This window comes from Idiomarina solivarensis (assembly GCF_033052755.1).
Taxonomy (GTDB): domain Bacteria; phylum Pseudomonadota; class Gammaproteobacteria; order Enterobacterales; family Alteromonadaceae; genus Idiomarina.
This window is the reverse complement of record NZ_JAVFHZ010000003.1, coordinates 1-115,343: the sequence shown is the minus strand read 5'-3', so window position 1 is coordinate 115,343 and position 115,343 is coordinate 1. Positions and strand designations below refer to the sequence as shown.

Annotated in this window: 114 protein-coding genes, 1 other RNA gene and 1 pseudogene (1 of these 116 running past the window's edge); 33 read left to right on the top strand and 83 right to left on the bottom strand. The window is 46.9% G+C overall.

Annotated elements, in window-relative coordinates:
- On the bottom strand, positions 1 to 2,244 hold the 5' portion of the coding sequence (gene secA, locus RBK99_RS06450) for a preprotein translocase subunit SecA (protein ID WP_317503815.1). Its footprint begins 474 nt before the window's first position; 2,244 of the gene's 2,718 nt are visible here — the first part of the coding sequence; the start codon lies at positions 2,242 to 2,244; the stop codon falls past the left edge of the window.
- Positions 2,245 to 2,326: 82 nt separating this feature from the next.
- Entirely contained in the window at positions 2,327 to 3,259 is a 933-nt protein-coding gene (locus RBK99_RS06445; protein ID WP_317503814.1) for a peptidoglycan DD-metalloendopeptidase family protein, read from the bottom strand.
- Between the two features lie 34 nt (positions 3,260 to 3,293).
- On the opposite strand from RBK99_RS06445, the gene RBK99_RS06440 reads away from it, so the two are divergent.
- The gene (locus tag RBK99_RS06440; RefSeq protein WP_317503813.1) at positions 3,294 to 3,752 is read left to right on the top strand and encodes a DUF721 domain-containing protein; all 459 of its coding nucleotides are present in this window, start codon (positions 3,294 to 3,296) and stop codon (positions 3,750 to 3,752) included.
- Here RBK99_RS06440 and lpxC read toward each other — a convergent pair.
- From lpxC to mraZ, 16 genes are all read right to left on the bottom strand, one after another.
- The gene (lpxC, locus tag RBK99_RS06435; protein WP_317503812.1) at positions 3,749 to 4,669 is read right to left on the bottom strand and encodes a UDP-3-O-acyl-N-acetylglucosamine deacetylase; all 921 of its coding nucleotides are present in this window, start codon (positions 4,667 to 4,669) and stop codon (positions 3,749 to 3,751) included. The genes RBK99_RS06440 and lpxC overlap by 4 nt on opposite strands.
- 124 nt (positions 4,670 to 4,793) lie before the next feature.
- On the bottom strand, positions 4,794 to 5,993 hold the full coding sequence (ftsZ, locus tag RBK99_RS06430) for a cell division protein FtsZ (RefSeq protein WP_317503811.1): 1,200 nt from the start codon (positions 5,991 to 5,993) through the stop codon (positions 4,794 to 4,796).
- Positions 5,994 to 6,032: 39 nt separating this feature from the next.
- Positions 6,033 to 7,265, bottom strand: coding sequence for a cell division protein FtsA (ftsA, locus tag RBK99_RS06425; protein ID WP_317503810.1), 1,233 nt, complete (start codon positions 7,263 to 7,265; stop codon positions 6,033 to 6,035).
- Between the two features lie 6 nt (positions 7,266 to 7,271).
- The gene (locus RBK99_RS06420; protein ID WP_317503809.1) at positions 7,272 to 8,021 is read right to left on the bottom strand and encodes a cell division protein FtsQ/DivIB; all 750 of its coding nucleotides are present in this window, start codon (positions 8,019 to 8,021) and stop codon (positions 7,272 to 7,274) included.
- Positions 8,021 to 8,950: a D-alanine--D-alanine ligase gene (locus RBK99_RS06415; RefSeq protein WP_317503808.1), complete on the bottom strand. Its 930-nt coding sequence runs from the start codon at positions 8,948 to 8,950 to the stop codon at positions 8,021 to 8,023. Before RBK99_RS06415 ends, RBK99_RS06420 begins: the two co-directional genes overlap by 1 nt.
- Complete coding sequence (gene murC / locus RBK99_RS06410) at positions 8,940 to 10,403, bottom strand: UDP-N-acetylmuramate--L-alanine ligase (protein WP_317503807.1); 1,464 nt, start codon at positions 10,401 to 10,403, stop codon at positions 8,940 to 8,942. The genes RBK99_RS06415 and murC overlap by 11 nt, the downstream gene beginning before the upstream one ends.
- A complete protein-coding gene (gene murG / locus RBK99_RS06405; protein WP_317503806.1) occupies positions 10,396 to 11,484 on the bottom strand; it encodes an undecaprenyldiphospho-muramoylpentapeptide beta-N-acetylglucosaminyltransferase in 1,089 nt (362 codons plus the stop codon). Before murG ends, murC begins: the two co-directional genes overlap by 8 nt.
- Positions 11,481 to 12,710, bottom strand: a complete 1,230-nt coding sequence (gene ftsW / locus RBK99_RS06400; protein WP_317503805.1) for a cell division protein FtsW — start codon at positions 12,708 to 12,710, stop codon at positions 11,481 to 11,483. Before ftsW ends, murG begins: the two co-directional genes overlap by 4 nt.
- Positions 12,694 to 14,085 carry a UDP-N-acetylmuramoyl-L-alanine--D-glutamate ligase gene (gene murD, locus RBK99_RS06395; protein WP_317503804.1) on the bottom strand — a complete coding sequence of 464 codons (1,392 nt, stop codon included), beginning with the start codon at positions 14,083 to 14,085 and terminating at the stop codon, positions 12,694 to 12,696. The genes ftsW and murD overlap by 17 nt, the downstream gene beginning before the upstream one ends.
- A gap of 14 nt (positions 14,086 to 14,099) precedes the next feature.
- On the bottom strand, positions 14,100 to 15,182 hold the full coding sequence (gene mraY, locus RBK99_RS06390) for a phospho-N-acetylmuramoyl-pentapeptide-transferase (RefSeq protein WP_317503803.1): 1,083 nt from the start codon (positions 15,180 to 15,182) through the stop codon (positions 14,100 to 14,102).
- Positions 15,176 to 16,579 carry a UDP-N-acetylmuramoyl-tripeptide--D-alanyl-D-alanine ligase gene (locus RBK99_RS06385; protein WP_317503802.1) on the bottom strand — a complete coding sequence of 468 codons (1,404 nt, stop codon included), beginning with the start codon at positions 16,577 to 16,579 and terminating at the stop codon, positions 15,176 to 15,178. The genes mraY and RBK99_RS06385 overlap by 7 nt, the downstream gene beginning before the upstream one ends.
- Positions 16,576 to 18,042: a UDP-N-acetylmuramoyl-L-alanyl-D-glutamate--2,6-diaminopimelate ligase gene (gene murE / locus RBK99_RS06380; RefSeq protein ID WP_317503801.1), complete on the bottom strand. Its 1,467-nt coding sequence runs from the start codon at positions 18,040 to 18,042 to the stop codon at positions 16,576 to 16,578. Before murE ends, RBK99_RS06385 begins: the two co-directional genes overlap by 4 nt.
- Positions 18,039 to 19,772 carry a peptidoglycan D,D-transpeptidase FtsI family protein gene (locus tag RBK99_RS06375; RefSeq protein ID WP_317503800.1) on the bottom strand — a complete coding sequence of 578 codons (1,734 nt, stop codon included), beginning with the start codon at positions 19,770 to 19,772 and terminating at the stop codon, positions 18,039 to 18,041. Before RBK99_RS06375 ends, murE begins: the two co-directional genes overlap by 4 nt.
- The gene (ftsL, locus tag RBK99_RS06370; RefSeq protein ID WP_317503799.1) at positions 19,763 to 20,080 is read right to left on the bottom strand and encodes a cell division protein FtsL; all 318 of its coding nucleotides are present in this window, start codon (positions 20,078 to 20,080) and stop codon (positions 19,763 to 19,765) included. Before ftsL ends, RBK99_RS06375 begins: the two co-directional genes overlap by 10 nt.
- Positions 20,073 to 21,020, bottom strand: a complete 948-nt coding sequence (gene rsmH / locus RBK99_RS06365; protein WP_317503798.1) for a 16S rRNA (cytosine(1402)-N(4))-methyltransferase RsmH — start codon at positions 21,018 to 21,020, stop codon at positions 20,073 to 20,075. The genes ftsL and rsmH overlap by 8 nt, the downstream gene beginning before the upstream one ends.
- Entirely contained in the window at positions 21,020 to 21,478 is a 459-nt protein-coding gene (mraZ, locus tag RBK99_RS06360; protein WP_054489855.1) for a division/cell wall cluster transcriptional repressor MraZ, read from the bottom strand. Before mraZ ends, rsmH begins: the two co-directional genes overlap by 1 nt.
- A 222-nt stretch (positions 21,479 to 21,700) precedes the next feature.
- Between mraZ and RBK99_RS06355 the strand changes: the two genes are divergently transcribed.
- Positions 21,701 to 23,836 carry a putative bifunctional diguanylate cyclase/phosphodiesterase gene (locus RBK99_RS06355; RefSeq protein WP_317503797.1) on the top strand — a complete coding sequence of 712 codons (2,136 nt, stop codon included), beginning with the start codon at positions 21,701 to 21,703 and terminating at the stop codon, positions 23,834 to 23,836.
- A gap of 12 nt (positions 23,837 to 23,848) precedes the next feature.
- Here the strand turns inward: RBK99_RS06355 and rnpB are convergent.
- Positions 23,849 to 24,198: RNase P RNA component class A (gene rnpB, locus RBK99_RS06350), an RNA gene on the bottom strand.
- Positions 24,199 to 24,244: 46 nt separating this feature from the next.
- The gene (gene rsmI / locus RBK99_RS06345) at positions 24,245 to 25,099 is read right to left on the bottom strand and encodes a 16S rRNA (cytidine(1402)-2'-O)-methyltransferase (protein ID WP_317503987.1); all 855 of its coding nucleotides are present in this window, start codon (positions 25,097 to 25,099) and stop codon (positions 24,245 to 24,247) included.
- Positions 25,100 to 25,174: 75 nt separating this feature from the next.
- On the opposite strand from rsmI, the gene RBK99_RS06340 reads away from it, so the two are divergent.
- Genes RBK99_RS06340 through dolP form a run of 4 tightly spaced genes read left to right on the top strand, consistent with a single transcriptional unit; the run spans position 25,175 to position 28,524 of the window.
- The gene (locus tag RBK99_RS06340) at positions 25,175 to 27,070 is read left to right on the top strand and encodes a penicillin-binding protein activator (RefSeq protein WP_317503796.1); all 1,896 of its coding nucleotides are present in this window, start codon (positions 25,175 to 25,177) and stop codon (positions 27,068 to 27,070) included.
- Complete coding sequence (locus RBK99_RS06335; RefSeq protein ID WP_317503795.1) at positions 27,048 to 27,398, top strand: YraN family protein; 351 nt, start codon at positions 27,048 to 27,050, stop codon at positions 27,396 to 27,398. Before RBK99_RS06340 ends, RBK99_RS06335 begins: the two co-directional genes overlap by 23 nt.
- Before the next feature lie 2 nt (positions 27,399 to 27,400).
- Positions 27,401 to 27,943 carry an SIS domain-containing protein gene (locus RBK99_RS06330; protein ID WP_317503794.1) on the top strand — a complete coding sequence of 181 codons (543 nt, stop codon included), beginning with the start codon at positions 27,401 to 27,403 and terminating at the stop codon, positions 27,941 to 27,943.
- A 2-nt stretch (positions 27,944 to 27,945) separates the two neighbouring features.
- Complete coding sequence (gene dolP, locus RBK99_RS06325) at positions 27,946 to 28,524, top strand: division/outer membrane stress-associated lipid-binding lipoprotein (RefSeq protein ID WP_317503793.1); 579 nt, start codon at positions 27,946 to 27,948, stop codon at positions 28,522 to 28,524.
- A gap of 15 nt (positions 28,525 to 28,539) precedes the next feature.
- Here the strand turns inward: dolP and RBK99_RS06320 are convergent, their stop codons facing one another.
- The 8 genes from RBK99_RS06320 to zapE all read right to left on the bottom strand — a co-directional run bounded on the left by RBK99_RS06320 (position 28,540) and on the right by zapE (position 34,626).
- Complete coding sequence (locus RBK99_RS06320) at positions 28,540 to 28,947, bottom strand: ClpXP protease specificity-enhancing factor (RefSeq protein WP_317503792.1); 408 nt, start codon at positions 28,945 to 28,947, stop codon at positions 28,540 to 28,542.
- Positions 28,948 to 28,973: 26 nt separating this feature from the next.
- Positions 28,974 to 29,597, bottom strand: a complete 624-nt coding sequence (sspA, locus tag RBK99_RS06315) for a stringent starvation protein SspA (protein ID WP_317503791.1) — start codon at positions 29,595 to 29,597, stop codon at positions 28,974 to 28,976.
- Positions 29,598 to 29,681: 84 nt separating this feature from the next.
- Entirely contained in the window at positions 29,682 to 30,416 is a 735-nt protein-coding gene (locus RBK99_RS06310) for a cytochrome c1 (RefSeq protein ID WP_317503790.1), read from the bottom strand.
- Positions 30,413 to 31,681, bottom strand: a complete 1,269-nt coding sequence (locus tag RBK99_RS06305; protein ID WP_317503789.1) for a cytochrome b — start codon at positions 31,679 to 31,681, stop codon at positions 30,413 to 30,415. The genes RBK99_RS06310 and RBK99_RS06305 overlap by 4 nt, the downstream gene beginning before the upstream one ends.
- Positions 31,681 to 32,271 (bottom strand): ubiquinol-cytochrome c reductase iron-sulfur subunit, encoded by a 591-nt coding sequence (petA, locus tag RBK99_RS06300; protein ID WP_317503788.1) that lies wholly within the window; start codon positions 32,269 to 32,271, stop codon positions 31,681 to 31,683. Before petA ends, RBK99_RS06305 begins: the two co-directional genes overlap by 1 nt.
- A 224-nt stretch (positions 32,272 to 32,495) precedes the next feature.
- On the bottom strand, positions 32,496 to 32,888 hold the full coding sequence (gene rpsI / locus RBK99_RS06295) for a 30S ribosomal protein S9 (protein WP_317503787.1): 393 nt from the start codon (positions 32,886 to 32,888) through the stop codon (positions 32,496 to 32,498).
- A gap of 17 nt (positions 32,889 to 32,905) precedes the next feature.
- A complete protein-coding gene (gene rplM, locus RBK99_RS06290; RefSeq protein ID WP_054489830.1) occupies positions 32,906 to 33,334 on the bottom strand; it encodes a 50S ribosomal protein L13 in 429 nt (142 codons plus the stop codon).
- 197 nt (positions 33,335 to 33,531) lie between these two features.
- Positions 33,532 to 34,626: a cell division protein ZapE gene (zapE, locus tag RBK99_RS06285; protein WP_317503986.1), complete on the bottom strand. Its 1,095-nt coding sequence runs from the start codon at positions 34,624 to 34,626 to the stop codon at positions 33,532 to 33,534.
- A 119-nt stretch (positions 34,627 to 34,745) separates the two neighbouring features.
- Between zapE and RBK99_RS06280 the strand changes: the two genes are divergently transcribed.
- The 3 genes from RBK99_RS06280 (at position 34,746) to RBK99_RS06270 (ending at position 37,780) form a co-directional block, all read left to right on the top strand.
- Positions 34,746 to 35,207, top strand: coding sequence for a Z-ring associated ZapG family protein (locus tag RBK99_RS06280; protein ID WP_317503786.1), 462 nt, complete (start codon positions 34,746 to 34,748; stop codon positions 35,205 to 35,207).
- An 86-nt stretch (positions 35,208 to 35,293) separates the two neighbouring features.
- Positions 35,294 to 36,652 carry a DegQ family serine endoprotease gene (locus tag RBK99_RS06275; RefSeq protein WP_317503785.1) on the top strand — a complete coding sequence of 453 codons (1,359 nt, stop codon included), beginning with the start codon at positions 35,294 to 35,296 and terminating at the stop codon, positions 36,650 to 36,652.
- A 63-nt stretch (positions 36,653 to 36,715) separates the two neighbouring features.
- Positions 36,716 to 37,780 carry a trypsin-like peptidase domain-containing protein gene (locus RBK99_RS06270; protein WP_317503784.1) on the top strand — a complete coding sequence of 355 codons (1,065 nt, stop codon included), beginning with the start codon at positions 36,716 to 36,718 and terminating at the stop codon, positions 37,778 to 37,780.
- Here RBK99_RS06270 and murA read toward each other — a convergent pair.
- From murA to RBK99_RS06230, 8 genes are all read right to left on the bottom strand, one after another.
- Positions 37,777 to 39,036 (bottom strand): UDP-N-acetylglucosamine 1-carboxyvinyltransferase, encoded by a 1,260-nt coding sequence (gene murA, locus RBK99_RS06265; RefSeq protein WP_317503783.1) that lies wholly within the window; start codon positions 39,034 to 39,036, stop codon positions 37,777 to 37,779. The two genes, RBK99_RS06270 and murA, sit on opposite strands and share 4 nt — an antisense overlap.
- 16 nt (positions 39,037 to 39,052) lie before the next feature.
- A complete protein-coding gene (locus RBK99_RS06260) occupies positions 39,053 to 39,307 on the bottom strand; it encodes a BolA family protein (protein WP_317503782.1) in 255 nt (84 codons plus the stop codon).
- Positions 39,308 to 39,344: 37 nt separating this feature from the next.
- Positions 39,345 to 39,656, bottom strand: a complete 312-nt coding sequence (locus tag RBK99_RS06255) for an STAS domain-containing protein (RefSeq protein WP_317503781.1) — start codon at positions 39,654 to 39,656, stop codon at positions 39,345 to 39,347.
- Positions 39,656 to 40,327, bottom strand: a complete 672-nt coding sequence (locus RBK99_RS06250; RefSeq protein WP_317503780.1) for an MlaC/ttg2D family ABC transporter substrate-binding protein — start codon at positions 40,325 to 40,327, stop codon at positions 39,656 to 39,658. Before RBK99_RS06250 ends, RBK99_RS06255 begins: the two co-directional genes overlap by 1 nt.
- Before the next feature lie 17 nt (positions 40,328 to 40,344).
- Positions 40,345 to 40,812: an outer membrane lipid asymmetry maintenance protein MlaD gene (gene mlaD / locus RBK99_RS06245; RefSeq protein ID WP_317503779.1), complete on the bottom strand. Its 468-nt coding sequence runs from the start codon at positions 40,810 to 40,812 to the stop codon at positions 40,345 to 40,347.
- A 2-nt stretch (positions 40,813 to 40,814) separates the two neighbouring features.
- A complete protein-coding gene (mlaE, locus tag RBK99_RS06240; protein ID WP_411161971.1) occupies positions 40,815 to 41,594 on the bottom strand; it encodes a lipid asymmetry maintenance ABC transporter permease subunit MlaE in 780 nt (259 codons plus the stop codon).
- Positions 41,591 to 42,391: an ATP-binding cassette domain-containing protein gene (locus tag RBK99_RS06235; RefSeq protein ID WP_317503778.1), complete on the bottom strand. Its 801-nt coding sequence runs from the start codon at positions 42,389 to 42,391 to the stop codon at positions 41,591 to 41,593. Before RBK99_RS06235 ends, mlaE begins: the two co-directional genes overlap by 4 nt.
- Positions 42,392 to 42,475: 84 nt before the next feature.
- Positions 42,476 to 43,051 (bottom strand): TetR/AcrR family transcriptional regulator, encoded by a 576-nt coding sequence (locus tag RBK99_RS06230; RefSeq protein ID WP_317503777.1) that lies wholly within the window; start codon positions 43,049 to 43,051, stop codon positions 42,476 to 42,478.
- Positions 43,052 to 43,207: 156 nt separating this feature from the next.
- Between RBK99_RS06230 and RBK99_RS06225 the strand changes: the two genes are divergently transcribed.
- Genes RBK99_RS06225 through mgtE form a run of 11 tightly spaced genes read left to right on the top strand, consistent with a single transcriptional unit; the run spans position 43,208 to position 51,277 of the window.
- On the top strand, positions 43,208 to 44,185 hold the full coding sequence (locus RBK99_RS06225; RefSeq protein ID WP_317503984.1) for a KpsF/GutQ family sugar-phosphate isomerase: 978 nt from the start codon (positions 43,208 to 43,210) through the stop codon (positions 44,183 to 44,185).
- Positions 44,185 to 44,739 carry a 3-deoxy-manno-octulosonate-8-phosphatase KdsC gene (gene kdsC / locus RBK99_RS06220; RefSeq protein ID WP_317503776.1) on the top strand — a complete coding sequence of 185 codons (555 nt, stop codon included), beginning with the start codon at positions 44,185 to 44,187 and terminating at the stop codon, positions 44,737 to 44,739. Before RBK99_RS06225 ends, kdsC begins: the two co-directional genes overlap by 1 nt.
- Positions 44,736 to 45,299 (top strand): LPS export ABC transporter periplasmic protein LptC, encoded by a 564-nt coding sequence (lptC, locus tag RBK99_RS06215; RefSeq protein WP_317503775.1) that lies wholly within the window; start codon positions 44,736 to 44,738, stop codon positions 45,297 to 45,299. Before kdsC ends, lptC begins: the two co-directional genes overlap by 4 nt.
- Positions 45,268 to 45,810 carry a lipopolysaccharide transport periplasmic protein LptA gene (gene lptA / locus RBK99_RS06210; RefSeq protein WP_317503774.1) on the top strand — a complete coding sequence of 181 codons (543 nt, stop codon included), beginning with the start codon at positions 45,268 to 45,270 and terminating at the stop codon, positions 45,808 to 45,810. The genes lptC and lptA overlap by 32 nt, the downstream gene beginning before the upstream one ends.
- Before the next feature lies 1 nt (position 45,811).
- On the top strand, positions 45,812 to 46,537 hold the full coding sequence (lptB, locus tag RBK99_RS06205; protein WP_317503773.1) for an LPS export ABC transporter ATP-binding protein: 726 nt from the start codon (positions 45,812 to 45,814) through the stop codon (positions 46,535 to 46,537).
- Between the two features lie 21 nt (positions 46,538 to 46,558).
- The gene (locus RBK99_RS06200) at positions 46,559 to 48,013 is read left to right on the top strand and encodes an RNA polymerase factor sigma-54 (RefSeq protein WP_317503772.1); all 1,455 of its coding nucleotides are present in this window, start codon (positions 46,559 to 46,561) and stop codon (positions 48,011 to 48,013) included.
- Between the two features lie 28 nt (positions 48,014 to 48,041).
- Positions 48,042 to 48,329: a ribosome hibernation promoting factor gene (gene hpf / locus RBK99_RS06195; RefSeq protein WP_317503771.1), complete on the top strand. Its 288-nt coding sequence runs from the start codon at positions 48,042 to 48,044 to the stop codon at positions 48,327 to 48,329.
- Between the two features lie 3 nt (positions 48,330 to 48,332).
- Complete coding sequence (gene ptsN / locus RBK99_RS06190) at positions 48,333 to 48,803, top strand: PTS IIA-like nitrogen regulatory protein PtsN (protein WP_317503770.1); 471 nt, start codon at positions 48,333 to 48,335, stop codon at positions 48,801 to 48,803.
- Entirely contained in the window at positions 48,794 to 49,645 is an 852-nt protein-coding gene (gene rapZ, locus RBK99_RS06185; RefSeq protein WP_317503769.1) for an RNase adapter RapZ, read from the top strand. Before ptsN ends, rapZ begins: the two co-directional genes overlap by 10 nt.
- Entirely contained in the window at positions 49,638 to 49,913 is a 276-nt protein-coding gene (locus tag RBK99_RS06180; RefSeq protein ID WP_317503767.1) for an HPr family phosphocarrier protein, read from the top strand. The genes rapZ and RBK99_RS06180 overlap by 8 nt, the downstream gene beginning before the upstream one ends.
- A gap of 2 nt (positions 49,914 to 49,915) precedes the next feature.
- Positions 49,916 to 51,277 carry a magnesium transporter gene (mgtE, locus tag RBK99_RS06175; protein WP_317503766.1) on the top strand — a complete coding sequence of 454 codons (1,362 nt, stop codon included), beginning with the start codon at positions 49,916 to 49,918 and terminating at the stop codon, positions 51,275 to 51,277.
- Positions 51,278 to 51,286: 9 nt separating this feature from the next.
- On the opposite strand, the gene pmbA is transcribed toward mgtE, so the two are convergent.
- Complete coding sequence (gene pmbA, locus RBK99_RS06170; protein WP_317503765.1) at positions 51,287 to 52,633, bottom strand: metalloprotease PmbA; 1,347 nt, start codon at positions 52,631 to 52,633, stop codon at positions 51,287 to 51,289.
- Between the two features lie 54 nt (positions 52,634 to 52,687).
- On the opposite strand from pmbA, the gene yjgA reads away from it, so the two are divergent.
- Positions 52,688 to 53,203 carry a ribosome biogenesis factor YjgA gene (yjgA, locus tag RBK99_RS06165; protein ID WP_317503764.1) on the top strand — a complete coding sequence of 172 codons (516 nt, stop codon included), beginning with the start codon at positions 52,688 to 52,690 and terminating at the stop codon, positions 53,201 to 53,203.
- A gap of 15 nt (positions 53,204 to 53,218) precedes the next feature.
- Here the strand turns inward: yjgA and tldD are convergent, their stop codons facing one another.
- The 28 genes from tldD to RBK99_RS06025 all read right to left on the bottom strand — a co-directional run bounded on the left by tldD (position 53,219) and on the right by RBK99_RS06025 (position 84,673).
- Positions 53,219 to 54,640 carry a metalloprotease TldD gene (tldD, locus tag RBK99_RS06160; protein ID WP_317503763.1) on the bottom strand — a complete coding sequence of 474 codons (1,422 nt, stop codon included), beginning with the start codon at positions 54,638 to 54,640 and terminating at the stop codon, positions 53,219 to 53,221.
- On the bottom strand, positions 54,637 to 55,434 hold the full coding sequence (locus RBK99_RS06155; RefSeq protein ID WP_317503762.1) for a carbon-nitrogen hydrolase family protein: 798 nt from the start codon (positions 55,432 to 55,434) through the stop codon (positions 54,637 to 54,639). Before RBK99_RS06155 ends, tldD begins: the two co-directional genes overlap by 4 nt.
- Positions 55,406 to 59,293 carry a YhdP family protein gene (locus RBK99_RS06150; RefSeq protein WP_317503761.1) on the bottom strand — a complete coding sequence of 1,296 codons (3,888 nt, stop codon included), beginning with the start codon at positions 59,291 to 59,293 and terminating at the stop codon, positions 55,406 to 55,408. Before RBK99_RS06150 ends, RBK99_RS06155 begins: the two co-directional genes overlap by 29 nt.
- 5 nt (positions 59,294 to 59,298) lie before the next feature.
- Positions 59,299 to 60,768, bottom strand: a complete 1,470-nt coding sequence (rng, locus tag RBK99_RS06145; protein WP_317503760.1) for a ribonuclease G — start codon at positions 60,766 to 60,768, stop codon at positions 59,299 to 59,301.
- Positions 60,758 to 61,354 carry a Maf family protein gene (locus RBK99_RS06140; RefSeq protein ID WP_317503759.1) on the bottom strand — a complete coding sequence of 199 codons (597 nt, stop codon included), beginning with the start codon at positions 61,352 to 61,354 and terminating at the stop codon, positions 60,758 to 60,760. Before RBK99_RS06140 ends, rng begins: the two co-directional genes overlap by 11 nt.
- Positions 61,354 to 61,839 carry a rod shape-determining protein MreD gene (gene mreD / locus RBK99_RS06135; protein ID WP_317503758.1) on the bottom strand — a complete coding sequence of 162 codons (486 nt, stop codon included), beginning with the start codon at positions 61,837 to 61,839 and terminating at the stop codon, positions 61,354 to 61,356. The genes RBK99_RS06140 and mreD overlap by 1 nt, the downstream gene beginning before the upstream one ends.
- Positions 61,836 to 62,693 carry a rod shape-determining protein MreC gene (gene mreC / locus RBK99_RS06130; protein WP_317503757.1) on the bottom strand — a complete coding sequence of 286 codons (858 nt, stop codon included), beginning with the start codon at positions 62,691 to 62,693 and terminating at the stop codon, positions 61,836 to 61,838. Before mreC ends, mreD begins: the two co-directional genes overlap by 4 nt.
- A gap of 3 nt (positions 62,694 to 62,696) precedes the next feature.
- Entirely contained in the window at positions 62,697 to 63,740 is a 1,044-nt protein-coding gene (locus RBK99_RS06125; RefSeq protein WP_317503756.1) for a rod shape-determining protein, read from the bottom strand.
- A 59-nt stretch (positions 63,741 to 63,799) separates the two neighbouring features.
- Positions 63,800 to 65,659 carry a formylglycine-generating enzyme family protein gene (locus RBK99_RS06120; RefSeq protein WP_317503755.1) on the bottom strand — a complete coding sequence of 620 codons (1,860 nt, stop codon included), beginning with the start codon at positions 65,657 to 65,659 and terminating at the stop codon, positions 63,800 to 63,802.
- Between the two features lie 197 nt (positions 65,660 to 65,856).
- On the bottom strand, positions 65,857 to 69,693 hold the full coding sequence (locus tag RBK99_RS06115) for a DUF6701 domain-containing protein (protein ID WP_317503754.1): 3,837 nt from the start codon (positions 69,691 to 69,693) through the stop codon (positions 65,857 to 65,859).
- Between the two features lie 2 nt (positions 69,694 to 69,695).
- Complete coding sequence (locus tag RBK99_RS06110; RefSeq protein ID WP_317503753.1) at positions 69,696 to 70,142, bottom strand: Type II secretory pathway component; 447 nt, start codon at positions 70,140 to 70,142, stop codon at positions 69,696 to 69,698.
- The gene (locus tag RBK99_RS06105) at positions 70,132 to 70,920 is read right to left on the bottom strand and encodes a PilW family protein (protein WP_317503752.1); all 789 of its coding nucleotides are present in this window, start codon (positions 70,918 to 70,920) and stop codon (positions 70,132 to 70,134) included. Before RBK99_RS06105 ends, RBK99_RS06110 begins: the two co-directional genes overlap by 11 nt.
- Positions 70,920 to 71,441, bottom strand: a complete 522-nt coding sequence (locus RBK99_RS06100) for a type IV pilus modification PilV family protein (RefSeq protein WP_317503751.1) — start codon at positions 71,439 to 71,441, stop codon at positions 70,920 to 70,922. The genes RBK99_RS06105 and RBK99_RS06100 overlap by 1 nt, the downstream gene beginning before the upstream one ends.
- A complete protein-coding gene (locus RBK99_RS06095; RefSeq protein WP_317503750.1) occupies positions 71,431 to 71,856 on the bottom strand; it encodes a prepilin-type N-terminal cleavage/methylation domain-containing protein in 426 nt (141 codons plus the stop codon). The genes RBK99_RS06100 and RBK99_RS06095 overlap by 11 nt, the downstream gene beginning before the upstream one ends.
- A 229-nt stretch (positions 71,857 to 72,085) precedes the next feature.
- Positions 72,086 to 72,598: a type II secretion system protein gene (locus tag RBK99_RS06090; RefSeq protein WP_317503749.1), complete on the bottom strand. Its 513-nt coding sequence runs from the start codon at positions 72,596 to 72,598 to the stop codon at positions 72,086 to 72,088.
- 30 nt (positions 72,599 to 72,628) lie between these two features.
- The gene (locus tag RBK99_RS06085) at positions 72,629 to 73,234 is read right to left on the bottom strand and encodes a prepilin-type N-terminal cleavage/methylation domain-containing protein (protein WP_317503748.1); all 606 of its coding nucleotides are present in this window, start codon (positions 73,232 to 73,234) and stop codon (positions 72,629 to 72,631) included.
- A gap of 62 nt (positions 73,235 to 73,296) precedes the next feature.
- On the bottom strand, positions 73,297 to 73,746 hold the full coding sequence (locus RBK99_RS06080) for a Type II secretory pathway component (RefSeq protein WP_317503747.1): 450 nt from the start codon (positions 73,744 to 73,746) through the stop codon (positions 73,297 to 73,299).
- Positions 73,746 to 74,984, bottom strand: a complete 1,239-nt coding sequence (locus RBK99_RS06075) for a type II secretion system F family protein (RefSeq protein WP_317503746.1) — start codon at positions 74,982 to 74,984, stop codon at positions 73,746 to 73,748. The genes RBK99_RS06080 and RBK99_RS06075 overlap by 1 nt, the downstream gene beginning before the upstream one ends.
- On the bottom strand, positions 74,984 to 76,699 hold the full coding sequence (locus tag RBK99_RS06070; RefSeq protein ID WP_317503745.1) for a GspE/PulE family protein: 1,716 nt from the start codon (positions 76,697 to 76,699) through the stop codon (positions 74,984 to 74,986). Before RBK99_RS06070 ends, RBK99_RS06075 begins: the two co-directional genes overlap by 1 nt.
- On the bottom strand, positions 76,696 to 77,793 hold the full coding sequence (locus RBK99_RS06065; protein ID WP_317503744.1) for a tetratricopeptide repeat protein: 1,098 nt from the start codon (positions 77,791 to 77,793) through the stop codon (positions 76,696 to 76,698). The genes RBK99_RS06070 and RBK99_RS06065 overlap by 4 nt, the downstream gene beginning before the upstream one ends.
- Positions 77,790 to 78,698: an ExeA family protein gene (locus tag RBK99_RS06060; protein WP_317503743.1), complete on the bottom strand. Its 909-nt coding sequence runs from the start codon at positions 78,696 to 78,698 to the stop codon at positions 77,790 to 77,792. Before RBK99_RS06060 ends, RBK99_RS06065 begins: the two co-directional genes overlap by 4 nt.
- Before the next feature lie 9 nt (positions 78,699 to 78,707).
- Positions 78,708 to 80,369: a pilus (MSHA type) biogenesis protein MshL gene (gene mshL / locus RBK99_RS06055; protein WP_317503742.1), complete on the bottom strand. Its 1,662-nt coding sequence runs from the start codon at positions 80,367 to 80,369 to the stop codon at positions 78,708 to 78,710.
- Positions 80,366 to 80,710 carry a Type II secretory pathway component gene (locus tag RBK99_RS06050; protein WP_317503741.1) on the bottom strand — a complete coding sequence of 115 codons (345 nt, stop codon included), beginning with the start codon at positions 80,708 to 80,710 and terminating at the stop codon, positions 80,366 to 80,368. The genes mshL and RBK99_RS06050 overlap by 4 nt, the downstream gene beginning before the upstream one ends.
- Positions 80,703 to 81,338, bottom strand: coding sequence for a Type II secretory pathway component (locus tag RBK99_RS06045; protein ID WP_317503740.1), 636 nt, complete (start codon positions 81,336 to 81,338; stop codon positions 80,703 to 80,705). Before RBK99_RS06045 ends, RBK99_RS06050 begins: the two co-directional genes overlap by 8 nt.
- The gene (locus tag RBK99_RS06040; RefSeq protein WP_317503739.1) at positions 81,331 to 81,936 is read right to left on the bottom strand and encodes a PilN domain-containing protein; all 606 of its coding nucleotides are present in this window, start codon (positions 81,934 to 81,936) and stop codon (positions 81,331 to 81,333) included. The genes RBK99_RS06045 and RBK99_RS06040 overlap by 8 nt, the downstream gene beginning before the upstream one ends.
- A complete protein-coding gene (locus RBK99_RS06035; RefSeq protein ID WP_317503738.1) occupies positions 81,933 to 82,844 on the bottom strand; it encodes a Type II secretory pathway component in 912 nt (303 codons plus the stop codon). The genes RBK99_RS06040 and RBK99_RS06035 overlap by 4 nt, the downstream gene beginning before the upstream one ends.
- A 127-nt stretch (positions 82,845 to 82,971) precedes the next feature.
- Positions 82,972 to 84,006, bottom strand: coding sequence for a dihydroorotase (gene pyrC, locus RBK99_RS06030; protein WP_317503737.1), 1,035 nt, complete (start codon positions 84,004 to 84,006; stop codon positions 82,972 to 82,974).
- Between the two features lie 85 nt (positions 84,007 to 84,091).
- Positions 84,092 to 84,673 (bottom strand): thymidine kinase, encoded by a 582-nt coding sequence (locus RBK99_RS06025; protein ID WP_317503736.1) that lies wholly within the window; start codon positions 84,671 to 84,673, stop codon positions 84,092 to 84,094.
- Between the two features lie 98 nt (positions 84,674 to 84,771).
- Between RBK99_RS06025 and RBK99_RS06020 the strand changes: the two genes are divergently transcribed.
- Together RBK99_RS06020 and RBK99_RS06015 are read left to right on the top strand one after the other, a co-directional pair.
- Positions 84,772 to 85,995 carry an adenosine deaminase family protein gene (locus RBK99_RS06020; RefSeq protein ID WP_317503735.1) on the top strand — a complete coding sequence of 408 codons (1,224 nt, stop codon included), beginning with the start codon at positions 84,772 to 84,774 and terminating at the stop codon, positions 85,993 to 85,995.
- Positions 85,996 to 86,382: 387 nt separating this feature from the next.
- A pseudogene (locus RBK99_RS06015) lies at positions 86,383 to 86,568 on the top strand (ATP-dependent helicase C-terminal domain-containing protein); the annotation flags it as partial.
- Between the two features lie 150 nt (positions 86,569 to 86,718).
- Here the strand turns inward: RBK99_RS06015 and RBK99_RS06010 are convergent.
- The 4 genes from RBK99_RS06010 to RBK99_RS05995 form a co-directional block, all read right to left on the bottom strand.
- Positions 86,719 to 87,849: a UvrD-helicase domain-containing protein gene (locus tag RBK99_RS06010; RefSeq protein ID WP_317503734.1), complete on the bottom strand. Its 1,131-nt coding sequence runs from the start codon at positions 87,847 to 87,849 to the stop codon at positions 86,719 to 86,721.
- Entirely contained in the window at positions 87,842 to 89,494 is a 1,653-nt protein-coding gene (locus RBK99_RS06005) for an ATP-dependent nuclease (protein WP_317503733.1), read from the bottom strand. Before RBK99_RS06005 ends, RBK99_RS06010 begins: the two co-directional genes overlap by 8 nt.
- 109 nt (positions 89,495 to 89,603) lie before the next feature.
- Positions 89,604 to 90,215, bottom strand: coding sequence for a hypothetical protein (locus RBK99_RS06000; RefSeq protein WP_317503732.1), 612 nt, complete (start codon positions 90,213 to 90,215; stop codon positions 89,604 to 89,606).
- Positions 90,216 to 90,297: 82 nt separating this feature from the next.
- Complete coding sequence (locus RBK99_RS05995) at positions 90,298 to 90,747, bottom strand: hypothetical protein (protein ID WP_317503731.1); 450 nt, start codon at positions 90,745 to 90,747, stop codon at positions 90,298 to 90,300.
- A gap of 485 nt (positions 90,748 to 91,232) precedes the next feature.
- Here RBK99_RS05995 and RBK99_RS05990 point away from each other — a divergent pair, with 485 nt between their 5' ends.
- The 7 genes from RBK99_RS05990 to RBK99_RS05960 all read left to right on the top strand — a co-directional run bounded on the left by RBK99_RS05990 (position 91,233) and on the right by RBK99_RS05960 (position 96,250).
- Positions 91,233 to 91,868 carry a DUF1889 family protein gene (locus RBK99_RS05990; RefSeq protein ID WP_317503730.1) on the top strand — a complete coding sequence of 212 codons (636 nt, stop codon included), beginning with the start codon at positions 91,233 to 91,235 and terminating at the stop codon, positions 91,866 to 91,868.
- Positions 91,869 to 91,870: 2 nt separating this feature from the next.
- Positions 91,871 to 92,581 (top strand): PIN domain-containing protein, encoded by a 711-nt coding sequence (locus RBK99_RS05985; RefSeq protein ID WP_317503729.1) that lies wholly within the window; start codon positions 91,871 to 91,873, stop codon positions 92,579 to 92,581.
- A 119-nt stretch (positions 92,582 to 92,700) separates the two neighbouring features.
- Positions 92,701 to 93,621, top strand: a complete 921-nt coding sequence (locus RBK99_RS05980) for a PD-(D/E)XK nuclease domain-containing protein (RefSeq protein WP_317503727.1) — start codon at positions 92,701 to 92,703, stop codon at positions 93,619 to 93,621.
- An 85-nt stretch (positions 93,622 to 93,706) separates the two neighbouring features.
- Entirely contained in the window at positions 93,707 to 94,021 is a 315-nt protein-coding gene (locus RBK99_RS05975; protein WP_317503726.1) for a hypothetical protein, read from the top strand.
- Between the two features lie 51 nt (positions 94,022 to 94,072).
- A complete protein-coding gene (locus RBK99_RS05970) occupies positions 94,073 to 94,717 on the top strand; it encodes a hypothetical protein (protein ID WP_317503725.1) in 645 nt (214 codons plus the stop codon).
- A gap of 71 nt (positions 94,718 to 94,788) precedes the next feature.
- Positions 94,789 to 95,706 carry a restriction endonuclease gene (locus tag RBK99_RS05965; protein ID WP_317503724.1) on the top strand — a complete coding sequence of 306 codons (918 nt, stop codon included), beginning with the start codon at positions 94,789 to 94,791 and terminating at the stop codon, positions 95,704 to 95,706.
- 82 nt (positions 95,707 to 95,788) lie between these two features.
- Entirely contained in the window at positions 95,789 to 96,250 is a 462-nt protein-coding gene (locus RBK99_RS05960) for a hypothetical protein (RefSeq protein ID WP_317503723.1), read from the top strand.
- A gap of 444 nt (positions 96,251 to 96,694) precedes the next feature.
- Here the strand turns inward: RBK99_RS05960 and RBK99_RS05955 are convergent, their stop codons facing one another.
- From RBK99_RS05955 to RBK99_RS05905, 12 genes are all read right to left on the bottom strand, one after another.
- Entirely contained in the window at positions 96,695 to 98,890 is a 2,196-nt protein-coding gene (locus RBK99_RS05955) for an AAA family ATPase (protein WP_317503722.1), read from the bottom strand.
- The gene (locus tag RBK99_RS05950; protein WP_317503721.1) at positions 98,881 to 99,321 is read right to left on the bottom strand and encodes a hypothetical protein; all 441 of its coding nucleotides are present in this window, start codon (positions 99,319 to 99,321) and stop codon (positions 98,881 to 98,883) included. Before RBK99_RS05950 ends, RBK99_RS05955 begins: the two co-directional genes overlap by 10 nt.
- Positions 99,322 to 99,430: 109 nt before the next feature.
- Positions 99,431 to 99,628: a DUF5348 domain-containing protein gene (locus RBK99_RS13520; RefSeq protein ID WP_411161970.1), complete on the bottom strand. Its 198-nt coding sequence runs from the start codon at positions 99,626 to 99,628 to the stop codon at positions 99,431 to 99,433.
- 63 nt (positions 99,629 to 99,691) lie between these two features.
- Entirely contained in the window at positions 99,692 to 99,976 is a 285-nt protein-coding gene (locus RBK99_RS05945; protein ID WP_317503720.1) for a hypothetical protein, read from the bottom strand.
- 28 nt (positions 99,977 to 100,004) lie between these two features.
- Positions 100,005 to 101,390 carry a restriction endonuclease gene (locus RBK99_RS05940; protein ID WP_317503719.1) on the bottom strand — a complete coding sequence of 462 codons (1,386 nt, stop codon included), beginning with the start codon at positions 101,388 to 101,390 and terminating at the stop codon, positions 100,005 to 100,007.
- Positions 101,391 to 101,509: 119 nt separating this feature from the next.
- Positions 101,510 to 102,007 carry a hypothetical protein gene (locus RBK99_RS05935; RefSeq protein ID WP_317503718.1) on the bottom strand — a complete coding sequence of 166 codons (498 nt, stop codon included), beginning with the start codon at positions 102,005 to 102,007 and terminating at the stop codon, positions 101,510 to 101,512.
- Positions 102,008 to 102,009: 2 nt separating this feature from the next.
- On the bottom strand, positions 102,010 to 104,241 hold the full coding sequence (locus tag RBK99_RS05930; RefSeq protein WP_317503717.1) for a hypothetical protein: 2,232 nt from the start codon (positions 104,239 to 104,241) through the stop codon (positions 102,010 to 102,012).
- Positions 104,234 to 105,826: a site-specific integrase gene (locus RBK99_RS05925; protein ID WP_317503716.1), complete on the bottom strand. Its 1,593-nt coding sequence runs from the start codon at positions 105,824 to 105,826 to the stop codon at positions 104,234 to 104,236. The genes RBK99_RS05930 and RBK99_RS05925 overlap by 8 nt, the downstream gene beginning before the upstream one ends.
- 2 nt (positions 105,827 to 105,828) lie before the next feature.
- Complete coding sequence (locus RBK99_RS05920; RefSeq protein WP_317503715.1) at positions 105,829 to 107,160, bottom strand: tyrosine-type recombinase/integrase; 1,332 nt, start codon at positions 107,158 to 107,160, stop codon at positions 105,829 to 105,831.
- A gap of 22 nt (positions 107,161 to 107,182) precedes the next feature.
- Positions 107,183 to 107,530: a hypothetical protein gene (locus RBK99_RS05915; RefSeq protein ID WP_317503714.1), complete on the bottom strand. Its 348-nt coding sequence runs from the start codon at positions 107,528 to 107,530 to the stop codon at positions 107,183 to 107,185.
- Between the two features lie 521 nt (positions 107,531 to 108,051).
- The gene (gene ssb / locus RBK99_RS05910; protein ID WP_317503713.1) at positions 108,052 to 108,615 is read right to left on the bottom strand and encodes a single-stranded DNA-binding protein; all 564 of its coding nucleotides are present in this window, start codon (positions 108,613 to 108,615) and stop codon (positions 108,052 to 108,054) included.
- 45 nt (positions 108,616 to 108,660) lie between these two features.
- Complete coding sequence (locus tag RBK99_RS05905) at positions 108,661 to 110,037, bottom strand: MFS transporter (RefSeq protein WP_317503712.1); 1,377 nt, start codon at positions 110,035 to 110,037, stop codon at positions 108,661 to 108,663.
- Between the two features lie 116 nt (positions 110,038 to 110,153).
- Here RBK99_RS05905 and uvrA point away from each other — a divergent pair, with 116 nt between their 5' ends.
- Genes uvrA through glsA form a run of 3 tightly spaced genes read left to right on the top strand, consistent with a single transcriptional unit; the run spans position 110,154 to position 114,345 of the window.
- Positions 110,154 to 112,979, top strand: a complete 2,826-nt coding sequence (gene uvrA / locus RBK99_RS05900) for an excinuclease ABC subunit UvrA (RefSeq protein ID WP_317503711.1) — start codon at positions 110,154 to 110,156, stop codon at positions 112,977 to 112,979.
- 12 nt (positions 112,980 to 112,991) lie between these two features.
- Entirely contained in the window at positions 112,992 to 113,399 is a 408-nt protein-coding gene (locus RBK99_RS05895; protein WP_317503710.1) for an acyl-CoA thioesterase, read from the top strand.
- Complete coding sequence (gene glsA, locus RBK99_RS05890) at positions 113,389 to 114,345, top strand: glutaminase A (protein WP_317503709.1); 957 nt, start codon at positions 113,389 to 113,391, stop codon at positions 114,343 to 114,345. The genes RBK99_RS05895 and glsA overlap by 11 nt, the downstream gene beginning before the upstream one ends.
- Here the strand turns inward: glsA and RBK99_RS05885 are convergent.
- Both RBK99_RS05885 and RBK99_RS05880 read right to left on the bottom strand, forming a co-directional pair.
- The gene (locus tag RBK99_RS05885) at positions 114,342 to 115,133 is read right to left on the bottom strand and encodes a type 2 periplasmic-binding domain-containing protein (RefSeq protein WP_317503708.1); all 792 of its coding nucleotides are present in this window, start codon (positions 115,131 to 115,133) and stop codon (positions 114,342 to 114,344) included. The two genes, glsA and RBK99_RS05885, sit on opposite strands and share 4 nt — an antisense overlap.
- 143 nt (positions 115,134 to 115,276) lie before the next feature.
- On the bottom strand, positions 115,277 to 115,343 hold a 67-nt coding region (locus RBK99_RS05880; protein ID WP_286830392.1), incomplete at its 5' end, for an EF-Tu C-terminal domain-related protein.

The following is a 115,343-nucleotide window of genomic DNA, read 5'->3' as shown; positions in this document are numbered from 1 at the left end:
CTGATACGACTTCACCAGCTCTTCCAGCACACGTTCACGCAGAACTTCTTCGTGAAAATGCTCTTCATCTTCCAGCCACTGTTGTAATGGCAGTTCGATATGGAAATCGCCGCGCAAACGCTCTTCCAGGGCTTTTAAATCCCATAGTTCAGCTAAAGACTGAGGCGGAACGTATTCGCTGATCACTTCATTGATGACATCTTCCCGAATAGCGGTGATGGTTTCCGATATATCACCTTCGTCCAGCAGCTCGTTACGTTGTTCATAAACAACACTGCGCTGATCATTGGCCACGTCGTCATATTCAAGCAGCTGCTTACGCACGTCAAAGTTGCGACCTTCAACCTTACGCTGCGCGTTTTCGATAGCACGAGTCACCCAGGGGTGCTCAATGGCTTCGCCTTCTTTCATGCCCAGACGCTTCATCATCGTCGCCATCCGGTCAGAGGCAAAGATTCGCATCAGCGGATCTTCCAGTGACAGATAAAAACGTGAGGACCCCGGGTCACCCTGGCGGCCGGCACGACCACGTAACTGGTTATCAATACGACGAGACTCATGCCGTTCGGTGCCAATAATGTGCAAACCGCCGGCTTCAATAACGGCGTCATGCAGCTTTTGCCACTCTTGCTTAATCTCTTCAATTTTCTCGTTAGATGGCTCTTCTAATTTTTCCACTTCGGCCATCCAGCTTCCGCCCAGCACAATATCGGTACCACGACCGGCCATATTGGTCGCTATAGTGACCGTGCCAGGACGCCCGGCCTGAGCGATGATGTCCGCTTCGTGTTCGTGGAATTTGGCGTTCAGTACTGCATGGGGAATCTTTTTCTGCTTCAACAACTTCGATAATAGCTCGGAGTTCTCGATAGACACCGTACCCACCAATACCGGCCGCTTCTGTTTACGGCATTCTTCAATGTCTTCGGCAATGGCTTCGTATTTTTCAAGCGTGGTCAGATAGATTAAATCGGCTCTGTCGTCACGAACCATTGGCTTATTGGTTGGTAAGACGATGGTTTCTAAACCATAGATAGACTGGAACTCAAACGCTTCAGTGTCAGCTGTACCGGTCATACCGGCCAACTTGTTGTATAAACGGAAGTAGTTCTGGAAGGTAATAGACGCTAACGTCTGGTTTTCATTCTGAATAGGTACGCCTTCTTTGGCTTCTACCGCCTGATGCAGACCCTCTGACCAGCGACGCCCTTCCATTGTACGACCCGTATGCTCATCAACGATAACCACTTTGTCGTCTTTAATGATGTAATCAACATCTTTTTGAAACAGATGGTGAGCGCGCAGAGCCGCATTAATGTGGTGCAGCAGGCTGATGTTGGCCGCTGAATAAAGCGAATCATCAGCGTCAAGCATCCCCTTTTCTTTCAGCATGTCTTCGATGTGTTCTTGTCCATGCTCAGTCAAATGCAACTGTTTGGCTTTTTCATCGATAGTGAAATCGCCGTCGCCCTTTTCTTCCTCGGTGTCTTCTTTTTCCTGGCGTACCAGTTGCGGTACCAGCTCGTTCATTTTGCGATACATTTCAGAACTGTCTTCCGCCGGACCGGAAATAATAAGCGGGGTACGTGCTTCATCAATTAGGATTGAGTCAACCTCATCGACCAACGCGTAGTTCAACTCACGTTGCACTCTATCCTGTGGTGCAAAAGCCATGTTGTCGCGCAGATAATCAAAGCCAAACTCGTTGTTCGTACCGTAGGTGATATCGGCCTGATAGGCGGCTTTTTTATCTTCCGGTGCCATGCCCGGAATGTTAAACGCCACGGTTAAACCGAGGAAATCAAATAATGGCTGGTTAAATTCAGCATCACGTTTGGCCAGGTAATCGTTTACCGTGATGATATGAACGCCTTTACCCGGCAACGCATTCAAATAAGCCGGCAAGGTTGCAGTCAGCGTTTTACCTTCACCCGTTTTCATTTCGGCGATACGGTTGTCGTTAAGCACCATGCCGCCAATTAGCTGGACGTCAAAGTGGCGCATATCAAACACACGCTTACTGGCTTCTCGAACCGTAGCAAAGGCTTCTGGCAAAATTTTATCTAAACTTTCACCATCGTTAAGACGCTTTCGAAATTCCGTTGTCTTCTCTTTTAGCTCGGCGTCGCTTAACGCTTCAAACTCGGGTTCCAACGAGTTGACTCGCTCAACGTCTTTTTTCATTGTTTTGAGAATGCGATCGTTGCGACTACCAAATACTTTTCGGAACAGACTGCCTAGCATGAGATTGATTTATCCTGTGTTACTTTTCTGAACAACAAAAGCGGTACCGAAGTACCGCCCACGTTCTAATAAATTAACTGAATTATTTTGAGCCAGCTTTACGATACACAAACTGATTAGGGTCAATTTGACGACCATTACGTAAAACCTCGTAATGCACATGCGGGCCCGTTGAACGACCCGTACTGCCCATTTCAGATATTTGCTGACCCCGGGTCACTACGTCGCCGACTGAAACCAATATTTTTTCGTTATGTCCATAGCGGGTTTTTAGGCCACCACCGTGATCAATTTCTATCAATTTACCATAGCCATATCGATCGCCTGCCCAGGTAACCACCCCGGCACCGGTGGCAACTATTTCCACATCTTCGTTATAACTGGCAAAGTCGAGGCCTTCATGCATCGACGGAACGCCATTAAAAGGATCTTTCCGGATGCCATACTGCGACGATAGCCAACCATCTGAAATTGGACGACCAGCGATGTACGCATCGTTATTAACTTGGTGGTTCATCATCACGGATTCAAGTAGCGAAAGCTGTTTTTGTTTGTCTGAAATCTGCGACAACATACTCTCAATTTCGTTAATAACATCGCCACCAGAGCTCAACGGCAATTCAGCCACTTCCGTTTCAGGCCCACCAATAGGCATTTCCTGATTAAAGTTAAATTCACCGTTATCGAGATTAGCGACTCCGGCCAGGCGCTTACCTAGCGCATCGAGACGACGCATTTGCGCTCTGAGCTCGCCCAGATAAACCGTCATTGCTCCAAGCCTTTTTTGGGTATCTTCTTTTAGTTCTTTGAGGGCTTGTTCCTGCAAGACGAGTTTTTTCTGTTCTTTAGTGATTTTATTTTTGGCCAGTTCCGGATCAATTCCCTGATACTGCCACGGCTGCCAGACAGTAAGCCCCATAAAGGCCGCAATGCCCACGAAGGAAAAAAACCGACGTCGACTTAAACGAATACGAAAACGTATTTTGGAGCCTCGATAAAAGACTGATAAACTCATCTGAACTCTCTTATTATTTGCCTACTACGCAATTATGTCACGACACCCGAAAACCCCATCTCAGTGGCTTCGTTCCGGCCAAAAACCGTTGTCGGCAACATTACGACACTATGCACAGTTTGCCGCCCAACTTTCACATTGGCAACAATTGTTTCAACAATGCGTGGATAAAAACACGAATCAACATTGCCAATTGCTGAATATCCGTGATGGTCAAATGATCATCCATGTGGATAATGGTAGTTGGGCAACCCGGCTAAAACTTCAACAAGCGGCCATTATAACGCATTTTCGACACAATGCGACGGTCCCCGTGCACAGCTTGTCGATAAAGGTGTCCCCGTCAATGAACAGTTTTGAGAAAAGTATTAAAAATCAGAAGGATTCAAACAGCGCAGACCGTTTACTGGCGATGGCTGAGGGGTGTGATGAGCCGCTAAAATCAGAGTTAAAAGCGTTGGCGGCAAAGTTTACCGCCAACGACAATGATTAGGCTGTGGTGCTTGCAGGAGACCAAAAAGCGATAGGCGCTTCGGCCTGTTCTTCGTCAAAGGTGACAAATTCCCAGGCAGACTGCTGCGCTAATAACGCTTGTAATAACTGGTTGTTCAACGCATGTCCGGATTTATACGCACGCAGGTGACCCAAAATACTGTGGCCCCCCATGTACAAATCACCAATAGCATCCAGCATTTTGTGTTTTACGAATTCGTCGTCGTAACGTAAGCCGTCACTGTTGAGAATACGGAATTCGTCCAGCACGACCGCATTATCAAAACTACCGCCCAGTGCCAGATTATTTTCCCTTAAAAACTCAATGTCTTTCATAAAACCAAAGGTACGAGCACGGCTAATCTCTTTGATAAAGGCATTAGCACTAAAGTCGATGCTGACGGTTTGCCCTGTGTCTGCAATAGCCGGGTGTTCGAAGTCGATAGCAAAGTCGATGCGGAAACCATCGTGGGGTAGCAGTTCCGCCCACTTATCACCGTCTTCAACACGTATCGGCTGTTTGATCTTAATGAACTTTTTCGCTGCTGACTGCTCTTCAATGCCCGCGCTTTGTAGCAGGTAAACAAACGGGTGCGAACTGCCGTCCATAATTGGAATTTCATGCGAATCCACTTCGATAACCGCATTATCAATTCCAACGCCGGCCAGCGCAGCGAGCAAATGCTCGACGGTAGAGATACGAACATTTTCCTCATTGATAAGACAGGTACACAGCTGCGTATCACGCACCCAATCGGCCCGTGCTGGAATATCCACCACTGGGTCAAGGTCCACACGACGGAATATCAAACCGGTATTAGCAGGCGCCGGGCGTAAAGTCAGATTGACTTTATTGCCTTTATGCAGCCCAACACCCGTGGTTGATATTGCTTGCTGTAATGTACGTTGCTTAATCATGGTACTTGTTCACCTACCTTTTCTATTCGGTTCGCCATGGCTAACGCCAAAGCGGCCGCATATTATACGACATTTGTCATGGTTCGATCAAATTTTACGCAAATTTACACAGAGTTACGTCAAGTTAATCGACCTGTTTTCGTAAAAATGCCGGAATATCCAGGTAATCGAGTTCTTTATCCTGTTTAGCTTTGGCAGCCGGTTGGCGTTTTGGTTCCGCCTTGGGTTCTGCCTGCATCTCTTCCTGCTCCTCATAACGAGGGGCGGCTGCACCGCGGTCAATATCGCTACTACGGTAAGCGTGCTGTGGTTCGCGTTTAGGCGTCGCCTGACTCGCGTTATTAACCAAAGAGATATCCGGTTTACGCTCAGCACCTATGCCGGTCGCAACCACAGTCACCCGCAACTCATCTGACATTTCGGTATCAATAACAGTACCCACAATCACAGTGGCATTATCAGAAGCAAAGGCTTTCACCGTATTACCAACTGTATCAAGTTCTTCAATGCTCATGTCCATGCCGGCAGTGACGTTAATCAATACACCGCGAGCACCAGACAGGTCGATGTCTTCAAGTAACGGACTGTTGATGGCCATTTCTGCTGCTTCCTGCGCACGGTCTTCACCGCTGGCGACACCGGTACCCATCATGGCAGTACCCATTTCTTTCATCACTGCACGAACGTCAGCAAAGTCGACGTTGATAAGGCCCGGACGAGTAATCAGCTCAGCAATCCCCTGAACCGCGCCCAACAATACGTTGTTGGCTGCACTAAAGGCATCCAGAAGGCTGGTTCCGCGACCCATAACTTTCAGCAGCTTCTCGTTTGGAATGGTAATTAGCGAGTCGACACTTTGCGCCAGGGCGTTAATGCCTTCTTCCGCTACTGCCATACGCTTTTTCCCTTCAAACGGGAACGGCTTAGTGACTACAGCAACAGTCAAAATACCCAGCTCTTTAGCCACTTCAGCGACCACAGGTGCTGCACCGGTTCCGGTACCACCGCCCATGCCGGCCGCAATAAAGACCATGTCGGCGCCCTCTAAGTGGACTTTGATGTTCTCGCGGTCCTCTTCTGCCGACTGACGACCCACTTCTGGGTTAGCGCCAGCGCCAAGCCCTTTTGTGATGTCTTGCCCTAATTGAATGGTGACATCCGCCGTATGATTACGCAGAGCCTGCGCATCGGTATTGGCTGCAATAAACTGCACACCTTCAATCGATTCTTTTACCATGTGCTGGACAGCGTTTCCGCCACCACCACCGACGCCAATCACCTTAATGACGGCTTCGCTTTCATAATTGTCCATCAGTTCGAACATAATAATTCTCCCTACCTGCTTTTAACGTGCTACCCCAAGTTAAAACTCACCTTTGAACCAACTCTGCACTTTTTGCCAGAGTCCGATCACGTCAGTTTTAGAGCTTTCTTTTTGTGACACAGCGGCATCTTCCTGCCCATACCGTAACAGTCCCACCGCTGTGGCATAAACCGGATCTTCGACGTAATCCCGCAGGCCTTTCATGCCCAAAGGAACGCCGATACGAACCGGCATTTGAAAAATTTCTTCGGCAAAATCAACGCAGCCTTCCATTTTGGCGCTGCCGCCGGTGATAACGACCCCGGCTGCAATCTGTTCATCTAAACCACTTTGCTGGATTTCATCCCTGACCAGCTCAAACAATTCCTGATACCGCGGCTCTACGACTTCTGCCAGCGTATGCCGCGACATGACCCGTGAAGGACGACCACCAACCGAAGGCACTTCGATAGTGTCCTCCATGCTGACCATTTGTCGTAACGCACAGGCATGCTTGGTTTTAATTTCTTCCGCATGGTTGGTCGGCGTGCGAAATATCTTAGCGATATCGCTCGTGACCTGATTTCCCGCAGCGGGAATCACCGCAGTATGGCGCAAGACACCGCCCGCGTAGATACAAATATCAATGGTCCCACCGCCTAAATCGACCAGCGCGACCCCTAAATCTTTTTCGTCGTCGGTCAGTACCGAGATGCTTGACGCCAAGGCTGAAAAAATCAGTTTATCGACTGACAGGCCACAGCGTTCTACCGCTTTAATGATGTTTTTTGCCATGTCGTTGGCACAGGTAATAATGTGCACTTTCGACTCCATGCGAACACCTGACATGCCGATTGGGCTACGGATGCTCTCTTGCGAATCAATCACATATTCCTGTGGCAGTACGTGCAAAATACGACGCTCTTTCGCGATAGGCACTGACTGTGCGGCGTGAATCACACTGTCAACGTCGTCCTGTGTCACTTCGGCTTCGTTAATCGGCACCATGCCACTCTCGTTCTGGCAGGAGATATGACGCCCTGAAATGTTCAGATAAACCGAGGCGACACGACAGTCCGCCATCAGCTCAGCCTCGTCCACAGCGCGCTGAACCGACTGCACGACCAAGTTCAGGTCGTTCACTCCACCCTTGTCCATACCCCGCGAGGTTGCCGTACCAACGCCAACAACGCTGATCTCATTGTCCGGCAATAGTTCGCCAATCAGCGCTGTGACTTTACTGGTGCCTATATCCAGACCTACAACCATATTGCGTTCCGATGTTTTCGACATAACGGTCTAACTCTCACTTTTTGCTTTACGCCAGGCCACTGCAGCCCCGGTGTCATATCGTAAATCCACAGTATCGATTTCGTTGTTTTTACTTTTTTCATGCTCCTGAATAACAGGGAACAGATCGATAAAACGTTTTATTCTTTCCAGTGTTGCTTCGCGCCCCAACTTTATTTCTATCCCTTTTTCCAGAACGATATTAACCGCAAAACGCTCTGTTAAGCGCAGAGCCCGCACCTGAAAACCATTCACTTCCAACATCTGCTGAACCCGGCTAAATTCGCTCCAGGTTTCTCCCACTGCGTCTTCCGGACCAAAGAGTTGCGGTAATACCGCGTCCACTTGCTCTAAATTCGCCCGAAACACCTGACTATGCTGGTTTATCAGGCGGTCTCCGTTCCAAATAGCCACCGGCTGGTGCTCTGTTACGTAGACCGATAATTTATTCGGCCAGACCTTGCGAATGGATACTTTTTGCACCCAGGGTAACTGTTCTACCCGACGCCTTAACTCGTTAACATTCGCCGTAAAAAAGCTGCCCATAGGCTCTGTCGTTAACGCTTGCCTGACCGCTTCACTACTCGTGTACTGCAACTCTCCTTGTACACTTAATTTTGCTAACGGCACCTGTCGCTCGTCTGTCAGCACTTGATTTAACTGATAAATGCCAACCAGTACGCCGACAATGGTCAGGAATAACACGGCAACACCTGACCAAAAATTAACGGAGCGCAGGCGCTGTTCAGCGACCATCATCAGCGCTCCAGTGTTTGCGCTAAAATGCGCTCCACCAAGTCATTAAAACTTAACCCGGCCGCCTTAGCTGCCATCGGTACCAAACTCTTTTCAGTCATTCCGGGAACCGTGTTGGCTTCAAGTAAAAACCAATCACCTTCCTTGTTACGCATCACATCAATGCGTCCCCAGTCGCTTGCGCCTATTGCCGAAAAAGCACGTTCTGCGAGCTTTCTCAGCGAGACCTCATCTTCATCGCTTAACCCAGCGGGGCAGTGATACTGCGTATCATTTGCCTGATACTTTGCCTCAAAGTCATAAAACTCATGCGGTGTCTGCAGACGAATAACCGGCAAAGCAGTTCCTTCCAGTAAACCAATGGTGTACTCAGCACCTTCAATCCACTGCTCAACTAAAATGTCATCATCAAACTGCGCAGCATGTCGTAACGCCGCCGCCAGCCGTGGTCCGCTATCAGCACTGCTCATACCAATAGATGAGCCTTCCCGGGCCGGTTTTACAATGACCCGCCCGCCAAGCTCAAGTAATAATGACTCGGCATTTAATTGTTCTATATCCGCCTGGGTGACCACTCGCCAATTTGCTGTTGGTAACCCCAAAGAATGCCAAATTTGTTTGCAGCGCACTTTATCCATACCCAAAGCACAACCCAGAACACCACTGCCGGTGTAAGGCATTTCGAGTATTTGCAGCGCGCCCTGCATACTGCCGTCTTCTCCACCACGCCCGTGCAACGCAATGAACACACGTTCAAAACCGTCATCCACAAGCTCCTGCAAACTGTGAGCTGCAGGGTCAAATGCGTGTGCATCAATACCTTTTGCGACCAGGCCCTTCAGCACAGCCATTCCTGATTTTAACGAAACATCGCGTTCGGCTGATGTACCGCCCAGCATGACTGCTACCTTACCAAAGGCGTTAGCGTTCATGGCTTAACACCTCCGTTGCAATGTGTTTCGCCATCGCTCCAATGTTCCCTGCCCCCTGAGTCAACAATAAATCGCCTGGGGCCAACACCGACTCCAGAACCTCAGGCATGTCATCGACCGTTGCAACGTAAATAGGGTCAATTTGTCCGCGCAGCCTGATAGAGCGACACAAAGAGCGGCTATCGGCACCACTTACCGGCGCTTCGCCGGCACCGTAGACTTCCAGCATGAGCAACACATCAACCTGCGACAACACATTAACGAAATCCTCATACAAGTCTCGTGTCCGCGAATAACGGTGAGGCTGGAACGCCATAACCAAGCGGCGCTCAGGCCAGCCTTCACGAGCAGCCTGAATAGTCGCAGCGACTTCAGACGGGTGGTGGCCATAGTCGTCAACCAGCATGACTTCACCAGGCTCTTTGTTATTGGGTAAAGCAAAGTTCCCATAATGCTGAAAACGGCGACCAATGCCTTCAAACTTGTTTAATGCTGATTGAATCGCCTCGTCGTCGATACCTTCATCGGTGGCTACCGCTACTGCAGCCAACGCATTCAGCACATTGTGCTTGCCGGGTAAGTTCAGACAGACATCTAGCGGTTTAAGGCCTTGACGTAAAATCGTAAAACAGCTTTCGCTGGCGGTTTGCTGATAGTTCATCGCCCGAATATCGGCCTCTTCGTTAAAGCCATAAGTGATTGCCTGGCGTCCCAGCTTCGGTATTAAGTCAGCAACGACCGGATCGTCCACACACATAACGGCTAAACCATAAAATGGCAGGTTGTGCAGAAACTCCACGTAGGTGTCCAACAACTTGTTAAAGTCACCTTCGTAGGTGTCCATATGGTCGGCTTCAATATTTGTCACTATCGCCACCATCGGCTGCAAATGCAGGAACGACGCGTCGCTCTCATCCGCTTCGGCGATAAGATACTTACTGTTACCCAGGCGGGCATTAGAGCCAGCGCTATTTAATAAGCCACCAATAACAAAAGTGGGGTCACGCCCGGCTTCGGCAAAAATACTAGCCACAAGAGACGTGGTGGTGGTTTTACCATGCGTTCCCGCAACTGCGATGCCATGACGAAAACGCATTAGCTCTGCCAGCATCTCGGCACGACGCACTACCGGCACCCGTAATTCGTGGGCGGCCACTAACTCAGCGTTATCAGTTTTAATGGCACTGGAGACAACCACTACACTAGCGCCTTCAATGTTGTCTGCCGCATGACCCAGTACGATGGTTGCACCTAAACCGCGCAAACGTTCAGTGTTTGTGTTTTCGGCGATGTCAGAACCTGAGATCTGATAGCCCTGATTCAACAACACTTCAGCAATACCCGCCATACCGGCACCGCCGATACCAACGAAATGTATTCGCTGTACCCGACGCATTTCCGGGACGTTCACAATAGTAAATGGCTGTGCGCTGGTTGCGGTCATGCTAGTCATCGCCCTGTTTAAATTCCATACATTCATTGACCAGTCGTTGCGTTGCCTCTGGCATTGCACACTGGTCAGCAAAACGCGCCATTGTCCACAGTTGTTGTCTGTCATGCAATAAACGATTTAACTGTTGTTTCAATGCACCTTTCATTAATTCAGTTTGCGGCAATAGAACCGCAGCTCCCCGGCTTTCCAATACTTTTGCATTCGCAGTCTGATGGTCGTCCACCGCATGCGGTAGAGGCACAAGAATGGATGCAACCCCCATTACTGCCAGTTCGGAAATAGTTAAGGCGCCAGCCCGGCAAATAACGAGATCGGCCCGATTAAAAGCCTCACCCATATCTTCAATAAACTCCGATACCGTGAGAGTTTTAAGCACCGCAGCGCTCTGATAAGCCTGCTTTGTAGTCGATTCACGGCCAACACCACACTGGTGTACGACATTGAGCTCGATTCCTTCTAATGCTTCGACGGCTTCAGGCACCGCTTCGTTCAACACCTGCGCCCCCAGACTTCCGCCAATCACCAACAGATTGAGTTCACCGGTCATGCTGGAATTGTCTTTTTGCACCGAAGTGTGTTTCAGCACCTCCCGCCGCAAGGGGTTACCCACCACCGCGTACTGTTGCCATTGTGGCAATGCGACCGGCAGGCCGAGAAACACTTTATTCGCTCTGGGGGCTAACAACCTGGTTGTCATACCGGGTATGGCATTTTGTTCATGCACCACTAAGGGAACACCGCTTAACTTAGCCGCTAAGCCCATAGGGGCGCAGACATAGCCCCCAAAGGTTGCAACCACCTGCGGATTCAGCGCTTTGAGTAAGCGTCGGCACTGCCAAACTGCTTTTGCTAACGTCAAGGGCATCAATAATTTACGTTTGAGCCCATGCCCGCGAACGCCGGTCATACTAATACTGTGCAGAGGAAAACCAGCAGGCGGAATCACCCGGCTCTCTAAACGACCTTCCTGAGTACCCAGCCAGTCAACTTGCCAGCCGGAATCGCGCATTTGTTCTGCCACTGCCAGCGCAGGGAAAATGTGACCTCCGGTGCCCGCGGCGGCGATGAGTATGCGGTTCATTCGGCACCTCCGCGTGGCGCCACTTTACGGCCACTCATACGGCGCTCATGATCAATACGCAACAACAAGCCGATGGACAATGCAGAAACGATCAGGCTATTCCCGCCATAACTCACCAGAGGCAGGGTTAACCCTTTAGTCGGTAGAGCCCCGGACGCCACGCCAATATTGACAAAGGCCTGAATACTAAACCAGATGCCAATACCGTACGCAAGGTAGCCGCCATAACGTTGTTCCATCATTAAACAACGGCGACCAATAATCAGCGCTCGCCATACTAACATCAGTACCATGACAATAACGGCGAGTACGCCGAGAAAACCTAACTCTTCGGCAACAACCGCCATGATGAAGTCGGTATGCGCCTCTGGCAGATACTGCAATTTTTGAATACTGTTTCCTAAACCCACGCCACTAAATTGACCCTGACCAAAGGCTATCAGCGACTGCATTAATTGGTAGCCCGCGCCAAATGGATCCTTCTCCGGTTCTAAAAAGGTCAACAACCGCTGCATACGGTAAGGTTCAACAATAATCAGTAAAATTAGCGCCAGTACACAGGTAATAAATACGGCGAAAAACTGCCATAGCTTTGCGCCCGCTAAAAACAACATAGCAACCGTTGTCGCCGACAAGACCACAACCGTTCCGAAATCAGGCTGCATCAACAAAAGCACAGCCGCTATAAACAACAACGCCAGAGGTTTTATAAAGCCTTTCGTCGCTTCACGCACCTCGTCTTCGCGGCGAGATAAGTAACTGGCCATGTAGATGCAAAAAAACAGCTTAGCCACTTCGGCAGCCTGGAAAGTAATGGGACCCACTTTAATCCAGCGTTGTGAGCCATTCACTTCATAACCAATGACAAGAACCGACAGCAGCATCAACAAACCAAGCAATAATAGTTTGCCACTGTGCTTGTTCCAGGTATCACTGGGCACGCGTAAGGTTGCCAACATCACCGCAACGCTAATGACAATGTACACGCCGTGGCGAATCGCAAAATAGAACGGATTCCCGGTCAGTCGTTCAGCTGTTGGTAACGATGCTGAGGTAACCATCACAAAGCCAAATGCCAGTAAAGACATAGCGATGGTAAACAGCAGTCGATCGTACAATGGTTGACGAGTTTTAGGTTGAAACCATTCAAGCAGTTTATGCCATGGACGGCTATTCTCAGCCGCCGGCATCTCCAGATTTAGCTGCTCTTCACGCACTGTCGACATAAAGCGCCTCCACTGCCTGACGAAAGCTATCGCCGCGATGCTCAAAGTTCTTAAACTGGTCGAAGCTGGCACACGCCGGTGACAACAGCACCATGTCGCCAGCTTGTACAAGAGATGAGGCTAGTTCGACGGCCTGTTGCAGACTTTTCACCTGGCGCGAACCGTTAAATAACTTACCTATGCGAGAACCATCCTCACCTATTGTTAATAAAATATCGACACACTCGAGAGTCGACTGCAACTCCCTGAAGTCGGCGCCTTTGCCCTCTCCCCCGGCAATGAGCAGTAGCCGGCCATTGACGGTAGGGCGGAGACCTTCGACGGCCGCCGCCGTTGCGCCGATATTAGTTGCTTTTGAGTCGTTAACCCAAAGTACTCCACCGTTATTGCTCACTAACTCGCACCGATGAGGTAACCCTTTAAATTCTTTTACTGCGTTAACCGCTTGCTCAATGGGAAGGCCAATAGCCTGACACAGTGCCAATGCCGCCTGCACGTTGACTAAGTTATGAATTCCCTGCAACTGCAATTGATCGGCTCTTAACACCACGTTCCCGCGGAAGGTAATTGCCACCGGTCCACTGGAACGATCAACATTGCCCGAGAGTAAGCCAAAATGCTTGGGGTGAGAGTCATTACCAAAAGTCATCAGCTTTCCGGTCACCGGATGCGGCCAGGTATCCTGCTGCTGACGGTACAAAACCCACGTTTTCGCATTGGCAAAAATTCGTTGTTTGGCCTTGATATAGTCTTCGAGACTGCCATAACGATCCATGTGATCAGCACTAATGTTCATTAGTGCCGCTGCTTCTAATTTCAGACTGTTAATGGATTCAAGCTGGAAACTAGACAGCTCCAACATGACCGCGTCGGGCTGCTCGCCGGGTTGCAGTAACTCTAAAACGGGTAGACCAATATTGCCGGCAGCCGCCACATTTTTACCACATTGGGCCGCAATAAATTCAACCATTCGGGTCACTGTGGATTTTCCATTTGAGCCTGTTACCGCAACCGCCGGCAAGCTCGACTCTTGCGCGAAGAGTTCAACATCGCCAACCACCGGAATTCCCGCGTCTCGCGCCAAAACAATAGGTTCTTCTCTTAAATCGATACCCGGGCTGGCAATGATTATGTCAGCAGCCAGTGTATCTTCTATTTCCCAGCGACGGTTCAGGAACTCGTCATCCCCCAGCATCTGTTTTGCTTCTGCCAGGCCCGGAGGATCGATGCGGGAATCAAACACTTGTATGCGCGCATTTGCTAAGGTTTTACCCTGCTGCTTTTTATCGTGTAAATAGCGCAGCACAGAGACCCCGGTCTTTCCAAGACCGAGGACAATAATATGCTTCATGTTATGCCAGGCTATTTTACTCATCTTTTTTAACGCTACTAACGCAACTTAAGCGTTGCGAGTCCTATCAGTACAAAAATTAGTGACAATATCCAGAAGCGCACAATCACTCGTGGTTCTGGCCAGCCTTTCAGCTCGTAATGGTGATGAATGGGAGCCATACGAAAAACACGTTTGCCGCGTAATTTATAGGAGCCTACTTGCAGCATCACAGACGCGGTTTCCATCACAAATACGCCCCCCATAATGAACAACACCAGCTCTTGTCGCACCAGTACCGCAATAACGCCCAATGCTGCACCCAGTGCTAATGAACCAACATCACCCATGAAGACAAGCGCCGGATAAGTGTTAAACCACAGAAAACCAAGCCCTGCGCCGACAATAGCAGTACAAACCACCAGTAACTCGGCCGTTAAGGGTAGATAAGGAATTTGCAGATACTCAGCAAAATTTACGTTACCCGAGACATAAGCGAAAATCCCCAGGGCCGCTGCGACCATGATAGTCGGCATAATTGCCAGACCGTCGAGACCATCAGTTAAATTAACCGCATTGCTGGTTCCCACAATGACAAAGTACGCCAGCAGCAGATAAAGCAGACCCAGTTGTGGCATTACGTCTTTAAAGAAAGGCACTATCAGCGCGGTTTCAGCGCCCTGTGTGCTGCTCCAGTAAAGGTAAACCGCAGCCACACTGGCAATAACCGACTGCCAGAAGTATTTCCACTTAGCAATAAGTCCTTTCGGGTCTTTACGTATCACTTTCCGGTAGTCGTCCACAAAGCCCACAATACCAAAGCCCGTAATGACTAATAGCACCACCCAGACGTAACGGTTTTCCAGGTTCGCCCAAAGTAACGATGAGCCCAGTACCGTTGCCAGAATTAAAACGCCACCCATAGTAGGCGTACCGGTTTTACTTAAATGCGTTTGCGGACCATCGTCCCGCACCGTTTGCCCAATTTGTAAACGTTGCAAACGGCGAATTAACGTAGGTCCTAACCACAGCGACAAAACCAGTGCGGTCAGCACACTGAGTATTGCTCTGAGAGTTAAGTAAGAAAACACGTTAAACGCGCTCTCAAACTGGGTTAGGTACTCTGCCAACCAAACTAACATGCGTACTTGTCCTCTACCCTGTCGCTTACCGCGACAGCCTGCTGTATTGCTGCAACAACACGCTCCATGTGCGCGGAACGTGAGCCTTTAACCAGCACTGTGACAGGTTGCTTACCAGTCTGTTCTGTAAGTCTTTGTAAAATGGAGTCGACCAGCGACTGTAAGCTGCCAAAGTGTTTGCCACCATGACCATTAAAGACCTCGCTGGCACTTTGGCTAAGTACGCCCAAGCTGTATAAATTATCGATGCCCGTACCAATGGCATGCTCACCAATGTCCTCGTGATAAGCGCGTGCATCGGCACCGAGCTCACCCATATCGCCCAGTACAAATATGCGGTACCCAGGATAGCTGCCGAGCAGATCCAGAGCCGCTTTCGTTGACGCAACGCTGGCGTTGTAAGTGTCATCAATGATTCGTAAGTGATCACTTACTTTTATGGTTGTCAGTCGTCCTTGTGCCGGCTCCACTTGTTCCAGGCCCGCCGCAATGTCGTCCAGCGGCACCTCTAACTGGCTAGCCGCCGCCGCGGAAGAAAGCGCATTAAGCACATTATGACGACCGCTTAACTTCAAACTGACTCGCTTGGTTTTGTCGCCTAAATGCAGCGTAAACGAGGGTTGCCCTTCGCTATTAAGCTCTACATCAGTTGCGTAAACGTCAGCACTGTCATTCAGGCCGAAGGTTTTCCAGTTCATCTCTGTACAGGCACGCTGCCAGCATGGGTAAAACTCAGAATCTCTGGGGGTAACAGCCGTTCCCTGGCTGCCCACTCCACGGAAAATCTCGGTTTTTGCACGAGCCACCCCATGCAAACTTCCGAACCCTTCCACATGCGCCGCACTCACGTTATTCAGAATAGCGACGTCCGGTTTAACTAAACCGGTGGTATAAGCAATTTCGCCCGGGTGATTTGCGCCCAGCTCCACTACCGCGTATTTGTGCTCGGCGGTTAACCGCAACAGCGTTAATGGCACGCCAATGTCGTTATTAAAGTTACCCTGAGTTGCTAATACTGGATGGCGAATCGATAGAATAGCCGCAAGCATTTCTTTTACGGTGGTTTTCCCATTGCTGCCAGTGACTGCGATGGTTTTGGGCGCTACCTTAGCTTTAACTGCCGCCCCTAAAAGGCCGAGTGCATGACGACTGCTTTCAACAATAATTTGGCGACAGTTGACCGCTTGCTGCTTTTCACAGATCACGGCAGCAGCGCCTTTTGCGACCGCTTGTTCGACAAAATCGTGGGCGTCAAAATTCTTTCCTTTTAGCGCAACAAACAGTGCGTCGTTCAGGTCAGCGCGAGTATCTGTCGATACGGTATCAATTGTACAATCAGAGCCAATCAGGCGGCCTTCCACCTGCTCCGCAATCCACTTCAGTGATACTGAGATCATGCGCAGTCTCCTTGCAGCCATTCACTCACGACTGCTCGTTCGTTGTAATCAATACGCTGGGTACCAATCACTTGGTAGTCTTCATGCCCCTTGCCAGCCAGTAGTACGACATCATCAGGCCCGGCTTCCTGCATTGCCCGAATAACCGCGTCCCGGCGACCAGGCCACACTTTAGCGCGTCCTTTATCAGCAATTCCGGTCAGGATATCTTCAATAATTTGTTCCGCTGGCTCCGTTCTCGGATTGTCGTCTGTGACGACGACGACATCGGCATAATCTGCCGCCACTTTGCCCATTTGTGGACGTTTCCCCCGATCTCTATCGCCACCACAACCAAATACGCACCATAAACGACCTTTGCAATGCAGCCGCAACGCGCTGAGCACCTGGTGCAAAGCATCTGGCGTATGTGCATAATCAACAACCACTAGTGGTGATTTAGCGTTATGGAAGGCTTCCATTCGACCGGGAACTGGCTGCAAGCTTTTGCACGCCTGACCAATTGCGGCGAGCGGTTTATTCAACTGTAATAACACCGCGGCCGCACACAGTAAGTTGTAGACGTTAAAGCGTCCCAGCAACGGTGTTTCAACCGTGCACGATTGACCTTGCCAGTTCAGTTGAAATACGGACCCTTGTTCGTGAAACGCCAGTCCGGTCGCATGCAGGCAGGGTTCAAGCGGGCTGTCATTAAGACTGACCCATACGTCAGCTAAATCGTCATTTTGCCACTGCGTAAGCAGATCATCATCCGCATTAACGACCCGGTTGGTCACACCAAAATCAGCGAATAAACGCTGTTTTGCGGCAACATAATTCTCCATCGTACCGTGGTAATCGAGATGATCCCGGCTCATATTCGTAATGGCGGCAGCCGCAAAATGCAGGGCTTCGACCCGGCGCTGTATCAAGGCGTGCGACGACACCTCCATGGCAACCAGCTCAGCGCCTTCAGCCAATAATGTTGCCAGCCGTTGCTGTACCGTTACCGCATCGGGTGTGGTGTGGCGTTCTGGCAGTAAACGCCCGATAAGGCCACTGCCCGTTGTACCAATAACAGCCGCTTCCATGCCCAGCGTTTTCGCCAATTGCGCCATGATATGGGTCACCGAAGTTTTGCCGTTGGTGCCGGTTACGCCAACCAATTTCATTTTTTCTGAGGGGTGACCAAAAAAGGTTCCTGCTATCTGTGACAAATGCTCGCGTACACCACTGAAACCAACTACGACGGTACCACGGCGATGCTCTACAGCTAATCCCGGCGCTTCTGCGATAATAGCCACGGCACCCGAGTCGATGGCCGCATCAATATACGCACGCCCGTCAGTTTCATAACCTGGAATAGCGACAAAGACATCACCGCTGGCAACTTGTCGACTGTCGAGCTTGATGCCGCTTACGGTCACGTCCGGAACTGTGAACGATGCAGGTAACATGGTCAGCAACTCAGCTAACTTTTTCATTTGTCACCCCCAAAGCCAGCCGCATGAACCTGGGTATCTTCCAGGTTATCTGGCGGTACGTTCAACAAGCGCATGGTTTGAGAAACAATATTAGAGAAGACCGGAGCCGCCGCTGTGCCACCATAGTAATCGTCGGTTCCCGGCTCGTTAATGGTCACTACCACCACAACTCTGGGGTCGCTAACTGGCGCAATGCCAGCAAACAAAGCGACATACTCATCACCGTACCCGCCGGTTGCTTTGGTTTTACGGGTGGTTCCGGTTTTACCCGCAATTCGGTAACCCGGCACTTGCGCCTCCGTGGCGGTCCCATCACGCACCACCTGTTCCATCATGTGCAGAACAGCGCGCGTATTGTCAGGATTAAAAATCTGTTCTGCGGGCAACGGCGACTCTTGTCGGAAAATAGTCAACGGCCGTTTCTTGCCACCATTGGCGATAATACTATAAGCGTTGGCCAACTGGAGGGTCGTTACCGCCAAACCGTAACCATAAGCCAGCGTCGCGGTTTCAAACTCAGACCACCTCCGTCTGCCACTCAATAAGCCGATGCTCTCTCCCAGTAAAGCAACCCCGGTATCACTGCCAAACCCTGCGTCTGCGTATGTTTGCAATAAAGAATCAACGCCCAAATCGAGCGCTACCTTGGTCACACCGACATTAGACGAGTGTTTCAATACTTCGGTTAGCGTTAATTCACCGTAATTACGCGGGTCACTCACTCGACGACCGCCAATTCGTAGCCAACCAGGGCTGGTATTAATGGTATCACCGGCTTTGTGACGGCCATTTTCTAGTGCGCTTAAAATCACCAGGGGCTTCACTGTGGAGCCAGGTTCATAACTGTCAGTAATCGCGCGGTTCCGCATTCTGAAGGATTGCAGATCCGCACGATTGTTAGGGTTATAGGACGGGCTGTTAACCATCGCCAGCACCTCACCGGTCTCGACATCGAGCACTACCGCCGATCCTGAAGTTGCCTGATTGTAGCGCACGGCTTTTTTCAGTTCGGTGTAAGCAGTTGCCTGAATACGTTGGTCGATACTCAGTGTTAGCTGTTTTGGTTGTTGTGCATCGGTCTGGCTAACTTCCTCAACAACCCGCCCTTCCGCGTCCTTGCGGTAAACTCGTTTCCCCGGTTTCCCGGTCAAATGTTCGTCGTATAGTAACTCCAGACCTTCTTGTCCGGCGCCGTCAATATTGGTAAGGCCGACTAAGTGCGCACTGATTTCCCCTGTTGGATAGTAACGACGCGATTCTGTCTTTAAATAAACGCCCGGGATATTCAGCTGCCGTACATAATCGGCTTCCGATGGCGTCACTTTTCTTTGCAAATAAACAAAGCGTTGCGAAGGGTCATCGACTTTGTCGACCAGTTCATCTCGGTTCATCCGAAAAGTCTCAGCCAACGCCTGCCAGCGGCGCTTATCGGCTAACGCCTTTTTATCAGCAATTCGTTTGGGATCGGCCCAAACCGTCTCGACAGGCACACTGACGGCCAGTTCGCGACCATTGCGATCGACAATGGTGCCTCGTTGCACCTCAACACTTGACGCCCTCAGGCTACGCATGTCGCCCTGCAACGAGAATGCGTCTGGACTGATAACCTGAATGTAGGCAGCGCGCGCAATTAATACCGAGAACACACCGAACAGTAAAAATACCGCAGTGTAAAAGCGCCAGCGCGTGCCGACCAATTCCGCTTTTTTATTGCGACGCGTTACGGCCATGAGACAAGTACCTCCTGCTCAGACTTAACGTCACGCATACCTAACTGCTCTTGCGCAATACGCTCCACTCTACTGTGTTCCGTCAGTGCATTTTGCTCAATCACCAAATGTCGCCACTCTCTGTCGAGCTTGTCACGGTACGAGAGCATGTCATCGCGTTCTGCTGTTAACTTTCGATTCAAATGAGAGATGTAAACAATGCTGAGTGCATTGACAATGACAACCACACTCAACAAAACCACCCACTTATGCCGCAGCAAATCCTGCAGTAACATTGTGGTCAGATTTGGATAGCGCTGATTAGTCATTGCGAATCCTCCTGGCAATGCGCAACACGGAGCTGCGCGAGCGTGGATTCATCTGCACTTCCGCTTTCGAAGGTTTAATCGCTTTGCCAACCTTTTCTAACGCTTTGTCTTTATTTCGTTCAGCTTCTGTTACCGGCAGGCCTGGTGGTAATTGCTTACCTTCGCTGTGCTTGCGGATGAAGCGTTTCACCAAACGGTCTTCCAGACTATGGAAACTGATAACCACCAGCCGTCCGTGTTCTTTCAAGCCCGCCAGAGATGATTCTAACGCTTGCTCAATTTGTTCAAGCTCACGGTTGATATGAATGCGGATAGCCTGAAAAGTCCGTGTTGCCGGGTGCTTATGCTTCTCTTTTACCGGACTCACACGGGCAATCATTTCAGCCAGTTGTTTGGTGCGGGTAAAAGGCTTTTTCTCACGATCCATAACAATAGCGCTGGCAATACGACGGGCGAAGCGCTCTTCGCCGTATTCTTTCAACACCCAGCTAATGTCGTCTTTCTCCGCGCGATTAAGCCACTCTGCAGCGGTTTCTCCGCTACTGGTATCCATTCGCATATCCAACGGACCGTCACGCATAAAGCTAAAGCCACGCTCAGCGTCGTCCAATTGTGGGGAGGACACGCCAAGGTCAAATAATATGCCCGTCACTTGCTGGTTTAATTGCAGTTCATCGAGTACCTGTTGCAGGTTTGAGAAAGGCGTGTGGATAATCTGGAAACGGGGATCGTCTTCGAAGGATTTAGCCGCAGCAATGGCCTCAGGATCTTGATCCAGAGCAATAACCCGGGCGTTCTCGCCTAATTGGCTGAGAAGTGCACGTGTATGTCCACCACGACCAAATGTGGCGTCAATATACGTGCCTTCAGGATCAGTCGCTAATGCTTGTATCGACTCTTCCAGTAGCACCGAAACGTGTTGCGGTGACGTTGTTATCATTATAGTGAAAAGTCTTCTAGTCGTTCGTTGAGTGTAAAGTCACCTTCGCGTTCAACATCCATATCTTGCGCCACTTGTTCATGCCAGGCGTCTTCATCCCAAACTTCAAATTTATTCAGCTGCCCGACAAGCATCAGTTTTTTCTCTAAACTGGCGTGTTGTCTCAGAGGCGCTGACAGTAACAGACGACCGTTTTTATCCATTTCACAGTCGTCGGCATGGCCTAGCAGAAGCCGCTGTAGGCGACGTTCTGCGGGATTCATACTGGATAATCGAGTCAGCTTTTGTTCGATGATTTGCCACTCGGGAAGCGGGTACAGCAACAAGCACGGTTGCTTAATATCAATCGTGCAGACCATCTTGCCTTCACAGTCTAATGACAGCGCATGACGGTACTTGGCTGGTATGGCCAAACGTCCTTTGCTATCCAGACTTAATGTTGTTGCACCTCGGAACATGATCCCACCTGATCATTGCGATCCACTATTATCCACAAATCCCCACAATGTTACAGTCTAGGTGTCTCTCTTTCCCACTGTCAAGAAAAAACACGCTATTTGTCGGGTCTTGACGGGAAATTTACATTAAGCGGTTGATGCTACGCGCAAAATATCTTTCTACTAGGGACTGTATTATTTTTGTGCGATACTGATTCCAGTCCCGACAGGCAGCGACACTTAATGAAACGCTACTTATTCGTTATTTTTGTAAGCTTTTGTATTCTCGTAACAGGCGTTATCTGGTTTGCAGAAAATCAGCATTCGCAGGTGGTGGAATCACGTAAACGAGTCGCTACCGAGCGTTTAGGGAAACTGCGCGCCGCACTTGAAGGACAAATTAATTCCTCGTTAGCGACTGCTCGTGCGCTGCAAGCCGAAATTAAGCTTTCGCCAGATATCTCAGCAGAGCGTTATCGATTACTTATGCAGGAGCTTATTGCCGGCGACCTGCCTGTTCGTCACGTTGCCTTAGCCCCCGACCTGGTTATTGAGTTCGTGTACCCTTTAGCTCCGAATCAACGTGCACTTGGTTTTGATTACCGAACTTCTCCCGTCCAGTTCAAAAGCGTTCAGGAAGCGATTAAGCGAAAAAGCATTGTCATTGATGGTCCAGTAGAATTGATTCAAGGCGGCTGGGCTTTAATTGCGCGTGCTCCGGTGTTTATTGAAAACAAGTTGTGGGGCGTTATCGCGGTTGTTATTGATATTAATGATTTGCTGGTAAGTAGCGGCTTAGACGAAGTGGATGATTACCTGTTTGCCTTAAAGAAAAAAGATGGGAACGGTTCCAACCTATTCGATTTTGGTGACCCCTCACTTTGGGATAAAGACTACGTCGCAATTGAAATAGATGTCTCTACGGGTCAATGGGTGCTGGCGTTGGCGCCTATTAATAACGGTTGGGCAGAGCGTGGGACAACGTATTGGATTATTGTAATTGCGGGCTTATTACTTTCATTTTTAATGACGGCCTTCATGTATAATTTAGTGCTGACTCAAATTCGCTTGCGTGCCGCTCTGACAACGATTGACCACCAAGCCCATTTTGATTCGACTACCGACTTGCCTAATCGACACGCTTTTATCGACTATCTTAGTCAATTGACTCAAAAGGGTCGGGAACAGCATTTTGCTATTTTGTTTATTGACCTTGACCACTTTAAAGAAGTGAACGACAGCCTTGGCCACGATGCTGGAGACGAACTGTTAGTTTCTGTCGCCGAGCGTTTGCGAAGTCAACTACGCGGCACTGATTTTATTGCCCGCATTGGCGGTGATGAGTTTGTCGTTGTCATTAACCGTTTCACTTCACATCAGGTAATCAATGACATAGCCACCCAAATTAACCGGCAGCTGAGCGAGCCTTTTAGTTTACGGCAGAACCAGATACAGACCACTTGCAGCATCGGTATTGCTTTGTACCCGGACGATGGCTTACAAGGAGCGGAGCTACTGAAAAACGCTGACCTTGCCATGTACGCTGCAAAAACCGCAGGACGACGTACACATTATTTTTTCAACGATGAATTGAGACAAAAGAACGAACGGCAGAACTCAATTCATAACCGTATGCGCGAAGGTTTGAAACACCAGGAGTTCTCTCTCGTCTATCAGCCGATAGTCGACTTTAGTACCGGTAAAATTAGTAAGTGTGAAGCGTTGCTTCGCTGGGCAGACAATAGCGGCAACCAAATTCCACCAGCAGAGTTTATTCCAATTGCAGAGCGTACCGGGCTTATCCACGAACTGGGCCAGTTTGTCTTAGAGCAGGTCTGCGTGGACTGGGCAATTGTGCACAAGTCAGGCTACCCCATCGAAATCTCCATTAATCGGTCAGAGCGAGAGCTCAACGACATGGGAACAGCGAAGCAGTGGCTATCCTGTATTAGTCAGTATGGTATTCCAGCTGACTGCATCACTTTCGAAATTACCGAGTCACTGTTGATGAGCAATAAACAGCGACAATTACAAATTCTGCATTATTTACGTTCACAGGGAGTGCAACTGGCCATTGACGATTTCGGGACCGGTTATTCCAGTATCAATTACCTGCAACGATACCCCGTCGACTATTTAAAAATAGACCGCAGCTTTTTAAATCAGGCGCCCGATGATCGTATCCAGGTGGCCTTGCTGGATGCGCTGCTACGGGTCGCCAGAGCGCTCGATATTGATGTCATTGCCGAGGGTGTCGAAACCAGACAGCAGTGGGAGCTTCTGCAGCAGCAACAATGTGACTTTGCGCAGGGCTATTTTATTAGTGAGCCTCTGCCACTGAAGCAGTTGCTTGAATTCCTGAGGAAATGGCAATTTTAATGCAGGAAAAAGGTGGAGAGCCGGCCGATAAGCCGGGTTCTGTCGTGGACAATCATTCATCTAGTGATCAGGTTGCCCTGACCCTCAAGCAGTCTACCCGGGTTCAACGCGGGCCGCGCCAAAGAACCCCTATTTGACCTTGCTCCGGGTGGAGTTTACCGTGCCACAAGCTGTTACCAGTTGCGCGGTGCGCTCTTACCGCACCCTTTCACCCTTACCTGTGCTGCAAGCAGCCATCGGCGGTTTACTCTCTGTTGCACTGGTCGTCGGCTTACACCGCCCAGGCGTTACCTGGCACCCTGCCCTATGGAGCCCGGACTTTCCTCCCCCTGTAAACAGGCGGCGATTGTCTGGCCAGCTCTCCGCGGGGGATTCTACGCTGCGCCGGGCGTTAACTCAATCTTTGTTTCACTCATTGTCTCGATTCTCGAGCGCCCATTGGTATAAGAGATTTTTTCGTTCATCATGGATTTTTGCTGTCATAGCGGCAGCTTTCTTTAACGGTAACTCTTCTAATAGCAGCAGCAGCGTGCGCTTAGCCGACTCGCCCGGGCCTTCACTTGCTTCCGTGTCAGGCTGCAGGGGTGCTATCAGCAGCACCATTTCACCGCGCTGTTGGTTCGTGTCATCGGTTAATATCTGTAATAACTCGGCCGCACTACCCCGTAAATAGGTTTCAAACTGTTTGGTCAGTTCGCGCGCAAGCACCACTTGTCTTTCGTTACCTAATACCGTGTCCATATCCGCTAAAGCGTGCAAAATTCGGTGCGGACTCTCATAAACCACAATTGTTCGCTGTTCAGTCTTTAACGCTTCCAGTTTAGCTCGCCGTTGCTGCGGTTTAGACGGTAAAAAGCCTTCAAAAGCAAAGCGGTCGGTTGGTAAGCCGGCAGCAGATAAAGCGACGGTTACCGCACAGGCTCCAGGCAATGCAATAACTTTCAAGCCCTGCTCTCGACAGCGATGCACAATGACATAACCCGGATCATTGATTAGCGGCGTACCGGCATCGCTAACCAACGCCAGAGAATCTCCCTGCTGGAGGCGTTCGATAACGGCATCCGCACGGTGAATTTCGTTGTGCTCATGCAGCGCGAACACCTCGTTCTGTATTCCGTAGTGTTGCATTAACTTACGTGTATGCCGCGTATCTTCAGCGGCAATAGCCGCCACCTCAGACAACGTTTTTATCGCCCGCTCCGTAATATCGTCCAAGTTACCAATAGGTGTCGGTACAATATAAAGGATACCCTGCTCAGTCATAATCAGTCTCAGTTTGTTTCCAACGCCAATGCCGTTTATAGTATCACCGAACAGGCACCAAAGCGGAACCTTACAGTGTTTAGAACTCATTCTTTTGTACTTTTAGCCGTGCTGGCACTTATGACACTCACACAGTGTACATCGTCACCTAAGCGTCCTTCGCCTGCAGAAAAGGAAACCGTAGACGTTACCGATAAAAGACTCAGCATTACAGAAGATAAATCGGCCGAAAACTGGTTAGAGGAAGCCCGTCAGGCACCTAACGAAGTCGCGCAACATTCCGCTTTGGTCCGAGCAGCGAACGCGTTTCAGAATCAGCAGCAATGGCAAAAAGCAGCGGCTATTTTATCCCAGCTGAGTCCACAAAAGATCACTCATTACAGCCAAAAATACTACCATCTGGCAAGAGCACGCTGGGCTGCGGAAAGAGAACAGTGGTCAGCCGTTCAGGATGAGCTCATCGGCGTGCCTACCCAGTTTAATCAACGAGAGTTTCGCTCGTTGGCTTTACAATTGCTATCACGCTCAGCCTATCAACAACAAAACTACTGGCAAGCATTAGTCTGGCAGGTAGATGCTCAACACTATAGTGAGCAAGCCAATGCGGATACAATCTGGTCCATCGCCAGCCGTGTGACACCCTCGCAACTGCCCGATGAAAGGCCAAGTAATATAACCCTGGCCGGATGGTGGCGATTGATCGACTACCACCACCAGGCAATGGCGCAACCAGAAAAACTGCCGGACTATCTGGTTCAATGGCAAAAAAGCTTTGCCAATCATGACGCCCTGCCGTTGGTTAACCAATGGCAGGAGCCTAGTACCGCAGCAGAGACAACGTCAGAAACTCAGCCGCAGGATACGTCAACAACGGCACATCAACCTACTGTCGCAGTACTACTGCCACTATCGGGCCGCTACCAACAACAAGGTAAAGCTGTGCGAGATGGTGTTATTGCAAGAGTCGCTGAAGTCAACCAGTTACGAGTTGTCTTTATTGACACCGCAGCAAACGACATAGCGGCACACCAAAAGCAAATTGAGACGCTGAATCCAGTCGCCATTGTTGGTCCCTTATTAAAAGAAAACGTCACAGCCTGGGTCAAACAGCCATTAGCAACGATTCCACAAGTTTACCTCAATCAAATTGACTCAAACATAGAGGTCAATTTGCCGACGAGCATCTTTTTTGCTTTAAGCCCTGAAGCGGAAGCAGAACAGGCGGCTCGCCATATGAGTCAAATTTATTCGGATAAAAAAAATACACTGATCATTGCGGCAGACCACTCCAGCGGACATCGTATGGTTGAGGCGTTTAAATCGAGTTGGGATGACAACAACGAGAAAAAACCCGTGGTTTCTTACTTTTCTGAGCGCAGTGATATGCAGAGTACGGTAGAAAGCGCACTGGAACTGACAGACAGCCAAAAGCGTATCCGGGCAGTCAAAATCGCAGCTGGAAAAATAATCGTGGACGCACAAGAACGCAGTCGTCGCGATATCGCCTCAGTGTACCTGCCGGGAAACCTACAACAAACTCGTCTGTTAAAGCCTTTTATTGATGTCAGCGTTTCCCCTTTTGCGGAGCCTATACAGGTTTACGCAAGTTCCGCGAGCCACGAACTGCAAAACCGTTTAGGTGACCCGGATCTCAACGGTATTATCTTCTCTGATATTCCATGGCTCATTAAAAACGAGGAAAAAAGGCAGCTTTTACAACAATGGCTTGAGCTCCGCAATGGTTGGGACTTATCACTTGCCCGGTTAACCGCCATGGGCTACGACAGCATTTCATTAATGCGGCGTCTCAAAATGATGCAACGCATGCCCGGGCTGACTTGGTCAGGGCCAAGCGGAGATTTGCACCTGGATAATAATGCAGTCCAAAGGCAACTTATCTGGGCTACCTTTAGTAAGGAAAATGTCACCTTATCGAAGGAACAAGCCGATGCAGGAAGTGGTAACGGGTAAGAACGCAGAAAAGATTGCAGCAGAGTTTCTCAAAGAAAACAGCCTTACAATTATTTGCAAAAATTACCGAATTGACGGCGGAGAAATTGATATCATTGCTCGAGATGGTGTCCATTGGGTATTTTGCGAGGTTAAATATCGGCACCATGAGAGTTTCGCTAAGGTCGTTGAGCAGTTAAAGCCGCAACAATGCCGCCGAGTCAGGCACACCGCGCGGCACTATTTACTGAGTAATCACATCGACGAACATACCACGGCTATAAGGTTTGACGTTATCGCTATAGTGGGTCAACCGAAGAGTATTGAATGGTTTAAGGACGCATTCTGACTATGAATGACGAGTTAATTAAAGCGCTTTTTACGGAAAGCATACAAACACAGATTTCTGCCGTTGAAAGCCTCACAGATGAAATGGCGACAACGGTCGATCTGTTAGTGACCAACTTATTGAATGGCCAACGCGTATTTTGCTGTGGTGATCGGACAACCAATGTCATTGCTCAACACTTTGCCAATCTTATGACCGAGGGCATGAAATTGGAACGCCCTCCCTTTCCTGTTCTCTCATTAAGCTCTGGCAAACAAAAGCAGCTGGCCGCTTTAGGCAAGGCAAGTGATATTCTACTGGTCATTGCGGATAATAGCGAAAACGATGAACTTGCCTCCGTTATGGAAACCGCAATTAGTCGCGACATGCTCATTATTGCGTTAACAGGAGAAGGAAATGATTCGGTTTCGGGGCTGCTTGGCACCAATGACATTGAATTAAGGGTTCCCAGTTTGAATCCAGCTCGTATACTCGAAACTCAACTTTTTATTGCGCATAGCTTATGTGAACAAATAGAAAATACCATTTTTCCCCAGGAGCACTGAGAATGATGACTCTATCGAAAGCCGCCCTACCCGTCATTTTTATCACATTGTTAAGCCTGCAAGGTTGTGCCGTGGTGGCGGTGGGTGCTGCCGCAGTAGGAATTTCCTCTGTCACTGACCCTCGTACCATAGGTACCCAGGTCGACGATCAGACCATTGAGTTAAAAGCCAATGCAAAACTGGGCAGTGATGAGCAGCTCGACGACAGCCGAGTCGTAGCGATCAGCTATGGTACTAACGTTTTGTTAGTAGGTCAGGTCCCGAACGAAAGCCTTAAGAGAAGGGCCGAGAATCTCATTGAAGATACCAACGGCATTAGTAATATCTTTAACCAATTACGGATAGGTTCTAAAGCGTCCGCTGCCGTGAGAGCGGGCGACAGCTGGATAACCAGTAAGATAAAGTTGAAGTTTGCCAATACCAAAACGATTGATGCAACGGATATTAAAGTGGTTACTGAGAATGCCGAAGTATTTTTATTGGGACAAGTAAGCCCATCAGAAGCCGAAGCCGCTGTTGAAGTAGCAAGAAATGTTGATGGTGTCGAGCGGGTCATTAAAGCACTAACGATTGAACGTTAGTGCTTTCTTTGTTATTTATTTAACAACTTTCAAGTTTGGCTTCTTCGATGACTTTTTCTCAGCCTCCGGCTCGGAATGACTTTCCTCATCAGGAGCTGGCATTTTATCAAGCTCGGGTTCAGCCTCAAACATTGCTCCGGCACCATTTTCACGGGCGTAAATGGCCAATGCGGCCGTCATAGGCACAATGACTTGCATTGGTTGGCCACCAAAGCGCGCACTGAACCTTACTTCATGATCAGCTAATTGAAGCCCCTGGACTGCCGTAGGGGACATATTAAGAACGATTTGTCCCTCACTAACGAAGTTTTGTGGCACAACCGTTCCCACTATCGTTGCGTCAACAACCAAATGTGGGGTCAAATCGTTATCAACTATCCATTCATAAAGTGCACGAAGCAGATAGGGTCTTTTCGGCGTCATAGCAGAACTCCTCGACGTCGATGAATTTAATGTCGTGCGAGCTCTTTTTCTTCTTCCGTTAACGAATCCTGGAAGGTTTTACGTTCAAACAATCGCACTAGATACTGTTTTATTTCTTTCGCACCCTGGCCTTCAAGTTCAATACCATACGCCGGCAAACGCCATAACAGAGGTGCAAGATAGCAGTCGACCAGGCTAAACTCTTCACTCATAAAGTATGGAGTATCTGCAAAAATTGGCGCCAAAGAGAGGATCCCCTCTTTCAATTCTTGCTTGGCTTGTGCGTCACCCTTTTGAATTTTTTCAGCCAGACTGTACCAATCACGCTCAATGCGATACATCATCAAACGACTGGTACCACGCGCGACAGGGTATACCGGCATCAATGGAGGATGAGGAAAGCGTTCATCCAAATACTCCATTATAATTTGCGCGTTATACAAGACGAGCTCACGGTCGACCAGAGTCGGAGTCGCTTCCGGATACGGGTTTAACTGTAACAGGTCCTCCGGCGTACTTTCGTCGGTCACATAGGTAATTTCGACACCAACACCTTTCTCAGCTAACACCAGACGTACCTGATGACTCTTCAAGTCATCTTTTCCTGAATATAACGTCATTACTGAGCGTTTATTTGCTGCAACAGCCATTCCTTTCTCCAGATAATATCAACGGCAAAAGGGTGGCAAGCCACCCTTTCTTGAGTCGTTGTCTAACAGACTGATAAGCCCTGACTATTTCAGGTCTTTCCAAAACTCTTTTTTCAGTAACCATGCCAGAATGCTAAATACCAGCAGGAAACCAAAAGCAAACCAACCCATGCGACGTTGTTCTAACAACATAGGTTCGCCTACGTAAACCAAGAATGCGGTCAAATCTAACATTGCTTGATCGTATTCGCTTTCTGATAAACGGCCGGTTCCGTCAGATTGTATACCAACGTAAACTTTTTCCATCTTGCCGTCTATCAGCCTTTCTTCATAGGTTTTCTTAGGAAGCCCTTGAAGCTCCTGCAGTACGTGAGGCATGCCGACGTTAGGAAATACCGTATTATTCACACCCCATGGGCGGCTCTCATCCTTATAGAATGAACGCAGGTAAGTGTAGATCCAGTCTGGTCCGCGTACACGCGCCACGTTGGTTAAATCGGGTACAGCCGTACCAAACCACTGTGCCGCTGCTTCCGGCTTCATATTGTTGGTGATCAAATCACCCGCCTTTTGACCGGTGAACTGTAAATACTTTTCACCGAGCTCTTGCGGGATACCCAGATCCTCAAAGGTGCGGTTATAACGATGGTACTGCAGTTCATGACACCCTAAACAGTAGTTCATGTACAGCTGCGCACCACGTTGCAATGAAGCCTTATCGTGTAAATCGATATCGGCTTCATCCAATGGAACAGTGGGTCCCGCCGCAAATGCTAGCGACGGAATCAAGGTTACAAGAGCGATTAACAATTTTTTCATTTCGAAGTCACCCTTTCTGGTACCGGTTTAGTCTTCTCACGCTTACTGTAGAACCAGAGCAATCCGAAGAATGCAAAATACAGGAACGTGAATATCTGCGCGAACAGAGTTGCGACAGGCGTCGCTGGCTGCGTTCCCAGATAACCCAGTACGATAAAGCTGATAGCAAATACCGTTAAGTTCAACTTGTGTAACAGGCTACGATAGCGAATGGAACGCACTCGTCCGCGGTCTAACCAAGGCAACAGAGCCAGGAAGACAATGGCGGCAAACATTAAAATGACACCAAACAATTTATCCGGTACTGCACGCAAAATCGCATAAAACGGCGTGAAATACCAAACTGGAGCAATATGCTCAGGTGTTTTTAACGGATTGGCCGGTATAAAGTTAGGCGGTTCAAGGAAAAACCCACCCATTTCCGGATTAAAGAAAATAACGTAACAGAAAAAGAACAAGAACACGCTAAAGCCGAATAAATCCTTAATAATGTAGTAAGGATAGAACGGAATAGAGTCAACAATGTCTTTTTTGTTCGTGAAGCGCTCATGAAATTTGAACTTCGGCTTCTCTTCATCTGGCACGCTGCCTTTCGGCTTCTTCGTGTCGACTCCATCAGGGTTGTTCGAGCCCACTTCGTGTAAAGCAACAATGTGCAAAAACACCAAAATAACAAGCACTAAAGGCAAAGCGATAACGTGCAATGCAAAGAAGCGATTTAGCGTAGCACCGGAAATGACATAGTCACCGCGAATCCACAAGGTTAGGTCATCGCCAATAACCGGGATAGCCCCAAATAAGGAAATAATAACCTGAGCACCCCAGTACGACATTTGCCCCCATGGCAGTAAATAGCCCATGAAAGCTTCAGCCATTAATACCAGGAAGATGAACATACCAAACAGCCAAATCAATTCACGTGGCTTTTGATACGAGCCGTACATCATACCCCGGAACATGTGCAGATAAACAACGACGAAGAACGCCGAAGCTCCGGTGGAATGCATATACCGCAGTAGCCAACCGTATTCGACATCACGCATGATGTACTCAACAGAGGCGAAAGCAGCGTCTGCGCTTGGCACATAGTTCATCGTTAACCAGATGCCAGTCAGTATTTGGTTAACCAATACTAACGTGGCCAGAAAACCGAAGACATACCACATATTAAAGTTTTTCGGGGCAGGATACTGCGCCAGGTGTATGTTCCAGGTTTTGGTCATTGGGATGCGGGCATCCATCCACTCTACAAATCGCTTAAACATTATGCTTGCCCCTTATCTGCACCCACCAAAATGGTGTTTTCATCGATAAAATAGTACGGTGGCACAACCAAGTTCAGAGGAGCAGGAACGCCTTCAAATACGCGTCCGGCAATATCAAATTTCGAACCGTGGCATGGGCAGAAAAAGCCTGCCTCAACACCGTCGACATGCTCGTCCATTTCATTCGGAAGATAGGTTGGAGAGCAACCCAAATGGGTACAGATTCCAACCGCCACAAAAAACTCTTTCTTAATTGAGCGATACTGATTCTGCGCGTATGGCGGCTGCTGCGGTTCCTGAGAGTTTGGATCACGAAGTTTATCTTCTATTTCGTCAAGCTCTTCAAGCATATCCGGTGTACGACGAACCACCCACACGGGTTTGCCACGCCACTTCACACGAACTAACTGACCGGGTTCAGCTTTGCTTATATTTACTTCTACTGGCGCTCCAGCGTTTTTCGCTCTTGCACTCGGGTTCCATGATGCTATGAAAGGAACGGCTACTGCTACCGCTCCAGCACCACCTACCACTGAGGTTGCGACGGTCAAAAAACGACGGCGGCCTTTATCTATAGGCGCATTGCTCATCCATCTATTCTCCAGTTTTGGACGCTTCACGATGCGTTGTCGCGAAGTCGGGAATTAGCTGCTGCTTTGTCCGCTTATGCGGATTACAGAAAATGCTTTGAGATGATAATGAAAAGACACACTTTTTACAAGCTTAATAGCCGCCCTTATTGGTCTATTCAACTTCTTTTTGTACATAAAAAAACCCAGCCGGAGCTGGGTTTTGCCAGAGTAAATAAAACGAATTAACGCTTTGAGAACTGTGGACGTTTACGTGCTTTATGCAAGCCGATTTTCTTACGTTCAACCTGACGAGCGTCACGAGTAACGTAACCTTCTTTGCGTAGCGGGCTACGTAAAGCTTCGTCGTATTGCATTAATGCACGAGTAATACCGTGACGAATTGCACCCGCCTGACCCGTTGTACCACCACCGCTTACAGTGATGAACATGTCAAACTTTTCAGTCATTTCAACTAACTCTAATGGTTGACGAACAACCATCTGAGCCGTTTCACGACCGAAGTATTCGTTCAGTTCACGGTTGTTAATTTTGATGTTGCCGCTACCAGGACGCAAAAATACGCGAGCCGTGGAGTTTTTGCGACGACCAGTACCGTAGTATTGATTATCTGCCATAGTGTTCTTGCTCCGTATTATATATCCAGTTGTTTAGGTTGTTGAGCAATATGGTTATGCTCAGTACCTGCGTACACTTTCAGTTTACGGAACATGGCACGACCCAATGGACCACGGGGTAACATACCTTTTACCGCTTTCTGAATGACCATCTCTGGTTTCTTAGCAATCAGTTTTTCAAAGCTGATTGATTTGATACCACCCGGAAATCCAGTGTGCGAGTAGTACATCTTGTCCTGAGCTTTGTTACCGGTAACGGCAACTTTCTCAGCGTTAATGACGACGATATAGTCACCGGTATCAACGTGAGGAGTGTACTCAGGCTTATGCTTGCCGCGTAAACGACGAGCGATTTCAGTAGCTAAACGACCTAAAGTTTTGCCTTCAGCGTCTACTACGTACCAGTCGCGTTTTACCGTTTCTGGCTTGGCTACAAATGTTTTCATTGTATAAAACCTACATTTTAAAAGTTCACGGACAGTAATTCCGGGCTTCCCCGCGAATCACAACAATAAAAAAATGATACAAATCATTTAGTTATCTGCTGCGACCGCTGAATTACATACTGTAATACAACGGACTGTAACGTGGGCTGCGCGGATTATAGGAAAAATGCGGTTAAAGATCACGCATTTTTTGAAATTTATGCTTTATGCGCCATTGCCAAATATTCCTGACTTTGCATTTCCTGCAAACGGCTGATGCATCGACGAAACTCGAAGGTTAACTGCCCTTCGGTGTAAAGCGCTTCAATATCCACCGCAGCGGACAAAATGAGTTTTACTCTGCGCTCATAAAACTCATCCACCAAAGCGATAAAACGGCGGGCAGTATCATCTTTACCGGCTCCCATCTGCTCAACGTTACTAATTAATACTGCATGATACAGACGGGCAATTTCCATGTAGTCATTTTGACTACGCGCGGTTTTACAAATCGAAACAAAATCAAAAAACACCACATCATCACAGTGTGCTCGTACGTCAATTTCACGCCCTTCTATATCGATGCAGTCGGATTCGTATTGGTCCTTGCATTCTGGCGCCAGCTCTTTGAAATATTGCCATAAATTTTGATCCGCCTGTTCGTCTAGCGGCGAATGAAAAATTTCGGCCTTAGTCAGCGTTCTCAGGCGGTAATCGATACCGCTATCCACATTCACTACGTCGCAATGTTGATTGATGAGCTTAATAGCCGGAATAAAACGTGCTCTTTGTAGTCCATTTTTGTAGAGATCATCCGGAACAATGTTTGATGTAGCGACCAGCACTACTCCCTTTTCAAACAGGTATTCAAATAGTTTTCCCAATAACATCGCGTCTGTAATGTCCTGCACGAAAAACTCATCGAAGCAGACCACCGTTGCTTCATCGGCAATTTTATCAGCCACAATTTGCAAAGGGTCGCTTTGCTTATCCAGCTGTTTAAGCTCGGCATGAACCCGATGCATAAAGCGGTGAAAGTGAATACGCCATTTATGCTCAATTGGTAAGCTTTCAAAAAACGTATCAACCAAATAGGTTTTGCCACGCCCGACACCTCCCCAAAAATAGAGCCCCTGCGGTCTTTTCGGACCTTTGTTGAAAAGCCTTTTCCACCCCGGCAGAGTTTGATAACGATGCCACTCTATGAGCTCGTCATATAATCTTTGCAAATGTTTAACGGCATTAAGTTGTGCTTCGTCTTCCGAGAAACCATTGTGTTCGATATCATACTGATAACGTTTTAGTGGGGACATTTGCTGTTTGGACACTACCACTTCACCTCAGTTGGGATTATCCTATAAGGTAATATGTTACCATGAAGGTGAAGTGCAGCAATCATTCGTCGCTGTAGCAGCTTGTTCAGGAGTTAAATATGAGTTGGATTATTGGAGTTCTGTTGGTTATCGCCGGTGCAGTCATTGGTTTTTTTGCCGCCCGCTACCGTCAATCAAACGGCCAGTCAGGTGATCTCGAAGAGCAAGTTCAGCAGAGCCAGCAACGTTTGACAGACTATCAAAGAGAAGTAGCTGAGCACTTTGCCACCGCAAACGCGATGGTTGAGCAGCTCGCTGATACTCAGCAGCGTTTGCAAAGCTACTTAAATCAAAGTGCCGAGTTGCTGGAGAAAAACGACGTCCAAAGCGACTTGCCGTTTTTCGCTGAAGACACAATCAAACAATTGCGCGCCGCGAACTCGCTCAACAAAGACTACCGTTCAGGTCGTGACAACTATACAGCGAACGATATTCCCCGTGATTACACCGAGGGTTCCAGTGGTTTGTTTTCAAGCAATTACGACAAGAAGCCGGAAAAGGAATCGTCCAAAACATCTTGAAACAATTTTGAGTGAACTCATATAGCCAACAAGCGGTCATAGTCCGCGAACGCTTGTTGGTGCTTTATTAAGGAGTCACTCAGACTATGAAACGAATTCTAGCTTTATTCAGTTTACTCTGTATTTTCAGCTTCACCCCAATAACGTCGGTTCAGGCCGGTATCCCATTTTTTGGAAACAGCGACGAGCAACCGACACTAGCCCCCATGCTTGAAGAGGTTACTCCGGCCATAGTCAATATTTCGGTTAAAGGGAAACGAGAAGTAAGGCAACGCCTGCCCGACGCACTTCGTTTCTTTTTTGGCCCAAATTCCCCACAAGAACAAGTGCGAGAGCGACCTTTTCAAGGGCTCGGTTCTGGCGTCATTATTGATGCAGAACAGGGCTATGTGGTCACTAACAACCATGTCGTCGATGATGCAACTGAGATCCTTGTGACATTGAAAGATGGTCGAGAGTTTGACGCTACGGTAGTCGGCACTGATGAGCGTAGTGACGTTGCTTTGCTTAAAATCAGTAACGGTAAGAACCTGACCGAAATTGAACTGGGTGACTCATCTCAGTTACGCGTAGGCGATTTCGTTGTTGCTATTGGCAACCCTTTCGGGCTTGGACAAACGGTGACTTCCGGCATTGTTAGCGCACTCGGCCGGGCAGGACTTGGTATTGAGGAACTAGAAAACTTTATTCAGACCGATGCCGCAATTAACAGCGGAAACTCTGGCGGAGCACTGGTTACCTTAGACGGTAAACTCATCGGTATCAATACCGCGATACTCGGGCCTAACGGCGGTAACATCGGTATCGGTTTCGCAATCCCTTCCGATATGATGAATAATCTCGTTCAGCAACTCATTGAGTTTGGGGAAGTACGTCGTGGCGTATTAGGCGTTCGCGGCAACGATCTCACTCATGACGTGGCCCAAGCATTGAATATCCCCGTCAACCTCGGTGCTTTTGTCTCGCAAGTGGTACCGGGAAGTTCGGCAGATAAGGCCGGTATTAAATCAGGTGACGTCATTATTTCAGTCGACGGCCAGGTGATCCGTTCGTTCTCTGAACTGGGTGCTATGGTCGGCTCTATTGGCTCTGGTAAATCGATAGAACTCGGTATTATTCGTAACGGTAAAGAGATGAGTCTCGAGGTGACGCTCGGCGCACAGGATACCTCGGTCACCGCAGCATCGATCCACCCAGCACTTGAAGGGGCATCGTTGGCCGTTGCTCAGTCGACTCAAGGTATCGAAGTCACAGAGCTTCAGGAAGGCTCGCCAGCGGTTCGTATCGGGCTTGAAAAGGGCGATATTATCCAGGGAGTGAATAGACAAGCCGTCTCATCGCTGTCTGATCTTCGGGAAGTCATTGAAGGTAAGACCGGTGTTATTGCGCTGAATATTCTGCGAGGCGACAGTTCACTCTTTATTGTGCTGCGAAACGCAAACTGACATTGTGACAGGCGGGTGGTATCAGTGCTATGCTGATGCCACCTAATATTATCGGACTCCACTATGCAACGACTCTCTTTGACTCTTAGATTCTTATTTCAGTCAGTTGGATTAGGCTTGGTTGTTGCAGCCATTGTTATCGTTACCCAGCCATTCTGGAGTCAGTCCGATTCACTAAGACGGTCTAACAACGAAATTATATCCTTCAGTAGCGCCGTGCGAAAAGCCGCTCCAGCCGTGGTTAATATCTATAGTATGGGCGAGAGAGAAGGTTCGTATTATCAGCCTCAACCGGCCAGAGTGTGGCGTCTGGGGTCTGGTGTCATTATGAACGGGCAAGGCTATATTCTAACCGCGCATCATGTGGTCGATAGTGTTGACGAAATTTTAGTCGCTCTGCAGGACGGCAGACGCTATGCGGCCCAGCTTATTGGTAGCGACCGTTATACCGACTTGGCTGTACTCAAGATTGACGCCGAAAACCTTCCGGTTATTCCTGTTCAATCCGATCGCCGTATTCAAGTTGGCGATATCGTTTTAGCGATAGGCAACCCGTATAATATTGGTCAAACGATCACGCAGGGCATCATCAGTGCCAGTGGCGGTCGAGTCGGCGTCAGTAACTCATATTCTGATCTTATTCAGATGGATGCCGTCATCAATCAAGGCGCCTCGGGTGGTGCACTCATTAATACGGCGGGCGAACTTATCGGAATTAATAATGCCCGTTACAATTCGGCTTTTGGTGATGGCGGAGAAGGCATTTACTTCGCGGTACCTTATGCAACTGCCCGTAAAGTAATGGAAACCCTCATTCGTGAGGGAGAAGTCACACGCGGTTATATCGGTATTAGTGTTAACCCAAACTTTAGTGAAGAGCAGTCTCTGTCTGGTATTTTAATTACGGGTGTAGAACCCGGCTCACCGGCAGCACTGGCTGGCTTAAAACAAAACGACTTTGTTGTCTCAATTGGTGGCGAGCCCGTACGATCAGCACCTGAGGGACTCGATCTTGTCGCTAATAGTGAGCCCGGCACGGAGTTAACAGTCGAGTTTTACCGGGACAATAAACGGATGACAACTAAGGTGAAGGTTGCTGAGCTGACCCCAGCTAATGCCGGCAGTTAAGCCGTCACTCGCTCGATGTCAGCTCCCAGGGCCTGTAACTTTTTCTCGATACCTTCATAGCCTCTATCGATATGATAAATGCGCTCGACAACCGTTTCGCCAGTGGCAACCAGGCCCGCGATAACCAAGGACGCAGAAGCCCTTAAATCGGTACACATCACTTCTGCCCCGGTCAGCTCGGCAACTCCATGGCATAGTGCGGTATTACCCTCAGACTCTACATTTGCTCCCATACGTCTTAACTCGGGAATATGCATAAAACGGTTTTCGAAGATAGTTTCCCGGATACCCGCGGTCCCCTCAGCAATTGAGTTTAAGGTACAAAACTGTGCCTGCATATCGGTCGGGAACGCGGGGTGCGGAGCCGTAATGATACTAACGGCTTTAGGTCGGCCCTGACTTTTTATCGTGATCCAGTCATCGCCCTTTTCAATTAAGCCACCCGCTTCTTCCAGCTTTTTTAAGACCGCATCCAAACTGGCGGGATCGGTTTTCTCGCAACGGACGGAGCCGCCCGTTGCTAATGCGGCCACCAAAAACGTTCCCGTTTCTATGCGATCCGGCATAACGCTATAGCTACCACCGTGTAACTTATCAACACCCGTGATATGAATCGTATCGCAACCCGCATCCCGCACATTAGCACCCAGGCTATTTAAAAAGTTAGCTAAGTCGATGACTTCTGGCTCTCGCGCGGCATTTTCGATAACCGTTTCACCTTCCGCTAACACCGCAGCCATCATTAAATTCTCGGTACCGGTGACACTGACGGTATCTAGCAGAATTTCAGCACCTTGCAGGCGTCCGTCTACCGACGCCTTAATATAGCCATTCTCAACTTCAATATGTGCGCCCATCTTACGCAGGCCATCAATATGAAGGTTGACGGGTCGAGCACCAATAGCGCAGCCGCCTGGAAGGGAAACTTCCGCTTTCCCGGCTTTAGCTAATAACGGACCTAACACTAAAATGGAAGCCCGCATGGTTTTTACCAAGTCATAAGGGGCTTTGAAATGGTTCAATGTTGTCGGATCAATACTGACACAGTTGTTATTTAAATTGCTGTGGCTGATACCAAGGCAATCGAGTAACTCCAGAGTTGTATCCACATCGTGTAAATCGGGAACGTTGGAAAGCGCCACTTTAGCTGACGGCAAAAGCGATGCCATTAAGATAGGTAACGCCGCATTTTTCGCACCGGAGATAGTGACTGACCCGGATAGTGGCTGGCCACCCCTTATTTTAAATTTATCCATCAACTGACAAACAACCTTATGGCATCATTAATTTTTTATCACGCGCCCAGTCATCAGGCGTGTACGCTTTTATCGATACAGCATGGATAGAGCCGTCTGCAATCAGTGGATTTAATGGCCCATAAACAGCTTGTTGCCGTTTTACCCGACTCATGTCTTTAAAGTCTTCGCTGACGGCAATAATTTCAACATTAGCACCTTCAGTTTTAACCAATAATTCTTCCAGCGAAAGAGCATCGTTAAGTAGCGTTTTTAGTTCTTCAGTATTCATTCTTATCCGCCGTTGGCTTGAAAGTTAATCAGACCGCCTAGCTTAACGAAAGCAAGGACTCAACGCCACTCACATGGGCAATTTGTTTCAATTGTTTCGACGCACCAAGACAAACGAGCGGTTCCTGGCCATTGCCTATCGATTTCATAATTTCCAGCAGAAATGCAACTCCCGCAGTATCAATGACATCAACATCGGTTAAGTCGACCTGAATGTCTTTCTCAACAGGCCAGTCCTTTCGCTGCTGCCATAAGCTCGTAACACTGTGCCGAGTTAGCGAACCACTGAAAACCAGAGTTTTACCATCAGCAATTTTTACCGTCGCTTTTCCAGCCTGCTGCTGACTCATTACGATACCTCTGTCGGGTTATCTACGTCTTCATCGGGTTTAATGGGTTCAGCTGCTTTCTTCTCAATCAGCTCTATCGTTTTTTCAATACCTTGAGCACGGATCACTGATGAGATTTCGCTTTGCTTGCTGTTAAGTAAGCTAATTCCTTCCACCACCAAATCATACGCTTTCCAAATTTCTTCATTTGAATCGTAACGGATACGAAAATCGAGGCGAATTTCCGGACGTCCGACTTCTTTTATTCTGGCACGTACAACGGCGGTCTGAGCATCTTCAGCCAATTCAGGGCTAGGCTCAAAGCTGACTTTGTGCTTTTCCTCGTCATACTGTGTGAACGCTCGGGCATAAGTTGCAATCAAGTAGTCATAAAACGCCCGGTAAAAACGCTCTCGCTGCTGCTTGTTGGTATCACGGAAATAGCGCCCTAACACCTTCTTCGACGCATATAAGCTGTCAACGTAAGGCATCATTTCTTCTTCTACAATGGTTTTTAGGTAATTAGGATTTTTGTCTATTTTCTCTCTTTCCGAAGCAATCCGCTCAAATGTTTTCTCGGCCACTTCCTTTAACAACTCCTGCGGATCATCATTACGGATGAGCTCAGCAGAGGCTGATGCAACCATGAGAAAAGTTGCCAAAAATGCTGCTATCCAATGCTTTACTGCCATGGTGTTCTCCTTACCACTTAATTATTGCCCTGACTAAACAGGAACTGGCCAATTAAATTCTCTAATACCAACGCTGACTTGGTGTCCGTAATCATGTCACCGTCCTTTAATATCCCTACGCTGTCGTCAATAAAACCGGGTTCAAGCCCCAGATATTGCTCACCAAGAAGCCCCGACGTCAGAACAGATAAAGTACTGGTCTCGGAAAACTCGTCGTAGTCTTTACTAATACTCATTTCCACTAGCGGTTCGTAGTAGTCTCCGGAAAGCGAGATATTGGTCACACGGCCAACGACCACGCCACCCACTTTGACCGGTGAGCGAACCTTAAGACTGCCAATATTGCTGAACTTTGCATAAAGCGTGTAGGTTTCACCTGACGTTGTCATGGTTCCGCTAGCGGCTCTTAACGCAATGAAAGACAGAGCCAAAACACCGACAACAACGAAAACGCCTACCCATAACTGTGTTTTTCTTGATTCCATGGTTATCCACCAAACATAATAGCTGTAAGAATAAAATCGAGTCCCAAAACGGCCAGTGACGCAGTCACTACCGTGGACGTTGTCGCAGTACTTATCCCGGCCGACGTTGGGACCGCGCGGTAACCTTTATAAAGCGCTATCCAGGTAACCACGAACGCGAAAACGATGGATTTGATGACGCCGTTAAGCAAATCGTCGCGCCAATCAACAGCCGACTGCATTACTGACCAAAAGGCACCCTCATCAACACCCAGCCAGCCAGAGCCCACCAAGTAACCACCGTAAATACCCACCGCAGAAAACATCAACGCCAGCAATGGCATACTGACTAACCCAGCCCAAAACCGCGGAGCAATCACTCTTCGCAGTGGATCAACCGCCATCATCTCTAAGCTGGATAGCTGCTCGGTTGCTTTCATTAAACCAATTTCTGCCGTCAACGCTGAACCCGCGCGCCCGGCAAACAATAATCCCGTAACGACGGGGCCTAATTCACGCAACAACGACAATGCGACCATGGGGCCCAGACTTTGCTCTGCACCGTAATCCACCAGAATGGTGTAACCTTGCAAACCCAGTACCATGCCAATAAAGAGACCACTGACAATAACGATGACCATCGACAGCACACCGACAACGTACATCTGCCGAATGAATAATGGCCAGGACTTACGCGGTTGTGGCTTACCAATAATGGCACTCATTAGCATAGCCAGGGCATACCCAATACCAGCCAGAGTATCCAGAACCTGGCGACCCACTGCTTGGAAAAACTGGATCATCCCTCGCCCCTTAATAAGTCCGTTATAAAGTCGTCATCGGAATAATGAAAGGCGACAGGCCCATCTGCCTCACCTTTCAAAAACTGCTGAATAATTGCCGTGTCGTTATTACGTAATTCATCCGGCGTGCCCTTACCCACAACTTTTTTATCGGCTATCACGTAGGCGTAATCTGCAATCGATAACACTTCTTTGACATCGTGAGAAACAACAATAGACGTTAATCCCAGAGATTCATTCAGAGATTTAATTAATTTTACAATCACGCCCATGGAGATGGGATCCTGGCCAGCAAACGGTTCATCGTACAAAATTAGATCAGGATCCAGTGCGATAGCCCTTGCCAAGGCAGCTCTTCTCGCCATTCCGCCCGAAAGCTCTGACGGCATTAAGTGCCGTGCGCCACGCAAGCCCACCGCCTCTAGCTTCATAAGCACAACACTACGAATAATTTCTTCAGGCAAATCGGTGTGCTCGCGCAGAGGGAAAGCAATGTTTTCGTAAACCGACATATCAGTGAACAAGGCACCACTTTGAAACAACATGCTCATGCGCTTACGCAGCTGATACAACGCATCGCGCTTGAGTTTCGGCACCTCTTCACCAGCAATATTAATGCTACCGCTGTTCGGTTTCAGTTGACCGCCAATAAGACGCAGCAGCGTGGTTTTGCCAATACCGCTAGGCCCCATAACGGCAACCATTTTACCTTTGGGTACGCTGAGCGACAGGCCGTCATAGACCCGATGATTTCCGTGCGCAAAGGTCAGATCTTTCAGTTCTACCAGATTTGTCACGACAGTTTCCTGTTACGAATTTATCAGCCATTATTCTAACGACTGTCGGTACAGTCTTATACCGAAAATATGTTGCAAATCTTATCAGCGAATTGACTCTATTTCTGTCAATTCATCGACAAGCTTCAGTAAATATTGTGCAAAGTCCTCGCGCTCATGAACGCAGTCATCACATAAATTGAGCTGCTCAAACAAACGCGCTCCATGCACAGCGTAAAATAGTGTTTTACCCAGTTTGCTACCGACTATGCACTCGATTCGCTTTAACGTATCTGAGATATGCTCTTTCAGCGGGCCAAGCAGTTCCGGGTTACTCGCGGCGGCGGCCAGCATCCCACTACCCAAACGAGAGCATTCTGCGTCGGTATCTAAAGCCGCTAATAGGATACTTTTTAATTCGCCTTTTGGGTCATCACGGTATTGTTGGTGATACTGCTCGCGCAGCGCTTCATAACGCTCGACGCGGCGTTTTAGCATGGCTTGCAGCAAACTATCCTTGCTATTGAAGTGATAAAGTAGACCACCTTTACTAATCCCTGTGTTCTGACTTAACGCATCAAACGTCAGGTGCCCTGCGCCCTCTGCGGCAACCAACTGATCTGCCGCATCCAAAATAACGTCTCTGTTACTGGGTCGTCCTGCACCTTTTTTCTCTACCATATTCTTTTGACTTCAACTTAAGCATGTTTATTAACCGTCTGGTTGGTATAGTAATTAATTTTATAAGAAAACACAAGATTTCACCGCGTACGGTAGGCAGAGTTGCATTGAATGACGTATTATACTTGGCAAAAGTACAACGCCAGAGGCATGACAATGAAACAAGTCACCCAGAATTTTCGGCTACTGGGCGAACAAGTACTGGATATCGAGAAAAAGGCCATTGAAGGCCTTTACCAATATTTGGACGACAATTTTGACGCCGCCTGCCAAACCCTCTTTAACTGCAAAGGTCGGGTTATCGTAACCGGCATGGGCAAGTCCGGTCATATCGGCGGAAAAATTGCGGCGACTTTAGCCTCGACTGGCACACCCGCTTTTTTTGTCCACCCCGGTGAAGCCAGTCACGGTGACTTGGGGATGGTCGCCGCGCAGGATGTTGTGATTGCAATATCAAACAGCGGCGAAACCGCCGAGATTTTGAATATTATTCCGGTAATCAAGCGCCTTGGCGTTCCTTTAATTTCAATGACTGGTAAGCCAGACTCAACCTTAGCCCGCTTAGCCGATACGCACGTTTGCATCGCGGTTGAACAGGAAGCATGTCCGCTTGGGTTAGCCCCCACAGCCTCAACGACTGCCACCCTGGTTATGGGTGACGCCTTTGCCGTTGCTCTGCTCAACGCTCGAGGCTTTACCGCCGACGACTTTGCGCTCTCACACCCCGGAGGCTCACTGGGCAAACGTCTGTTGCTCAGGTTGCATGACGTTATGCACACCGGCGACCGTATCCCGGTTATAACCGAAGATGCGATTATCAGCGACGCTCTGTTAGAAATGTCAAGAAAGGGCTTGGGCATGACTGCGGTGGTTGACTCAAACCAACGTTTAGCCGGAATATTTACTGACGGTGATTTACGCCGTATTCTCGATGATCGAATTGATGTCCACAAAACCCCTATTGCTGACGTGATGACCCGCTCATGTACTACCGCAAATGAAGATATGCTGGCAGCAGAAGCGCTAAAACTCATGCAGGATCGCAAAATTAACGGGCTTATCATCACTAACAACGATGGCCAACCCTGTGGCGCAATGAATATGCACGACTTACTGCAAGCTGGAGTACTCTGATGGAGTGTATTAATACTTGGTACGGAGATATTGAAAAAAGTCTGTTTCAGCGTTTTTCCGCAATCAAATTACTGGTTCTGGATGTCGACGGTGTTTTCTCAGACGGACGTATCTATTTGGGAAACGACGGTGAAGAGCTTAAAGCCTTTCATACACGGGATGGTTTTGGCATGAAAGCCTTAAAGAGAGCCGGAGTTGAAACGGCGGTTATTACTGGCAGAACCTCGCGCATCGTAGAGCACCGCATGGAACACTTAGATGTTGGCTTTATCTATCAAGGGCAAAACGATAAAACAGCCGCTTTCAACGAGTTACTGCAAAAACTCAACTTAACCCTGGAGCAAGTCGCCTATGTCGGTGATGACACACCTGACTTAGCATTGGTAAAAACAGCCGGTCTGGGCATAGCCGTGCAAGATGCCCACGCCTCGATTCAGCAGGAGGCGGATTACGTCACGCGCTGCCTTGGTGGGCAGGGAGCTGTACGTGAAATATGTGACCTCATCATGTTGAGTCAGGGGCAATTACACTTGGCGACAGGAGCCAGTGTGTGAGCAGACGTATTACCGTCATCCTCATCCTACTGTTCGGCGCAGGCCTTTTACTGGTCTGGCGCCCATTCAGTAGTGACACGGATGGTAATAATACAGCGGCAAAACAACTGATGCGTCCTGACTTCACGGCTTATGGACTAGAGACCCGAATTTTTGAAAGCGATGGTTTACTGGCCCATAAAATCAAGTCCAGAAAAATGTCTCACTATAATCAGATTGGACTCACAGAGCTTGAGCAGCCAACCTACACCGTGTTTTCTGAACAGGGTAAAGAGATTTGGCAAGTGAGTGCGGCTCAAGGAACATTTTACGACGATCAAACTCTGGTATTGGAGCGGAATGTTGAAATCCGCGCTCTGGAACCTGATACTCGGATAAAACAAGTATTAACTGAATACCTGATTATTGATTTAAAAGCAGAGTCAATGAGTACCGAACACCCCGTGACAATTCACGGTCCCAGATTATTAATTCGGGGCGATGGGATGAGTGCTGACCTGAACGCCCAACGAATGGAGCTTAAACGACATGTTAAAACGATTTTCCAGCCTGCTAAGTAACGTTATCCTGCTTGCTTTAATACCAACGGCGGTGTTCGCTCAGGGTAAATCTGACTTTAGTCAGCCGATGGAGGTAGAATCGAGCCAGGAAAAGCTTGATATAAAAAATAACCGCTTGGTTTTAACAGACAATGTCATCATTCGCCAGGGCACCTTATTAATTCGCGCCGACAGGCTCGAGGCATCCGCCAGTGAAAATGCGGAGCAAGCCGATATCTTTACAGCAGAAGGTAGTCCAGCGACGTATAGTCAAACACTTGAGGATGGCGGCCAAATTCATGCAGAAGCCAATAAAATCACCTACTTTCAGTCTGCGCGCCGACTGGAGCTTAGCGGAAATGCTCGTATTTCACAGGGAAGCAGTAGCTCCAGTGGTGATTTAATTACTTATGACCTGGAAGAGCAGACCATAACAGCGACGAGTTCCGGCGAAGAAGACAGTCGGGTGATCACTATTTTCACTCCGAAACCTAAAACTGACGCTGACCAAAAAAATAACGAGACCCCTTAATATGGCAACGTTAAAAGTTAAACACTTAGCTAAAAGCTACAAAAGTCGCCAAGTCGTTAAAGATGTCAGCCTGGAAGTTAGCCAAGGGCAAGTGATAGGTTTACTGGGTCCGAATGGAGCCGGTAAAACCACTACGTTTTATATGATTGTTGGCTTAGTGAACAGTGACAAAGGACAAATCTTACTCGACGACAACGATCTCACCCTATTGCCCATGCACGAGCGTGCCCGGCGGGGCATTGGTTATCTGCCGCAGGAAGCTTCCATTTTTCGCAAGCTGACGGTGCGCGATAACTTAATGGCGATTTTAGAGACCCGCAAAGCCTTGTCCGCTAATGAGCGTGAAGAACAGCTGGATGCGTTACTGGAGGAATTCCACATCGGGCACATTGCCAACAGCCTCGGTATGAGCTTATCGGGGGGCGAGCGCCGCCGAGTTGAGATTGCCCGGGCGCTGGCCGCAGAACCTACGTTTATATTGCTGGATGAGCCTTTTGCCGGCGTTGACCCCATTTCCGTCATTGATATCAAAAAGATTGTTGAACATTTAAAGCAACGTGGTATTGGTGTACTAATCACCGATCACAATGTACGGGAAACCTTATCTGTGTGTGAACACGCTTATATCGTCAGTCATGGTGAGCTTATTGCCAGCGGGGATGCAGAAAGTATATTATCGAATCAACAGGTTAAAGACGTTTACCTCGGTGAGCAGTTCACCTTATAACGTGATACCGGGACAGTCATTATGAAGCAAAGTCTGCAGCTAAAAATTGGTCAGCATTTGACCATGACGCCTCAACTTCAACAGGCCATTCGCCTGCTGCAGCTTTCCTCACTCGATCTCCAGGCTGAAATTCAAGAAGCTCTGGACAGTAATCCCTTGCTGGAAGTTGAAGGCGAACATGAAAGCGAAAGCACAGAGCTTCGCAGTCGTGATGAGAGAGACGACAGTCAACGAGATACCTCAGACGTTATAAAAACACAGGAAATGCCAGATGAACTCCCGGTTGACAGTAGCTGGGACGATACCTATTCGAGCCATACTCCCACTAACGGTGCGGCTTCATCGGGCAAGTCATTTGACGGTGACTTTGAGGTCTATCAGGGCGCTACCAGTGAGTCGCTGCAAGATCACTTGCTGTGGCAAATGCAGCTGTCACACTTTTCGGAAGAAGACACCTACATTGCAGAAGCTATCATCGAAGCCATAGATAACAATGGTTACCTGATGGCTGATATTGACGAAATCATTGAGGCTGTGCGATTACCTGACGTCGGTGCCGAAGAAGTCTGCATGGTGCTCAAACGCATCCAACACTTCGATCCTGTCGGCGTCGGAGCCCGCAGTGTCAGCGAATGCCTGGCAATTCAATTGCGTCAGCTAAGCCAGGATAACGACTATAAAGAGATTGCTTTATGCCTGGTCACTGAGCATATGGATCTCCTCGGAAACCGAGACTTCAGAACAATCCAGCGCAAGCTAAAATTATCGGAAGATGACTTGCGCCAGACCATGCGACTCATCCAACAGCTGCACCCTCACCCGGGCGAGCAAATTGCCCAGCAACCGGTGGAATATGTCATCCCCGATGTCGCCGTGACAAAAAAAAATGGCCGCTGGATGGTCGAATTGAATCCTGACAGCGTACCTAAATTAAAAGTGAATGAAGAATACGCTGCGCTGAGCAAAGCGGCGAAGTCCACTGCCGACAGCCAGTACTTAAAAAACCACACGCAAGAAGCTCGTTGGTTTATAAAAAGCCTGGAGAGCAGAAACGAAACCTTACTGAAAGTAGCCAACTGCATAATACAACGTCAGCAAGGTTTTTTTGAACATGGTGAAGAGGCTATGAAGCCAATGGTTCTGAACGATGTTGCTGAAGCAGTGGATATGCATGAAAGTACTATTTCGCGGGTAACAACACAGAAATACCTGCACTGCCCGCGGGGCGTATTCGAACTAAAATACTTTTTCTCCAGCCATGTGAGTACCGAGGCTGGAGGTGAGTGTTCAAGCACAGCAATACGTGCTTTAATTAAGAAGATGGTCGCTGCTGAAAATCGTAGTAAACCATTAAGTGATAGCAAAATTGCTGAACTGATAGCCGAACAAGGTATCCAAGTAGCAAGGAGGACAATTGCGAAGTACCGGGAATCGTTAAACATTCCATCATCGAGTCAACGCAAGAGTCTTTTGTAACTTTGTTAACTGCAAGAAGGAAGACGTTATGCAAATTAATTTGACCGGTCACCACATCGATATTACCGACGCTTTACGTGACTACGTAGACACAAAATTTGCCAAGCTGGAAAGACACTTTGACCATATTACCAATGTTCACGTCATCCTAAATGTTGAAAAAACGATTCAAAAAGCGGAAGCTACGCTGCATGTAAACGGCGGCGAGATTTTCGCTGATGCAAAACACGACGATATGTACGCGGCCATCGACGGTTTAATTAATAAACTGGACCGTCAGGTGATTAAACACAAAGAAAAAATGAAACAACATTAACCCATGCAACTGAGTGAATTGTTAAGCGCCGACTGCACCAAGTGTGCAGTCGAGAGCGCCAGTAAAAAACGACTGCTTGAAACCATTAGTCAAATTGTTGCTCCTAAATTATCAGGCATTACTCGCCATGATATTTTCGAGAGCCTGATAAACCGTGAGCGTTTAGGCAGTACCGGAATTGGACTTGGCATAGCAATTCCCCATGGCCGGTTACCGAACGCTAATCATCCTGTGGCCGTTTTACTAACGCTGGACGAACCAATAGAGTTTGATTCTATTGATAATCAGCCAGTGGACATTATATTCGCTCTGTTAGTACCTGAATCTGAACACGAAAATCATTTACAAACTCTGGCGGCAGTTGCCCGGAGAATGAATGACAAAGATTGCACGCGGGCGCTGCGCCAGGCTGACTCTGATAAAACCTTATATCAATTATTTGTTGGCGAAGGTGAGCAGTCGCCATGCAACTGATTATTGTTAGTGGACGTTCAGGCTCCGGTAAGACCATTGCTTTACGTGTACTCGAAGATCTCGGTTTTTACTGTGTCGATAACTTACCGATAAGCTTATTACCGACACTCGTCCATGCCGTTATAGACCAGTACCAAAAAATAGCCATTAGTATCGATGTTCGTAATTTACCCGAGCACTCTGAAGAGCTGCTGGATTCACTCAATTTCTTGCCAAAAGGTGTCGAACCGGAAATCTTATTTATTGATTCGGACGACAATACCTTACTAAAGCGCTTTGGTGAAACTCGGCGATTACACCCGCTGTCACAAAAAGAGCTGCCTTTACTCGAAGCACTTCAGGCAGAACATAAGATGCTTGAACCTATAATGGAGCGTGCCACCTGGCGGCTGGACAGCAGCGATTTGTCCCTGCACCAATTAAGCGAGCAAGTCACTGAACGCGTACTGGGAAGGGCTGATAAAAAACTGATTATTGTGTTTCAGTCGTTTGGCTTTAAGTACGGTTTACCTAAAGATGCCGATTTTGTCTTTGATGCAAGAATTTTACCCAATCCTCATTGGCAACCAGAACTTAAGCTACTGACAGGTTTAGATACCGACGTGCAGATTTTTTTCCGTCAGCAACCCTTAGTCACTAAGTTCATTTATCAGTTGGAGAACTTTCTGGATACCTGGCTACCGCATTTTCAGCGCAGCAATCGCAGTTACCTCACCATTGCAACCGGCTGTACCGGCGGTCAGCACCGGTCGGTTTATATTTCTCAGCAGCTAGCCGAACGATTCGAGCAAAAGGCAGTGAAAGTTCAAGTCAGACACCGGGAATTAAAGCCGCATGGATAAAGTTTGCAGAAATTTGATCATTCGCAATAAACTGGGGCTGCACGCGCGGGCTGCCACTAAGCTTGCTCAGCTAACGCAAGAATTTGAATCAGAAATAACAGTGCAGCAAGGCGATCAATGCGTTAATGCCGCCAGCGTTATGTGCCTGATGCTGCTAGCCAGCCAACAAGGAAAAGCCGTAGAAGTGTGTGCCGAAGGCAAAGACGCACAAGCGGCCTTAGATGCCGTCAGCACACTATTTGAAGATCGCTTCGAGGAAGACGAATAAACATGATTGCGGAACTCTCTGACAAAGAATACGCCATGCAGCGCATTCAGGAGGTTAACTCCGCGCTGTCTGATGGCATGTTCGTTGCTGCACGCCGTATGCTGCATAATATGCCGGCATGCGATGTGGCACTGCTGTTAGAGTCGTCTCCGCCGAAAAGTCGTACCATTGTCTGGAAGTTGGTTGATGTTGACGAGCATGGCGAAATACTTGAGGAGCTCAACGAAGAGGTTCAGAAAGACATTATTCGCCAGATGGCCCCGGAAAACCTTGCCGCGGCCACTGAGGGCATGGACACCGATGATCTGGCTTACGTTCTGCGGGGCCTGCCTGAGACGGTTTATCAGCAAGTTCTGAACTCAATGGACGAAAGTGACCGCGAGCGTGCTGAAACAGCGCTCTCATACGCTGAGGACAGTGCCGGCGGTATCATGAACACCGATACCATTACTCTGCGGTCGGACGTCACCATTGATGTCGTGCTGCGCTATTTGCGCCTAAAAGGGGAACTTCCCGAAGCCACCGATAAACTCTATGTAGTAGACCGCCATGAAAAGCTGATTGGCGAGATCACTCTGACCCAATTATTGACCATTGACCCGGGTCGCCGCATTGATGAGATCATGTCGACTGATATTACGACGATACCGGTCAATATGGATGAAACTGAAGTCGCCAAGCTTTTTGAACGCCACGACTGGGTCTCTGCGCCCGTTGTTGATAACGAACAACAGCTGGTCGGCCGTATTACCATTGATGACGTGGTTGATATCATTCGCGAAGACGCTCAACACTCCATGTTAAGCATGGCCGGTCTGGAAGACGACGAAGATACCTTTGCGCCCGTATTAAAAAGTACCCGCCGGCGTACCGTTTGGTTGGCGGTAAACTTAGTCACCGCTCTGCTAGCCGCTATGGTCAGTTCTTTGTTTGAAGATATTTTAGCGCAAATGGCGGTGCTGGCTATTCTAAATACCATTGTACCCAGTATGGGCGGTATAGCCGGTAGTCAGACTCTAACGCTGGTTATACGAGGGATGGCACTGGGGCACATAGGCACCAGTAATTCACGATGGTTAATAGGCAAAGAGTTAGCCATAGGGTTCTTAAACGGTATTATTTGGTCAGTGCTCATTGCCGCTGTTGTTGCGCTGTGGAAGCAAGACTGGCTGGTCGGGGGCATTATTGCGTTTGCCATGATGATGAATTTGGTTGCCGCTGCCCTTGCCGGTGCCACCATACCACTGATTCTCAAACGCTTTAATATTGACCCTGCGTTGGCGGGTGGGGTTATCCTCACCACGGTAACTGATGTGGTCGGTATCTTCGCCTTCCTTGGCTCAGCAACCCTACTGCTGTCTTAATTTATCAGTTTAATTACCCGCAATACTCATTTTCTCAAGTAACACCGAACCGGTATGCAGCGCATGCCGCTTGTCGGTGTCGCTACCTATAGCAACGATATTTGCCAGCATGTCTTTTAAGTTGCCGGCAATAGTCACCTCTTCTACCGGGTACTGAATTTCACCATTTTCTACCCAAAAACCAGCGGCACCGCGTGAATAGTCACCGTTGACCATATTTACGCCCTGACCCATGAGTTCTGTTACCAGTAAGCCGGTTCCCATTTTCTGACATAACTGTGCAAGAGAGTTGTCCTGCTGAGTCACCTGCCAGTTATGAATACCACCGGCATGACCTGTTGGCTGCATATCTAACTTGCGCGCCGCGTAGCTTGTTAATAGATAGGTTTGCAACACCCCATCATCAACAATATCACGCTCTTTAGTCGCGAGCCCTTCGGCATCGAAAGGCGAGCTCGCCAGGCCACCAATAATATGTGGTTTTTCCTGAATGTTAAGCCACTCAGGCAGTATTTGTTTACCCAGATGATCCAGCAGGAAACTGGATTTACGATACAGGTTGCCGCCACTTATTGCGCTGACCATGTGGCCAAACAGGCTTCCTGCAACATCTGCGCGAAAGATAACGGGCACTTTAGCGGTGGGTACTTTACGGGCGCCTAATCGCGACAGCGTTTCTTTTGCAGCGTCTTCAGCAACACGTTCAGCAGAGTCTAAATCCTGCATTTTTCGGGCAACAGAATAGCTCATGTCACGCTGCATCTTATCGCCTTCTTTGGCTATCAATACACAGCTCAGGTTATGCCGCGACTGCAGATAACCACCGATGAAGCCATGGCTATTACCATAAACCCGGAAGCCGGTATGGCTGCCATAATGCGCTCCATCGGAATTGACAATACGCTTGTCCAGATTCAGCGCATGTTTTTCACAAGCCAGGGCCTGCTCAATAGCGTATTCGGCGCTTTGATCGCCCGGATGACATAAATCCAGATCCGGCACGTCGGTTGCCATTAACTCGGCCGGCGCTAATCCGTTGTATGGGTCAGCCGAGGTAAAACGGGCAATATCACAGGCCTTATCAACCGCCGCGCTAATGGCTGCTTCCGATAAATCGGTGGTTGATGCTGAGCCTTTCTGGTTGCCACGATACACACTAATACCCAACGCCCCATCCTGATTAAACTCCACGGTCTCTACTTCACCCAGGCGGGTACCAACCGAGATACCGGAGCTGTGGCTAATTGAGCATTCAGCGGAACTGACACCTTTTGCGTCAGCCAGTCGCAGTGCTTCTTTAACAGCACTTTCCACCTGCTTCATTTGAACCTGTAAGTCACTCAGTTGTACTATCAAAAAACTCTCCTCACTGCTAAACTGACGGCTTTGTAGCGCTAATGAATCGAACTTATGCCGAAACGCCCAGCCGAAAATCCTGAACAATCTGACGACTTCGTCAGTAAGTCCCAAAAAAAACGCGACATGGCAGAACGCCAGGAGCTTGGGACTCAACTCGTTAATTTAACCGACACCCAGTTGGTCAACATGCCACTGGACGACGAACTACGCGATGCCGTTCTGCTTGCCCGTAAAATTCGTAATAAACACGAAGGTTATCGGCGCCAGCTACAATTTATTGGCAAACTCATGCGCTCGCGAGACGCTGCGCCTATAGAGCAAGCATTAAACAATTTAAAAAATGCCCATCAACAGCAAACGTCTATCTTTCACGAAATTGAAGAAACTCGCGATAAACTGCTGACCAGAGGCGACGATGAATTACAGGCATTCATTGAGGAACACCCTCATGCTGATCGCCAAAAATTGCGTCAGCTGATCCGCCTTGCCGAAAAGCAGAAAAGCGAGCAAACGTCGCCAGTTGCTGCCCGCCAGCTCTTCGTCTATTTACGAGAACTGCTCGCTTAACCGCTGGCAGTTCGCTTATTCTGTACCGCCAACGGTCATTGAATCGAGTTTTAATGTCGGCTGACCCACACCAACGGGTAAACTTTGTCCGTCTTTACCGCAAACACCCACACCTTCGTCCAGCGATAAATCATTACCCACCATAGACACTTGTGCCATGGCGTCTGGGCCGTTGCCAATCAGTGTTGCACCTTTTATCGGTGTGGTGATTTTTCCATCTTCAATTAAATACGCTTCTGATGCGGAGAAAACAAACTGGCCTGAGGTAATGTCCACCTGGCCACCTGCGAACTGCGGCGCATAAATGCCCTTTTTCACGCTGCCGATAATCTCTTCAGGACTACTTTCCCCGGCCAGCATATAAGTATTGGTCATTCTTGGCATAGGCAAATGTGCAAAGCTTTCCCGTCGTCCGTTGCCGGTTGTCGCCTGCCCCATTAGACGGGCGTTCTTTTTGTCCTGCATGTACCCACGCAGTATGCCGTTTTCAATCAACACATTATAACCACTGGGCGTGCCTTCATCATCGATACTCATTGAACCGCGACGATCATCCAGCGTTCCGTCATCGACAATAGTACAAAGAGGTGACGCCACTTGCTCACCAATTTTACCCGAATAGGCTGAGGAACCTTTACGGTTGAAGTCACCTTCTAAACCATGGCCTACCGCTTCGTGTAACAACACACCCGGCCAGCCCGAGCCCAGTACCACCGGCATATTACCGGCAGGTGCGGGTTGTGCTTCTAAATTCACTAATCCCTGACGTACCGCTTCTTCAGCAAAGCGCTGCCAGCGCGCATTACCAGTGCCTTCTTCCAGGAAAAATTCGTAGCCAACACGCGCACCGCCGCCGGCACTGCCGCGTTCCCGGCGACCGTTCTCCTCAGTTATGACAGAGCAATTCAATCGGATTAACGGGCGCTTATCAATCGCTAAAGTGCCGTCTGTGGCTGCAACCAGAACTTCGTCGTAACTTCCGCTTAGGCTAACAACAACCTGGCTTACGCGTGAGTCTTGAGCTCGCGCATGCGCATCCACTTTCTTCAGTAATTCAATTTTTTGGTCTTCGGACAAGGTGCTCAGCGGATTAATACTCTGATAGCGCGGCTTAGCCTGCACCGATGTCAGTGCCTGAACTGTTTTGCTTTGCCCCTGACGAGCGATACCGCGTGCGGCTTCACTCGTGCGCTCAAGCGCTTTCAATGTAATTTCATCGGCATAGGCAAAGCCAGTTTTCTCACCCTGCACTGCACGCACGCCCATTCCGGTTTCAATGTGAAACGCGCCGTCCTTTATGATGCCGTCTTCCAGCACCCAGGATTCGTTGACACTGTGTTGCAAGTAAATATCCGCAAAGTCGATATCGCCACTGTAAAGTGTCGATAATGCTTTGCTTATGTCTTCTTGTGACAGTTCGTAGTCAGTTAGTGTCATGTTTTTTGTACAACCTCAAATTGATTCTGTTTTGCCACCGGCATTTGTTTTCGAATGGGCTCAACGTCTGCTATATCAACACTGGCGGAAATAATGCCTTCACCGTCATCCAGTTCAGCCAGTATTTCTCCCCATGGACTGACAATAAGCGAGTGCCCAAAGGTTTCACGCCCGTTAGCGTGTTGCCCGACCTGCCCCGGCGCCACAATAAAAACCTGTTGTTCAATAGCGCGGGCACGAACCAGCGCATGCCAGTGAGCGTTTCCGGTAACCTGGGTAAATGCAGCGGGTAAAGCAATGATATCTGAGCCTGCCTGACGCAATGCTCTGAATAACTCAGGAAAGCGCAAATCATAACATACTGCCATGCCGACCACACCCAAATCAGTTTTAGCGGTTACGACCTTACTACCGGGCTGGGTCCATTTGGATTCACGGTATTCTTTGGTGTTATCGGCAACATCAACATCAAACAAGTGAATTTTATCGTAGCGGTTAAGAATGGTGCCGTCCGGCCCGAATAACAACGACGCGGCAGCAAAGCGCTCGCCTGCATCCAGAGGTAACGTACCGCCAATCAAGTAGATGCCATGCGTTTTTGCCAGCGAAGACAATTCACGCTGCACTTCACCGTCTTGGTACGCTTCGGCCATAGCCAACTGCGCTCGGTCTCCTGCACCAAAACAGCTAAAGGCTTCGGGCAATACCACCAGTTGAGGACGTGCAGCAGGAAGCTGCTCCAGTAACCTTGCGACCGTCGCTAAGTTATCCTGAGGATCCGGACGACTGCTCATTTGCAGCGCCGTTAGTTGTACCTTGGTCATTATCGGCCTCTGAATCAGTTGAGTTCTGCTCCAATTCTGGCAAATCAACGGGGCGGCTGTCACGTTCAATTTCATCCACTACAGGATTCTCGATTGTGCCCGTCACTTGATAGCGTAAACGTGAAATCACTTTCGCATCATGCAGAACTTTATCTATAAGAAGAGCTGCCAGCCCACTCGGCGGGTTGACCATCCAGGCAAGTATCACTGGCAAACTGGAAGTCACTTTAGGCGCATAGGTCAGGTTGTAATTTAACTGACCGGTTTTCATATTTGTCCAGCCACGGATCTCCATGTCGCCAGCAGACCCCAATAGCTGAGCATTGTCGGTACTCGCGATACCGTCCTCAATTTGAACGCTACCGGTTAAGTCGGTAAAAAACATCCCTTGCGAAAAGATATCTCTAAAATCTAAAGTCAGTTTTCGCAAGATACTATCCAGGCTCAACATGGAGAAAAGTCTTGCCCCGCCGTCGCTCACTTCAGCTAAGTACCCTTTGTCTAAGTCCCAGGTTACCGTGCCGTCCAACGACTCCCAGTCGGGTTGGTATAAGTGACCAAGCCAATCTAGATTGAAGTCAATAACCGCTGCACTGTCTCTAATCGCTGTTTCCAAACCGTACTCGCGTAGCAGTTCACCCAAGTCATTGGTTTCCAGACGCCCTGATACACCGCTTGATGCCTGCTCTCCAGAATAGCGCCAGTAACCACTCAAGGCTAACTCATCGCTGTCCTTTTGCAGAGTCATTTTTTCGATACTAAAGCCATCCTCAAGGGGAGAAAGGATTAACTCAACCTCCCCCAGGTCATGCTCGTCGATACGGCAACTGCGACAGACAAAATTGACCGGCGGTACTTTCTTCAGCCAGCTCCAGTCAACTTTAGCACCCTTCTCAGGCAACTCGACTCCGGTGTGAAGCGCCAGATAGTCGGCCTTTATCGAGATTCCTTTTCGTACAAAGTTCTCCGGTATAGTAGCGCTCAACACCGCGTTATTAGCCTCAACCCGAGCCTGCCAGGCTGAATTTTCAGGCCATATCTGAATGTCGGCTTTAGCAAACTCTTGCTGGCCCCAACGCAGCTGAGGCGTTTCCACATTGATTGAATCTGGCAGCCAACCGTCACTTTCGCCCGACGTATTATCTACATTAGAATTCTCAGTCAATGCATATAACACCGAATACCACCGCCCGATATCGGCATGAGGTAATTGTGCATTGACCGCAAACCCGCTAAAGCTCTCTCGCCTGGAGGTTGGATCCACTTTTCCAATATCAAGTTCGGCCTGCTGCCAACCGTCGCTCCCCGGCTTCCAGCGGCTATCCCAATAAAGCCGATCGTCTATCGACGCCTGCAGCCGCAGTTGCTCACCACTGCCATTTAAGGTTACCGCTAACTGCCACCCTTCACCAAAGTCCTTTTTCAACGGTGACGGCAATGATGTCTCTAAGCCTGTCAGATCAAACGCAGACTCAAGCGCAACATCGACGTTATCTTCAGCAAAGGTTAAAACGAGATTCGCCTCGCCGTTAACTGCCCCGTAAAAGAAAGGCTCCCACTGGGGGTATGGAAACTGCTTGAATAGTGGTTCGCTTTGCCAGTCCAGGGTTGTGTTAATATCTAACACATAACGCTCTTCCACTGGTTCGCCTGAGACCTCAGTTTTTAGTGGCATACCGTACCAGCTCAAACGAAGATCATTTGTGCTGATATTTCCGTTGTCAATATTAAGCTCACCCTTGGACACCTCAAAATCCTGCTGCAAAGACTCAACGGTTATCGACAAACCTTGCAGCGGAGCTTCAACAGACACATTAATTTCCCGTGAACTATCAAACGGAACGTCGAGTTCAAAAGCGCCTTCGACTTTTCCTCTGGGATTTAACTCAGTCAAGGCTTCCGTCACGCTATTAAGCGGTGACTGCTTAAATACCGGCAGCAGCGATTGAGCCTCACCAGAAACATGGGCCTGAACCTGGAGTCCGCGTCCTGCCTCAGTCAAGTCATGAATCTGTGCATCGACCCGGGTGACATGAATGTCCTTAATGTGGCCACCATCAGCGGACATCAATAAACTGCGGTTGTAAAAATCGAGTTTGACGGGCGCTTCTGCCAGAGCCGGCCAGTTGGGTTGGAACCGATAGGTTAAGTCATCAAATTCAACACGCGCGTTAAACACCCCGGTATTGTCGTCCCCCGGGAACCGATTAACGGCGCCACGCCAGAGTACCTCAAGTCCCCGCGTCTGGCCTGACACCAATGCCTGATGTAGATAATCTTTAACGCCTTTGCCCATAACCGACGGCAGGAGTTGTCGCGCGGTAGCCACTGAAAACGGTTGTGTTGTTGCAAGTAACAAATCAATTGTGGGCGGGTTTCCACTACGGTAGTCCCCGAACAACGCGCCGCTACCCTCCAATTCAAAATCATCCTGAGTGACGCGCATGTTTTCCAATTTCACTCGCCACTCTTCCGGCTGCAGCAGCCAGGAGCCCGACAGCGACAGGGTATCGATATCCCAGGCTTGCTTAGCGGACAAGTTGGTGCCGGTCAAACGAACGTTAGTTCCTTCAACACGCCAGCTACCGTGATTGGAGGTACTGTTAACACTTAAGTCAAGACCATTGAAACTGGGCCAGTTGTCATTGCCCTGAGCCGACAAATTCTGACTTTTTAATACCCACTGCTGACCGGATATCGGGTGTAACCGATAACGGAAGCTAGCGGTACCATTCAAACCGAGGCTTTTTAATACGTCGGCACCATTTTCTGCATCCAGAGGTAACAAAGGAATTAACGCTGCCACTTCATCTATGGCAATATTATCAACGCTGAGATCGTGAGTTCCTTTTCTGTTTTGCCAAGCAATACGTGGAATCTCGAGGTGACCAACCGAGGTGTTCACATTCATTGGTAAGCTATTCAACAACCAGCCATTGGGCTCTGGTCGCAAAATAACTTCCCCTTCGGGTAACTGGAGCCAATTGACTTTATCTGAGTCGCCTTCTCGCCAGGTAATACGGTTGTCACGTAATTTCAATAGTCCCTCAAAAAGTTGACCGTTGCGCACGTCCAACCAACCAGTGAAGTTGACATTCGATTCCTGTATATCAATATCGCCTAGTTGCTCCTCCAGCCAGGGGCTGATATCAACATTTTGAGAATTGACATAGAACTGACCATTAAATTCTGACCAATGATTACCACGAAGGTCAATGATGAAATCCAGGCTCGTACTGGCAAAGTCTTCCATCCGAAACTGACCAATACCCTGGTGCTGTTTGCCTTCATTTATCCAGGACAACCGGTCAATGTCTATTTTTCGCGTGACACCACGCAAATTGGTTAGCAACAGTTCGCCGTTATTGAGAGAAAACTTTTCTAATTGCTGCAGAAACAGGCGGTTAACGTACTCAAGGTTCAGCTTTTCCGACCCATCGCTTGTCGAAAAGCTTCTCATATCGACCGCTATACGAGCATCATCCAGAATGAACTGCTGAGCCACTAACTGCCGATCCAATAATGTTTTCCAGAAATCGAGTACGACATGGGCCTCACCAATCCGGACTTGTACTGGTGACTGCTCTCGCTCGAGTAAAATTAAATTTTCTAAAACAACAGAAGGTCCTTCCTCTGTCCATGCCATAGACAAGTCACTGATGCTCACCGGCTGCTGAAAGCGAGCTTCTAACTGGTCTTCAAGTGGTTCTGTTAGATCGGGAAGATAAGGGAGACTGTAACGCAATAAACTCAGGCCAACCGCGACCAGCACCAGCACAATCGCCAGCGTTAGCCAGAGTTTATTTAAAATCCACGACAGAGTACGCATTCGTCTTACATCATTACAACGTCAAATTGTTCCTGATTATACAGGGGCTCGGTTTGCACTTTTATTTGACGCGAAACAAAGAGCTCAAGTTCAGCCAATGCATGAGATTCCTCATTAAGTAAGGCCTCACTCACTTGGGCAGATGCGTAAACAACGAACTTATCTGCTTCGTAAGCTTTATGAACCCGGACAATTTCACGCATAATTTCATAACAGACCGTTTCAACGGTTTTCATGCTTCCACGCCCCAGGCACACAGGACACTCAGAACACAAAACATGCTCCAGACTTTCCCGAATGCGTTTACGCGTCATTTCCACCAGGCCAAGAGAAGTAAAACCGTTGATGGTGGTTTTTGCTCTGTCTTTGGCTAAAGCCTGTTCCAGGCTATGCAATACGCGCCGCTTATGCTCTTCATCCTGCATATCAATAAAGTCAATAATGATAATTCCACCGAGATTACGCAAACGTAATTGGCGGGCAATTGACTGAGTCGCTTCTATATTTGTGTTAAAAATTGTCTCTTCTAAGTTGCGGTGGCCCACGAAGGCTCCGGTATTGATATCGACCGTGGTCATAGCTTCTGTCTGGTCGATAATCAGAGAGCCTCCGGATTTTAGACCGACTCGACGGTCCAAAGCTCGTTGCATTTCATTCTCAACATCAAACAAGTCAAAAATGGGTCGGTCGCCGGTGTAATATTCAAGCACCGATGTTAATTCTGGAATAAAGTCCTGGGTGAACACTTTTAAGGTATCGAAAGTGACTTTTGAGTCGACTCGAATGCGTTCAATTTCTTCTCCGACAAAATCCCGCAATACCCGACAGGAAAGATTGAGATCTTCGTACAACATGCCCACTTTGCGTTGTGTTTTTTTACGCGCCTTTATTTTTTCCCAAAGCCGGAAAAGAAAGTCTGCGTCGCCTCGCAAAGATTGCTCTGAAGCCCCTTCGGCAGCGGTACGTACAATAAACTTCCCGTCACTTTCGCTGACCTCCTGAGCCAGTTGCCGTAATCGCTCTCGCTCGTCTCCCTCTTCAATGCGCTGAGACACACCGACGTGGTCACTCTTAGGCATAAACACTAAGTACCTTGAGGGTAAGGTGATATCGGTGGTTAAACGCGCTCCTTTCGTTCCCAGAGGGTCTTTTACGACCTGCACCATAATGTGCTGGCCCTGATGCACCAACTCGGTAATGTTTTGTTGGGGTCTCTCGTCGGGTTGTGGTAAATCATCGCCGTCCACCTGAACAACAATGTCTGATGCGTGTAAAAAAGCCGCCTTATCCAGGCCAATATCAATAAACGCAGCTTGCATCCCCGGTAACACCCGGGAGACTTTACCCATGTAGATGTTACCGACTAAGCCGCGCTTTGCCTGGCGTTCTATGTGGACTTCCTGCAGGATGCCGTTTTCTACGAGCACAACACGAGTCTCTGTGGGGGTAACATTCATTAAGACTTCAACGCTCATCAACTTCACCTGTCATTTCGAACATCCGCAATAACTGTTCCGTTTCGTATAAAGGTAAGCCAACAACCGCAAAGTAGCTACCTTCAATGCGTTTTACAAACTTACCACCATAACCCTGGATACCATAACCCGCTGCTTTATCATGAGGTTCACCGGTTTCCCAGTAGGCGTGAATTTCATCATCCGATAGTGACGCAAACTCAACCTGAGTGGTTACCACCGCAGTTTCCTGGCCAACGAGTCTGTCTCCGCCCCAATGACATACGCTAATTGAGGTCAGTACTTGATGAGTCTGGCCCGACAACTGATTCATCATTTGACTAAAGTGACCGTAATTTTCTGGCTTCTCCAGAACCTGGCCCTGAAAACTGATCAGGGTGTCAGCGCCTATCACCAGACATTCGTCTTGTTGTCGTTTTGCTACTACCTGTGCCTTTTCTGCGGCTAAACGACTGACATAAGCCTCGGCTATTTCACCCTTTCCCTGACGCTCTTCAATTTCAGGAACATCGCAGTCAAAAGGACGATGCAATAAGGTCAGTAACTCTCGTCGACGAGGAGACGATGAGGCCAGCAGCAAACGCATTAAACCACTCCAAACTGGCGGCGAACTTTTCGTAACAGCGGAAATAACCACAACCAGAAAATCGCAGAAGTTAATACCGGCCAGAAGTAGGACAAGGTAAACTCAGCATCGTGCAAAAAGACGTTCGCCTCAAACACAACAAAGCGTTTAATAAAAATCAGTAAGGCTATGACCAGTGCTTGCTGTATTAGTGCAAAATTACGAATACGTTGGAAATGCCGTGCAGCGAAATACGTTACAACCACCATGCCCAGCGCATGAACACCGACAATGGAGCCGAGTAAAATATCGCTCAGCACGCCTAGTACCAGCGCAGTCCCCATATTGACTCTATGCGGCAAGGCTATAATCCAATAAACCAAAACCAGGGTTGGCCAGTCGGGCCTGAAGGTATCGAAGGCGACGGGCATCGGCATCACCATCAGAGTTAAAGCGATGATGTAGGTAACCAGCAAGGTAATCAATCCGGGCTTTACCAATTTCATCCCTCTTCCTCGTCAAAAATAGGTTGTTGTTCACCCTGGCTGGGCCAAAGCAGCAGGACATTACGTACTCTGTCCAGCGCACTGACCGGATCGGCAAACACGGTTGCAAACGGCAGAGACTCATCGCGTATGATCTCATTAATTCTTGCCACCGGATAGCCCTCAGGAAATACACCACCGAGACCGGAAGACATCAATAAATCGCCTTCCTGCAATTCAGTACTATGAGGAATAAACATCAATTCGAGGCGACCAATATCACCGGTTCCCTGAGCTAACACCCGAATGTCGTTTCGCGCCGAACGTAACGATATGGCATGACTCTGATCGGAAAGCAAAAGGACTCTCGCTGTACTGCCGCCGACATCCTGTACCTGACCGATAATTCCGTTACTGTCCAGTACCGGCTGCCCTTCGTAGACACCGCTGAGTGTGCCTTTATTAATGACGAGCTGCTGCGAGAACGGTTCAGACGCAACCGCTATAACTTCAGCCACCATCCTCCGGGCGGAGTCGCGAGCTTCTGAACCAAGTAGTTCGCGCAGGCGTCTATTTTCATTCTGTAAAAAACGAAGTTGCTGTTGTTGCCCTTGTAGCTCCAAAATTTCCCGTTTTAAACGTTGATTTTCGCTGCTTAGTTGAGAGGTTGTTTTTAACGACTCAGAAAGGCTATCCAACAGTTGCTCCGGCATAATCGCCAGATATTGAACCGGTGCCACCAGAGAATTTAAGAACAATCGGACAGGCTTCATCGCCTGAAGACGATGATCAATAAAAATCAGTAGAAACGAACAGGCTAGTGCGAGCACTAGCCTGGAAAGTAAAGATGGGCCGCGAGCAAACAGCGTCTTCATGAATTACTCATAACTGAATAAATCACCACCATGTAAATCTATCATTTCTAACGCTTTACCACCGCCCCGTGCAACACAGGTGAGCGGGTCATCAGCAATAACGACCGGAATACCGGTTTCTTCAACGAGTAAGCGATCCAGGTCTTTCAGCAAGGCGCCACCGCCGGTCAATACCATACCGCGCTCAGAGATATCGGACGCCAGTTCAGGAGGTGATTGCTCAAGCGCAACCATTACCGCACTTACAATACCCATTAACGGCTCTTGTAAGGCTTCCAGAATTTCATTGCTGTTAAGAGTGAAAGAGCGTGGAACCCCTTCCGCCAGATTACGCCCACGAACTTCAATTTCTTTCAGCTCTTCGCCCGGGAATGCCGAGCCAATTTCGTGCTTAATACGTTCAGCCGTTGCGTCACCAATTAGTGCGCCGAAATTGCGGCGAACGTAGCTAATGATAGCCTCATCAAATTTGTCACCACCAATACGAACCGATGATGAATACACCACGCCGTTTAACGAGATGATAGCGACTTCGGTCGTACCGCCACCAATATCCACAACCATGGAGCCCGTCGCTTCCGATACAGGTAGGCCTGCACCAATAGCGGCGGCCATAGGTTCATCAATTAAATACACTTCACGGGCACCGGCACCCAAGGCTGATTCACGAATAGCGCGGCGCTCGACTTGTGTTGAACCACAAGGCACACACACTAACACTCGGGGACTTGGGCGAAAATAATGGCTGTCGTGCACCTGCTTGATAAAAAATTGAAGCATCTTTTCGCATACATAGAAATCTGCGATGACACCGTCTTTCATAGGGCGAATAGCACGAATATTACCAGGCGTACGGCCCAACATTTGCTTGGCTGCTGCGCCAACGGCGGCAATCGATTTAGGTCCACCAGAGCGCTCCTGGCGAATGGCAACAACAGACGGCTCATTCAATACAATACCTTCGTCTTTGACGTAGATAAGCGTATTTGCTGTTCCGAGGTCAATGGAAAGATCGTTTGAAAAAAGGCCGCGAATTTTTTTAAACATGAAGCGGTATATCCCTACTTATAAGCTAACAGAGTGACAGCAAAGGGCTCAGTAAGTACTTACTGTTCCCTAACAACACGGAATCCAATGTAGTTGGAGTTAAAATCTGACGGAAGTTCCATTTTTGTCGAAACTCGAGCTAAACTGGGTGTAAAGTTCCAGGCTCCACCTTTCACTACAACACCGTTATCAGTTTCAGCCCACTCCCACACATTACCGACAGTATCGAACAATCCCCAAGGGTTGCGATGAAAGCTGGCAACAGGCGCTGGTCGGATATTCGACCATTCTGTACCGCAGTTACGACAATTCGCTTTTCCAAAGCCAACATCATTTCCCCACCAGAAATCACTTGCAGTGCCGGCTCTTGCCGCGTATTCCCATTCTGCCTGAGTCGGGATGTCGTATTGGAAACCACTCTTTTCAGTCAGCCACTTAGCATACGCCTTTGCGTCATTGTAGCTAACACAAACAACAGGGGAGCTCTCCGATTGTTTGAACCCAGGATTCCGCCAACTGAATTTTTCATTAAACTGAGGGCGACCACTATCTAAACTTGCGCAAGTTCCGTTTTTCTCAGCATCGGTGACGTAGGCAGTGTCTGCAACAAAGTTACTGAATTGCTCAACAGTGATTTCAGTATCTGAAATACCTAATGCTGTTGGTATTTCACGGGTTTCTGCCGGACGCTCGTTCGGTAAACCATTACCGACTAAATCGCCCATTTTAAACTTGCCGGCTGGAACAACGACAAGTTCAGGACCGCGAACATCCCGGAATAACACGTCTTGAATCTTTTCACCGCGGGTAAACGAATAATCCGACTTATCTAACTCCGCACGGATAGCCATCGCTTCTTTTAAATTAATTTTCTCTGCGTAGGTAGAGTAGCCATATTTAAGGATTTCAATTTGGTGCTCTCCGCCCGGCAACATCACTTCCAAAGGCGTTGAACCATAACTCACACCATCGATAATAACTTCATCATCATACACATTTGAGCGTATGCTTAACGGGCGCATGACGGAGCTATCAACCGTTTCCTCATCACCCGCTTGCAGCTCCCCCGGCCGTTGTTCCGAGGCACAATAACGCATATCGACATTTAGTAAGGTACATGCCTGACTCTTAGGCAACTGACCACGTAACTCCACTGCCAGTTTAACGCCATAGTTACCTGCGCCACTGAACCCATTGCTAATAGTTTTTGAACCTAAGATTTGAACATTAGGACTGGCTTTTTCAATGTTTTCACGCGCCAGAGACGATTCACTCAAACTGCTTAAAATAGTATCGAGGTATTGCTTTGAGGCCTTTTGTTTGGCCATTAACTTGCCACGATTTTCACATTGCGCGAGAGTTTCCTGGCGGTCACAGCTAATTGACTGACTAACTTCAAGCTCTCCGGTACGGTTAAATTCATTGGCCAGACGGTCAACACGCGCCAAGTTACGCTGCTCTTTCAGTGTCTCAATTTCATTGATAAGGCTGTGTTTACTCACCCGAGCCTCTTCAACTTCGCGAGCCTTCTCGTTAACCAGACTCACCTGCTGCTTAATATTCGCTTTATTCTGTTGGTGAGCCATAACCGCCTGCTTGTACGCTTCTTGTGCGCCAGCAATGTCAATCGTTGGGTCTTCAACCAAACGTTGATAGCGATCATTCATCTCCGCCAATGCTAATTCGCGTTTTTCTTCCAGTTCGCTATTACGCTCGCGCAGATTTTGTAACTTTTCTCTAAGTTCCCGCTCTTCTTGCTGAAGCGTGTTAACAGTGACAGAAAAGTTTTCAAAATCGCTCTCTAGAGTCGCAATTTGGTTAGCAATTTCTTCGACAGTCATCTCCTGCTGAGCAAGAGCCGCCGAGGCGAATGTCAATGTAGAGGCCATTATAAAGGCCAGTCGAGCCAATCGCATCATGTTTCCATTCCAAGCTTGAAAAAATAACAAAGCGGCGTAAAAGCTAAAGCCGTCATCGCGCTATCGTTATTGTAATAATAATGAACGTTCGTCAACGTCGCGCATTTTTTGTTTAAACTCTGCTTTATGCTATTTGCTTGTTCACAAAAGAGCAAGAGGCATTGTCATCGAATTGTCGATTATTCGTTAAAAGAATACTACCATCCTACCTCACGCCAGTAAATCTGGCGATCTCGCCCACGATAAATACCAAATGTCCCTTCGGCCTGTGGATTTTCGTCAAACGTTCCGTCAGCCGACCAGTCGTATTTTAAATAAGAAGGCACCTCAAGTTCAAAGATAAAGGAGTAAGGAGCGTTCTCAGCAGAAGATGTCCATCGCAGCAACTGACGAATGTCCACACTAGAGGAGCTAAGAAGTCCATTGGTTATTGTCAGCGTTGCCGGGTCGGGTGCTAGGGTCGGATATGGACCTGAGGTTAAGTCCTCTCTTAGTTCCACGTCGTTTCTCGAGAACCTTAAGCAGGTATCCTTCTCATTATCGGCAAAGACGGTTCCTTCCCAGTATTCAATAGCGCCTGTAACTGGCATAACATCATCCATTGCCGCATAAGTGTCCTGCAAACGGACGCGACCATAGTACAGTGAAGAGGAATCCAGCTCAGTCGCACCGCGAGGCGTTGCATTTAAATTGCTGTTTAAAATAACGGTATGATTGCTGTCATCCACTAACGCCCCTTCGTTATCATCTAGCTGCCAGCCCAACACATAATCTTCAAAAGGCCCGCTAGGTTGACCTGATGCTAATCTTGAAACCTTGATAGCGGCATTCCCCTGAAGCCATCCAGTACCATTAGTCCATTCCCATGTACCGTCGTAGCTGACAGCGTGCCCGGACAACTCCACAACGACACCATTTTCTTTGTCATAGGCATAAAACAGAGGCGTCGCTTTGGCTAGTGAGCCATTGTAATTTTTAGTCACACCACCCGACGCATTAACCGCTTCAGCTGACAATGTCACCGGCTGTGGCTGACTCAAGTAATAGAAATCAGTACAAGACCCCGAAAACTGGGAAGCAAGTGGGATAAATTCATAGGGAATAAAACGCCCAACGGTATGCGGAGTCGTTACATTGCCAACGCCTAAGTAATTTTGGTCAGCAACTTGAGCGGTGATCGTTGCACTGCCCACTTCGGTATATGCAATCGAACTGTTTTCAAAACGAATTCCATCGACGCCCTGTGCTAAAAAGTCTGCAGAATTCTCAATCACACCCGGCTCTGTCGCAGGCGCAACCGGCACCGCTCCATTCGCTATATTCAATGACTCCTGCGGGGACTCCAGACCAAAGTTAGGTGTCACATCACCATTCAGATTCACTGCTTGCAGCCTCATTAAGAAAGCCTCACCCGCTTTCGCTAAAATATCTCCCCCGTAATTACTAACCGTCTTCATAGAAAGACTTGCAGGCTTATAAACAAAGTCATTAGACAAGCCTTCAATGACTTTGCCGTTGGGCAGTTGTGCCCGAGCATGCAATTTTACTTTGCCTGAATCGCCGTATTGAACAGTAAGAGAATTCTCGCCATCAACAAAATTAGTAGCGACGGGCGCCCATCCACTTAATAAACCCGAACCACTCTCCTCCAACTCATTCAGTGCCTCACCGTCAGCAGTCATTTGCGCGTAAGGAAACGCAGTGAAATCACTGCAGCTACCCGGGTTCACACAGTACATACCCAACTCAATCTGAGCGACCTGTTCAGCTACCGTTTCACAGGCCTTAGTATTGTCATTGGTTCTTACAATAGAGAGGTTGCTTTGAAACGAGCTACCGGAGACCTGAGTCGATATTGGCGCAAATTTAAACCCCGTATCGCTAAAGGTAATAGAGCAGTCTGAGCTAAAATTACCGTTTACAAAACATTGTGTTGGATTCAGCGCTCCCGGGACAGTTTGAACATCGTCTATTGCTAATGTGTAAGTACCCGCGTCCGTCTGACTGAGCTCTGTGCTACCGGTTGGCGCCACGGTTATAGGGTTCTGAGTCCAGTTGCCGGCATTACCCGAAAGGAAAACAGAGCTCGTGACAGAAGAGTAACTCGAACAGGACGCATCTGCGCACGCCTCAACTGTCACTTCAGTTGCTTCACAAGTTAACGCCGGACTCGTATACGACAGCCGATAGTGATCAGGGACCGTGACTGGCGGCTCAACGTCTCCGGCTTCACAAAAATTGCCACCGTCAAGCGGTTCTTCCGGTAACCGGTAATCGATGCGCGGTGCAAAAAAGCCGAAATAACCATATCCAGTCGCCTGACCATCAAGGCTTAACCCGCCTTCAACTACACTTCTATTCCACCACAAAAAGCTTCGTTCGAAATACAGGTCACCCTGAACATAAATGAAACCATTAATCTCAACATCGGTTTCTAAGTACAAGTCACCGGTCACAATCAATATAAGTTCATTTGCACTACCGCTTGTATTAATTCTGCGTCCAGACTGTATGGTCAAATCACCATCAATGTAGACTCGGGATGTTTGTCCATTTGTCGAGTAATTAGCACCTACATCGCCAAAGTCACCGACTCGTAAATAATCCGTTGGCTGCAGGGAGCTCGGAAGTTGTGAGTTTAATGGACGGTCAGGCAGGTCGAAAGGTAAAGGCGCACTATTGTCAGGACTAAACGCCTGCGGCCATACGTCAACGCATTGCGGTCGGGTGTTAGCACACGGATGTGTTTTATAATACAAGATAGCGGCGGTTGTTGGGGTGAAAACGCCGTTACTTACATAAACCTCATCTATTTCGCCCCGAAAACTATTTTGAGAGGTTTTCTGACCGCCGATATAAAGTGTCGGCTCTACGCTGTCATTAAGCTTGGTATCGCCTGAGTACGAATTGGTATCGATCAGTTCGCCATCAATGTAGATATAAAGAACGTTGTTATCTGAGTTATAGCTTGCCGCTAAATGATGCCACTCGTCATCGAAGAGGTTGTTGCCACCGTTAAACGTATTGCCAGCTTCAATCGTCAACAAGTCATCGTTGTTTTTACGCACTTCAAAATACAAGCCACCGCCGTCACTATTGTCCTGTCGGTACACTTCAAAGCGGCCCTCGTCGGTTTCCGTTGCACCCTCCCCCAGCAATAGCATTGTTTGATAACGGTCATTCGGGTTCTGCAACTGCGCATCCCCCTTAAACCAGAAAGCAACGGAGACAGTGTCTGAGTTCGTAGCCTCAGTAACATTAGAAACCTTCACTCGGTTGTTACCGTCGAAACGCCCGTACCGGCAAGTACCTTCGCCATTTAACTCTCTGGCCGGGTTAAACCCTGATGTAAATGCGTTGCCGCGCGCGCTTCCGTTATAGCCATAAGTTGAGGAGTCCACAACTTCTCCCGACGCGCCGCTCCAACTCAACGCGTCAAAATGCCAATAACCTATTGCCTCGGGTAACGTCTGAGAGCAATCACCGACATTGCCGGGAGTATTGCAAGTTTGTCCTTTAATTCGCCCGTTATTATCAATCACCGGGGCGTTTACGTCGCCGGTGACTTCGGTGTTCGAGCCTATAGTCACAGTACCGGAGCTGCTGAGATCGCCGTTAACGGTGACACCATCCCCTAAGGTAATATCGCCGCTCGAGCTTATATCACCTGAAACAGTTGTGCCGTCACTGATGACAATGTCACCCTCGCTGTCAAAAGACGCATTAACAGAACTATTTGGACCGATGGTTGTTTGCCCGCCGGACAAAAACTGCATATCCAGTGACGGTCCTTTACTGTTTATGACAACCCCGTCAGCAAAGTCGATGGCTTCCGCTATTATTACAACACCTTCATTGCCGGTCACTTCAATAATATCGCCGCTGTTAAGCGTTAAGGTGCCGCAGGTATAGGTTGTGCCGCTTTGAGTACACCCCGGCAATTCTTTATTCGGTATATTGTATTTTGTTGCTTCTACACTAAGCGTCACTGCAAAACACGCTAAAGCAAATAACAACGAGTAGCGAAATCTCATACCTAATTCTCCACTCGTGTTTCTATCCGCAACCGCCGCGACGCCCTTTGCGAACCCGCATCGCAAACCGCTTCAGACGTCACGACAAGATGCGTAAATGCTTCATTGCCGTCGTTTGTGTAAACTGCTCTATCGCAATTTATGGTTGCGGTGCATTGCTGAAGGCCTGGACTGCCCGAAAAACTATAATTCGAGCCATCCACACCACAATCGGAAACAGGAGCACTATTTAACGGATAGACCTCCATCATAGCCTGCTCCAGACCTGCCTGTGCCGCTAAGTAACTGCGCGTACCTAGTACCTCAACGACCACACTTTCCGACGTAGTTCTTAACAGGCTGGCCAGCGCGGCAACCAAACCACCGAGAATAACAATCACAAACACCGCAATCACTAAGGTATTGCCGCGTTGCCGATTCAATTGTATAGGCTGTTTGTTATGGCGCATTGGGTATGTGCACCTCACGATAATAAAACACGGGTTCCTCTGCGTTTTCACCAAACTGAAGTTGCAAAGTGATAATATTGTTACTTTGCTGGTTATTGGCGTCTACGTCAAAGGCCGCCAGGTCGTTATTAACACCCGTAGCGATTAAATCTCCGTTTGACCACTCGGTCTGACTTTGTTGCCAACCGTAACCACTCACACGGTACAAATTTTCCCCGCTGACACAAAAGCTCACTGGCTCACTGCCAATATAAGCACGGTTTAATGGCGATTCTTTTGCAAACTGACTACCGGGCTCCAGGGGCAAAGTGTTTTCTAAGCTAGTCGAACTGTAACCGCCCGCAAAGTTGGCATAACGCTGCGGATTATCAGAGTAAATAAAGTTGGCCCGAGTAGCATAGATGTAGATACGTTCATTACCGTCAAGACTCCAGCTAATATCGGCAGCATTCCCGCTTCCGGCAAATGTTACAAACGTCATTTCATCAGATGAACTCGGTCGAATCGGTGCGTCATAATATGTACCAACCACATCGGCCGGAACAAACTCCAGGCACTTTCCTCTGACCCGAGCACTGTTGGGTACGGCTCCACGGATTTCACGAGTCAGTCGCTCAATAGCAAAGCGGCTTTTCTCTATTGTTTGTAAACGTTCGGAGCCAGTACTGAACATTTGCGCACCAATGCCTACAAATTGAAAGCTAAAACTGGCGACTATCGCCAACAGCACAATAACAATAATGAGCTCAATTAGCGTGAAGCCTCTTTGTATGTTCATTACCAGTTACCTTTTATGGCGCTGAGTTCAAGAGTGCTGTTTTGTGGCGTCGCTATTGTGACGGTTATTCTTTTCAGTTTATTAGCCGCTTTTTCACTTACGCATACCCATGCTTCAAAACCATTATAATGGTTAGACGATGGCCCACTGAGTTCAGCGCCTGTCAGCCTTAGACCATTGTAATCATCAACGTCATCAAATTGCTTTCGCTGGGATTCTTCGGCGTTGGGGGTGCTTCCATCAGTGGGGCATGGCGCAGGAGTCGTGCAGCTTCCCGAACCTTCTGAACAGCGAACATACTGGTTACCTACATTCGAGTTTTCATCGAAGTCCCGAGCCATTATTTCATTCATCAAACCCTGGCCTATTTCTGTCGCTCTAACCTGTTGCCAGGGGTCAACGCTCTGTCGAAATAACTGCCCCATACCGACCGTCACGACCAAAGTCACTATGGCAATAACCACGATGCCGACAATCAGTTCAATCAGGGTAAAGCCCTGTGTTCGACTATTACTGCGCATTAATAAAGCCCTCTTTATTAATGGTAATGGTTCGGCTGACGTCGGCACTTTCTGTAATCGTTATGGTGCAACCACCCAGACAACCTTCTGTTGGTTGACCAAGCGCATTAAAGCCAATAGTAATGCCCACAGGGGAAAAGGTTATATCACCTGAGCTGCTAACCTGAAGATTATTATCTTCAGTGTACGGGGGAACGCCCAGAGTGGTTTCTGTGACTTCTAATTCGTAAACTTGCGTAGTGTCTTGCATGGCTTGCTGCTGGACAGCACGTAAAATACTCATGGCTTGTAAGCGTATAGTTTGGCTTTGCGTGCCGGAGTTACTGATAAATAGGGGGCTGGCAGATACCGCTAAAATACCGATAATGACCAGTATTATGATGAGCTCAATGAGAGTGAAGCCTCTGGACTTCATAAGTAGCCTTTAGAGTGCCGCCTGCAGCTAAGCCACAGGTAAAGTATGCTGTAACATTAAGAGTCCCCAACAGTATTGGCTCATAGAGTGATAAACCACTCAGCATTTTTCATAGTCGCAAATTGAATATTTCTTAACATTGTGGCGGCACATTCTCGTACCGCCACAGCACTGATTATTGCTAAGGCAATCACCTGCTTAATCAGTTGAGGTTCCCAATATTAAGTGCCTAGCAACCGTTTGTTGCCGAGTTAATAACAGGAGGTGTATCTGCATCAACAGCATTAGTATAAGAAACAAAACATCCTTGATCTCCCGAAGTTGTTGAGTTGACATCGGTGAAATCTCCTGCGCCTGTAGGCGACTCAATGAGATCTGCTGGTCCAAAATATACTTTTCCAGCAGTATCATTAATAAATGAGACCCAGTCTGCTGAGCTGAGATTTGCAGCTTCAGCTATCTCAGCTAAACCGTTCGTGTCCTCATCTGTCGCGGCCGGATAACCATAGACTGTATCAATACTTCCAACGGTACCAGTTGCGCCTAACTGCCCTTCAATGGCAGCTTTACCGAAAACAGTCTGCGAAGCTCCCTGAACAGCGCCTTTCAACCCTTTTACAGTAGAAGTACGAGCATCACTCGAGAAGTTGATAAACTGAGGCGCAGCGGTTACTGCCAAAATCCCCAAAACTACAATGACAATGATCAGTTCGATCAGAGTAAAACCTTTTTGATTACGCATAATTAAAGCTCTCAGTTGTGATTTAAAAAATTACTGGTTGTTGCTGTGAATACTCACGCCGCCATTGCGTGGATTATAAACGAAAGCGTTACCCAACGTTAGATAATCGTCACCCGAAGGGGCATTCGTTTCATTTTTTATGGTGTTTGCCAAGTAGTAAACACACATATCGTTACCGGCAGCGCTATCCTGAGTCACATAGGTGTAATAACGTGTTTCTGCCAAATCATTAAAGTTCGCTGTCGTTTTTGGGGCACCTAGCAAAATAGACTGAATCACGCTGACACAATCGGCTGCCACCATATTTTCGTCGTGCGCCTGCTCGTTGTCACCACTAACGGGGTAGCCTGTATCGCCGTCAACATAAAGCAAAATTTGATCCATAAACACTTCGGCACCAGCACCCGTTCCACTGGCGCCTTGTGGGCGCCCGCTGAGTTCCCATTCGCCGCGAACAATACCAACTGCACTGGCAAAACCACCAGCAACACCCTCAAGAGCTGCATCTTCAGCGTCGGATGACACATCAGTAAATCGTGGTATCGCCGCAGCGGCTAATAAGCCGAGAATAACAACGACAATAATCAGCTCAATAATGGTAAAGCCTTGCTGCTTGTTTTTCATCTCAGTGCCCATACTAAACTCCATTAGAATCCATTTTATTACATTTTACTAACAGTTGACACCCAGTCCGTGAGTTATTCCTGAACAACTTTGCCTTGCTTGCTGTTGTAAACAAACCAAAGGCTTTGTTCTATTTTATAGTGGCAAGAGTCTTTCTCTTTCTCTGCCTGTAGCACGCTGGCCGGCACTTCGCTGCCCAGTTGTTGCCATAATTGCAGACAACCTTGTTTTACTGACGGCCATCCGTATTCATTCATTAAAATCGGTATCTGCTGTTGTTTACTATCACTGAGTAAAGTCACTTTCGCTGGTTTCCCCTGACGCATCCACTCGGTGCGTGTCAGCCAAAGCGAATCAATAAAACGCGATACCGCTATATCCAATTCCGTCTGTCGCCATTTTTGCGGTTCATTAACCAACAGAATTCTTGCTGCTACCGCAGATAAAACCAATAGCAACAGTACAACCAATACATTTTGTAGCCGTTGAATACCTTTACGCTCGTCCACCGCCGCTTTAGTCATTAGCGCCCCTGATATGCGCTCATCATATCCCACATAGGAGTGAATATACCAAGCGCTAAAATCAACACCATAACAGCAACAATCGCTATCATTATGGGTTCGATACGAGCCGTTAAGGTTTTCAGATCGTAATCCGTTTCCCGCTCATAATATTCAGCGACTTCCAGCAACAAGACATCGACTCGACCGGTTTCTTCGCCAACGGCTATCATCTGCAGAATCAAAGGAGTAAAAAGACCCGACTGTCTGGCTACCCGCGACAAATTTTCACCGCGCTCTATGCCGCGGCGCATTTCTATAATACGTTTTTCCATCCAGGCGTTGTCTACCGCTTCCGCCACTAACGATAAGGCCTGCGTCAATGGAACACCTGCCCCTATCATGACCGAAAAACTGCGGGCAAAACGGCCTAACATAGAACGCATCAAAATGGAGCCGACAATCGGCACTTTCAGTTTCAGGCTGTCCCACCGGAGTCGCCCACTGTCTGTTCCAATGTAATACCGAAGGCCGAAAAAGGCCCCAACCATTGCAACCAGCAAAACGTGCCAGTAAGCAACAAAAAACTGTGATGAGCCCAACAGCGCTCTGGTTGCCCAGGGAAGCTCCACGTTAAAACGACTGAACATTGAAGCGAAGGTTGGAATCACGAAAATATTCAGAACAAAAACCGCTATGACCAAAGCAATCATGACAAAACTTGGATAGCGCGTTGCTGCCTTTATGCGTTTTCTGGTGTCTTGTTCTTTTTCTAAATAAACCGAAAGCTGCTGAAAGGACTCTTCCAACTGACCTGTATTTTCGCCCACGTGCACAATGGCAATCACTAAACGAGGAAAAACGCCGCGGTGATGGGACATAGCAGAGGATAGGTTCCGGCCCCGCTCTAACTGGTCGTGAACATCTTGCAACGTTTTACGCAAACGTTTGTTCTGGGTTGTATCGGCCAGCCCTTCAATGGCGCGTAGCATTGGAATGCCCGCCTGAGTCAGGGAGTACATTTGGCGACAAAATATAATCAACTCATCCAGCGATACCTTTGGCTGAAAAGCCGACTTTAAACTTTCACCAAAGGCACTATTGAATAACGAAAAACTTTGGGTTCTCGTCGGGTTGATGGATAACGGAACCAAGCCCCTGCGCATGAGTACGTCGGCTGCATTGCGCTCGTCATTAGCGTCTAACGACCCTTGCTGCAATTGCCCTGACTTATCTCTGGCCCGATAACGAAACTGCATCAGATGGTGTCCTCAACGCTTTCAGCCAGGTACAACACCTCATCGACACTGGTAATACCCTCGCGCGCGTACTCCAGCGCAACCGTCGCCATGGACTGAAAGCCCGGGTGGGCCTTCGCTGCCGTAGCAAACTCGCGCGTGTTGCCGTCGCGCAAAGCGTCCATCATGGGTGTGTTCATTTCAAGTAATTCGAACACACCGATACGACCACGATAACCGGTATGATTGCATGTCTGGCAGCCTACACCGCGTTTAAAAGCGTAACTGGAGCTGCCCTCTTTCAAATGTTCCAGCCACTGACTTTCTGGCTCATCAGGCTGGTAATCTTCAGCGCATTTATGGCACACGCGACGCACCAGACGCTGCGCCAAAATTCCGCGCAACGCAGCAGCAACCAGATACGACGGAGCCCCCATATCAATTAAGCGCATAGCGCTGGTGATGGCGTCGTTCGTATGCAGTGTAGATAACACTAAGTGCCCGGTAATAGAGCCCCGCAACCCAATTTCAACGGTTTCATGGTCGCGCATTTCACCGACCATAATAATGTCAGGATCCTGACGTAACGTGGTGCGCAAAACGCGCGAGAAATCCAGGCCGATTTTACTGTTCACCTGCACTTGTGAAATACGAGGTAAACGGTACTCAACGGGATCTTCGACGGTGATAACTTTTTTCCCTTCGGTGTTCAGTTCGCTCAGCGCGCCATACAAAGTGGTGGTTTTACCAGAACCGGTCGGACCGGTAACCAATAACATGCCATGCGGACGCTTAATCAGGTTACGGATACGCTTTATTATAGAGTCCGGCATACCCGTTTGTTCTAAGGACAAAAGCCCCGCCGACTGATCGAGTAAACGCAACACACAAGACTCACCATACTGAACCGGCATAGTCGATACCCGCACGTCAATGTTGTGCTTGCGTACTTTAATATGGAAACGCCCGTCCTGGGGCAGCCTTCGCTCAGAAATATCCAGCCCGGCCATCAGCTTAAGACGCAACACAAGGGCATTGGCGATGTTGGTCTCATCCAACACATTTTCCTGAAGTACGCCATCGATACGTTGACGGATACGCAGTTTACGATCGTCTGGCTCAATATGAATATCAGACGCTCGAACCTGTATCGCATCCTCAAAAATTGACTGCAATAATTTGGCAACTGTTGCTTCGTCGGTGTCGTCATCAAGGCTTAACTGCCCCAGCTCGAATTCGCTGGTGTCTTCGTATTCATCCTGCAACTGGCTGGCAAAGGTTTCAATTTCTTTGGTGCGTCGATACAGGTTATCGAAAGCCTGCATCAGTTCGCCTTCAGGAACCACGGCCAACTCAACCTGACGCGGCGCCAATAGCTGGTTTATCGAATCTATTGACGACAGATCAGCCGGGTCGCTCATGCCAACCAAGGCTTTGTCGTCGTCCGCTTCAATAACCAGCGCTCGATGACGGCGCGCCTGTACTTCGGGCAGAAGTTTAAAAGCTTCCGGAGGAATTTTCCGTTCAGAAATACTGATCAGTGGCAGCTTTAATTGCTGCGCCAAAAACTCCAGTAACTGTTGCTCAGAAATAAACCCCAGATCGGTTAAGGTAGCGCCCAGCTTTCGTCCACTACTGCGCTGTTTTTCCAACGCTTTTTGCAATTGCTCTTCACTGATGATTTGCTCATGAACCAGCAAGTCACCCAAGCGCATTTTAAGACGAGGACGCTTCATTCCTTACCTGCCTGATTGGTTGTCGTTAGCAGCTCAACCTGCTGTTGAATAAAGTCAAGAGTTGGCTTGTGCTCTATCCGTTTCAACGCCTCTTGATAGGAGGACAACGCGGCACCCGGTGCAAATTGCTGCTGCGCTATAGCCAGCCCCAAATACCAGCGACCTTCCGCAGGGTCCGCTTCCACTAAACGTTGGTACGCCTGAGCGGCTGACGGGTAGTCGCCAACTTCCTGAGCCAATAACGCCTGCTTTTGAAAGTAACCGGGATAGACTTCGGCGTTTGGCGTTGCTTGTTTTAATAAACTTAATGCCGCTGCCGGTTTTGCCTCTTTTTCCAGAATCCGAGCACTTAACAAACGAAACTCGTAATCCGCCGGAGCCATTTGAAAGCCAGCCTCCAGCGTTGTCAAAGCCTGGGACACTTTATTACGCCCAAACTGCAGAGCAGCCAGTTTCTTTCTAACGTCTTTGTTCTTTGGTGTTGCTAGCAACGCTTTGCTCCAATGCTCTTCGGCAGCGGTTAGTCGGCCTTGTTGCTGAGCTTTTTGAGCTTTACCAATGTGTTGAGCCGCAATTTCTGCTGGTGACAGCTGCACTGGTTGCAAGCTGAATTCGCCACTGCTTTTGTCCGTCGTTTCTTTATTCTTGGTTTGCTTTTCTGACTCTTTTGAAACACCGCTGCTGTCGTTCCTCGTTGTTGCTAACTCAGGCTCAGGAGATGACTCTGACTGAACAGACGCGGTTGACCTTGATACGGAGGATTCGGGCGATGACTCTCGCGGCAATAACGGTTCAGAAGACTCGACTAAATCTGGCGTTTCTTCTACCTCCACAGTATTCTCTGAGGGTGCTGCTGTTTCCTTTGTTTTTACCGGTTTAGTCTGGGCACTCTCATGCACCGTCATCACGTTTTTCTCGGGCAGTTGCCACCACACAGCAACCACAATTAAAAAACCTAACAACGCAGCCCCTAAAAACCAAGCCCCAAATCGACTCCGACTTGGCCGCTCAACCGCACTGCTGGCTGCACTTTTAGAAAATGGCTGCTGCCCACGGCGATCGAGATCTTTTAGCACTTTGTTGATCACACTCATATCGACACACCCAATTTCCAGTAACTAAACGCCGCCGCAGCAAGAAAGAAGACACTCACTACTATTGCAATAAGTCCCCAGCTCGAATTGGGTTGCTGAGTATCCTCGGTGTCTTTCACCGCCAAATCTAAATCTCTCAAAGTTAATTGCCGGCGGCCTTCACCATAAGCAAGCAGCAACATTTTATGACACAACATATTCACTAACCGAGGGACGCCGCGGCTGCTTCGGTGCAGTTTTTTAATCAATTTCCAGTCGAATATTGGCGTCCCTTTATAATCGGCGACATCCATTCTGTGAGCGATGTACTCAGCGGTTTCTTCAACGTTCATCGCGGTTAACTTGTGTGCGAAGCTTATCCTCTGACGCAGCTGCCTAAATGCATTCTTCGAGATACGTTCGTCCAACTCCGGCTGGCCCAACAAAACAATATGCACCAACTTACGCCGTTCAGTTTCTAAATTAGACAGTAGCCGTAACGCTTCGAGACTTTCTTCGGGCAGCGCCTGTGCTTCATCAATAAACAAAACCACAGCTTGACCATTCTTATTGATATCAAGCATGCGTTGTTGCAACGCACGGGCCAACTGCTGTTGGTTTGTGAGTTGTGCGGTATCAACATCGAGCTCTTGGGCAATTGCCAGTCTCAGTTCACCTGGATTTAGGTAGGAGTCGGGGATATAAGCCGTTTTGAAAAAGTCGGGGATGTCATTGAGTAGTCGGCGACATAGAAGAGTTTTCCCCGTACCCACCTCGCCGGTCACTTTAATAAAGCCTTCACCCGTCTTTAACGCAGTCAACACGACTTCGAATGCCTCATGATGACTATTCAAATCGTAATAGAACTGCGTGTTCGGCGTTATGGTAAAAGGCAGTTCGCGTAAGCCGTAATGGTATAAGTACATGCGACCTTATTATTGCTCAATATCCGGGAACCATTCCTGCAGCAACTCCCGAGATCGTTTTAACTCATCTTGCCACGTATCCACACCAACAACCGTGGGTTTCAGCAGTATCACCAGCTCTTTCTTTTCCTGCCGGTTACGTCGGTTAGTGAATAACTCTCCCAGAAAAGGAATATCGCCTAACAAAGGTACTTTCCCGACTTCTTCTGAATTAACGGTTTGCATTAAGCCGCCCAGTACCACGATTTCGCCATTTCGGGCCTTTACGATGGTATCTGATTCACGAATATTGCTGCGAGCTAAAGGCAATACAAGCTCCCCTTCCGTTAGTGTGATTACCTTTTGCTGCTCTTCCGTTTCTACAACCGACGGGTGCACGTGCAAAATCACCTCTCCGTTGTCACTGATTTGTGGTGTTACATCCAGCGAGATACCTGAGAAAAACGGTGTCAATTCGATATCAGAGTTTGAAACGGCTGAGTCACTTCCGGTGCCTAAGTTGGTCGTTGAGTTAACATCAGTCACGTAATATTCGTCTTCACCAATTTTTATAACGGCTTTTTGGTTATTCGATGCACTGACTCGAGGGTTTGACAGAACCTGAACCGTACCTTGCGTCTGTAGCATTTGAATCATACTACTAAAATTGTTGGCGGGGTCGTTGTAGGTTAAACCAAACAAGCCGCCGATAGCCGCTGAGGTCGCATTGCTGGGTGTGGCACCGTTAAATTCAACACCAAAACCTGCAGCACTGCTGGTGACATCGCGCCAGTTGATGCCCTGTTGGTAGCCATCGTTTAAGGTAACTTCTATAATTCGGGCTTCTAAAATAACCTGACGCTGCAAACGGGTTTCTAATGTTTTTATGAAATCTCCAACCGCTCTCAGGTTGTCCGGTGTCGCTGTTACGCTAACAATGCCCGCTTGGGGCGATAACACCACATTACCGCTGCCAATAATACCTTCTATCACGGCCTTTAAATTGCCCCACAAATCGGTTTCGGATTGAGTATTAATGCTAGACCCATTCCCCTGGAGAGAACTCTGACGCGAATCTCTCCTAAATTCGCCATCACCGGAGAAAGGTGAGCCTTCCGAGCGTATATTACTATTTCCCAGGTTACTACCTGAGCTATTATCCCGCTCTTCGCTCACACCACCTGCTGAAATTTCAGTCTGCGACACACCAAAGCGCTTAAGAGATAAATAATCGAGCGTGAAAGTTTGCGTGCGAACACCGGCCGGAAAAATTTGAATGGTGCGCCCTGAACGGCGTATTTCAAAGCCATACATATCCTGCACAGCATCTAGGGTTTCGGCCAGTGTGACATCTTTTAGGCTTAACGAAATTTCACCACTCACAGCAGGGTGAACCAGAATATTATAGGGGGAGTCCGCAGCCAGCCCGTAGAAAAACGCTTTCGCTTCTACCCCGTCGGCCTGAAGTACAAAGCGAGGTTCTTCCAATAAGTCCAGACCGTCACCACTTTGCGCGCTTACAGACTGGCTTAAAAACTCACTCACTTCTGTTGGCACAGCCGTACGTTGTGCAGGTACACTATTATCAGATTGCGGCGTCATTGCTTCACTGGCTTTATCAGGAGTGTAACTCGGCTGATAAGCACAACCACTGATGAGCAATAATAATGCGCCTGTTGCAAATCTTCTCATTGTACGGCTCCCGGACTGCCCTTTTTATTCTGTTTTATCGGCTTAAACAAAGTAATCTCAACCGTTTCATTATTTTTCTCTACCACCACGCTGTTGGGCTTTATTGAAACCACATTCGCCCCCTCTACGCTGCCTCCAGGCTTTACCCACGTTTCATTTATCCGCGCTTTTTGAGTCTGCTCTGAATAAAAAACCTGTGTGAGCATCAATTGTTCGGCCCAAAGACTAGGGCGAGAAACAACCTCTCCCTCAAGTATTGGTGGTCGCGTTGGATCCCTTTCTTGAGCCTGTGCCCAAAGAACGGGAAATAATAGTAAGACACACAACAGCCTTTTACGCACTAATAAACTCCTTATCAGTACTCAGTAAATACCAAACGATAGTTACTGTTGCCGTTGGATACTCATTCACCTGATAGCTAAAGCTGGCCCAATGCACTGTAGGGTATTGAGCTTTCAACACGTCAACAAACTCTAACACTTCAAAAAAGCCACCTGAAAACTGGGCTTGAACAGCGTGTTGGTAAAGCGTGATGGTTCCAGTTTCAAATACAGCCGTGGGCACTTTTGCTTCCAACTTTTCCATAGCCAGCTCATCAGAGTATTTCAGCACGCCACGTAAAAACGCTTTACGCTGAGCAACCGCTAGTAGTAAATCATTCTCTGAAAACCGATTTTCCCGCAGAGCCAGGCGACGCTCTAACTCATTTATGACGACTTTTAACGGCGCATTTATGTCTTCGTTCAATTGCGCCTGCAGTTCACTTTCAAGATTGCTCAGCTGCTCAAGTTGAGATTGAATACGCTGGTTATCCGCCTTTAGATTCTGACTCTCTTCCAATGTAGGAAGAATGACGTAGCTAACCAGTGGCAAGCTAAGCAGCAAAAATCCAGCCAAAACCAACAAACTCCTTTGCCGCGAGGGCATAACGTCGAAGCTGTCCTCTATCCGAGCCCACCAATTAGTCATGGTTTTTATCTTCCTTAGCTCTGATACTTTGCAACAAGAACTGTTGGTAACCCTTTTCGTTTCGCTTGAGCTCAACCACCGAAAAGCTTTTACTCGACAACAAAGCCGACTGATTAAACTTATCCATCCACAAAACTAATGCTTCGCTATTTAAAGCAAAACCATGCAAACGGATATTATCTCCGGCAATAGAAAAGTCAGTTAACCAAATATTTTTAGGCGTAATTCCCGCCAGCTCACGCAAAAACCGCTCTACTTCCGACGATTTGTCGCTCTGAAACTGGTTAATGTGTTGCTGAAATTCACTGATATCCTGCAGCTTACGCTCTAATTCTTCTTTTTTGTCCAGTAATTGCTGACTCGGCTGTCTGCTATCAATTCGTTCTCTGGTTTTCGCCAGGCTATCATTCAGTTGTGTTAAGGCAGTGGATAACTTCTCATTCGCCTGCTCTACGCTTGAATGATGCCATTTAACTGCAATAACAACAGCTAATAACAACGCTAACCAGGCGCCCAACCCCCGACTGACTCGCTTGAATGTCAGTTGTCTTCTAACTGGCCTCAATTCGTTCCGGTAAAGGTTCACCCACTGTTTCATGAAGGAGTCCCTGAAAACGCACCCAAACCGGCTAAATCAGAGTAATCGCCTTCTCTCAGCTCAATCGCCCACTCAGGGTATTGATAGGTAGTACAATCCACCGCTAAAAGCTGAGTGAGGCACTTTTCAACTATTGCTAACTGCGTGTGCTCGACAGCCGCCACAATTCGGCTAATAGGAGCCTGCCTCAAGTGACTTTCAAAGTAGTCAACTGACCGTTGCAGCTCAGTCGCCAGCGGCTCCAGCGCCCCAGCTTCCATCTCACTTTTCGTGTAATTCGAGATATCCGAAACACCCCTTAACAAGCGAGAGAACATCAGTCCTTTCGGCGTATTAATTTGCGCAATGTAGTTACCCGTCGGGTTCTGATAAAGCAGCAATTCCGCATGACTTTGGGTTTCAGATAAACGGGGCAGCGTGAGTTCTGCAATAGCGATATCGGTTAGCAGAAGTTCGCGATCATTAAGAAATTCTACCCAAGGCGTTAAATGGTGCTTGCTAGCTGCCACCGCGACGATCTTGTCTTGTCCAGACGGCTGCTCGGGAAACTCATAATAGTCTGCGATAACGTCGTCGGCAGAAAAAGAGACCAAATCACTCAAGCTGTATTTTAAGCTCTCGGATATTTCTTCAGGATCCAACATGGGGCGATCGACTTGAACGGATTCATACAAATCCGTTCCTAACACCAAAGTGACTTGTGCTTGCTTTAACGGTAAGCGCGAATACTTGGCTAATAACGCAGCCGCTTCTTTAACAACGGAACCGTTTTGGACTTGTTCGTAATCATTCACGATGAGCTCAGGTGCTTTAGCTGATTCTTTTGCAATAAGAATACGAACACTCGTTTGCGTAATCTGAAAGCAAATACGATGGTCATTCTGTTTTTGCTTCGAAAATCCCAGCACCCAACAACATCCTTTATCAATTTTTCAATATGTTAACAGAAAGTTTGCAAAGCTCATTACAAAAAACACAAGCCGATTAACTTTATAACTTTAATCATAGCCCATTTATCTTAGTGACACCGAGGTACTAACGATTCAACCGCCAGTTTAGTCCCATACCGGCCCAGTAAGGAACCATAGGACCATTAGCCGTATCCACAGTCTCAGCAACGGTCCATTGCTGTTTAACTAGTTCAATGGTCTCACTATTGCGCGGTAATTGATAGAAATCGGCACCATAACCACTGGCAAAGTTGGCGAGTTTATCGAGCGCGTTGTGTTGGCTAAAAAATTCCGCATAAAGTTCTATAGCCGCCGGCGCCGAATAGCAGCCTGCGCAGCCACAAGCCGTTTCTTTACTCGCCTGAACATGGGGAGCTGAATCGGTACCCAGGAAGAATTTCGGGTTGCCGGACAACGCCGCTTCCTGCAGTACCTGCTGATGTGAGCGGCGCTTCAAAATCGGTAAGCAATAATTGTGCGGCTTAACACCGCCCACGAGTAAGTCATTCCTATTCATCAATAAATGCTGAGGTGTCATTGTTGCCGCTACGTTACTGTTAGCGTTCTTAACAAACGCAACAGCATCCGCGGTAGTGATGTGTTCCAACACGAGCTTCAAGTTTGGGAAGCGCTCAGTAATCGGAATTAAATGGCGCTCAATAAATACGCGCTCACGGTCAAAAATATCAATGTCACTGTCGGTCACCTCACCATGCACCAATAGTGGTACTCGGTGTTCCTGCATAGCGGCCAGAACAGGTTCCAGCGCGTCAACCGATTTCACGCCAGCAGTAGAGTTGGTGGTAGCGCCCGATGGATACAATTTAAAACCAATGATATGTTCATTTGCAGCCGCCTCAGCAACTTGCTCAGGCGTGGTCTCCGCCGTCAGGTACAACGCCATTACCGGATTGAAGCTCACACCATGCGGAACCTCGTCCATAATTCGACTGCGGTAGTCTAATGCCGCTTTTACCGTTGTGACCGGCGGTACAAGGTTTGGCATGATGACAGCCCGGTTAAATACGGCTGCCGATGCGGGTACGGTTGTTCTCAGCATAGCACCGTCACGTAAGTGCAGGTGCCAGTCATCAGGTGTTGGAATAATTAAGCTTTGCATAATCACTTCGGGCTAAAAATGAGGCTTCCAGTATACCATTAAGTCGGGCTGCAAAAACCTCTAATCTGTATTCTATTTGAGCGTTTTAACGCAACCCCATGGCTTCTTTCCAGTGTTTACGACAGCATGAAACGTAACGATCATTACCGCCAATAGCAATTTGCTGTCCCATTCGCACAGCATCGCCTTTTTCATCAACCCGCAACGACATGGTGGCTTTGCGGCCGCAATGACAGATGGTTTTCATTTCCGCCAACTTGTCGGCAATAGCCAGCAGAACCGCACTGCCTGGAAAAGCATTACCGAATGCATCGGTCCGTATGCCGTAACACATCACTGGGATATTATCCGAATCAGCCAAACTCGACAGTTGCCACACCTGCTCTTCGCTCAAAAACTGTGCTTCATCAATAAGCACGCAGTCTATCGACTGCTGCATATAACGAGCACGCACCACCGCCGCTAAATCCGTTCGGTGCGTAAAAGACACCGCATCGCGCCCAATGCCCAGACGCGAGGCGATACGTCCTTTTCCGGCGCGATCATCCAATGCAGGCGTCATCAGCAGCACGTGCTGATCACGTTCTTCGTAGTTATGGGCCACTTGCAAAAGCGACGTACTTTTTCCGGCATTCATGGCGGAATAGGTAAAATAAAGAGAAGCCATTTTGTTCTGTTTTTCAGTTATTGTGGTTAGATCTAGGCAGAGATTAGCACGATTTTATGGCATTATGGGACAAAGCAACGACAAGGCAGGAGTTCTCTATGCAATATTCCCCCGAATTTATCAAAGCCATCCCTAAAGCGGACCTGCACCTGCACCTCGATGGCAGCCTTCGCGCCAGCAGCTTAATCGACATGGCCAAACGCGCCAATATCGAACTCCCCAGTTATACAGAAGAAGGCCTGTTTGATCTCGTGTTCAAGTCACACTACAACAATCTGGGCGAATACCTGAATGGGTTTCAGTATACCTGTGCAGCCTTGCGCGATTTAGAAAACCTGGAGCAGGCTTCCTACGAATTAGCTGTCGATAATCAAAACGAAGGCGTGAACTACATTGAAGTCCGCTTCGCACCGCAACTGCTAATGGATCCAAGCAAAGGTGTTACCTTCGACACCATTATGCAGGTGGTTAACGATGGTCTTTTGCGGGCGAAAAATGAGTACAACAGCCGCGCCGATGTGAAGAATGGGGATAAACCGCCGTTTGAGTACGGCATTATCAATTGTGCGATGCGTATGTTTGGCAAAAAAGGTTTCTCACCGTATTACACACAAATGTTCCAGTTGATGCGTGACTTTGAGCCCATGCAGGTCATAAAAACAGCCGCAATGGATTTGGTTCGCGCCAGCGTTCGTATGCGCGACGAAGAAGGCATGCCAATCGTGGGTCTGGATATTGCCGGTCAGGAAATTGGTTACCCGGCAGGAGAGTTCAAAGAAGTGTATGAGTACGCTCACGAGAATTTCCTACTAAAAACCGTGCACGCGGGTGAAGCTTACGGTGCCGAGAGCATATTTGAAGCATTAACCAAATGCCACGCTGATCGTTTAGGTCACGGCTATTCATTATTCTCGCCAGAAATGACTCAGGATCCGAACATTGACGATCCCAAAGCCTACGGTGAAAGCCTGGCGTCTTATATTGCGGACCGTCGTATAGCGGTTGAAGTTTGCTTAACCAGTAACCTGCAGACCAACCCGGAAATTGGTGACATTAAAAACCACAACTTCCAGCACATGCTGGATAATCGCCTGGCCACCATTATTTGTACAGACAACCGTCTGGTATCTCGCACGACAGTCAGCAACGAGTATCAGTTAGCGGTCGATAACTTTGATATTCCCTTAAAACGTTTGAAAGACATTGTTGCTTACGGGTTTAAAAAGAATTTCTTCCCGGGTCGTTATGTCGATAAGCGCGACTATGCTAAACAAAACTTGGCGTATTTTGACAAAGTCGTTCAGCAGTTTGGACTGGAATAATTTAAATAAAAAAGGCTCCAAATTTGGAGCCTTTTTTACTTTGTCTGACGCTTTCTAACAAAAGCTTTTAGAAGGGTTATCTAAAACAAAATGTCGTAAAAAAGGGTCAGTACAGTTGTCTAGCCCTCTATTCTCAAGCGGAAAACCAACTGACCTCATTTCGTTTTTCGACATAATTTGATTTGAATGTATATTAATAGCCTTATTTTATCTATAAAGCGACTAAAATCTAGCATTTTTCAACATTTTCCATTAAGTACGATTGTGTAGGTGCTGTTTATTGATAGTCAGCTATGTTTACACTTTTATATCTACGTCAAAAAATCCCGAATGCGCATCAACCGTCGTATCCTTTAGAAAGTCTAGTCTCCGTACCGAGTAAATCTTAGATTTGAGCTACTATCGCCAGCAAAGCGTCCGATTCAAATAACAAGCGATATCGGTCAGTTTTGAAACACCTCTTATTTTGAGGTCGCCAAAGAGATGCGAAGCAAATACCCAAAACATAGATGGCCAACAGAACCACTAAGTGAAATAGCGGGAGCCTCGCTGAAAAAAAGAAATAAACGTTAGCATTCATTTTTCCAACGTATATGTCTTAATTGGAAGTATTGCTTTATACAAGATCTGATACTTCTGTATAAGTGTAGGATCAATCTGCTCGTAAACAGTGCAGTATCCAGTGGTAGTTATTTAGCCAGTGGCAAGTAATGAAGGTTTGTATTAGTCACTTGATTGCCACAGCTTGTCTTTGAAATCTTCGTCTTCAACAATGAACGCAACACTGTATTTGGCCCTAGTTATGGCTACATATAGCTTGTTTTGGCTTGAAGTTGTTGAGTTTCCTCCAAAGGGATTTTTATATCCTTTAAGGAATTTAACGAAAGGCTCGGTTGGGTGAATAAGCACATGTTCGGTTGTTTTTCCTTTAGCTTCTCCAAAGGTCATTAAGTTGTCGTACTTGTTGAGTTCTTTACCCGAGGTTGCAGAATGCCTTAAGATCAGAGGGTTATACAGACTTATGTACTTAGCAATGTCTTTAGTGGCTATGTAATGTATACCAGTGTGGGTATCCTTTTCGGGCGAATCCACTTTGGATATGGTCGCAGTATATCCTTCTCCTGTATGCACAGAGTCTGCGAAGGCACAAATGGAGCTGACTGAGCGCCAACAATCATTCATCTCTTCGATTGAGAACCCCATTTTTGCATACTCAGCTCGTTTTTCCGCACTAGAAGCGGGTTTCTTGGGTTTTGAGGATGTGTGATAGATGGTTTGTCTAAAGTCTCCTACAGCATGAATTTCAAGCTTTTTTGATTTAGTAAGCAGCTTAATTAGGTCAAAATCCCAACCAGCGAAGTCTTGAGTCTCATCTAAGTAAATTCTACCGTATATGGCTTCAATACGTTTAGCAATGTCTACCTTAGCTGTTTTAACTATGCGACAGGCTAATTTTGCTAGAAACTCAGTATGAGCTTGATTCTTAGATGTTAAGTAGTGCTTAGGATTATAATTTCCGCCAATCTTCTCACTTCTACCGGAAATATTACGGCTGTTTCTAATGTGTGGGTTGTTGCTGTTCAGATAGATGCCATCTATACGCTTGGGAAATATGCATCTTTGATAAGGTCGAACAACATCCTCTAGAATAAACGAGTACCAGCCTTTTACGATAAATAACTCTTTGTATCGCCCTCCAAGCTCCTTAAACTTTTCAAGCAGCTCACGTTGATTGCTACGAGTATAGGTAATAATCAGCACCTTAGTACCTGCTTCAGTGAGTGCGATTGACTCCTCGACTATTCGCGTAGTCTTGCCTGCTCCAGCGCATGCAATAAATAGTTTTTTAGTCAAACTTTAAAGCCTCCGCGAGATACTCTGGATATTGAATATCTTCATGACTGTCAAAAATACGTATCGCTGAGTCTACTTTCTTGGAGCCATAGTTCTTATCGCCCTTCTCACCTATATAGACAGAAACAAGGAATTCTTTCTGGTCTTTTAGAGCACGTATTTCATCGAGTTTTTTAAATGTAACAGTCGATAGCGCGATTCTTGCGAACTTTTTTAACGTATCTTCATCTATAGCGTTTGCTTCAATCAGTGATGGTTCAAGGGACTTAAGAGCGTTATTTTCTTCTGAGAAAAACTCTATATTTGAATCTGAATAATTTTCGGAATACTTGGTGATATTCTGTTCATACGAGCCGTCATTATCTTTAACTACATTTACTTTGGTTCCAATATGTTTGGCTATTTCCAAGTAGTGTCTGAAGCCAATGCCCCGGACCACAATAATATCAATTCCGTCTTCCTCAGGTAGTCGGTCTTTGTCTTGTAAGTATTTCTTTTTTAGTATTAATTCGTCAGAAGGCCCTTCCACTAGAATAACTTTTTCTGCAAGTACTACTCTTAATGTGTCATATCCCGGCAGGCGCTGAAGAGTTTTTGCTGTAGCAGAGTCAATATTTTTCAGCATCATATATCTTTCAGAGATTAAGCATAGGTTTTCAAGACTGAGTTTATTGAGAACGTAAGAGCTATGAGTTGTGATGAATACTTGGTTGGCACTATTTTCCGAGATGAATTTAACCAAGGCGCTAAGTTTTGTGTGGGATAGATGATTCTCAGGCTCCTCAACTGTTACGAAGTTAACATTCCCCCCTTTGTTAAGAAGAGCAAGTTTGACTTGAATCTTATTTTGTTCTCCTCTGCCTATATGAGTAAATGAAATGTCGTCTACAGCAAGCTGTAGTCCTGATTCTACATTGCCTGAGTTAGTGTCCGCGATAATAGATAAATCTTGCTCTGTCACTTGATTGGTTACGTCAAGTTCGTTATTGAGATCTTTTATCTGCTGCTGTTGCTCAAATGAGTTCTTCAACTGCCGGTAGTTTAAGTTTAGCAACGCCTGCTGCTCTCTCGTTAGAGAGGAATTGATAATATTTGATAAGTACTGTGTTTTGCCATAGGTCGGATGCAGTCTGGTTGGATCTATAAATAGACCTTTCACTTTTCGATTAAGAAACTTAATCGGCTCCCAAGCGAAACTAAGCCATTCTACTTTGTAAAACTCTGTTGGAATGCTATCAATGGACTCTGCATCTTTACGAAAATCTTCATACGTACTGGTTAAGTCCTCATCAAAGCATATTCTGATGTAAATTCCGTCCTCTTCTTTATTGATTGTATTATTCTTTCCTCTATATTCTGGGCAATCAGAAAGGTATAGCTCTATAAGAATCTCAGGCAATGTTTGCTTTGACAAATCTCCTTTAAGATATGCTTTAACGGCTTTATCATTGAAGAGGTGGGGGGACAATGATGAGCTTATTGATTTCCCCCTATAGTTGGAGCTGGAAACAAGTTCCAGCGCTTCAAGAATGGTGGTTTTACCAGAGTCGTTATCACCAACTATAATGTTTACCTTTTGATTGAAGCTGAAGCTATCCGAGTAAATTTTCTTGAAGTTTTTGACCGTCAATTCTTTTATATACAAGAGAGTTTCCCTATTCTAAATTATATGTTTTTGAGGTGCTTTAACGCTAAAGTAAAACAAAAAGCTGAGTAAAGCATGTACTTAGATTTAGGCACATTGCTGGAAACTCTTACGAGGGGAGATATTTACGCGCTGCTGCATGTGCCTCCTCCAATGTCCTGACTCCGAGGGCTTGTAAGATTTTACGCTCATACTCGTCAGTCAATGGAGTCGATATGTTCTGTCTTTTGACAGATATCAAATAACTTATCCCATCTTTTTTCGTTTTTCCTGCATCCCCCCTAGCACTCTGGATTGCCAATTTGGCAAGCTTATCGGCGGTGAGAGAGTCAATATTCGCACCGATCTTTGTAAAGAGTACCAAATCGAGATCGTTAAAACTCCGGTCTTCCCCGACTACAACTTGGTTTGACGTCGGGTTGATCGGGTTTGAATAATGCTTATTAGATTTTTCATTTCTTGTTTCTCGACGCCAGAGAAAGTCTTTAGCCGCTTCAACAGTTACACTTGGACAGAGTACTAAAATTACGCCAAGAACGGGCGAACCGATACTCTCAACAGGTATTAACGTTGGGGCATCATTACGGGATGAGCTCTTCCGTGCAAATTCAATATTAAAAGGTGTTTGAACACCATTTATCCTTTCAACAATGAGTGGAGCCAATTCAACTCCCGGATCTTCTATAAGAGAACCATACGCAAGGATTCCAATCTTACTCATAATCTTCCTTCACAAATAATGCTTTAACAGCGAAGTGAAGCAGTTACGCTCGCTGTGTCTGGTTGATGCATTGGTTAGTAACTTACCTTCTGCGTTTCATGTTATTTGCCAGCTTTTCATTTATTTGTATTTTCTTTGCTAGCTGATTTGTACTGAGCTTTCGCTTTCGCATTACATCTAAGTAGAAAGTCTTTTCCCAGTCATTGATCCAACCCTTTTGGTAGGCATGACCGATAGCCTCTGCGTTCAATGATTTTTCATTGTCCTTACGTACTCGTTTGATGGCTTGGAAAATTTTGTCCGAAGGCAGGCCTATAAACTTTTTGACGCAACAGTTGCCAACAACTGCTTGATTGAAATTGTGAGTATTAGACAACACACATATCTCAATAATGGGGAAGTGCCCGCACAAGCATGTTTCCGGCTCATCTGCTTCATAAATCTCATGAAGCTTCCATTCAAGTTTTGCGGCATCCCAGTTACTTGATAGGGATAAAGAGATTATTTCCTGCGTAAGTTTATATTCGGACATCTTTGTATCCTAAAGCTTGGCTTACATATTGTTGTTAAAATTTATAGTAGCACATTTTATTATTTTCATATGAAGGCTGGAAAGTAAGTTTATTCATTGGCTTATGGTCGTATAGGTTCTTTTTTTACCGCTGGTTTTGGCGCTGATTAATCGGATAACTAACAGGTGTAGACTGCTTTAGTTAGATTACGTCGAATGATTCAAATCTGATCTGCCACTTTTCCTGAGAGCTTGAGTCGAACCTCACAGGGAGCATAAAGATAACAGAGGTTTCTTTGTGTTTATGTGAACTATTAGTGGCTCACCTACCTACGTGATACTGGCTAGTCGTCCTGCTTTTAATTAAGTGGCGGTGACACAAAGTAGGCACTGCGGTCTAATCTCGATAACTTTGCACAGTTTGTTGTTGTCTTATGCAATTAACTCGTTTAACGTCAATTACATAGTCAAAAAATCAAAGTTATGCGTAAAACCAAAGAGAGCTTATGAAAATTTTTCGCGACCTCTATATCCACCTTAACGGTGTGGATGTTAATACTTTCTCAGAGTTGCTTGAAAACACATCAAAGAAACCATGGGTGCGAAGAAAGGATAAAGAGGAAGAACTTGGAAGTAACAAAGAGCGCTCAGTTTGCTTTGAAGCCATAGAAAACTCCTCTGTATCAGCGGCAGCATTATTTATATTTCCATATAAGGATGAAACTTTATGGGTTTCGAATATCGTTCCGACTGAAGTAAGTGAACTAACTTACGATCAATACAACAGTACTCTTGAGAATTTCTATAGAAATGTGATTCTTCCTGCAATTGATGGAACCGCTATTACCGCAGACCTTACGAGCGATCAAATAAGTATTGGAAGTGTTGCTGGAAATGAAGCAGAAAAAGCATTTATTCAATTTTCCAGCTCTGCAAATAAGTCAACTGGAAGTTCCCACCCGTCAGATCGAAAGCGCTGGCTAGAATTTTTGGTCTTAGTCCATAAGGCAAAGTCTGATCTTGATACGGATGTGGTAATTAGAGCTTTAGTTGAGCAGGGATGGTCGGAAGAAAAAGCAATTGAACTAGGTATCCAGTTTGAGTTCGCTGAAGACCTTCTCTCGTATATCCAAGGACGCTAACTATGTCTACCAGCTACGCTGACGCATTAAGCTCTATATCGTGCGATCCATCAGCAATGCTTTACTTAGATACGTGCGTCTTTCTTGATATTGTTCGCTCAGCGGTAAGAGAAAGCATTAATTCTGATTCTGCGAAATTTGCTAAATCTCTGATAGCCAAGTCGAATTCAACTCCACGGTCTTTGTGGCTTGTAACAAGCGCTACCGTGGAGATGGAATGGAACGATAATATAACTGACGTCCTAGAAGAGGCGGAGCGTGAAATATTAAAATTGGAGTCAAGAAGGAAACACTTTCTATCTGCGGCTAATGCTGCAACCAACAGGCAATATCAACACGGACAAGTAGAAAGCAAATTAGACTTAGCGAATAACTTAAAGTTGGTTGCAGAATCTCTCCTGCATGCGTGTGTTATTGTTACACCGGAAAACGCGCACTTATTAGGAGCTATGAATAGAGTAAAGCAATATTTGCCACCAGCAAAACGCGGAAAGGCCGAGCCCAAAGATTGTGAAATTTATGAATTATTTCTCGGTTTATGCCGAGACTTGCGTACGCGTAGTGTCGAAAGTGACTTTGTTTTTTCGAGTTCAAATACAAAGGAGTTCGGGCAGGAGAACTCCGGAGGGATACAACCTGAGTTGGCTGGCATCGGTGCAAAATATGCATCTAATTTAGCTTGGGTAGAGGCGATTCTAGATAAGCGCGCATAATCAACGCATTAACCCGCTAATAAGTACGTTGGTGACAATAAAACGCAGGCTTAGTCGCTTAGCTCCAATTTGAGTTTACGTGCTATTAACTGTTAAGCATAAAAAGAGATTATAGATAAATGTCAAATGTACGCCTTCCTGTAGCTGTATGTGCAGCGGTCGCTGAAGTGTTGAACGGGTCGCATGATTCATTGAATGCCCTATTTGAGGCAGCAGGTGCTCCCGGCCCACCGCCTGATCTTGCACACCATTCAAAATGGAAAACTTGGTTACAGAAAGTTGGGAATGACCCAAAAGTAAATAGTTTGGAGGTTCTTGGAAATTTAATAGAGGAGTTCATGGATTTGCCTCCTCTTCCAAACAATAACTCTGTGGTTAATGGCTTTGCCATAATACCCTCTGACCCGGTCGAAGAATACAATGCAAGGAAAGAGCGCCTAGTAGATATCCTTGAAGAGCATGGATTTAGGTATTTTCGTGGAGGCAGAGTAATACAAATTGGACAGCCTGAACCAATTGACATCGAACCAATCCGGAATGAGAAAGAGGAAGGCAAAAAGCCCTCAGCACTTGATGAATTGTTGAGGATTATAATTCGAGGAATTCCGAGGGCTATGCAGCCATTAATTCATAGGCGAAAAGGCTTGCAGTCATTGTCGTTTGCATCAGAATACGACATCCAAGATTTACTACACGCATTGTTAAGGCCTTGGATTTCTGATATACGCCCAGAGGAGTTCTGTCCTAGTTACGCTGGGTCAAATACAAGAATGGATTTTTTATTACCTACACATAATCTGGTAATAGAAACCAAGAGAGTAAGAGATAAGTCTCACGCCTCTAAAGTAGGTGACGAACTAATAATCGACATCGAGCACTATCGGAAACACCAAAGTTCGGAGCACCTTTGGTGTGTTATATATGACCCGGAACTTTTCATCTCAAACCCCAAGGGAATGATTAATGATCTTGAGGGTATGCGATCAACACCAGAAGGCTATATTAATGTTAAAGTTATTGTAGTAGGAGCAAGTGCATAGCAAGTATCTTCTGTTGGCGCGTGTAAGCTCTGGTCTGTGGTCTTTGCTCACAGCCAAGACGGAAAAAACTTTAGAGAGTATACCCATGTGGCTGTTTAAGAAGAAAAATACCGATGTAGATTGGAACGAGTTCTTCAAGAACTCTGAGCCAGAGTCAAGGAAGCAGAGACTCATAAGGGAGTGCCAAAAGTGCAATGTTACTCCTTACGTGGATGAGCTGGGAGAGGACGCTTCTGGCAATAATATTATGCGAGGCGTGGCCTCTGAAGCTGAAATAGAAAGACGGCTTGCGACGAAGAAAGTCACATCCAGTTCCAAAAGAGCAAATCTGATTGCTCTTCTGGCATTTTTAACAGCATTGTTTTCGCTTGGAGTAACCTTTTATGAGAAATTTCTCTAACAAGGTAAAACACTACACTGCATCCGACTGCGTTATTCTGGTAGATAAACAATGACGATTGATAAGGCACTTCGTATTCTCGAAGAATTCCAAGGCTCTTCGCTAACTAGGAGTCTTTCTGATATTGAACGTTGTATTATTGGCTCGGGTTTGGAGGAGGTAGATGGCTTTTGCACAGCACGAGGTATTAACGATAATTTTATGGATTCTGCCATCGCAGTAAAACGCGTTGCTGGTCAAATAAATGTCATTATTCATGCCGCTGGCATCCTTAGTTCTCTGTCGGGCATTCTTGAGCCCGGAGAACGCGTAGAAAGCGTTTCGCTCGGCGCTGGTAACACTGGTCGGCAATTCGATCTTGAGACAAATATTCGTGTTGCAGAATACAAATTCATTGATTGGCAGGGTGGTGCAGAGTCAATTCGCCAGAACGGTATCTTTAAGGACTTTTACAGCCTCGCTGAGCATGAAACAAGCAAGAAGAAGTATTTGTACGTTGTTGGAACAGATTATCCACTCAAATTTTTTAATGGGCGGCGCGCACTTACTAGCGTTCTTAGCCGTCACCCAAAGGTGTTGGCGCACATTAATGAAAAGTATGGTGTGAATGTTGAAAAAGTTCGTGACTACTTCGAAATCAAGAAAAATGAAGTGTTCATTTGTGACGTCACATCTTTTGTTGGTAGAAGTGTATAACCAAGTGCAGCAGCCAGTGTCTTCAGTGCTCGGGCAATAGTTGTGCAGAATTATGGAGTTAAGGGGTTATCGTGTCACCCATAGATGAGCTATTTCAAGAGATATTTGAAGAGACTCCCTCTAAAGCTGGTGCAGCTTATGAGATGCTTGCCTGCATCGCTGAGCACCTGATGAACCAAGGTGAGGTTAAGCATGATGATAAGATTCGAGGTGCTTTCTCCGAGTCGTTATACCAAATAGATATTTTATCTGATGATGGAAATGACAAGGCAATGGGAGAAGCAAAAGACTACACCATTCAAAATAAGAAAGTAGGTCGTGGTGACATGCAAAAGCTTGGCGGGGCTTTGCCTGACTTACCTGATGTTACTAAGGGCAAGTTCTTTTCGGCAACGGGATATACGGGTCCAGCTAAAAAGTATGCTGCCGCGAGTGAGAACTTTTCTTCAGGAAAGCCTATTGAAATCTTTGAGTTTAGGCCTAGCACTGAACGAGATGAAGAGGGAACAATACAAAAAATTGTAATCTATATGCAGTTTATTATCCCACGCCCACAGCAGGGTAAATGGAAGCCCCATCTGACCGAGGCGGGCGTTGCTGCCTGCAAAGCGTTAGTAGCAGAAGGTGAAACAGAGCTTGAATACAATCTTAAGCTGGAAAAGTTCTATGACTCTTCGGGCAACGAAAAACTTTCCCTGAATCAACTAACAAGTAAGAATTATGGAGAAGTAAATTCAGAAACAAAATCGGCTCATGGCTGCTTTGTTTTAGCTGAACATTACATATACATAAAAAATGTATTGGTAGAATTGAATGGTTTAGAATATGAAGTTCCTTTCGACGAATTTCATGAAAAAATGGAAATTACAGATAACAGTAAATGTCGCTTTGTAGTAAAAGATGCTAATGGTGAGATTTGTCGATTTATAACTGACGAGCATATTAGGAACTATAGCTTTGATGAGCAGGGAAATCTTGTAGCGCCATGATAAGGCACTGTTACGGAGAGTTTACTCGTTGTCGCTCCTGAATTTCGTAGAGGAAGGAGTTAGCTTTATAGGAGGTTACTCATTGAGTAACGAAGCAATCACCTTGATAACGATGATAGGTACACTTCTTTCAGCTATCGGAGCGGTTGTGGCAGCGTATGCTGCTATGAAAAGCACGAGAACATGGAAAGAGTCTCAGCGTTTTGAGTCTCGTAGTAAAGCCGTTCAAGCATGGGTCGGGGAAGCAGCAGCATTTAGGGGGAGGTTGAAGTTTATCCATAAAGATAAACTTATCTGGCCGGATGATCAAAAGGAAATTGAGTATATTTCTAGGCACTTCTGGTCTTTGGTGGCCCTTTGGCCCAGTGTCAAAGCTAGTTTAGATGGATGTTTAAGAGCTCAGGCGGAATCACTGTGGTGTGATGTTTATGACTCTTATAGCGCACTGATGAGTAATAAAGGTAGCCTTGAGCAATTAGGTGACTCTGTGCAGAATGTATACGCTAGCGATTTACTGAGCAACGTTCTAGAGCATAAAAGCTAATAAGGTCAGTATAACCGCAGTTGGGTTCTACCCCGTTATCACGGACGGTTTAAAATCGCACTATGCGTGTAGTGAGATAACGCCTTCAATGTATGGTGCGGAAGCTCAATACTCTAAGTTGAATGCTTTCTATAAGACACTGGCCAACTACAAGGGTGTTGCGTTAAGATGGGACTATCGGTTAATAAATAACCCCACGACAGTGATTCTGGAGATTTTTATGCATTCAAAACAAACTCGTAAAGTTTCTGAGAGGAAAATCGCCGGTCTGCACATGCTTCACACCGCTATCGCTAAAGCTAAGCAAGAAGGCAGAGTCCGCACAAAGACTCGTCTCTCAATTAAATAATATTTAATCAGCTCCGTATCAAGCCGACATTATGTCGGCTTTTTTGTGTCTGATGTAAAGTTACAAGTTTATTAGCTCTGCAACGAAAATCATCTTTATGCATCGTTTGTGTATGAGTACTTCAGCATTTTAGCTAAGGCAGTTTTTCGAGTATCGTAAGCCCCTTGCTTCTTGACACCATATCGATAATCTGACTCTTTGCCAATAATATGCAGTTTATCTTCGGCTCGGGATACAGCCGTATATAGCCAACTTCGGTCAAGTAAAAAGCCTCGCTCAACAAGTATGATTACGTTTTTCGTTTGTGATCCCTGCAACTTGTGAAGCGTTAAGCAATAGGCAAGATGGATATACTCGAATAGTTGCCAATCGACCTTAATGATACGTTTATCCCCATATTCGTTAACGTCTTCTAGCTCAATTACACAAGCGTAACCATCCGTAGGCACAGCCTCTTTTATAACGCCAAGCGTACCGTTCTGAATGTCGTTTCTGTAGCAAGTCAGCGTAAAGACAATAGGGTCACCCTCCCTGAACTGGTAGCTGCCTTCCGTAATCGGCATATCAGTGAGATCAAGAGGCCTTCCTGTAGCATTCACTTCACTTTGAAGCTTTATATTGACGCTTCTTACCGTAGCGTTTGTTGGCGCGACAATCATAACTTCTTCATATTTCAAGTATGCATCAACAGCATCTTGCAAAATGTCATCACTAGATTCTTGGAATACGATTTCAGCAGTACTCAACGAGGGAGGCATTACACCTTGACGTATAAGACTCGAATAAGCAGGAATGCTGCTATGCGCAGCTTGTCGTTTCACTACGTCAAGTTCCACATGGTTTATGACATTGCTTTTAACAACATCATTTAGAATGAACCCGGCATTGATTGGTGGGAGCTGGTATGGGTCTCCAACAAGAATGATTTTTGTTGTATCAGAAAATAACGTTACCAGTCGCCACATAGTGTAAGCATCCAGCATTGATGCCTCATCAATTAACAAAATACTATTTGTCTCCTTGATGTCTGTCTCGCATAACAACCGGGCTATTGTTTTTGTCTCAATACCAATTAGTTGTTTGAGCCGCCGAGCAGCCTTGCCTGACAAGGCCACTGGGTAAATAGTGAAGCCTAGCTCGCGGTAAGCGTCCACAATAAGCTTTGTGGTGGTTGTCTTGCCCGTGCCTGCACCGCCCGTTAACGCGAACACATCACTAACTAATGCAGTTCTTACAGCTCGCTCCTGCGCCTTTTCAAGCTGCCATCCTAGTGGAAGTGCTTTTGTGAAGGCGTCTGCTAATTCTCCCGACCAATGACGTTTGCTTTTGCTAAGCTTCAATAGCCTTTTGGCTATTGTTTTTTCAAATATATAGTTCCCAGAAACGAAATATCTACCGTCTTGCTTCACAACCCCTAGGATATCTCCGTCTAACTCGTTTGCTTTTGCAGTCAACCGATAGTCATTATTCAGATAACGTCTGATTATGGGCTGAAGGTCTTCCCACTCTGCTAGTGTATTTCCTCTCTCCCCCCAAAGCCTTAATGCGTGCTCAACAATCGCGGCGAGCCTTACCTCATCACTTTCTTTTATTCCAAAGTGTCTCTGAGCGATAACATCAACTTTTTCAAACGACATTCCCAGTGAAAAAAGGCGATATGGATTACTGCTCAAAAACTCCAGCGCATCTTGGTCGGCCATTCTAAACAACTGCCGTTGAATGGAGACCTCAACTCCCCACTCGACTAGCTGGTCGGAGTGATGCAAATTGGCATACTCTTTAAACCCCTCATAAAGAGCATGAACAGTATGATCACGCCTTAGAACGTCTTTGATTGCATCGAAGTTAGATATGGACTTGTCATGCTCATAAACCGCGTCCTTCTTGTTTTTGAGCATAGAGAATAGATCGCTGCGGAATCTATCCCACAGAAGCTGAGCTTTTACTGTACCGATACCAACAAACGCTTTCTCAGTGCTCAGAAAATTCACGAACCCGGAACCATGATCTGGCATAACACATTTTAGTGTGGGTTCCATGAAGCGCCATACATCTACGTATTTGTCTGTATGAACTTCTTGTTGCCGGATGCTGTAATTGTTCTCTTTTACTACCTTCCACTGCTGGCCGACACGAGGCTCAATATTTAACTTACTTTGACTCGTTAGTATGATGACCCTGTGCGCTCCTGCGTCGTGATTCAGGAACACAGCTCCTAGCTGCACATTATCAGGGTGATATTGATAGATTTGTGTAATTCTTACCAGAAAATGGGGATTGTTCATTTCCATAGACCCATTTCTATGAGTACTTCTTTAAATTCCGATAGCCGAGCCAGCTCTGCGGCAAGTTTCGAATTCTCAGTCTGTAGTCGGCGGTTAATGCTCTTTAATTCGCGGACTTTTGCACTATCCTTAATGTCTTCATCGTTCGCATTTTTTATCGCAACGACGTCTTCAACTTCTGGGGAAGTCTTGTTACGTTCACGGTAAATACCGCCTGTCGAAAGTTCTTGCTTTAATGCTTCCAGCATCTTAAACAGCTTTTCATTCCTCGACTTCTTGAATGCGGAGGAATCGAAGCCTAATTCATCTGCAACCTTCTTTGGACTCAAGGTGTTTCCATGCCAGTAGTCCATCCAATTCGGCAATTCTTTGGCTCGCATTTCTGCTACCCAGCATTCGAACTTGTCTCTGTTTTTTTGGCCTTTCTCTTTACTCACATCATCCGCCCTTAAAAATACGTTTTATTTTTTAGGCGCAGAAGATGACCTTGTAACCTTGATGCTCAAGAGTATCAACTTGAGCCAACTACCCGCCTTCCCCAATAAGTTAGCTCGTAACTGGTCTTATCGGGTTGCCTAGTAACGGGTAACCATCAATTGAGTAATAGCCTCCCTGACTTGATGAGTGCTCAAGTCGAGTTTTCTGCCACCTATCGTGGAAGAATACTTCTATAAGTTCTCCGCAATGAAACTCCACGCTGTCGCATTCCAATCTACCGATATCATTTAAAAAGCTACTCTTCATATGTCTTCCTCAAAATCCGCTGTAAAGCTATACCTTTATTTACTCGGTTGCGTGCCGACAACGCTATCTCTCCGAAGCATTAAATCGAAGGGTTAAGTTGTTCGCTCTGCAATAATCAAGGATCGATGCTTCATATCTGATGCAATCCTTTTTATAGCGGTAATAAAACAAAATTCTATTTCCGTCGATCAAGCCTCGGATGTCGTTAATACCTTTGTCTATGTCTAAGGTATTAGTGCCGGGCAGTACATGCACATCATCCGCATTGAATTTTGCTTTGGCTAGTTTTGCTAGGAGATCCAATGGTTGCTCATCTACCGCTATTAGCTCTATGTCCAACTTTGCCATTAATTACCCACCCCGCACTTAATCCACACTAACGCATGCCGTTAAGCTTCTGTTTTATTACTTCAAAAACCATATGGCTTTTCGGAAGGCTTTTCTCAAACAATGCTCTTGCCGATATCAAACTGCTTTTCGCACTGTTCATATCACCCTTACTCTCTTGAAACAGTGCAATATGATAAAGGATGTTACCTCTAGCCTCGGCGTTGTCCGCGTAATCCAATTCCTTACGGCGCATTATTCTCTCGTAAAGATCTTCACTCCCCGTATGAGTGCATAAATCGAGTAAATCTTGACATACCGTGGGATTTCGCGGAGCAATGGAAAAGAAGGAGTCTACCGCACTGTCCACTTCATCTATCGGAGCAGAGGACTGTAAAGCAATTTCTAGTAATCCTTTCAGTGCTCCATAGCTATCAGTCTTAACTTTAATACTTTCATTGTACTTAGCCTTGGCTTCTTCATAATTTCCATTATCAAAAAAGATATTTCCTTGGGCGATCAAAATATTAGCTTTAGTAATCGAATCTTCTGCGTTTTCTAATCGATAACTGAGCTCTTCAAGCTTACTTTCAATCAAACTGTCTTCGTCCACATATAATAATTTCACTGTAGCTAGCACGCTCCGAAGCTTTTTTAGATTTTTTTCTTCGTGATGTTTCGGAGAAAAAAGAACACAGAAGAAAATCGCATCCTCGAAATCAACAAAACCAGTAAACTCAGTCGTCGGATACTGATCTACATCGAGAACTCTGATACGAGTACTGGCGTCAGGTCTCTTTGCAGCCGGAAGATAACCTACTGTAAAATCTTTAACGAGCCTTGCGTTTTGAAACTCAATGAATGAATCTAAATCTGGAATTTCATCGTTTTTGCTAAAAATGTTTACATACATCCACTCATTCTGCTTTACCGCGTCCTGAAAACTGCTCCCTCGTTGATATAGAGCAGCCAAACACCCTTCGCTGGGCTGTGCCTCGATCACCCAACCAAATGGACGTGTTAATGCACACGCATGTTTACCACTGTATGGGATAGCACTAAAGGATTGAAATGCTTTAAGTTGTTCGAAGTTGAGCACATCGAGTTCGACTCTACTCGGATCATTATGAGCTCTGTTGAGTGCAGCCTTAGAATATCCCACTTGGGTAATTAGCAAGCCCTTATCAGCCCCTATGTCTTGCATCATTCCAATATAAGATTCAACCTCTTTAACATCCACGGGAGATGAAAAAAATTTTGCATCAACCATAATTGTGATCTGCTCACCGGCCGCGAAATCTTTAATAAGAATGTCTACCTGTCTTTCAATCTTAGAGTACCGACCTATTACTCTAGCATCGTAGGTGATAGTGGACTCTGGATAGAGATCTTCGAGTTCCTGATAAATCTCTTTTTCATAATCTTTCCAATTCACGCCAGCGTATCCTTATAATCGTGTTGAACTACTCTCAGTGGGTATAATTTCCTATGAGAAAAATTCTTAGAACTATAGCTTTCTATAGAGGTTTTCAATTCAAGCTCCGCGTAATCGATTTAGCTTCTGTTTTTCGCGGGTAGCCCATCGTCAATAGTGCACATGAGTTTGTTCAAATCGACATTATCCATTTTCTGAAGATTATGCTGCCACCGCGCAAACCTCTCTAATAACATGTCGTTTTTGGAGGTTAACCTTTTATTTTCTGAGCTGAGCCTTTCGTTCTCTTTTTCTAGCTTTTCAGCTAGCTTAATAAGCTCTTTTATCGTTGAATCATCGTTACCGAATTTCTCTAATGTCAGACTTAGTTTATTGGATGCCTCAAATGTTTGCTTCGCTTCGTCAATCGCCTGCGACTTGTTCTCTCTGAGTTCTTCTTTCTTCAAGTCAAAAGCGTGCTTTATTTCTGCGTGCTTTAAATAAGTATGGCGCGACGGCGGACGTTTTAGGCCTAAGTCTTCCTGTAGTTTTGCAGATAAAAGAGCGTAGGTGAGTTTCCCTCCCCAGCCATCAATAACCTTCAATATCATGTCTTTGTTATCAGATACAAAAGCCACCGCTAATCCTCCATATCTGTTAATGCTAATGCAGTGAGGTCGAAGGTTGAGATTACAGACTGCTTGTCGATTTTTAGAGAGCGTTTCACTGGCGATGGATCTAACTCATCGGGAATTCTGACTCTCGTTCCTTCGGGATTTTTGGGGTCTTCAAGCGTTATTAAGACAGCCCTTATCTTAGATAACCTGAAGCCTAGGCTAGTTACCCATCTGTCAGCACCGAAAGTATTGTCCTTCGCAGCAATCATTGCCGCATCTAATTGCTCCTCATAAAGCTTCTCAAGGTTTTTCAACTCTTCAAGAGTATTGGGCAAGCCTTTGATGCATACGTGGTCGCTACACACCTCACAATCCCCATTTTTAATGCAAGGGCTTTCAGCATAATTGTGGGTGCAAAAACCTAGTCCCGTGAACTGCGCAACACCATCTCGCTGTACTCCCAAAGATTTAAGTGAAACTGGTAGTCCCAAATCATGCAAAACAACTGGTGGGGGAGGAGCCGAGGATGTAAATGGTTCCAACAAACGATTCGCATGCGCAACAGTCATAACTCCATCACTTTCCACCACATGACCGATACGTTTGGTCAACCGTGACTTTTGCTCTTTGGTTCTTCCGTCATAGGCTTTATTTTGTTCGATATCTGCTCGACCTGACCACTTTGCAATAAGCCAATCATCCTCACCAGCAAGCTTTAACTTAGTATTCAACCAATGTCGGAATTGGTGGGTATCGAGCTTTAAGCGAGAGCCGTTTTCATCCGTAATTCCCAACTCATCAAAAATTGATTCTAAGTTGCCTTTACCCGATGGTCGTTCTGAGCCAAGAGCATCACTGATCATTCCGTGCACAACAGGAACCCAAGAGAAAGGACGAACTGCGAAATCCTTGTGAAACTCATTTTCTCTGACCAAGGTAATGCAATCCCAGAGTTTCATCCGCCCATAATTAGGGAAATCTTGTGTCTTATACTGCTCATCAATGTATGTCCTAAGGTTCTTATAACTAGGAAAGCAAATGTTAATACCCGTTGGTTTGTGACTATTTTGAATCACAATTTGATTGTCCAGTAAAATCGTATGTCGTCCCAACAATTCCTTTTTCCAATTCGACACTCCATTCAAGCCATTAATCATATTCATTACCCAGTTGACCGACCCCAAATACCTCCAGCTTATCCTGCCACCAGCGCCATATTTACCTGTTTTAAGCCCCATAGCTTTCGCAAACTGATTGTATGTTAAAGACTGATCCTGCGGATGGTTTTCGGGAGTGATGCAGTCATCATGCACCATGAAAACATCTGGATTCTCAAAAGCGAATTTGGCGGCTCTTCTGGCAGGAGCTGAAATATCAATAAGCCTTTTAAACGCTTGCTGCACGACATCTTCCATCAGTTTTGGTATCCACTTACGAATATGGTCTCCTCCCTTAGCGGGATACCAGCTTAAGTACCATCGTCCCTTATCACTCTGTTGGAGCGAATTTACTGTCAAACCATTTAACTCGACAGCGCGGCTGGGTTGACACATCAACATCACACATAGACTACTGAAGTATTTCTGACGCTGGGTTTCAGCTTTATGGAACGCGCTTGCAACTTGCAGCATTTGAAAATCCGATGGACACTTATCCTGCTCTTCTTCACGACTATTTTTATCAAGTTTGATGCGTGAATCTGACGGTCTGGGGAATGGATTACTCCAGTCTTGGAGGTCGAGCTTAAAACGTTTTTCTTTTATAAACCGCAAGACTTTTTCCAGCGACAAACCAATATTTCGTTTGCCACCGGGACTTAATTTACTGGTTCTTATCAGTTCTCCTACACGATTAATAGTCGTGTTATTTAAGTTCATGATATCAATGGATGGTTTATTATTCTGCTTGGAATACTCCTCCAACGCCCTATACAGCCAGACAAGTGAGCTTGCCCACATCACGGAGTCTTTATGGTTTAGTGATTGCTCGTAGCGAACGTATGCTTTAGCAAAGTCAGAAAACGGAGTCTGAAATGGCGTATATTTTGAATGATTATGACTAATGCCAAAAACTATTGTCAGCTTTTTATTTCTAGATGTTTTCCACGACCACTTATCGCAGTTCCATCCCTTTTGACCACCGAATTCATAATCAGAAAAAAGTATTAATTCATTTTTTGCAAAAGCGACAAAGTCGTCATAATTCTTCTGGAGGTCAAGTTTATGCTTAGGAGTAAATGACAGCACATTAGACATTGATAGCTGCCTCTTTTTCGATTTCCTGCTTTCTCGCTTTACATTTCTGAATTACAACTTTAATCGCATCAATACTACGATTATGCCCGTGTAAAACGAGTTCACTTGCCCCCATCTTTAGCTTTCGGTCTCGTTCTGAAACGACTTTATCTAGAACTTGCTGATGCGGAGCATTTAACCAAGGTTGAAACTTATTACAGGTATAACAATGCACCGTACCGTTAGCGCAAAAACCAAACTCTCCACAATTCCCTAAGGAATTCCCGTCATCCATATTGATTCGGCTGCGGGGATCATTCGCCCGAATGGCATCTTTTTCACTATCAATCAACATGCCACTAAATGCTTGTGCAAGAGGTGTTAAACTTGACGCTAACGCATCATCAAGCCGGTCCGCAATTTCTTCATTAAACTCCGTGTACACTTTGACATTTTGTGTATCTTCATGCCCCAATTCCTCTGCGATAACTAAATCGCTAGCACCTAGTATCGCCATGTTAGTTGCATGCGTGTAGCGGAATCTGCGTGGGTTGATATGTAAATCTCCAGCCTCTCCATTAAGGATGACACGGTGTGTTTTTAACGGGCACAGCCGTGCAATGCGCTGAATAAATTTAGAAACAGCATAAGCTCTCCAACACAAAAGGTCAGGCTTACTTTTTGTTAGTTTCTCGAGTTCTTGAAAGCTACTCAGGTTAATTAGTTCTACTTCATCAATGAAAATAGGCACATTTTTTTTCTCTTCATCACGAAGCTTGATACCAAAGTTAGCTTCAACTGTCCGAATCGACTGTTCCGCCATCGACTTGAGCACTAATATTAAATCTTCACTTATATCAGTCTTGACTTGAAATGACTCTCTTATTCGCTGATTTCGTTTCTTGACGTTCGGTAATGCTAGATCGAAATGTTCACTCCCGTTTTCTGATCTTGTGATTAAGTCTCCGCAATACAAATAACAAAGTTGAATAGGTCTAGCTCCCGTATTCTGTAATGCCATAATGAATGCATACTCGCCCAGACTAATTTGGTTCTCCGTGTACGCCTCGACATACCAATTTATAAATGCGACCTGTTCATCAAACGTATAGGCCCCGCTATGAGGGCATCCAAGCGCTACCGCTTTTCCTTTTTCGTTACCGGATAACCTTAGTGAGGCGAGTAATTCGACAACTTTATTATCTACACCACTTATGCCCTTCGAGTGCCAATCAAGCAAAAACGCGCGAATGTAGCCTAATTTGTATTCGGTGCTTTTAGTTAAAGTCGCTTTGAAATTTAAAATGTGCGATTCACTTATTTTTTCTATAACACCGACATTGAAAAGTAGCTTAATAAATTTAAAGATGTTTGAAGTGTATGAAGCAGAAAATTCGGTAGCATAATCTGCCAACACAAGACGAAAGCTCATTTCGAATCTTGAGTCTAGTTTCAAAGAGCTTAGCAATTTATGATTCACTGATAGATTTGCGCTCAGTTGCCATTTCTCCAATGTCACATCAAACTCATAGTTCTCTTTGCTTAATCGAATATCGGGCTTTAACTTCGAACTAGCTTCATTATGGAATTCTACTTTAGCCGCCACCTTCAAGAGCCCTCGATTTTATGCTTCAACAGGTCATGCATTTTTTCCCGAATACTCGTCGCATTTTTTTTAGCCGTTCGTTTTAAATAGTATTGACCTGAACTCAAAGCTGAGTGACCGTTTAGTTCTGCTCGAATCTCAAGCTCTCTTTGCTCTGTGACCGTATTTTCATTTGCTAATTGTTTAGCCTCTTCAGTCCGTCCTTCGAGCTCTAGACGATTCACTTGCTCTCTGGTCATTTTATTCATTTCGTCAATATGCGCCGAAAGTCGGTCGTTAAAAAAGTGGCGATAAGCATGAGATGTTATATAAGCAAATCGCTCAGGGTTAACTCCTCTAAGACACTTAAAAACATTGCTTATTGTTCTATTAGTAAGCGGTTCTCCCGTTTGATAACTCCCTTTCTTTTCTTTGTGTGTTACGAAAATAAACGGGTGTTTCTTTGCACCGTTGGTCAGTCTTCTTTGACGCTTAACATAGCTGTACAGTAAATCTCGTAACCCTTTTGAAATAAAAACTTCACGTCCGAGAGTCTTTGCTGTTGGCTCTATTGATCTAGGATCATCTTTACTGTCATGTCTTCGCTCAATTACTAACTTTGGACTGTCGGTCTCAGTGCCAATATCGCTTATTCTGAGTGCAAGCAATTCACTACAGCGCAATCCCGTCTCATAAAAAATTCGAATTATGAGGTAGTTTCTCAACCTAACGACAGGCTCCTTAAATGGATTGTACTCAGAGTCCGGTTTTGATACCGCCACAAAATCCTCAAATGCACCATCCGTAATACCTGTCCTATCCACATAGGGTCTGTTAAGCCTAGTCTTTGGTAATCCATCGATTAATCGTTTTTTCATCTGCTCTAATTCCTCAAAAAGTTTTGCTGCTAAAGGTTTGCTTTTAACTCTCTCTTGACCAATAACATGCAAGAAATCTGCGACGCGCTTTACCCTAGTTTTATACTGCCGTTGCGAAACAGTAGGCTTGTCCTTAGCCTTTGATAGATAGAATTTGCCCATATCCGTGACTTTCCCTATCGGTTTTTCCATAAGTGCTTCGACTTGGTAAGCGCAATGTTCTTTCAAGCTGTCAATGTCGTTCAAACTCAACACCTTTCCGTTGGATATTTCCTCTATAACATCTCTTCCATTAAGCAACTCCCAACGTCTAAAGTGTTTAATGTCTCTCAAATACTGAACTATCGTTCTTTGGGCTTTGGTCATGCGCAGTCGCTGTGTGACATAGTGCGTCACCCAGAAATCGGGAACACCGTCTTCGCCCACTAAAAAGACATAGCGTTCTCCACTTTTAAACTTCTGTACTCTAATTCGCATGACCATCGCCTATGTGCACCCGTTAAGGATGTCTTACGCAGTTCAGATCGCCTGACTTTTTAAGGCACGATGCCAAGTCCTCCTCACGACAGCAGTAACCGAAGTGATTAATAAACAACTTGCTTTTAGCAGCAGCTAATAGAGTAAGCTCTATCATGTCTTTGGTTTCGTCGGTTTCTACGATGTTGTTTTGTAAGCTTGAAGTAATAGCGCTTGCCTCATCCCTCAACGATTTAATTATCTCCACCAAACCAAACTTATTTAGAGAGTCGCTTTCGATATATTCAGCAAGTTGAGCTATTGAAATGGCTAAATTGCAATTAGCTTCGATAAGACGTCTAGCATCGGAATTTTCAATCAATAATTTCATAGTTTGCCTCCTGTGATTTAAAATATGCTAAACCACAAAACACCATCCCGCTAGTTGCACTTCCTATAAAATTTGTTATATATCAGTAGGTTATACCGTCTATTAATTATTCCCCTATTTACTCAAAACGATAAAACCCAATGCCCATCTGGCTTTGCGAATAACCGATGCTTCTGTCTTCTAATGAATTTTAAGCCTAAAAAAAATTTAAAATGGGGCAACGTTTGTCATGTATTTGGAGGTTAAAGATCTAAATAAGGCGCTAAATTGACAGTGAGAATTAAGACTGGGCGATATTTATTAAGGCGCTAAACTAGCCGCAACTTTGTCAAAAATTATTAGTCATGTCGGCAACGTGATTGCAGGTTTCAATGCTGAATAAATCTACATAACTATTTGTTGGACTGTAATCCATGAATCATTAATGTAAAAATCAACAAAAATTTATCTATAAATACAAAAAAGCCGCATTAACTGCGGCTTCTAAATAGTTTAATATACATTTTTAACTTTGTTTCCCCTTAGAATGGAATATCGTCATCAAAATCGTTGTCAGGTGAAAACGGTGCTGGTTCAGCTGGTTTCTGTTGTGACGGTTGGCTTTGCTGCCCGGACTGAGGTGCCGGACGCTGTTGCTGCTGCGGCTGCTGTTGGGGCTGATTCCCGCCATAACCGCCACCTTGCTGACCGCCACCAAAACCTTGACCCTGCGGCGCGGCGCTTTGAGCTCCCCCTTGAGGGCCGCCACGCGAATCCAGCATTTGCATTTCATTAATGACCACTTCGGTGGTGTATCGCTCTACGTTGTCCTGGCCGGTCCATTTCCGGGTTTGCAAACGCCCTTCAACGTATACTTTTGAGCCTTTTTTAAGGTACTCACCAGCAATTTCGGCTAAACGACGATAAGCGACACAACGGTGCCATTCAGTTTGTTCACGCGGCTCGCCTGTTTGCTTATCTTTCCAGGTTTCACTGGTAGCAATCGACAGGTTGGCTATCGCTGTGCTGTTTTGGGTATAACGTACCTCTGGGTCAGCGCCCAAATTACCAATTAAAATGACTTTATTTACACCGCGACTGGCCATTAGTTTCTCCTGTTCCTTATGCGCGTTTACAACTGCTTCAATTTATTAAGCGACCGATGCCTTTTCAAGCAACTGATTAACCGCCTTTTCATCGTAATTCTTTTTATCCACTTTCAAGTAGGTTGCCTGATCTTCTTCAACCCATCTAGCTTCCTTAACTCCAGCTACCGTAAGTAACCGCTCACTTAGCTCGATTGCCTTGCCTTCAGACAGTCCGGGTAATGACAACGACACACTGGTAACACCTGCTGGGTTCACCATGAAAAAGCTGATGATTAACCAACATAGTAGCAAGATCAGACAGAAAACAACAACGCCCGATAGCCCAAAGTTTTGTAAGACCCCACCGCCTGCGACCCCGCCAACGAAAGAACCCAGGAACTGCCCTGTGGAATATATGCCACTGGCACTTCCTTTACTTCCGGCTGGTGCAACACGCGTCAGCAATGATGGTAATGTGGCTTCAATAAAGTTAAAGCCCGTGAAAAATATCACCAATGCGACTACCAATAACCAAGCTGACTGCCCAGCCAGACCAATAATAAGCAGCGATGCAATTAAAGTTAAAATTGAAACTCGCAGCCATTGCACAGAGTTATTGTTTCTTGAGCTGTGAATGATCATCGGCACCATAAGCGCAATAGACGCCACGAGCGTCGGTAAATAGAACCAGGCATGGGACTGACTTTCAAAGCCTGCATTTTGAAGCTGCATGGGCAAAGTCACAAACCAGGCCGTTAAAATAGCGTGCAGCACAAAAATACCGCTGTTCAGGCACCACAACTGTTTGTGCTTAAGTAAGTGCCCCAACTCTGATAAAACCGGTAACGATTCGCGGCGTGCTGACGTCGTCACTACTTTCGGCACACTCAGCAGCAATACCAGAATACCCAGTATGCCGCTGCCTGCAGTAAACCAGAACAAACCAGACAGCCCAATGATATCGCCCAACAAAGGCCCTGCTACCAGTGACACCGCAAATGCCAAACCGATACACATGCCAATGGTGGCCATTACTTTTGGTCGCTGTTCGTCGCGTGATAAATCAGCTGCCAAAGCAAGTATTGCGGCGGCGATAGCTCCCAGCCCCTGTAGCGCTCGACCAATAGAAACGCCAAATAAGGTATCGGCTTGCGCTGCGACCACGCTACCAGCGACAAAAACCAGCAGTCCCATCACAATAACCGGCTTCCGTCCTATACGATCAGACAACATGCCTAACGGAATTTGTAACAACGCCTGGCTTAAACCATAAGCGCCCAAAGCAATACCGACCCACAGTGGTGAATAGTCGGGGTAATCTTGCGCATACACGGCCAGAACAGGCATGATCAAAAACAGCCCTAACATCCGTATACCAAAGACGGACGCAAGTGCTAAAGCGGCTTTTCGTTCGGTTTTATTGAGTTTTTGCTGCGTCATTTCACTGCTTTTAGGTCAGTAACATGATAAATGATGCTGCTATTGTACCAGATGCCTAACACTGTGCGATAATAGCGTTTTGTCGTCAGTCAATTACTGAACAACAGACGGGAATTATGGATACTATTGAAGTACGCGGTGCGCGCACGCACAATTTAAAAAATTTCAACCTGACGATACCCCGCAATAAACTTATTGTGATTACTGGGCTATCGGGATCAGGCAAGTCGTCGCTCGCTTTCGACACACTGTATGCCGAGGGACAGCGACGTTACGTTGAATCACTATCCGCCTACGCTCGTCAGTTTTTATCGCTGATGGAGAAGCCCGACGTTGACAGTATTGAAGGGTTATCGCCTGCTATTTCAATAGAACAGAAGTCAACATCGCATAACCCACGCTCCACTGTCGGTACCATCACCGAAATTTATGACTATCTGCGCTTAATGTTTGCCCGGGTGGGCGAGCCCCGCTGCCCGACTCATGACGTTCCGCTAGCGGCTCAGACCATATCGCAGATGGTGGACAATGTGTTGAGTGCGCCGGAAGGCGAAAAACGCATGCTGCTTGCCCCTATTATTCAAAACCGCAAGGGCGAGCATTTAAAAGTTCTGGAAAATTTAGCGTTGCAAGGCTTCATCCGCGCTCGGATCGACGGCGAAATTTGCGACTTAAGCGATCCGCCGACACTGGAACTCCAGAAAAAGCACACCATTGAAGTGGTCGTTGACCGCTTTAAGGTTCGTGAAGGCATGGAGCAGCGCTTAGCCGAGTCTTTTGAAACTGCGCTGGACCTTAGCGGTGGAACCGCGCTGGTTGCCCCCATGGAAGGCGACGGCGAAACGGCGGTATATTCCGCAAACTTTGCCTGCCCGCACTGTGGTTACAGCATGCAGGAACTGGAACCTCGGTTGTTCTCGTTTAATAATCCGGCCGGCGCTTGTACCACTTGTGACGGTTTGGGTGTGGAACAGTTCTTTGCCCCTGATAAGGTCATTGTTAACGCGGAACTATCGCTGACCGGTGGCGCTATTCGTGGCTGGGACAAACGAAATTTCTATTACTACCAGATGCTGCAGTCATTGGCGAAGCATTACGACTTCAAATTATCTCAGCCCTTCAACCAGCTACCGGACGACATTCGCGAGAAAATTCTGTTCGGCAGCGGCAAAGAAGAAATTAAGTTTACCTACATGAATGACCGCGGCGACAAAGTCGTCAGAGCGCACGCATTTGAAGGCATCATTCCTAATATGCAGCGCCGTTATCGCGAAACCGAGTCGCAAGCGGTACGCGACGAGCTGTCTAAATACGTGGCGACTCAGCCTTGTAAAAGTTGTGGCGGCACGCGCTTGCGCACCGAGGCTCGCCATGTCTTTATCCAGGGTACCACCCTGCCTGAAATTGTAGAGCAGTCTATTGGCGACGCGCTCGAATTTTTCCAGCAACTGAATATGGAAGGCCAGCGCGCACAAATTGCAGAAAAAATCCTAAAAGAAATTAATGACCGGTTACGCTTTCTGGTGAACGTGGGACTTAATTACTTAAGCCTGTCGCGCAGTGCAGAAACCCTGTCGGGTGGTGAAGCGCAACGTATTCGTCTTGCCAGTCAAATTGGCGCAGGCTTAGTTGGTGTTATGTACGTGCTGGATGAACCCAGCATTGGTTTGCACCAGCGCGATAATGAACGACTGTTGAATACTCTGACGCACTTACGCGATTTGGGTAACACGGTAATTGTGGTAGAACACGACGAAGACGCCATTCGCCAGGCCGATCATGTTATTGATATTGGTCCCGGTGCCGGTGTCCATGGCGGTGAGATTATTGCTCAGGGCCAAGTCGATGACATTGTCGGAAGTAAAGACTCACTAACCGGCGATTACTTGTCTGGCAGAAAGGAAATAGAAATACCGAAGCAGCGACATAAGCCTGATAAACGTCGGCTCACCATTCGCGGAGCCAGCGGTAATAACTTAAAAAATGTCGACTTTAATTTGCCATTAGGCATTATGACCTGTGTTACCGGTGTCTCCGGTTCAGGTAAGTCGACGCTGATTAATAATACCTTGTTCCATATTGCTCACCACGAACTCAACGGCGCGACCACCGGCGAACCTGCACCGTATAAAAGTGTTGAAGGCATGCAATTGCTGGACAAAGTCGTCGATATTGACCAGAGCCCAATAGGCCGTACGCCCCGCTCTAACCCGGCCACTTATACCGGCATTTTTACGCCGATACGTGAATTGTTTGCGGGTGTACCAGAGTCCAGGGCCCGCGGTTATAAACCCGGCCGCTTTAGCTTTAATGTACGCGGCGGGCGTTGTGAAGCTTGTCAGGGCGACGGTGTCATTAAAGTTGAAATGCATTTCCTGCCGGATGTTTATGTGCCTTGCGATATCTGTAAAGGACAGCGCTACAACCGTGAAACCCTGGAAGTACAATACAAAGGGAAAAATATTCACGAAGTGCTGGATATGACCATTGAAGACGCTCGCGAGTTTTTCGACCCGGTTCCGGCCATTGCTCGTAAACTGCAAACCTTAATGGACGTAGGTTTGTCTTATGTTCGTTTAGGCCAGTCGGCAACAACACTATCCGGCGGTGAAGCTCAACGGGTGAAATTATCCCGCGAGTTGTCTAAACGCGATACCGGTAAAACCTTATACATTCTGGATGAGCCCACCACCGGGCTGCACTTCCATGATATCAAACAGCTGCTGGCTGTGATCCATCGCTTACGTGACCACGGCAACACAGTTGTGGTCATAGAACACAACTTAGACGTAATAAAAACCGCAGACTGGATCATAGATTTAGGTCCGGAGGGGGGTTCCGGCGGCGGTGAAATCCTGTGTGAAGGTACACCGGAAGAAATCTGTGAAAATGAGCGCTCTCACACAGCGCGTTTCTTAAAGCCTATGCTTAAACAGTCATAAACAGGACGCAGTATGTTAACGGAAGACTTTAAAGTACGATTTTATGAAACCGATGCGCTCGGGCACGTGAATAACACCGTGATCCCGGGCTGGATAGAAACAGGCCGACTACCTATTTTTGAGTTTTTTGGTGAAATGTCACCAGAGACGAAAAGCTTAATTGTTGCACGCCTTGAAGTGGATTACTTACGCCCCATCTATTTTGGTGGGCATGTTACTGTGAATACGTACGTCAGCCGCTTAGGTGGCAGCTCGTTTGATATCACGACAGAGATCTGGCAAAAAGATAAACTCTGCGCTAACGGTAAAACAGTATTAGTTTATTTTGACTATCAACAGGAGCGTTCAGTGAAGCTATCCGAGCAGTTAAAAGAACGTCTAAAAACGATTACGCATCCGGAGCACCCCATTGACGCGTGATCTCGTCAGTGGTGGGCAACACATCCATGCCCCGGATGATCTGAATCGCTTACTGGAAGAAATCCACCAGCAAGCGATGACCATTACCGAAGGGCATGTTGCTGACTACATTCCGGCGTTAGCAGAGGTCAACCCTGAGCTCTGTGGGCTAACCCTTGCCACGCTCGATGGTGAGGTGTTTAACGTTGGTGATACCAGTGAGCAATTTTCCATTCAGTCTATTTCTAAGATTTTTGGGCTGATGCTGGCCATGGAGCGTTTAGGCGAGGACCTGTGGGACCGAGTCAAAATGGAACCTTCGGGCCAGGCTTTCAACTCGATAGTTCAGCTGGAATGGGAAAAAGGTATTCCGCGTAACCCTATGATCAATGCTGGTGCTATTGTTGTCAGTGATGTTTTAGTCAGCCGGTACTCCGCCAGTAAGAATGCAGTCTTAAGCTTGGTTCGCACCTTATGCGGCAACGATAATGTGTATGCCGATGAAATTGTTCACCAGTCAGAGAAAGAGCATGGTCATCGCAATGCCGCTTTAGCACACCTAATGAAGAGTTTCGGCAATATCGACGCCGATGTTGGTGAGTTACTGGATCACTATTTCTGGCAATGCGCTTTGACCATGTCCTGCGAAAACCTGGCTCGTTCTTTTACTTTTCTGGCCAATGACGGAGTTTGTCCTTTTTCTAAAAAGAAAATTATGTCCAAGCGAGACTCACAGCGCATAAATGCCCTGCTTTCGACTAGTGGCATGTATGACCAAAGTGGTGAATTTGCGTTCACTGTGGGTGTGCCGGCGAAAAGTGGTGTTGGCGGAGGTATGATAGCGGTAGTTCCTGATTTCGGTGTGATTTGTTCCTGGAGTCCCAGATTAAACAGCTTTGGCAACAGTGCTCGTGGTATGTATATGGTCAGGGAACTTGCTAACCGCTTAGGTCTTAGCGTTTATTAGCGAACGGCATTAGGCCGGTATATCTGGAACCTTTCCATATTAAAGCGTTTAAACAATTGGCTAAACTCTCCTTTTCTACCTAGTTCACTCAGTAGCTTCTGCAAGGTCTCTGCGGTAATATTCTTTTTTTCACCAACGAGCAGGTGCAAGGTATATTCGTGGCTGACCTCTTCTGAAATTAACAGGTTATCGATTTTTAGTTGATCAGACCCTTCTAGCACGGCCAGTAATTCATCATTAACAACCGTAAGATCAACTCGCCCCCCTAACACCATGCGTAGGTTAATAATTCTGGAGTTTGCTAAATAAATCGTATAGTTTTCTTTGGCTTCATCAGAGGCTAGCAACCTTCCGCCAAGCAAGTAATGATAACCTTTTACCCCACCCAGCGTTTTACCTTCGTAATTATCAAAGAAGGATTGTTTTCTTCCTTCCGCTTTTACAGTGACAAGCCTTTCTTTCCCTTTAACTAATGGCATCGTTTTTTTGTAACTGACACCGCTATTGTTCCAACCCCAGCGTGGAGATTCGAAGAAAATAACGTCGCAGCAACCTTCCTGACTGAGAGCTTTATAACGCGCGGTTGGAGGAATAACTTCGATAATAAATTGGTAACTATTTTGATGTTTATTTAATGAAGTAACCAACTCCCGGGTCAGGTCGGTTTCCAACACATCAGAGAAATAAGGAGGGTAATCATAAGCAGCAACATAGACCGGCACCTGCGCTTTAGCAGCGAAGCTCAGCACCGAACAAACAAAAAGAGAAAAGTATCCGAGTAATTTCAATAGACTGACTATAAGTTGAGTATCTACTTCAATAGTTCATTTTCCGACTACAAAAGTCAATACTTGAACAAGCCTTACCCTACTTATTTCCAGACATAAAAAAGCCCGGCCAAAGCCGGGCTCTTAAAATCAGTCAGACTGCATTAGTCCATGATTTTCGATACAACGCCTGCACCTACGGTACGGCCACCCTCACGGATAGCGAAACGC

What these genes read in the sequence shown, in the direction of transcription:
- RBK99_RS06415 (WP_317503808.1), bottom strand. Translation starts at nt 8,950, where the DNA reads ATGAACGCTAACGCCTTTGGTAAGGTAGCAGTCATGCTGGGCGGTACA.
- RBK99_RS06095 (WP_317503750.1), bottom strand. Translation starts at nt 71,856, where the DNA reads ATGAAGTCCAGAGGCTTCACTCTCATTGAGCTCATCATAATACTGGTC.
- RBK99_RS06075 (WP_317503746.1), bottom strand. Translation starts at nt 74,984, where the DNA reads ATGCAGTTTCGTTATCGGGCCAGAGATAAGTCAGGGCAATTGCAGCAA.
- rng (WP_317503760.1), bottom strand. Translation starts at nt 60,768, where the DNA reads ATGAGCGTTGAAGTCTTAATGAATGTTACCCCCACAGAGACTCGTGTT.
- RBK99_RS13520 (WP_411161970.1), bottom strand. Translation starts at nt 99,628, where the DNA reads ATGAAGAGTAGCTTTTTAAATGATATCGGTAGATTGGAATGCGACAGC.
- RBK99_RS05920 (WP_317503715.1), bottom strand. Translation starts at nt 107,160, where the DNA reads ATGCGAATTAGAGTACAGAAGTTTAAAAGTGGAGAACGCTATGTCTTT.
- uvrA (WP_317503711.1), top strand. Translation starts at nt 110,154, where the DNA reads ATGGATACTATTGAAGTACGCGGTGCGCGCACGCACAATTTAAAAAAT.
- murC (WP_317503807.1), bottom strand. Translation starts at nt 10,403, where the DNA reads ATGACTAGCATGACCGCAACCAGCGCACAGCCATTTACTATTGTGAAC.
- RBK99_RS06025 (WP_317503736.1), bottom strand. Translation starts at nt 84,673, where the DNA reads ATGGCTTCTCTTTATTTTACCTATTCCGCCATGAATGCCGGAAAAAGT.
- RBK99_RS06440 (WP_317503813.1), top strand. Translation starts at nt 3,294, where the DNA reads ATGTCACGACACCCGAAAACCCCATCTCAGTGGCTTCGTTCCGGCCAA.
- RBK99_RS06105 (WP_317503752.1), bottom strand. Translation starts at nt 70,920, where the DNA reads ATGAACATACAAAGAGGCTTCACGCTAATTGAGCTCATTATTGTTATT.
- mraY (WP_317503803.1), bottom strand. Translation starts at nt 15,182, where the DNA reads ATGTTAGTTTGGTTGGCAGAGTACCTAACCCAGTTTGAGAGCGCGTTT.
- RBK99_RS05930 (WP_317503717.1), bottom strand. Translation starts at nt 104,241, where the DNA reads ATGTCTAATGTGCTGTCATTTACTCCTAAGCATAAACTTGACCTCCAG.
- rsmH (WP_317503798.1), bottom strand. Translation starts at nt 21,020, where the DNA reads ATGATAACAACGTCACCGCAACACGTTTCGGTGCTACTGGAAGAGTCG.
- RBK99_RS06250 (WP_317503780.1), bottom strand. Translation starts at nt 40,327, where the DNA reads ATGGCAGTAAAGCATTGGATAGCAGCATTTTTGGCAACTTTTCTCATG.
- murA (WP_317503783.1), bottom strand. Translation starts at nt 39,036, where the DNA reads ATGGATAAATTTAAAATAAGGGGTGGCCAGCCACTATCCGGGTCAGTC.
- mlaE (WP_411161971.1), bottom strand. Translation starts at nt 41,594, where the DNA reads ATGATCCAGTTTTTCCAAGCAGTGGGTCGCCAGGTTCTGGATACTCTG.
- RBK99_RS06335 (WP_317503795.1), top strand. Translation starts at nt 27,048, where the DNA reads ATGCAGGAAGTGGTAACGGGTAAGAACGCAGAAAAGATTGCAGCAGAG.
- yjgA (WP_317503764.1), top strand. Translation starts at nt 52,688, where the DNA reads ATGCCGAAACGCCCAGCCGAAAATCCTGAACAATCTGACGACTTCGTC.
- RBK99_RS06275 (WP_317503785.1), top strand. Translation starts at nt 35,294, where the DNA reads ATGAAACGAATTCTAGCTTTATTCAGTTTACTCTGTATTTTCAGCTTC.
- RBK99_RS06445 (WP_317503814.1), bottom strand. Translation starts at nt 3,259, where the DNA reads ATGAGTTTATCAGTCTTTTATCGAGGCTCCAAAATACGTTTTCGTATT.
- RBK99_RS06140 (WP_317503759.1), bottom strand. Translation starts at nt 61,354, where the DNA reads ATGCGTTTGCTGCTGGCCTCATCGTCTCCTCGTCGACGAGAGTTACTG.
- RBK99_RS06305 (WP_317503789.1), bottom strand. Translation starts at nt 31,681, where the DNA reads ATGTTTAAGCGATTTGTAGAGTGGATGGATGCCCGCATCCCAATGACC.
- ssb (WP_317503713.1), bottom strand. Translation starts at nt 108,615, where the DNA reads ATGGCCAGTCGCGGTGTAAATAAAGTCATTTTAATTGGTAATTTGGGC.
- RBK99_RS05995 (WP_317503731.1), bottom strand. Translation starts at nt 90,747, where the DNA reads ATGTCCGAATATAAACTTACGCAGGAAATAATCTCTTTATCCCTATCA.
- RBK99_RS06385 (WP_317503802.1), bottom strand. Translation starts at nt 16,579, where the DNA reads ATGATCTCAGTATCACTGAAGTGGATTGCGGAGCAGGTGGAAGGCCGC.
- RBK99_RS06120 (WP_317503755.1), bottom strand. Translation starts at nt 65,659, where the DNA reads ATGATGCGATTGGCTCGACTGGCCTTTATAATGGCCTCTACATTGACA.
- RBK99_RS06375 (WP_317503800.1), bottom strand. Translation starts at nt 19,772, where the DNA reads ATGGCCGTAACGCGTCGCAATAAAAAAGCGGAATTGGTCGGCACGCGC.
- hpf (WP_317503771.1), top strand. Translation starts at nt 48,042, where the DNA reads ATGCAAATTAATTTGACCGGTCACCACATCGATATTACCGACGCTTTA.
- RBK99_RS06000 (WP_317503732.1), bottom strand. Translation starts at nt 90,215, where the DNA reads ATGAGTAAGATTGGAATCCTTGCGTATGGTTCTCTTATAGAAGATCCG.
- sspA (WP_317503791.1), bottom strand. Translation starts at nt 29,597, where the DNA reads ATGGCTGTTGCAGCAAATAAACGCTCAGTAATGACGTTATATTCAGGA.
- petA (WP_317503788.1), bottom strand. Translation starts at nt 32,271, where the DNA reads ATGAGCAATGCGCCTATAGATAAAGGCCGCCGTCGTTTTTTGACCGTC.
- RBK99_RS06020 (WP_317503735.1), top strand. Translation starts at nt 84,772, where the DNA reads ATGCAATATTCCCCCGAATTTATCAAAGCCATCCCTAAAGCGGACCTG.
- RBK99_RS05905 (WP_317503712.1), bottom strand. Translation starts at nt 110,037, where the DNA reads ATGACGCAGCAAAAACTCAATAAAACCGAACGAAAAGCCGCTTTAGCA.
- mlaD (WP_317503779.1), bottom strand. Translation starts at nt 40,812, where the DNA reads ATGGAATCAAGAAAAACACAGTTATGGGTAGGCGTTTTCGTTGTTGTC.
- RBK99_RS06090 (WP_317503749.1), bottom strand. Translation starts at nt 72,598, where the DNA reads ATGCGTAATCAAAAAGGTTTTACTCTGATCGAACTGATCATTGTCATT.
- mshL (WP_317503742.1), bottom strand. Translation starts at nt 80,369, where the DNA reads ATGAGAAGATTTGCAACAGGCGCATTATTATTGCTCATCAGTGGTTGT.
- RBK99_RS06110 (WP_317503753.1), bottom strand. Translation starts at nt 70,142, where the DNA reads ATGCGCCATAACAAACAGCCTATACAATTGAATCGGCAACGCGGCAAT.
- dolP (WP_317503793.1), top strand. Translation starts at nt 27,946, where the DNA reads ATGATGACTCTATCGAAAGCCGCCCTACCCGTCATTTTTATCACATTG.
- murE (WP_317503801.1), bottom strand. Translation starts at nt 18,042, where the DNA reads ATGAAAAAGTTAGCTGAGTTGCTGACCATGTTACCTGCATCGTTCACA.
- RBK99_RS06100 (WP_317503751.1), bottom strand. Translation starts at nt 71,441, where the DNA reads ATGCGCAGTAATAGTCGAACACAGGGCTTTACCCTGATTGAACTGATT.
- lptA (WP_317503774.1), top strand. Translation starts at nt 45,268, where the DNA reads ATGTTAAAACGATTTTCCAGCCTGCTAAGTAACGTTATCCTGCTTGCT.
- RBK99_RS06260 (WP_317503782.1), bottom strand. Translation starts at nt 39,307, where the DNA reads ATGAATACTGAAGAACTAAAAACGCTACTTAACGATGCTCTTTCGCTG.
- RBK99_RS06155 (WP_317503762.1), bottom strand. Translation starts at nt 55,434, where the DNA reads ATGAGCAGTCGTCCGGATCCTCAGGATAACTTAGCGACGGTCGCAAGG.
- RBK99_RS05970 (WP_317503725.1), top strand. Translation starts at nt 94,073, where the DNA reads ATGACGATTGATAAGGCACTTCGTATTCTCGAAGAATTCCAAGGCTCT.
- ptsN (WP_317503770.1), top strand. Translation starts at nt 48,333, where the DNA reads ATGCAACTGAGTGAATTGTTAAGCGCCGACTGCACCAAGTGTGCAGTC.
- mreD (WP_317503758.1), bottom strand. Translation starts at nt 61,839, where the DNA reads ATGAAATTGGTAAAGCCCGGATTGATTACCTTGCTGGTTACCTACATC.
- RBK99_RS06225 (WP_317503984.1), top strand. Translation starts at nt 43,208, where the DNA reads ATGAAACAAGTCACCCAGAATTTTCGGCTACTGGGCGAACAAGTACTG.
- murG (WP_317503806.1), bottom strand. Translation starts at nt 11,484, where the DNA reads ATGAACCGCATACTCATCGCCGCCGCGGGCACCGGAGGTCACATTTTC.
- RBK99_RS06255 (WP_317503781.1), bottom strand. Translation starts at nt 39,656, where the DNA reads ATGAGTCAGCAGCAGGCTGGAAAAGCGACGGTAAAAATTGCTGATGGT.
- mreC (WP_317503757.1), bottom strand. Translation starts at nt 62,693, where the DNA reads ATGAAGACGCTGTTTGCTCGCGGCCCATCTTTACTTTCCAGGCTAGTG.
- ftsW (WP_317503805.1), bottom strand. Translation starts at nt 12,710, where the DNA reads ATGTCGACAGTGCGTGAAGAGCAGCTAAATCTGGAGATGCCGGCGGCT.
- zapE (WP_317503986.1), bottom strand. Translation starts at nt 34,626, where the DNA reads ATGTCCCCACTAAAACGTTATCAGTATGATATCGAACACAATGGTTTC.
- RBK99_RS06060 (WP_317503743.1), bottom strand. Translation starts at nt 78,698, where the DNA reads ATGTACTTATACCATTACGGCTTACGCGAACTGCCTTTTACCATAACG.
- RBK99_RS06310 (WP_317503790.1), bottom strand. Translation starts at nt 30,416, where the DNA reads ATGAAAAAATTGTTAATCGCTCTTGTAACCTTGATTCCGTCGCTAGCA.
- RBK99_RS06070 (WP_317503745.1), bottom strand. Translation starts at nt 76,699, where the DNA reads ATGAAGCGTCCTCGTCTTAAAATGCGCTTGGGTGACTTGCTGGTTCAT.
- RBK99_RS06280 (WP_317503786.1), top strand. Translation starts at nt 34,746, where the DNA reads ATGAGTTGGATTATTGGAGTTCTGTTGGTTATCGCCGGTGCAGTCATT.
- tldD (WP_317503763.1), bottom strand. Translation starts at nt 54,640, where the DNA reads ATGACACTAACTGACTACGAACTGTCACAAGAAGACATAAGCAAAGCA.
- ftsA (WP_317503810.1), bottom strand. Translation starts at nt 7,265, where the DNA reads ATGTCGAAAACATCGGAACGCAATATGGTTGTAGGTCTGGATATAGGC.
- kdsC (WP_317503776.1), top strand. Translation starts at nt 44,185, where the DNA reads ATGGAGTGTATTAATACTTGGTACGGAGATATTGAAAAAAGTCTGTTT.
- RBK99_RS06080 (WP_317503747.1), bottom strand. Translation starts at nt 73,746, where the DNA reads ATGACTAAAGCGGCGGTGGACGAGCGTAAAGGTATTCAACGGCTACAA.
- RBK99_RS05895 (WP_317503710.1), top strand. Translation starts at nt 112,992, where the DNA reads ATGTTAACGGAAGACTTTAAAGTACGATTTTATGAAACCGATGCGCTC.
- rplM (WP_054489830.1), bottom strand. Translation starts at nt 33,334, where the DNA reads ATGAAAACATTTGTAGCCAAGCCAGAAACGGTAAAACGCGACTGGTAC.
- RBK99_RS05975 (WP_317503726.1), top strand. Translation starts at nt 93,707, where the DNA reads ATGTGGCTGTTTAAGAAGAAAAATACCGATGTAGATTGGAACGAGTTC.
- lpxC (WP_317503812.1), bottom strand. Translation starts at nt 4,669, where the DNA reads ATGATTAAGCAACGTACATTACAGCAAGCAATATCAACCACGGGTGTT.
- RBK99_RS06040 (WP_317503739.1), bottom strand. Translation starts at nt 81,936, where the DNA reads ATGAAACAGTGGGTGAACCTTTACCGGAACGAATTGAGGCCAGTTAGA.
- RBK99_RS06330 (WP_317503794.1), top strand. Translation starts at nt 27,401, where the DNA reads ATGAATGACGAGTTAATTAAAGCGCTTTTTACGGAAAGCATACAAACA.
- RBK99_RS05990 (WP_317503730.1), top strand. Translation starts at nt 91,233, where the DNA reads ATGAAAATTTTTCGCGACCTCTATATCCACCTTAACGGTGTGGATGTT.
- rpsI (WP_317503787.1), bottom strand. Translation starts at nt 32,888, where the DNA reads ATGGCAGATAATCAATACTACGGTACTGGTCGTCGCAAAAACTCCACG.
- ftsZ (WP_317503811.1), bottom strand. Translation starts at nt 5,993, where the DNA reads ATGTTCGAACTGATGGACAATTATGAAAGCGAAGCCGTCATTAAGGTG.
- RBK99_RS06125 (WP_317503756.1), bottom strand. Translation starts at nt 63,740, where the DNA reads ATGTTTAAAAAAATTCGCGGCCTTTTTTCAAACGATCTTTCCATTGAC.
- RBK99_RS06085 (WP_317503748.1), bottom strand. Translation starts at nt 73,234, where the DNA reads ATGGGCACTGAGATGAAAAACAAGCAGCAAGGCTTTACCATTATTGAG.
- ftsL (WP_317503799.1), bottom strand. Translation starts at nt 20,080, where the DNA reads ATGACTAATCAGCGCTATCCAAATCTGACCACAATGTTACTGCAGGAT.
- rapZ (WP_317503769.1), top strand. Translation starts at nt 48,794, where the DNA reads ATGCAACTGATTATTGTTAGTGGACGTTCAGGCTCCGGTAAGACCATT.
- RBK99_RS06230 (WP_317503777.1), bottom strand. Translation starts at nt 43,051, where the DNA reads ATGGTAGAGAAAAAAGGTGCAGGACGACCCAGTAACAGAGACGTTATT.
- RBK99_RS06150 (WP_317503761.1), bottom strand. Translation starts at nt 59,293, where the DNA reads ATGCGTACTCTGTCGTGGATTTTAAATAAACTCTGGCTAACGCTGGCG.
- RBK99_RS06045 (WP_317503740.1), bottom strand. Translation starts at nt 81,338, where the DNA reads ATGACTAATTGGTGGGCTCGGATAGAGGACAGCTTCGACGTTATGCCC.
- lptB (WP_317503773.1), top strand. Translation starts at nt 45,812, where the DNA reads ATGGCAACGTTAAAAGTTAAACACTTAGCTAAAAGCTACAAAAGTCGC.
- rsmI (WP_317503987.1), bottom strand. Translation starts at nt 25,099, where the DNA reads ATGACTGAGCAGGGTATCCTTTATATTGTACCGACACCTATTGGTAAC.
- RBK99_RS06355 (WP_317503797.1), top strand. Translation starts at nt 21,701, where the DNA reads ATGAAACGCTACTTATTCGTTATTTTTGTAAGCTTTTGTATTCTCGTA.
- mgtE (WP_317503766.1), top strand. Translation starts at nt 49,916, where the DNA reads ATGATTGCGGAACTCTCTGACAAAGAATACGCCATGCAGCGCATTCAG.
- RBK99_RS06200 (WP_317503772.1), top strand. Translation starts at nt 46,559, where the DNA reads ATGAAGCAAAGTCTGCAGCTAAAAATTGGTCAGCATTTGACCATGACG.
- murD (WP_317503804.1), bottom strand. Translation starts at nt 14,085, where the DNA reads ATGAGTAAAATAGCCTGGCATAACATGAAGCATATTATTGTCCTCGGT.
- RBK99_RS06320 (WP_317503792.1), bottom strand. Translation starts at nt 28,947, where the DNA reads ATGACGCCGAAAAGACCCTATCTGCTTCGTGCACTTTATGAATGGATA.
- RBK99_RS05945 (WP_317503720.1), bottom strand. Translation starts at nt 99,976, where the DNA reads ATGGCAAAGTTGGACATAGAGCTAATAGCGGTAGATGAGCAACCATTG.
- mraZ (WP_054489855.1), bottom strand. Translation starts at nt 21,478, where the DNA reads ATGTTCCGAGGTGCAACAACATTAAGTCTGGATAGCAAAGGACGTTTG.
- RBK99_RS05980 (WP_317503727.1), top strand. Translation starts at nt 92,701, where the DNA reads ATGTCAAATGTACGCCTTCCTGTAGCTGTATGTGCAGCGGTCGCTGAA.
- RBK99_RS06065 (WP_317503744.1), bottom strand. Translation starts at nt 77,793, where the DNA reads ATGAGTGTGATCAACAAAGTGCTAAAAGATCTCGATCGCCGTGGGCAG.
- RBK99_RS06180 (WP_317503767.1), top strand. Translation starts at nt 49,638, where the DNA reads ATGGATAAAGTTTGCAGAAATTTGATCATTCGCAATAAACTGGGGCTG.
- RBK99_RS05915 (WP_317503714.1), bottom strand. Translation starts at nt 107,530, where the DNA reads ATGAAATTATTGATTGAAAATTCCGATGCTAGACGTCTTATCGAAGCT.
- RBK99_RS06270 (WP_317503784.1), top strand. Translation starts at nt 36,716, where the DNA reads ATGCAACGACTCTCTTTGACTCTTAGATTCTTATTTCAGTCAGTTGGA.
- RBK99_RS05955 (WP_317503722.1), bottom strand. Translation starts at nt 98,890, where the DNA reads ATGGAAATGAACAATCCCCATTTTCTGGTAAGAATTACACAAATCTAT.
- RBK99_RS06115 (WP_317503754.1), bottom strand. Translation starts at nt 69,693, where the DNA reads ATGAGATTTCGCTACTCGTTGTTATTTGCTTTAGCGTGTTTTGCAGTG.
- RBK99_RS06420 (WP_317503809.1), bottom strand. Translation starts at nt 8,021, where the DNA reads ATGATGGTCGCTGAACAGCGCCTGCGCTCCGTTAATTTTTGGTCAGGT.
- pyrC (WP_317503737.1), bottom strand. Translation starts at nt 84,006, where the DNA reads ATGCAAAGCTTAATTATTCCAACACCTGATGACTGGCACCTGCACTTA.
- RBK99_RS05985 (WP_317503729.1), top strand. Translation starts at nt 91,871, where the DNA reads ATGTCTACCAGCTACGCTGACGCATTAAGCTCTATATCGTGCGATCCA.